This is a genomic window from Nocardia sp. NPDC050710, assembly GCF_040654375.1.
GTDB lineage: Bacteria > Actinomycetota > Actinomycetes > Mycobacteriales > Mycobacteriaceae > Nocardia.
Window position 1 is genome coordinate 1 of sequence record NZ_JBFAHV010000013.1, and the last position, 115,343, is coordinate 115,343.

A 115,343-nucleotide genomic window follows, 5' to 3' on the forward strand; every position below is an offset into this window, starting at 1 on the left:
CGTCACCGGCCGCCACCTCCACGTAATGCGGTTCGAACGGGAAGCCGGGTAGCCCTGCGAACCGCTCGTCGGGCGTCCTCAATATCCGCATGGCCGATCCTTTCGCCGAGAAGTGCGTGGCTATGCCTTGTCGTCCCACCAGCGAGGCGGGTCCGGGTCGGGTTTGTCCGGGCTTGCGAAATGGAACGGTACGCCGAGCCGATCAGCGAGGGCGCAACCGATGGATGTGGCTTCTTGCGCTTCGGTCCATGGTGGGACATCGCTGTTGAACAGTCGAAGGTCGGTGCCGTGCCTGATGAGGGCGAGGTCATGTTCGGTTTTCGGTTGCAGGGTCACGGCGATCAGCAGTACGAACCAGCCGTTGGTGTCGCCATCCCACAGAGCTTCGATGACATCCGGGATGTGGGGCAATGCCGCGACCTGGTTGATCAAATCATCGAGGTGCAGCGGCGGGCTCGGCCTGACCCACGGCTCGTCGAGTTCGACGCACCGTTCGACGAGAAGATCCATGCATTCGTATAGTCCGGGGCACGGATCATCCACCGTGTCGCGGATCGCCTTGACGGCCTGCAGTTTCAGATCTTGGGTGATCAGCTCATCGACGCGGGACCGGAGATCGGTAGGGATCCGCTCCCACAGCGGGTGTTTCATCAACCTGCCTCTCGCCGCACAGCAGCCTACGCGAGGCGGACTGCTCGAGCCAGCACCGACGATGTGCCGTACATCCTGAGCACGGTGGTGGGTCGCCCGCGACCGTGCCGGTCGCTCCCGGTTGCCGAGTGGCTAGCCGACAGGTGCTGTCGCCGACACCGATACGGTGCGGCGGATACCCGCAGCGCAAGCGAGGGCGAACATCAGACCGAATGACATCCAGCGCACCGGAACGACACCCATCGCGGTCAGGAGATAACCCGCGCCCAGGGCGCCGAGAGCAACTGCGGCATCGGCGACCAGGGCGACCGCCGCCGCGGCGCGACCGAGAATGTGTTCCGGAATGACCTCGACCCGGTAGATGGTCATCGCCACGTTGCCGGCGACTCCGACAGCGCCCACACCTCCCCAGCACACAGCCAGCACGATCGGGTTGTCGCTCAACGCGATCGGCAACAACACGGCGGTCCATATCCAGAGTCCAGCTCGGTAGATCGAAAAGGCCTGGAATCGTGCTGTCAGCCGCGCCGCCACCGCCGCGCCCAGAATGCCGCCCACGCCCGCGGCGGCGAGCACCACCCCGGCGGTCCAGGTCGGGTGCGTGCCACTACCGAGCTCGAACAAGATCAGCAGGAGCACCAGCTGGATGATCATATTCGACGCGCCGGCCGCGGCGGTTGTCGTACGCAGCACCGGCTCGTTCCACACCATCCGCAGTCCTACCGCGAGATCTCTTCTGCTGGTATGCGATTCGGCTTCGGCCGAGCGCGTCGCCACGGCCGGATCCCGGCGAATCAACGACAAGGCGACCAGACAGTACAGATAGGACGCGGCGTCGATGACGAACGGCAACCAGCGCGCCAAGCCGTAGATGGCGCCACCGACAGCACGGCCGAGCAGCGACGCGACCGGCTGCTCGGCCTCGAGGAAGGAGAAGGCAGCGGGGCGTTGGTCTTCGGGCACGATATCGCAGATCGCACCCAGTTCGGCCAAGTCCACGAAGACGTAGACGGCGCCTTCCACGAAGGCGGCCAGCACGATCAACGGCACCAGCGCGGGCGCGTCCAACAGCACCGCCGCCGCGACAGCGCAGGCCGTGAGGAGTCCGACGGTCTGGCAGATACGAAGGATGCGGAGCCGGTCATACCGGTCTACGATCTCGCCCGCGACGAGCCGGAACAGCAGGCTCGGGGCGCTGACCGCGAAACCGACCCAACCGGCGGCCGCAGGCGAACCGGTCAATGACAGCACCAGCAGCGGCGCGGCGATCCTGGTGCCGTGAAATCCGATCAGGGACACGGCATTGCCGGACCACAACAGCGCGAAGTCGATCCGGACGCGCGCCCCCGAGCCGATCATGACGGTGCCGACAGCCAGCGTAGCAACTGCAGAATATCGGTGTCGGCGCCCAGTGCGGCGTACAGTCCTGCTGCTATCTCCGCTCGTTCGGCGAGGACACCGAAGTCGTTCTCGCCGAACATCTTCGGCGCTGTCAGCGCCAGCCCAGCCCAGAGTTGCGGCCGTAACGGATCCGCGCGGAGTTCCTCACTGTAGAGCACGTGTGCTCCGGCGATATCCCCGGTCAGATATGCGTGATCCCCCGCTGGCTGCTCCGGACTCGACAGCGCGGCCGCCGCGGCGGTGTCGAATGTGGTCAGCTGAGCGGCCAGGTGCAGCCCCTTGTACCGCGCCGGGATGCCCGCCTGGTCGATCAGACTCGCCGAGGGCAGGATTGGGACGGGCCTCTTGCCCGAATCCCACCGCGCAGCGAGTTCGGCGATGACCTCCGGGTCGGGTACCGAATTCCGCACCGCCCAGTAGGTCCGATGTGCGGCAGAGGATTCCGCTGCCGCATACCGCGCTTCCGCGGGCACCTGCTCGTCGTTCCACGGGCGCATGGCCGTTTCGAGCCCTCGGAGCAGACGATGGCCCGCGTCGGTGAGCAGCCCTGAGTCCGCCGCCTGCACCGTGGCCACCGAGAGCTGTGTGCGCCACAGTTCGAAGTCGGCATGCGCCTGCAGTGATCCGTGACAGTTCGAGGTGCGGTGCACCCGCCAGAAATCGACAACTCCGAAGAATGCGTAAATCCCGTGTAGCAGACCGAAGATCGGTCGCGGGTCGTCGCGCCAGGGCGCGTAGAACCGACAGGCGGTATCGGGGATGAACAGCTCGACCTGATCGGAGAGAAGATTGAACTTCGTGTGCTGGATCTCGTGCAGCAGAGTGAGCGCGAACTCACAGGTGTCGATCGTGGCGGTGGTGTAGACGCAACCGGGCCCGTTGTAAGAGGTGTAGCACGCCGTCTCCACTCGCGCCTGCACGCTCAACGGCGTAATGCTGCGCAGGCATTCCCGCATCGGCGCGACATACCGGTCCAGGTCACGATGTAGGAGCTGCCACGCGGCGGTGAAGTCCTGCTGCCAGCGCCTGGCTTGCTCGGCGTCGAGTCGTGGCATGGGCAGCCCGGCCTGGCGCTGCCGGAATGGATCCAGATCGTCCAACCGGACCAGCGGTTCGCCGTCGCCGCCGCCCAGGAAGTGCAGCGGGAGCCAGGCCGACTGTGTTTCCTCCGCTACGGAGTCGACCTGGACGGATCCGGTCGCTGCGGTGAAATGCAATGTGCCGGAGGTCGTCCAGCTCAGGTCGCAGTGTCCACACACGTCGTCTTCACCGAGCCGCGCCAGCCCGAGGCCGGGCAGCATGACCGCACCGTTGCGCAGCACCAGCTGTGCCGAGCCCGCGGTCCCGGACATGATGCTCGCCGAGGCGGCCAGCCACCCCAGATAGCCGCAGTCCGCCCAGAGCGGAACCCGCGAATCATCGGATTCCGCAGTGGCACGGAGCAATACGTGGTTGAGCCAGGTGCCCGTGTTCGGATAGCACAGCAGGGTGGCCACCACCTCCGGATGGTGGGCCTGTACATCGGCCAGCGCCCGGTAGGCGTCGACGACGCCGGCCTGGGCAGTCACCTCGGGATGGTCCGCCACTTCATCGACCAGCGCGTGCAGGAGCATCATGCGCAGCGTGAGCAATCCCTGCATCAGTGCCGAGGCGCCGGCTCCGGATCCGTGTCCCGAACTCAAATCCGTTGTGATGTCGATGCTCTCGTCCAACAAGACTGTCATCGGTCATCTCCTAGTCTGTTTTGTGCCGTCAAGCTCTGGCAGCGATGAGATCCGTTCGCACCCGGGCTTCGATGTGGCCGATGAGCTTCTTCAGGTCGGCGCAATACACCGACGGGTTGCGGAATCCGGCGCCCTCCTGGTACCGGTGCACGTAATGTCCACCGCCGCACACGGTGTGGATCGGACAGGCACGGCAGGTGTCGGCCAGCGCCGCGGCACCGATCTGACGCGCCGCGATCGAGGGCTCCCACAGCGCGGCGTCCAATTGGTTGCCGTCGCCCCGGACCGGGATCCGAGCCGCGCCGTCGAAGGCCGATTTCAGCTCGTCGACCTGCTCCAATGAGCCGTCTGTTTCGATGACCGCCAGCCGAACCGGCGCCATGCCGACCAGCTCTGAGGCTGCTGAACGGCCCAATAGCAGATCGATGATGTCATCGAAGACTCGAACCCGCGTCTCCAATTCCGGTGCGCCGTACCAGCGGTCGAAGATGGCGATGAGCCAGTCGGCGTATGGGGCTGTGGCCGGATCGGGGATACGGCCGGGTGGCGGCGTGGTCCAACTGCCGTTCGGCAGTAGAAAGTCCACGGCTGGCGGGCGGAAAGGTAAGAGCGACTCGTAGGTGCGTACCGGATCATTCGCCAGATCGATGGTGCACAGCAAACCTGCGAACAGTCGGCGCCGTTCGCCGGTCAGCAGACGTTCGAGTCCAGCGGTCACCCGGGCGTGGCTGCCGCGGCCCCGCCGGTCGAGCCGGTGCCGGTCATGCTCGGTCGCGCCACCGTCGAGGCTGACCCCGACGCGGACGTCCCATCGCTCGCAGACGCGCAGCACGTCCTCGTCGATCAGCACACCATTGGTCTGAATACCCAAGCGCACCTTGATATCCGGCTCCAACAGTTGACGCGCGGTGCGTGCGAAGTAGTCCAGTTCATTTGTTCCCACCAGCAGCGGTTCGCCGCCGTGGAAGACCAGATCGATCGTGGGCACCGCGAAGCGAGCGGCATGATCGGCGATCATCCGGCAGGCCCGGTCGAATACCTCACGACTCATGGTCTTCGGCTTGTCGCGCCAACTCTGGTCGGCCATCTCGTAGACATAGCAGTAGTCGCAGGCCAAGTTGCAGAGGCCGTGAATTTTGACAACGAATTCGCGGAAGGCCAGCGGCTGCCAGCCACTATGACGCAACTCCGCGAAATCCAATCCCCAACCGGACCAGGGCAATTCCTCTGTCGAGTTTCCCATCGTTGCGGCCCTCTTCCCTCGGTAACGGTACGGACGCCCGGCGGTGGGGCCGCAGGCTATTCGGCGTACCGACTCGCCCACGGCCCCTTCGATTCGCGCGGACTACTGGTCCGTACCGATAAAGGACTTGAACGAGCCCTCATCGGACTGCGAGATATGCCGGGCCAGTGCCGCGCGGAGCGCGGGCGGCGCGGCTTTCATCACTTGCTCACGGTCACGGCCCGCGAGTTCCGACAGATTTCCCATGGCGAACTTCCTTTCGATTGCCCGCGACGGCTCCGTAATTCACGCATCGCTGATCTGCCGATCGCGAAATGCGCAGCCGTCGACACGGGGCGGGATAAAGGATCCCGGGGCAGGAATTGCGGCCCGGGTAGCTGAACTGTACTGAACGGGAACAGGTTTCGACCTCCAGCCGTTCCCAATAATGAGAACATATCGTTGCACTACAACCACTTTCGGTCATTGTCACTGAACGCCGACTCGGCGACCCACTCGGCAGTTCTCTCGAACTACACCCTCTCAACCCCCTCGCCGCCGATTTCATCAGCTTGGGTCACCAGCCTCTGGCCAGAACCTCACAGTGGTGCCGGGAAGGTGCACAAGGTCGACAGGTACGTATGTGCTGCAACCGACTACCGGGCCGGGGAGGGCTCCGAACATCGCCGAGAGCGCGCCGGTGAGGACAGCACCTGCCCGCACCGGCGAGGACACAGCCCCACCGCACCGCAGAGACCACCGGCCAGTGTGCCGATTGCAGCGCCCAAGGTGATCGTGCACGTCATTCGGGTCCCGCGGCCTGCTCACGCTCGTACTCGGTCTTCCACGGAGCCTGACTTTCGAAAGGCAATGCCGTCGGCTTGTACACCGCGTGCTCGACATCCAGCTGCGGGGTCAGAGTGGCCGTGCGGTCCTTGATTTCTACCGCAATCGGGAACTCGAAATCGTCGAGCCGGCAGGTCAGCGGCGCCCCTGCAACCGTGGTGCCGTCGGCAGCCTTGATCCTGAAGGCCCCGCCCTCGACGACGAGCGAACCGGAATCGGTGGCGATCACCATGCGCTTCTCGTTCAGATCCCCGAGCCGGAGGTGACCGCATGATAGGGACTGCCTGAACACCAAGCTCGGTGGCCACGATTTGTCGCCCGCGCTGGCATGGAATCCGGCTCCCGTCGGCACTGCCGAACTGCTCCTGGTGATACAAGATGCCGACGTACCGTTGCCCTTCCCCTCCAGCCATGGTGCCGCATTGCTCGATCCCACGGTCACGATGCCGCCGATCGCAGGCCTGAACCCCGGTACCGTCTCCGCAGGTGTGCACATGCTCAGAGTGGGTACTACGTCCGGCTACAACGGCCCTCGACCGCTCCCCGGCCATGGCCCGCATCGTTACGCCATCCAGCTGTTCGCGCTCGCCGAAGCCATCCCCTCCGGCGAGCGGCGTCGCCTCGGAAGCGCTGTCGGAGCCGTCGGCCATGTCTTGGCCCGCGGCCGGATAGACGGCTTCGCCAAGCGCACCTGAAAGCCTGGGATCATCCGTGGGAACCGGCCAGGCGATCGCTCTGCCCCGTCGGGGATTCGAACACGGCGAGCCGCAGGTGTCACGCAACAACGACTGGTCGTACCGAGACGAAATCGGCACCATCGCCCAGGCTGTGAAGCAAGCCCGGTCCGCGTCGCGTCCGGTCATCGTGCTGGGACACAGCTTGGGCGCCCAGCTCGCAGCAGGTTATGAGCTCGATCATCACGGCGCAGACGGACTGATCACCGTTGGCGGATGCTTGTCGCACTTCCGCCACTACCCGAAATTCGGGCTACCCGTAGCCACGATGGCCTCGCTGGTGCCGGTCGTGACAGGCGGCTTCGGCTACCTGCCCAAACCAGCCTTCGGCGCGCCCGGGGCGCGCACGCTCATGCGGGAATGGGCCAGGATGGTGTTGACGGGACACCCGCCGTATCCCACCCGGGGCACGATCGACACGCCGTCTTTGGTGATCGCACTCGAGGGCGACACCCTCGCGCCGAGAGGCGGTGTCGAGGCATTCGCGGACCAACTGTTCGATGCCCGCCATCTCACCCGATGGGACTACAGCACAACGATCGTTCCCGCCGGTGCCAGCGACGATCACATCAAGTGGGCTCGCAACCCCGGCCCGGTGGTCGACCGCATAGTCGTATGGTGGCATCAGGTGCACCGGAATGCTACTTCGCAGAACGCGATCGGCCATCGACACCGATCGAGCACAGCGCTCGATGCAGCGCGAACCCCCTGCCGATCCACTAGCACTCCGGCAGCAACACCGGCCACCACGTGACCGGCCATGCTCATCCGCTGGCCCGGAAACGACGACATCCCCTCGCGCCGATCGAGGTTCACCCCCGCACCGTGACGCTGCTCGCCCGCACCGTCCGCGCATCTCGCCGCCGTATCTCTGGCCGTATGCAACCGCGGTCGGGCTGATTCTGGGCGCATGCGGTCGGCGGATGGTGGAGCGGCCATGTCGTCGTTGTCGTGGCCAGAACCCGGGCCGCTGCGGTAGACGGCCCGCGGCTCGAGCTCCGATAGGAATGCCTCATCGAATTCCGGGAAAAGCGTCCGATCGTTGTCGGGCTCGCGGCTTTGCGTCCCTCGGTGTCGCGTACAAGTAGTGCCCGAATGTCCGCTGGCTTCCGTCAGTGTGAATTCTGTTCTTGCACAAGCCATCGTCCGCTGTGTATCGATGTCGAGCTAGGGTATTCTGCTACCTCATTCGCCAGCGCCTTCCCACGTCTGGTCTGCCCGGCAGGGGTGCGGCCAAGTGACCAGGTCACGGTGCGGTCGGCTCATGCGCGCGGCGGTCCCGCGGGTTGACGGTCACGGCCGCAGTTCGTGGCGCGAAGGGATCACCGGCGGATCGATCGCGCTGTCAACGCGGCGAGCACCTGCTGGGTCTTGGTATCGCCGGTCGCGATGCGCAGACCACATCGACGGACCGCGGCCTCGAGTTTGCGTTGTCGATGGAGGGCGCGGTTTCGCACCTCGCCGCGTGACTCACCGTGTTCGGGAGTAATTCTCAGGGACAGCTCGAGCAGGTCGAGGTCGGCGACGGTCCAGCGCTCGGCATCGACCTGCAGATCCCCCACGCGCACCTTCGTCCACTTCGTCGACGCGATGGGGCCCATGGCCAGGAGGCGGTCGACGGCAACCCCCGGTGGCGTGCAGCTCACCAGGAGTTGGCGCTGGGCGGTGGCCAGAACGGTGGTGACGTCGGCGCCGAGCACGGTCGCGTCACGTAGGGATCCGGCCGGTCGGTCACTGACCGCCGAGGCCGACAGGACGCGGCGTTCCGCGTTCCAGTCCTCTTCGATGCGGTACCGCAGTCCGTCGTCGGTGAAGGGGGTGGTCCATCTGCCGACCAATTGCGATGGCAGGCAGGGGCGCAGTTTGACGGTCAGGTCATCGTTCTCGCCGCTGCGTAATCGAATGACGATTCGGCTCGACAGCAGCGTCGGCGCTGCGCCGGGCCCGGTGGGACGGGGCTCGGCGAACCAGATGCGACGGTCGATCGCCGGCCGGCCCGCGCACTCCAGCCGGGTCAGCGCCTCCGCGATGCCCCCTTCGAGGTTGACCTTGATTTCGATCGGAGTGATCACCGAAGCGCCCCTTTCTCGCAGCTGCCGCGGATGCGTCCCGCCGTCCGGCAGCATCATCGAAGACAGCGTTGTCCAACCGCGGCCGTCCGGCGCGCGTACCGCGCTACCCGATTGCGCGGTTTGGCACCCGCTGCCAGGTGACATCGGCGGTGTACGGGAAAAGTAAGAGCTCGGACCCGGACGGCTCACCAGGGCGGTAGTCGTCGCGACAGAACAGGTGTCGCGGTTGTGAAGGATCGGCACTTCTGTTCCAGCGATCGGGTTGGCGTAGTCGACTACTCGTGACGGGTGTCCGGGCGCCCCGGAGACTGGCATCCGAATTCGATCTTGGCGCGTCGCAGCTCGCGCCAGCCACTGGAGGTTCCTCATGGTCAGTGAAAAGTCGACAATTCCCCCCACTTCACAGCCGCCTCCGTCGTCGCGTCGCCTGCCGCCCGTCACCCGACTGTTGGTCGCGGTCGCCGAGGCGCTCGATCGCGGTGTCGGCTGGTTCCGGTTGCCCTCCCCGGTGGGGTTGGCCGTCCTCGTCGGCTTGCGCAGCCGCCTGCGCGCCGAGAATCTCTTCGACACCGGTCCTCATCCGGACGGACCGTTGCCCACCGACGGGTCCACTGTCGGCGAACACCTGCGCGCACGAACCATCGACGGGACCTACAACACTCTCGCCGAACCCCGCGCGGGTTCGGTCGGCTGCCGGTTCGGTCGCAACATCCCACTGGAACACACCTATCCGGAGGATTCCGACCGGATTCTGGAACCAAACCCGCGGCTGATCAGTCGAGATCTGTTGACCCGCAAACAATTTCAGCCCGCGACCACATTGAATCTGCTGGCGGCGGCTTGGATTCAGTTCGAGGTCCACGATTGGCTCAGCCACGGTGATGCCGATGCGGAGCCCTGGACGATTCCGCTGTCCGATCTGGATCCGTGGCCGGCGCCGCCTATGACGATCCCGCGCACCCCCACGATCCCCAGCCCCGACCCCGACGGTCCCCCGAATTACACTACCCAGGAATCCCATTGGTGGGATGCCTCCCAAATCTATGGCAGCACACCGAAATTCGCCGCAGCGCTACGGACCGGGGAGAAAGGGCGCCTCGAGGTCGACGAATTGGGACTGCCGCCACTGGACGTGGAAGGGCTGCTGGATCTGTCCGGCACGGCGGCCAACGCCTGGGTCGGACTCGCTCTGTTGCATTCGCTGTTCATGCGCGAACACAATGCGATCTGCGAGCGCTTGGCCCGCCGCTACCCCGACATGAGCGACGATCAGCTCTACAACACCGCTCGTCTGGTCAACTCGGCATTGCTCGCCAAGATCCACACCATCGACTGGACACCGGCCATTATCGCCCACCCAACCACCGTCGCCGCCATGCGCGCCAACTGGTTCGGCGTCCTCGGGGAACGGATCGCTCGCCGGTTCGGTCGCCTCAGTGGTAACGAAGTGTTGTGCGGCATACCCGGATCCGCCACCGATGACCACGGTGTCCCGTTTTCGCTGACCGAGGAATTCGTCGCCATGTATCGGATGCATCCGCTCATCCCCGACGACTTCGTGATCCGCAGCCTGGCCGACGACAGTGTCGTCGCCGAGTATCAGCTACCCGATCTGGGGGTCGCCCACATCCGCGAGCGTCTGGCCGAGACATCGATGGACGCGATGTTCTACTCTTTCGGCCGCGCCAACCCCGGTGCGCTGACCCTGCACAACTATCCGGTCCACCTGCAGAAACTCGACCGCCCCGGCCACCCGCTGATGGATCTCGCGACCGTGGACATCCTGCGGGTCCGTGAACGAGGAGTACCGCGCTACAACGAGTTCCGCCGCCAACTGCGCCTGCGACCTGCCACCTCGTTCGACGAATTGACCGACAACCCGGTGTGGGCGCGGGAACTCGAGCGGGTCTACGGCGATGTGGAAGATGTCGATCTCATGATCGGGCTCTACGCCGAGCCCAAACCACCCGGATTCGGCTTCAGCGACACCGCATTCCGCGTATTCGTACTGATGGCCTCGCGGCGGTTGTCGGGTGACCGATTCTTCACTACCGACTTCCGTCCCGAGATCTACACCGAGGCCGGCATGGCGTGGGTACGCGACAACACCATGCGCAGCGTCCTGCTGCGTCACTTTCCCACTTTGGCGCCCGCGCTCGACGGTGTCGCCAACCCGTTCGCTCCGTGGCGCAGCGTCGGCCCGCTGCGTGAGCAGGAAAGGAAGCGACCGCGATGACCGACCTGACCGCACCGCGCACGACCACCCGGACCTACCTTCGCTACCGCGACGATCTCGAACGGCCGCGCCCCGACGAAGACCGCGATATCGACAAGATCATCGCGGTGCTGCGCAGCAACAACGAACGCGCCTATCGCAACTACAAGCACGGGCTGCGCGACGCGCACGCCAAGAGTCACGGCATCCTGCGCGGCGAACTCACCGTTCACCCCGGCCTGCCATCCGAACTGGCCCAGGGCCTATTCGCCACCCCGGCCACTTATCCGGTCGTCGCCCGGCTGTCGAGTACCTCCGGCGTAATCCGCAGCGACCAGCTGCGCGGCGTGCGCGGGCTGGGAATCAAGGTGCTCGGCGTGGACGGGCCACGCGCACTGCCCGGCGACACGGCCAGCACCCAGGACTTCATCATGGTCACCCACCGTGAATTCCTGTTCGCCGACGCCCACGCCTACTACACCCAGGGCATGCCCACCGCATGGGTGCTGGCCCGGTTGCCCGATTCCGTCCTGCATACGGGCAGCACCGTCCTCTCCGCGCTCGACGAGCACGTGTTGCGGCGTATCGGACGTCCATTGCCACCCAATCTGGGCGTGTTCGTCCGGCCCAACACCCATATCCTGGGCGAAACCTTCTATTCCTCGGCACCCCTGCGCTACGGCGACTACATCGCCAAGATCCTCTACACCCCGGTTTCACCGGAAGTCAGCGCCCTGACGGGTCAACCGGTGAGCCACGACGCGGGCATCAACGCCCACCAGGACATGGTCGTCGACTTCTTCGCCTGCCACAGCGCCGAATACGAGCTGCGCGTGCAGCTGTGCACCGACCTCGACACCATGCCGATCGAGGACGCCACCGTCGCCTGGCCCGAAGCCGAATCACCGCACCGGACGGTGGCGACCATCCGCTTCGACCGCCAAGACCCCTACACCCCGCAACGGCGCGCCTTCGGTGACGACGTGTTGTCGTTCAACTCCTGGCGCGGTCTGGCTGCCCACCGGCCACTGGGATCGATCAACCGGCTCAAGCAGCGCGTATACGAGGCATCCAGCGATTACCGCCACAACGTCAACAACGCCCCCCGGCTCGAACCGACCCCGGACCAACTTCCAGAATGACCACCGCGTCGCCCGCGCACCCGCCCCCACCCTCGGCGGCAGGTGCGCGAGCCGGAACCACCACCGTGCGCACGCCAGCGAAAACCCGTCGCGGCGGCGGCGGGCAAGATCTAGAATTATTGCTCATGGGGGAGCGCTGGCAACTGCTCGATCGCCCCGTCGAATACGAGGCCGTTCGCGCAGCGTTAACGAGCGGCGATGTCGGCGGTGTCGTACTCGTCGGTGCCGCCGGGGTCGGCAAGACCACCCTCGCCCGACTCGTGACCTCGGGACTGGATACCCCCGTCCGGTGGGCGGCATGTACCGAGTCGTCCCAAGCTATTCCCCTGGGTGTATTCGCGCCGTGGATCGCCCCGACCGCCTCTCGCGATCCCATCGCACTACTCTGCTCGGCCAGGGAAAACCTACTCGGCCAACAAAACACCGTGATCGGCGTCGACGACGCGTACCTGCTCGACAAACTCTCCGCGACCCTGCTGCACCAGATCGCCGTCGACCGCGCCGCTCGTATCGTGGCCACCGTCCGCACCGGCGAACCAGTCCCTGATGCGGTCACGTCCCTGTGGAAGGACGGCTACCTCGAACGCATCGAACTGGAACCACTGACCAAACAGCAGTGCGTCGCACTCGTCGAGACCGTCCTGAGCGGCACCCTGGAAGGCCTCAGCGCCGACGTCATGTGGGAGTCATCGGGCGGAAATCCGTTGTTCCTGCGCAATATGGTCGAAGGCGCCGTGGAGGCGGGCACCCTGACCGAAGTCAACGGGGTCTGGCAACTACGCGGGCCCGCCGCGGTGCCCTCCGGGCTGGTCGCACTCCTCGACGACCGGCTCGACCGAGTAAGCGAGCCGGTCCTGGACACGCTGAAGATGCTGGCCCTCTACGAGCCACTGGACATCGACGTCCTCTCCGACCTCGTCGGCGAGGACGCCGTGGACGCCGCCGAAATCTCCGGCCTGATCCGCACCAGCCGCGACGGCTGGTCTGTCAGCGCCTGCTTCAGCCACCCGCTACTCGGTGACGTGGTGCGTCGCCGGATCGGCACCGCCGCCGCGCGCAAGCGCCGCGGCCGCATAGTCGAGAGACTGCGCGACGAGGATCTGAGCACCGCTGCCCACCGCATCAGACTGGCACAACTGTGCGTCGACAGCGCCCAGCCCATCGATAACGACTTGTTGATCACCGCCGCCAAAGACGCTGTCGCCCTGTCCAATCTGTCGCTGGGTGAACGCCTCGCACGCGTCGCATGCGAGCGCGGCGGCGGGCTGCCCGCAGCCGAACTACTCTCCCGCGCCCTGCTGTGGCAGGGCCGACCGCAGGAAGCCGACGAGGTCCTCGCCGACTTCGACCCGGACCGCCTCGATCAACTTCAACTCGTCCAATGGGGTGTTCCGCGCGCCAGCCGGCTGTTCTGGTGCGTGGGCGATGTCGAACGCGGCCATGAAATAATGAACCTGCTGGGTGAGCGCGTCGAGCATCCCGCGCTGCGCCTCATCGTCGATGCCGTGGACGCGACCATGGCGATACACGAGAACAAGATCGCTGACGGTATCGAGGCCGCCGAATGTGTACTCGCCGACCCGAATTCCCCGAAACAAGCTGTCGACTGGGCGGCGTTCGCCCTCGGCTTGGCGATGCCGGTCGCCGGGCGCGGCGCCGACTTCGCACCGATCGCGGCCCGCAGCCGGGCCCAGCAGAAAACCACCGACGGCATGATCCGGGTCATGGTGCGCTACGGCGACGTGCTGGCACTGACCATCATCGGCGAACTCGACGTCGCCGAGCAGCGGGCCACCGAATATTGCGAGTTCTCCTCCGCCACACAGTTTCTCGGCTGGGCGATCGGTAAAATCGCGGGCAGCGTCGTAGCCACCTACCGTGGCCGCTTCCGCGAGGCGATCACCTCATTCGAACAAGCCCTGGCCGCACTCCACGCCGAATCCTCACTCCCCTGGAAACTGCCGGCGCAGCTGATTCTGGCCCGCGCCTACGCGGCCTTGGGCGACTCCCGACAAGCCGAACGGGTTCTCGGCGACGCCGAGGAATACACCGGTCCACATATGGCCCTGCACGAACCGCAACGCATGATCGCCCGCGCGTGGCTGGCGGCCGGCTCCGGCAGTCAGCATTCCGCGGTCGAACTCGCCCGCAAGGCCGCAGCCATCGCCCACACCGCGGGCCAGTACGCACTGGAAGCCGAAGCCCTGCACCACGCCACCCGATTCGGCGACCGAACCCTCGCCCCACGGCTGGCCTCACTCGCCGGCCGCGTGCAAGGGCCCGTAGTGGCGATCTACGCCCGCCACGCCGCCGCCGTCGAACACTCCGACACACACGCGCTGTCCGCGGTCAGTGTCGAGTTCGAGAATGCCGGACTACTACTGTCAGCCGCCGACGCCGCGGCGCAATCGGTTCCGATCCATGATCGTGCGGGCCAACGCCGACTCAGCGCCCAAGCCGCGGCCCGTGCCCTGGACCTCGCCGCCCGATGCGATGGAGCGACCACCCCCGCTATCGCATCCGCTGCCCACCCGTTGCCGATCACCGACCGGGAACGCGAGATCACCGCCCTCATCGCACGCGGGCTGTCCAACCGCCAGATCGCCGAGCGGCTGTGCGTCTCGGTACGCACCGTCGAAGGCCACATCTACCGGGCCTGCACCAAACTCGACGCCGCCGACCGCGACCAACTCGCCAAACTGATCTGGGGCGACGTCACACAATAGCCACCACCGATGGCTGCGGCGCGCAGAACTCTCACAACCCACGCATTCCCAACGATGGGGAGTAGTTGTTCGGCGGGGAGGAACAATCAATTCGTTACGCGCGGTGCATATTCGAGTGTGCCGGCAACGATGCGGAGGCGGTCGTGGCGGGCTCAGAGGTGACGGATCCAGCCGTTGGCGCCGAGGCCGCCGCGGATATCGCCGAGGGCCTTTCCTCGTCCAACCGCGCCGCGATCAACACCCTGATCTCGCTGGCACACCTGTACGGCGAGGGCGGCAAGAGCGTCGACGGGAGCGATCTGGCGGCGCAAGCAAGTAAGGTCGACGGTTCGGGAGCAGCCGTGGACGCGCTCGAGGGCCAGACCCAGTCCATGCAGAAGGCCGCGGGAAAATTCAACGGACTGGACAGGGACCTCGCCGGGTATATCGAGAAGCTGGCCAAGGACCACAAGGACGACCAGGCCGCGATCTATCGCATCCTGCGCAATGTCTACGCCCAGATCTCGGCCATCGGCGCGGACGCCGACAAACCCTGGGGCCAGCTGAAGATCAGCCGCATACTCACAACCGCACTGCAACAAGCCCTGGATATTGTCCGCGACGGGCGCACCAACGCCGACCGGAACGTGATACCGGTCAAGAAACTCATCCAGGGCTTCCCCGCCCCACCCGGGCCGAGACCGACGCCGGATGCCGGGTACGCCCCACCGGCTGTCGGCGGCATCGGCGGAACAACGGAACCCGCCGGTCCCCCCATCCCCGGAGACGGCCGAGCACGGCTCCCACTCGACTCCGGAACGTACACGGTGACTTCGAATTTCCGCGCTCGCGGTGGGGAACACACGGGGATAGACCTCGCGGCACCCGCCGGAACCCCCATTTACGCGGCCACCGGCGGCACGGTGATCGAAGCGGGCTGGAGTTACACCACCGGTTACGGCTACCACGTCAAAATTCGCGCACCCGACGGCACCGTATCCATCTACGCCCATCAACAGGACAGACCCCTCGTCAAGGTCGGCGACGAGATCCCCGCGGGGACCCAGATCGGCGCCGTGGGATCCACCGGCAAATCCACCGGGCCCCATCTGCACTATGAGGTCAGGCGCGATGGAAAGGCAATCGACCCGACCGACTATCTCGCGGCACTCAACAACATTCGCGTCTGAGCCGCAGCCCGAGAACCCGTGCCGATCAGGAGTTTCCCGGCGCTAATCGCGCCAGACGGGCCGGCGCTTCGCCAGGAAGGCCGCCATCCCTTCGCGAGCACCGGGAAGCTGGGCGGAGGCGGCCATGACTTCCAGGGCGAGGGCGTACGCATCTGCTTCGGGGCGGTCGAGTTGGCTGTAGAGAGTGCGTTTGCCGAGCGCCTTGCTGGCCCGGCTGCCTCGGGTAGCGCGCGCGAGCAACTCGTCCACGGCGGTGTCCAGCTCGGCGTCCGGCACCGCTCGATTGATCAGGCCCCACTGTTCGGCGGTGCGGGCATCGATCGGATCGCCGGTGAGGGCCATTTCCATCAGCCGTTTACGGCCGACAGCGCGGGCCACCGGTACCGCGGGGGTGTGACAGAACCAGCCACCCTTGCCGCCGGGGAGAGCGAAACCGGCGGATTCGCCGGCGACGGCCAGATCGCAGGAGGCGACCAGCTGGCAGCCGGCGGCCGTGGCCAGACCGTGCACGCGAGCGATCACCACCTGCGGCACCGATTCGATGGTCGACATGAGCTCGGTGCACAGGGTGAGCAGTTCCCGGACACCGAGCAGGTCGCGCCCGGCGACGTCGGCGAAATCATGTCCCGAGGAGAACACCGGACCGTGCGCCCCGAGCACGATCCCGGTGGCGTCGGTCTCGCCCGCCGCTCGAAACGAGGCGAGCAGTTCGGCCAGATGCTCGCCGGACAGCGCATTGCGCCGCTCCGGCCGGTTCATGGTGATGCGCACCGTGTCGCCGTCCCGCGCGACCAGCACATGCTGATATTCCAAGGCGGTCATATCTCCACCGTAGATCTCGACGGGCAACGACGACACCTCCGGAGTGGTCCCGGCGCTCGACCCGCGAGTGTCTTCGATGGGCATGCGGCTGGTCCGGATGTCCCGGCACGCGGGAACGTCGACTCGACCATCTACCTGCGGGATGTCAACTCGCTGGTCCTTCAGTGTTCAGGCTCGCGACAGTGAGGTTCTGGGCGGCGAAGCTGGCGATGGTGCATGCCTGGCGCGCATGGGCTTCCGGATGCGCGGTGCGCTGCTCGAGCGCGGCACGGATCCTCTCCAACGACAGGGTGGCTTCGCGGGTCGCTCGACGAAGCACGGTGTACCGGTGGTCGAGCTCGCGGTAAGCGAGGTCGAGGTCACGGTTGCGACGGTGCAGGTCGTCTATATGGTCGAGCAGCTCCTCTACCTCGCGTGTGGTCAGCGTGAGGTGTGGATGCTCCTCCCCCGAGAGGATCGCCTCACCCGCGATCTCAGCGCAACGAGCGTGCAGTACATCGAGAATATCGGGCACACAGACCACCTCCCACACTGCGGCGGAGCGTTTCAGAGCCGCTCGGGCGCACCCCCCGACATTCGTACGCGGCGGGCCGTCACATGGGCCATGAAAACAAGAGAAACGCTTCAGGTCAATGGATTCGACATGTGCCGGTCGCGAATCGACGCCCTGCTCGAACTCCGGCGAGCCCAGCGACCAAGGGCGAAACTATCGAAGACGTGGAACGCTACTGCGCCCAGATGCGATACATAGGGAAGTACACCGGCACACTCGAGCCGTTCCACCGCCGCCGACAAAGGAATTCCTCGACTGCTGCCATGGCCTCATATGAGGCGTTTCCCACGATACGCGTGAGTAACAGCCGCCCGCTGTGTACCTGCGCGCGATAGAGATGCAGACTACGCAGGACCGGTAGTCACAACCCCGCCCGAGTGGGCCAGTGCTGTGGAAGGAGCTGGCGAGTGTTCAGCCGCATCGCCATCGTAAACCGCGGAGAGGCCGCCATGCGCCTGATCCACGCCGCCCGAGATCTGGCCGCGGAAACGGGGCTACCGATCGAGACCGTCGCTTTGTACACCGATGTCGATCGGAACGCGACGTTCGTTCGGGAGGCCGACATCGCCTACGACCTCGGACCGGCGTCCGCGCGCCCGTACCTGGACCTGAAGGTCCTCGAGCGTGCTCTCCTGGAGACCGAGGCCGACTCCGCCTGGGTCGGTTGGGGTTTCGTCGCGGAGGACCCGGCGTTCGCGGAGCTGTGTGAGCAGATCGGAGTCACCTTCATCGGCCCCGGCCCGGAGGCCATGCGCCAACTCGGCGACAAGATCGGCGCGAAGCTGATCGCCGAAGAGGTCGGTGTGCCGGTCGCGCCATGGAGCCGCGGTGCGGTCGAGACCGTGGACGCCGCCCTGGCGGCCGCGGCCGAGATCGGCTACCCGCTGATGCTGAAGGCGACCGCGGGCGGCGGTGGGCGCGGTATCCGGGTGATCACGAACGACGCCGAGCTCGTCGATGCCTATGAACGCACCCGCCAGGAAGCCGCGCGAGCCTTCGGCAGTGGCGTGGTCTTCCTGGAACGACTGGTCACCGGCGCCCGGCACGTCGAGGTCCAGGTGATCGCGGACGGCCAGGGCACCGCATGGGCCATCGGTGTCCGTGACTGCTCGGTGCAGCGGCGCAACCAGAAGGTCATCGAGGAGTCGGCGTCGCCGGTGCTGCGGCCCGAGCAGACGACCGACCTCAAGGCGTCGGCCGAGCGGCTGGCGATCGCCGTCGGCTACCGTGGCGCGGCGACCGTGGAGTTCCTCTACCACCCCGGTGACAAGCAGTTCGCGTTCCTCGAGGTCAACACCCGCCTGCAGGTCGAACACCCGATCACCGAATCCACCACCGGTTTCGACCTCGTCCGGGCCCAGTTGCTGGTGGCATCCGGAGGCCGGCTCGAGGGCGATCCCCCGGCCGAGCGCGGGCACGCCATCGAGGCCCGGCTCAATGCCGAAGACCCCGATCGCGACTTCGCCCCCGCCCCGGGCCGCATCGCGCGACTGGACCTGCCTGCCGGGCCGGGCATTCGCGTCGATACCGGCGTCAGCGTGGGCGACACGATTCCCGCCGACTTCGACTCGATGATCGCGAAGATCATCGCCTACGGCCGTGATCGTGACGAAGCGCTGGGCAGGTTGCGCCGCGCGCTGACGCAGACCAAGGTCGTCATCGAGGGCGGCGCGACCAACAAGAGTTTCGTGCTCGACCTGCTGATCCAGCCCGAGGTGATCGATGCAAGCGCCGACACCGGCTGGATCGACCGCGTTCGCGGCGAGGGCCGCCTCGTATCGCACCGTCACTCGACCATCGCGCTGGCCGCCGCCGCCATCGACGCCTACGAGGAGGAAGAGCGGATAGAACGGCACCGGCTGCTGTCCACGGCCTCCGGCGGGCGTCCCCAGGTGCAGCACGAGAGCGGTCGTCCGCGCGACCTGAAGTTGCGCGGCGTCGGCTACCGCGTCCGCGTCGCCCGCATCGGTGCGCATCGGTTCCGTGTCGGTGTCGAGGCGGGTGGCGATATTCGCACCGCCGACGTCGATCTCGAGCGCTTCGATCGCCACGCCGGCCAGATCGTGGTCAACGGCACCCGGTACCGCTTGATCACCGGCACCCACGGCCCGATCCACATGGTCGATGTCGATGGTGTGACGCATCGGATCAGTCGTGACGAGGGCGGCGTGGTCCGCTCCCCCGCCCCCGCCCTGGTCGTCGCCACACCGCTCCAGATCGGTGACGAGGTCGAGGCGGGCGCGCCGGTGCTCGTGCTGGAGAGCATGAAGATGGAGACGGTGCTGCGCGCGCCGTTCCGGGCCCGGTTGAAGGAATGCGGCGTGTCGGTCGGCACCCAGGTCGAAACCGGTGCGCCACTGCTGCGACTGGAACCGCTCGCCGAAGACGACGATGACGCGGACGCCAACTCGACCGGGCCGGTCGAACTGGATCTGCCCCGCGAGACCGCAGCCCTCCAACCGCATGTGCGTTTGGCCCGCGGGCAGCAGGATCTGCGCAGCCTGCTGCTCGGTTTCGACGTCGACCCGCACGACGACACCCGAGTGGTCGACGACTACCTCGCCACCCGCCGCGACGCCATCGCGGACAACCGCAGGCCCCTCGCCGAGGAACTGGAACTCGTGCAGGTGTTCGCCGACCTCGCCGAACTGAGTCACAACCGGTCCTGGGACGACGACGGCGGCCACAGCCATGTCCACAGCGCCCGCGAGTACTTCCACACCTATCTGCAGAGCCTCGACGTCGAGCGGGCCGGTTTGCCCGCGTCCTACCAGGCCAAACTCGCCAAGGCGCTCGGGCACTACGGCGTCACCGATCTGGAACGCACCCCCGACCTCGAGGCCGCGGTGTTCCGGATCTTCCTCACCCAGCAGCGTCCATCCGACACCGTCACGATCATCACGACGTTGCTGCGCGAGTGGCTCCGGGAGCCGGTGCCGGACCGGGCGCTGGCCGAACCCGTCGGTCTGGCGCTGGAGCGGCTGGTGGCGGCGACACAGGTCCGCTTCCCCGCGGTCGCCGACCTCGCCCGCGGGGTGGTCTACGGCTGGTTCGGCCAGCCACTGCTGCGGCGCAACCGCGCCCGGGTGTACACCAACGTCCGCAAAGAGTTGCGCCACCTGGACGCGCACCCGGACGCTCCCGACCGCGCCGAGCGCATCTCCGACATGGTGCGCAGCACCGAGCCGCTGGTGCGGCTGCTCGGCCAGCGGCTGGTACGCGGCAGTGTGGACAACACCGCCATGCTGGAGGTGCTGACCCGCCGGTACTACGGAAACAAGGGGCTCACCGGCGTGCACACCCGGGAGGCCGGCGGGTGCACCTTCGTGATCGCCGAGCGCCGGGGCCTGAGCCTGGTATCGGCCACCGTGAGTTTCGACGCGCTCGGCACGGTGCTGCGCGGCCTCACCGAACTGGCGAACGGCGCGGCGTCCATCGAGGCCGATATCTACCTCGGCTGGGAGAAGCAGCCGGAGGACTTCGACGCGATGGCCGCGGCATTGCAGGGGGTACTCAGCGCACATCCGCTGCCGAATCAGGTGCACCGGATCACCGCCACCGTGGCGGGCAGCGGCGGCGCGGTGATGCACCATCACTTCACCTTCCGCCCGTCCGCCACCGGTATGGGCGAAGAGCGACTGATCCGCGGCCTGCACCCGTACATCGCGCAGCGGATGCAGATGAAGCGGCTGCACAAATTCGACCTCACCCGGCTGCCGTCCTCGGACGACGAAGAGATCTACCTGTTCCGGTGCGTCGCGAAGGAGAACCATTCCGACGATCGCCTCATCGCGTTCGCGCAGGTGCGTGACCTGGCCGCGCTGCGCGAGCACGACGGCAGGCTGCTCGCGCTGCCGACGGCCGAGGCCACCATCGCCACCTGCCTCGATTCGATTCGGCGGGCGCAGTCGATGCGGCCGTCGGCCAAACGCTTCCACACCAACCGCATCGTGATGTACGTCTGGCCGCCAGTCGACATCACCCGCGCCGAGTTGCAGACGATCGTCGATCGCGTGGCGCCGACGACCGCGGGGGCCGGGCTGGAGGAGATCCTGCTCATCGCGCGCCACCGCAACCCGAAGACCGGTGAGTTGGTCAAGGTCGCCGTGCGCGTCTCTTTCGACGGCACCGGCGGCACCGAGGTGATCATCGGCGACCGGACCGACGACGCGGTCGAGCCGCTCGACGAGTACCGGCAGAAGGTGCTGCGGGCCAGCAGCCGAAACACCGTCTACCCCTACGAGCTGACCGCACTGCTCGGTGAGTTCGCCGAGTACGACCTCGACGCCGACCACACGCTCGTGCCGGTCGACCGGCCGAAGGGACGCAATAAGGCCGCGATCGTCGCGGGCGTGGTCACCACGCCGACCGAACAGCATCCCGACGGCGTCACCAGGGTCGTACTGCTCGGTGATCCCACGAAATCGCTCGGCGCGCTGTCGGAACCGGAGTGCCGCCGGGTGATCGCCGCACTGGATCTCGCCGAACGGATGCAGGTACCGCTGGAGTGGTACGCACTGTCCTCCGGCGCCCGGATCTCGATGGAGTCGGGCACCGAGAATATGGACTGGGTGGCGGCGGCGCTCAAGCGGATCGTCGAGTTCACCCAGGACGGCGGAGAGATCAACATCGTTGTCGCGGGCATCAATGTCGGCGCGCAGCCGTACTGGAACGCCGAGGCGACGATGCTCATGCACACCAAGGGCATCCTGGTGATGACGCCGGACTCCGCGATGGTGCTCACCGGCAAGCAGTCGCTGGACTTCTCCGGTGGTGTGTCGGCCGAGGACAATTTCGGTATCGGCGGCTACGACCGGGTGATGGGCCCGAACGGTCAGGCCCAGTACTGGGCGCCGGACCTGTACGCCGCGCGGGACGTGCTGATGTCGCACTACGACCACACCTACGTGGCGCCCGGCGAGCAGTCACCGCGGCGATCGCAGACCGGCGACCCCGTCGATCGCGACGTCTCCGACTTCCCACATGCCATGGCGGACAGCGACTTCACGACCGTCGGCGAGATTTTCTCCGCCACCGCCAACCCGGACCGCAAGAAGCCCTTCGATATCCGAACCGTGATGCGGGCGCTGTCCGACCAGGACCACCCGGTGCTGGAACGCTGGGCGGGGATGGCCGACGCCGAAACCGCGGTGGTGCAGGACGCGCGACTCGGCGGCATCCCGGTGTGCATGCTCGGCATCGAATCCCGGGGCGTGGCGCGGCGCGGCTTCCCGTCCACCGACGGCCCGGACACCTACACGGCGGGCACATTGTTCCCGCGATCGTCGAAGAAGGCCGCGCGTGCCATCAACGCGGCCAGCGGCAATCGGCCACTGGTCGTGCTGGCCAACCTGTCGGGTTTCGACGGCTCGCCGGAATCCATGCGGAAGTTGCAGCTCGAATACGGCGCCGAGATCGGCCGCGCGATCGTGAACTTCCAGGGCCCCATCGTGTTCTGCGTGATCTCCCGCTACCACGGCGGCGCGTTCGTGGTGTTCTCGAAGGCGCTGAACCCGAATATGACCGTGCTCGCGCTGGAAGGTTCGTTCGCATCCGTGCTCGGCGGCGCACCGGCCGCGGCAGTGGTGTTCTCCAGTGAGGTCAACACTCGAACGGCGGCGGATCCACGAGTGCGGGGCCTGGAGGCGCGCGCGGCCAATGCAACCGGAGCCGACCGGGTGGCTCTGGCCGCAGAGCTCGACGAGATCCGCTCGTCGGTGCGCGCCGAGAAGCTCGGTGATGTCGCCGCGGAATTCGATCGCGTGCACAATATCCAGCGCGCGGTCGAGGTCGGCTCGGTCGACGCCATCATCAGCGCCTCCGAAATGCGCCCACGCATCATCGACGCCATCGAGGCAGGCCTGTCCAGGTGATACTGCTGACCTCTTGATGGATGGCGCTGCCGGTCAGTACGCCGGTCTTGGGGCTCGACAGGGCCCCAAGACCGGTCGACCGTTGTGCACCGCCGCGGCACTCCTACCGGTGTTCGAACCGGCTGGACCGGCATCGTGGGCAACTCGGCTCAGCGGTGGACCCGAACGGCCCATGCTGGTCGGTCGCTCGCCTATGCGACCGCTACACACCTGCGAAACGTCACCGACACGACGCCGACGAGCGCTCGCTACCAGCAGAAACAGCTGATTATCGATGGGTGACGCGCCGAATCGCCGATTGCCTTCGACCGCGATATCGATCATGGTGATACGGCAATCCGAATGGGTATCCAACCACCGTGCTCGGCTCGGCCTCGAATGACAGCGCCGAGATAGGAAGGCCCTCACGTTTCGGAGGTTGTCATGACCAGCGATTCACAGCAGGCCAAACACCCGGTGAGCGCATTACTCGCCGGGCCGTACGGGCATCCGTTCCACCCGATCCTGGTGACCGTGCCGATCGGGACATGGGTGGCAAGCGTGATCTTCGATATCGCCTCACGGTTCGCCGACGATCCGGAATTTCTGGCCAAGGGCTCGCTGTGGCTGATCGCGATAGGCGTGCTGGGCGCACTTGCCGCGGCGATGATCGGCCTTCTCGATCTGTTCGCCATCCCGACCGGCACCGCCGCGTATCGCACCGGACTGATCCACATGAGCCTCAACCTCGCCGTGACGGTCGCCTTCGCGGCCGGCTTCCTGTGGCGGCGAAGTGGCGGCGGACCGGCTGACGCCGTCTCCTACGGACCGTTGCTGCTGTCCGCGGTGAGCTTGGCGGTCCTGGCCGTGTCCGGATATCTCGGGGGGAAGCTGGCCTACCATTACGGCGTGCGAGTTGCCGACGAAGCCACCCAGGCCAGCGGGTTCCGACGCTGACCCAACCACGTCACCTCCAAACCTCAGGAGATTCGTCATGGGTATTGCCGCATTGATCACCTGGTTGTTGACCGCGATCGGCGGGTTCGTCCTGCTGGGCACCTGGATCGCCAAGGGTGGGACGCGGCAACCGCGTACCAGCCACCTGCCGCCCGCGGTCGTGTTCGGCCACTTCCTGCTCGCCGTGGCCGGACTCATCGTGTGGATCATTTACCTCGTCGTCGACGAGGTCGCCTTGGCTTGGGTCGCGTTCGGGCTGCTGATTCCGGTCGCATTGCTGGGATTCGCCATGTTGGCACGGTGGCTTCCGGTATACCGAGCTCAGGTCGCGGTCGGTCCACAGGAGGCGGCGGAAGGACATTTCCCCGTCATCGTTGTCGGTGGGCACGGCGTATTCGCGGTCACGACGGTGGTTTTGGTCCTGCTCACAGCGCTCGGCGTCGGCGCAAGCTGACCGAGTCGCAGCCGGCGCCGGCGCTCTCGTGGGTGCCGCTGTCGAACTGGCGGGCCGAGGTGGGCCTTCGGCGGTGACCGTGCGGCGGCTGCGCGGCGTCGGCGGTGTAGACGACGCTATTCTCGATCAGCAGTGGAAGGTTAGTGATCACTAACAGACTAGTCAACGCCTGGTCGTGAGATCGAGCCTGCTGTGGATGCCGAGCTTGTGATAGATGCGCTGGAGGTGGTTCTCAACCGTGCGCACGGAAATGAATAGGCGCACCGCGATCTCCCGATTGGACATACCGTCGGCCGCCAGCGCGGCGATCATGGATTCGCGGCGGGTCAGCCGCTGATCGGTATTCCGGAAGCGCGCGGGATCGTGCGCGTTCCTGATGGACGGGGATGTGGTCGGCGCGGACATCGCAGTACTCCTGTCAGTGCGTGGCAGGTCAGGCCGATCAGGCCGGCGCGGGCAGGTACCCACGCCGGACGAAGAAGGACGCGTAGGTATCGAACAGCCGTTCGTCGATACTCGGGCATTCGATCCCGGTGCCCTCGAGTAGCCGGCGGGTCAGGTGGTCGGTGAATACCAGCGGCTCCTGCTGTTCCATCAGCATGGTGGTGCGGATCAGTGGGAACATCGCATTGGTGACATCCGCCGAAATGGCCTTGAGCCACTTGATGATGCTGACCTCTTGGAGCTCGAACCCGGCCGAACGGATGAAGCCGAGGATGGCCTCGGAATCGATGGCAGCGGGTCCGATCTGGTGGTACACCCCGCCGAGCGCGGCCTCCTGGCTGGAGACGGCGGCAATGGCCGCGCACACATAGTCGACCGGGACCAGGTTCATCTTCAGCCGGAAGTTGCGCGGATACACCCCGGCCTGGATGGAACCGGTGATGAACCGCCAGACGAAGTCGTTCTTCTGGCAGGCACCGGATTTCGAGTCGCCCCACACCTGCGCGGGCCGGTGCATGGTGATCGGCACGCCACGCCGGTCGGCCTCCAAAACCAACTGTTCGGCAACCCACTTGCTCTTGGTATAACCGAGCGGCATATCCGCAGGAGATCCGGTGGGGTCCGATTCGCCGCGCGGAGCCGGGTCGGTTCCCCCGAAAACACCGACGGTGGAGACGTGGTGCAGTGGCGCGGTCGCCGCGCAGGCCAGCCGCAGCACCTCGTGCATACCTGAGATGGTCTGCTTGCGCAGCCACTTGTAGGGCGTGAGGAAGTTGACCTTCGCCGCCGTGTGGTAGATGGCCTCCACGCTCTCCGCGAGATCGGCGTAATCACCATCGGACAGACCGAATTTCGGCAGGGTCACATCGCCGGGCACCACCCGGATCCGGTCGATGGCGGTGGTCTCGGCCAGTTCATAGGTCTCGAGGTTGGCGGTCAACCGCGCCCAGGCGCTGTCGGTATCGGCCGCACGCACCAGGCAGTGCACGGTCAGTCCCCGGTCCAGCAGCTCCTTCAGCAGGAATACACCGAGGAATCCGGTGGCGCCGGTGAGGAATACGTCTCGAACCGATCCGGCACGCACCGCGGGAGTGAAGCCCTGGATATCGGCGGCCAATTCGGTGTCGGCGGCCAACTGCTCGGCCGCGCCCTCGATTTCGAGCGATGTCATTGCGATGCGTCCAATCCGGTTCGGGTCGGGTCGATAAGGGCGGCGGCCTGCTCGATCGCGCCGCGCAGCAGGAACAGTGCCTCCGCCACATCCTCGGAGGTGGCGATGATCGGCGGAATCAGCCGCAGAACTTCGGGCCGGCTCAGACAGGTGGAAATGACCAAGCCGCGCTGCGCCAGCCCGACCTGCACCTCGCCGGCGAACTCGGGCGAACAGAAGTCCACACCCCACAGCAGGCCCCGCCCGCGCACCGCATTGATGGCTGTGTCGTAGTCGGCCGCGAGCCGCGCCAGCCCGTCGGCCATCTCGCCCGCGATCCGAATCCCGTCGGCGACATGGGCCTCGATCGTGGTGAGCGCTGGGGCGACGGCCGCGGCGCCGAGCGGGTATCCGCTGAAGGTGGCGGTGTGCAGCACCGGATCATCGGCCAGCGGGGCGTACAGCGCCTCGGTGCAGACCAGCGCCGAGATCGGCACCACACCGCCGCCGATCGCCTTGGCCAACAGCACCGCGTCCACCGGCAGTCCATAGGCCAGCGCGACAGACCGGTCACCGCAGCGACGCAACCCGACCTGGATCTCGTCGGCGATGACGAACGCGCCATGCGCCTGCGCGTCGGCGCACCAGCGCGACAGCACCGCGGGATCGAGCAGCGTAACACCGTTCTCGCCCTGAACGGGCTCGAAAATCAGTGCGGCGACCTCATTTTCGGCGATCGCCCGGGATACCGCGTCCGGATCGGCGGGATCGAGGTGCACGGTGTTACTCAGCACCGGGCCCAGGTTTCCCTTGAATCGCTGGTGATGGGTGAGGGCCAGTGCACCCAATGTCTTGCCGTGATAGGCGCCCTCGACCGCGAGCACCGTGGCACGACCGGTGGCCAGCCGAGCCAGCTTGATCCCGGCCTCGACAGAGTCGGCGCCACCGCAACCGAAGTAGACCTTGGTCAACTCCGGAGCCTGCTCGCCACCGAACTCGGCGGCGGCCAGATAATCCACCACCGTCTCCGCGGCCTGCCCCGGCAGCGGATTGAGCACCGTCCTGGTGGATGTCGGCATCCGGTCCAGCTGCGCCTGGACCGCGTCGACCACCGCGGCATTGCGATGACCGAGCAGTGCGACCGCATAGGAGCCGAAGTCGAGCACCGTGCGTCCGTCGGACAGGGTGACCCGGCATCCGTCGGCCGAATCCTCGACCGCGCCCTGACCGGTGAACTTGCCCGCCAGTGCCATCGACGGCGAGAAGTGGCGCTTGATCTGTTTGAAGGTAATCTTCGCGGCGTCCTTGTTACCGCGAGACTTGATATCGCTCACAAGAATTCCCTCACTGTGCGGCCTGGGTGACGATCGAGTCCGCGTAGCCTTCCAGTGCCTTGGCGATGGCCGGATGGATCATCTCGGCCACCAGCGGTAGCCCGATGTCGAATTCGACGTTGAGCTCCAGTTCGCCGCCCTCGGCGTCCGCGTGGATCTGCCAGTAGCCCTGGTAGGTGTGGAGATCGCCGTCGACCTGCCGGAACTCGATGCGATGCCGCTCGGCATCGATCAGATCCTCCTGCTCCCACTCCATTTCGGAGCCCTTCAGTTCGACGACCCAGCTACTGGTGCGGCGAAGGCCGTCGACCGCGAGGATTTCCACCTCGTTGACCCCGCCCATGTAGTCGGGGAAGGACTCACAGTCCAGCAGCACCTCCCAGACGTCCGCGGGTACGGCCGTCTGGTGCCGCGAATTCATCGAGTACACAATGTGTCCTTCCAGGATGTTGTGTCCGAGGTAGTGCTCAGGCGGTGGTCTCGCCGCTGGCCTGCAATTGGAACTGCCAGTGCGAGAAGAGTTTCCGATCACGATGCAGGTCGAGCAGCACCGTCATGACGTGGTCGATCACGGTGGCGTCGGTGACCGGCGCCGCGGGATGGAAGCTGCGCCAGATGCGCTCCAGGCACAACAGCAACACCGCGCCGTCGGGAAACGGCGCGGCGAGCACCCCCGCCGAACGCACCACCAGGTGGACGATGGCGGCCGCCGCATACAGGGCGCAGTACTGCTCGGCGAGCCGGTACATCTCGGCGGAAGCGCCGTAGCCACGGCCGAGGGTCTCCTTGGCCCGCTGCTGTTCCGCCGTGATTCGATCGAGCTCACCGAGCAGGCCGGCCGTAAGGTCGGCCGAGCGCTCGAACCAGGCGCGCTGGACGCCGTCGCGGGTGTCGGCCAGCTGACGCAGCTGCGTGATCGCCTGCGGCAGTGCCAGGATGGTGGCGTCGCCGGCGCGGCTGAACAACTGCTGTTGCGCGGGCACCCATTCCTCTAGCTTGGCGTCGATATCGAACATCTTCGCGACCTTCTCCTCGGCCGCGACGCGCTGTTCCGCGGTGGCCGAACTCGCCTGGCGAAGGATCTGGTCGAGCTGCGAGCCGACGGCTTTCAGATTCACCACGGTGTTACCGTCGGCGAACACCGACACCACGATGTCGCGCAGCATCTTCTGGAAGATCGCGTAGTGCGGGTGCTCGCGCAGGTACAACCGGGCGCCCAGCACCTCGGACAGCTGGGAAAAGGTGCGCCCCAGCGAGGTCGGCACGAAGTATTTCACGATCGAGGAGAAGACCGCGCTCTGTTCGGGAGCGGCCTGCACCCCGCGCACGGCACCGGTGGCCACCGCCTCGGCCAGCAACAGGTCGGCGAAGCTCTCGGCGACCTGACGGCGGGTGTAGGGGAACTCGGCGACCTTCTGGCCGAAGATCTCCCGCGTCACGATGAAATCGAGGGTGACCCGCAGCGCGGTATCGGCGGCGCCGAGCGCGAGCCCGCTGATCGCGACGCGCGCCACCTGGGCACTCTTGAGCACCACTTCCAGGCCTTGTCCCTCGGCACCGATGCGGTGGCTGTCGGGAACGAAGAACTTGTCCAGTTCAATGCCGCTCAGATCGAGCGCACGCAATCCGTGCAACCGCTCGTTGGGCAGCTCCCGCACCGAACCCGCGGGGCCGAGCCGCTTTTCGATCAAGAAGATGGACCAGTCGCCCGGTCCGCCGCGTTCGCGGGTGCGGGCCTGCACCGTCACCATATCGGCAAGGGTGGCGTTGCCGATCATGTACTTCTCACCGGTCAGTAAATAGCCGCCCTCGACCTTCTCGGCGCGCATATCGTTGGACAGCACGTCGCTGCCATGGTCGCGCTCCGACAGGCCCCACGCCAGCTTGGCGCCGTTGTTGATCAGCGACACCAGCCGCGTTCGCTGCTCCTCGGTACCCGCGATCCAGGTCGGCATGAAGGCCAGATCGGTGAGCATCAGCCCGACGGCGCAGGTGGGGTCGCGGCGGGAAACCAGACGGAGCAGCAAGAATCCGGTCTCGACGTCGCCCGCGCGACCGCCCCACTCGGCCGGCAGACAGTATTCGTGCAACGCCCAGCGCTGCAGCAGGCCGAGCAGTTCGTGCGGGAACTCCTCGAGCTCGTCGTAGCGCAGAATGCGCTGGAACGACATCAGATTCGCGGGGTCGTGCGGATCGCCCAGGTAGCGCTCGAGCTCCTCGGCCAGCGCGGTCACATGCTGCACGGTCATAATGGTTCGGTTCCTTCCTCGGTGGCAAGCGGAAGCGGTCGCGCGGTGAAGAGCCGACGGTCACGGTTCAGCCGCGCGACTACTTCGAATGCGTTGTCCGCCAGTGCCATCGGCAACGGGGCGGTACGGCACTCACCGCGGTCGAGCAGTAGCGTGAGCGCCGGGAGCAGCCAATCGACGGAACCGGGGGCGGTGCCGTAGAGCGAGCGCGCCCGGTTGAACCACCACAGCTGTACACATACCGCCGCGGCGTGCAGGTAGGCGATGCGGAGTGCGAGATCCGATGCCGCGGTAGCGCGTTCGGCCGTGGACAACGCGGACAGACCGGCGATATCGGTCCGTGTCGCCGCGAGCGCGCGCTCCAGCCGGTCGATCAGGTCCAGTGCCCGGCCCGTGCACGGGCGGGCCGCGCCGAGCATGGCGCGCATGCCCGCCGCGGCGACCGGGAATCCACCGGTGACGACTTCGAGTCCGCGTGCCGACAGTGCCAGCTTCGTGAGGTCTAGCGGAGGCAGTTCGGCGTCGAGATCGAAGGTGTCCGACAGTAATTCGAGCGCGTCGTGCTGGCCGGCCGTGAAGCCGGTCTCGCTGAACCGGCCCAGTTGCATGGCGACCAACCGGAGATTGGCGGTCGGGCTGGTGTCGAAGTAACGGACCACCGCGTTATCGGCGCGCAGCACGTCGAAGGCGCCTTCGGGGCCCTCGCGCAGCACGCCGCGGGTGCCGAGCACATCGGCGCAGCGGGCGAACGCCTCGGTGGACAGCTCGGTGAGCACCGCCTTGAGGAGACTGGACCACAGGCTCTGCGCGGCGGGGAAGGTGTGCAGCGAGCGCGCGCAGGCCAGCGCGGCCGCATCGCAGGCCAGCAATGCCGCTGCGGCCGTGCCCAATTCGCGCCGGTTGATCGGGTGTTCATCGACCGGGCAGCCCGCGACGACGTGATGCCGGGCAAACCCGAGGGTGAGCCGCAGTGCCGAATCGACCGCCGCGAGGTTGGCGCCGGTGCTGGTGGCCCGGACCACCTGCATGGCCCGCATCGCAGTCTCCATGCCGCGACCGATCCGGCCGACCACCGCGTCCTCGGCCACGGGCAGCTCGGTGAAGTGGAAGTGCGCGAAATCCGTGCCGCGCATACCCGCCGGGCGCTGCAGCCGGTAACGGGCCGAGCTCTGTCGCAGCGGATCGTAGACCAGCGCCATCGAGTACGCGGCCGGCCCGCGGCCGCCCGTGTGGGCGATGACGAGCATGGCCCCGGCGTGTTTACCGAAACCGGTAAGCCACTTCTCGCCGTCGAGGATCCAGCCGCCAGTCACCGGGTCCGGGGTCAGCGCACACGTATTCGCGAGCAGGTCGCTGCCGTGCGCGGGTTCGGAGAACGCGAATCCGATGGAGCGGCCCGAACGCAGCAGCCGCACCGAACGGTCCTGTTGTTCGGGCGAACCCGCAAGCAGCACGCAGAGTGTCGCGGTGATGTCGATCATTGTCGCCGGCATGATGGTCAGATCGCGTCGCGCGGCCACCCGCACCAGCATCAGCGTCTGGTCGTAGGCGATCAGGTCGCCGCCGTGCTCGGCCGGGATGTAGGACAACCGCAGTGCGGGTCCGGCGATCTCGGCGAGTGCCTCGGGAAAATCATGCTGTTCGGCGCGCGCCAGCATGGCGGTGAATCCGAACGGATTGTCCTGCGCCCGAGGATCTCCCAGCGCGGCCTCGAGCGCCGCGGCGGCCGGATACGGTCCGAGGTCGGTTGGTGCGGCGGAATCCGCGCGAGTTTCGACCGAGGTCACAACGCACCGTTCCCGGAGTTGTCGGTCAGCGGAGCCGGACGGTAGTCGGCGCAGCCGCGGGGCACCCGGACGCCGTTGAGGGCCAGCTGCTGGACGCGGGTGGTGAAGGCCGCACCGTGCAGCAGATTCAGCGCTACATCGGCGACCCGGCGGTTCTCCGCGGCGGCCAGATAGGAACCGCGCACCCATTCGTTGAAGCTGCCCATCGCCGGGCCACACCAGATCTGGTAGTCCAGTGCGCGATCGGCCTCGCCGACCACGGCCCAGCGCGAGGCCATGCCGAGGTACCAGCGGAAGACCAGGGCCATCTTGCGCTTCGGGTCGTCGGCGGCCCGGGTCAGCTGATCCGGATCGCGGCGGGTGAAGTAGGCGACGACGTCCTGCCACACATCTTCCACGGAACGCCGCAGGATCTGCTGTTCCAGCCGGGCGCGCTCGGCGACAGGCAACACATCCAAGCCGTCATAGGTGCGGTAGAGCTCATAGAGCCGCTTGGCCCGCATCGCGAACATGCTGCCGTTCTTCAGCACCTGCAGCTCGACGCCCAGTTCGAACATATCCGCCGCGGGCGCCATATCCACATCCGCGACACCCGCCGCCGCCAGCAGGTGCCTGACCTCGACGGAAGTGCCCGCCTCCAGGCAGGATTGGTTGACCGAACCGGTGACCACGTAATCGGCGCCCATGGCGAAGGCGGCCGCGGCGGCCAGCGGGGTGCCGATACCGCCGGCCGCGCCGACCCGGACCGGCACCGGGTAGCCCAGGTCCTGCTGCACCTGGTCGCGGCGGCGCAGGATGGAGGGGAACAGCGTGGTCAGCGGGCGGCGGTCGGTGTGGCCGCCGGAATCGGCCTCGGCGGTGATGTCGTCGGCCAATGGGACGAATTTGGCCAGTTCGGCCTGCTCGGCGGTGATCAGCCCGCGATCGAGCAGATCGGAGACGATCGCGGCGGGCGCGGGGCGCATGAACTTCTCGGCGACCTCGGCCCGGGATACCTTGGCGATCACCCGGTTCGCGATGAGCACCCGGCGATCGGCGGTGCGAGACAGCCCGGCCACCCGGTAGCGAACGATATGCGCGGTGACGTCCATGAATGCCGAGGCCTCCACGCACCGCACGCCGTATTTCAAGAACAGCTCGACCGCGGCGCGCTCCAGCTCCTCCTCGCTCGGGCTGTGAATCAGGTTGGCGGCGTAGGGCAATCCGGGAATCTCGGCGGCGAATCGTTGCAGTGCTGCCTCCACCCGCTCGGGCAGCAATCCGGCCGCGCCGAACGAGCCGAGGCAACCTGCCCGGGCCAGCGCGATCACGTAATCCTCCGAGGCGATGCCACCCGCCATCGCGCCGCCCATGTAGGCGTACCGGACGCCGTGGCACGCACGGAAGGCGGCGGAGCCGAGCCGGTCGGCGGGCAGCGGTCCGATCGCGGCGACCACGGCGGCATCGTCGTCGGGGCGGGTGGTGGTCAGGCCGGTGCCGTGGGCGGTCCGCACCACGTACACGGACTCGTGCAGGGCGGTCAGCGTCTGGTAGAAGCCGTCCTGACTGTGGTGGATTACGGGCTCGACCGCGTAATCGGCGGGATCACGCTCGGTTCCAACTGCGATGCTCATCGTTCGTCCTCTCTGCGTTCGTGAACCTCGACGGCGACGTTGGCGAGTTCGTAGATGCGCATACCGGGCTTCCAGACATTGGCGTCGGCGATCACCAGCATGCGATCGTCCGCGCGCCGCACTTCCTTGATGTGCAGGTCGAAGGTCATCGGGCCCTCGGTGCGCAGGATCTGTCCCCGGTACTTCCAGACCATTTCGACATCCAGCGGCATCGCGAAGACCGGGTCGGTGAAACCGGCCTCCAGGCCGTTTTCGATCGCGTAGACCTGCAGCGCCTGGATCAACGCCTCGACACCGAGCGAACCGGGCATGACCGGGTCGCGGTAGAAGTGGCATTCGAAATACCAGTCGTCGTGGTCGATTCGGCGCAGACCGCGCAGGTAGCCCTGCCCGTGAGAGCCGCCGTCGTCGACGATGTCGACCTCATCGATCAGCCGCAGATGTCCACCGGCCAGGCGCAAGCCGGGGCGGGTGAACCAGCTGTCCTCGGTGCGCACCGCCAGGGAGCGCACCCGGCCGGGCGCGAGTTCGCCCTGCTGATCCAGCCAGGGCGCCACATATTTGGCATTGTCCAGGCCGACCTGGTTACTCAGGGCCTCGACGGTGTGGTAGCCGAACATGGACTCGCCGCGGTAGAACAGTTCGCCGTCGGCGAATAGCTCGTAGCGGAATTTCTGCAGCGAGGTACCGGGCATGATCTGGTTGAACAGCATCGTCGTGTGCTGGCGAATGGTCTTGCCGCGCAGGTCGATCTGCTTGACGACGGTGGCCTTTCCGTCCAGGTTGCGAATATTGAGTTCCTGATCGGGAGTGGCCAGGCTGGCGCCGAGGTAGTAGCCGAGCAGGATGGCGGCCTGCAGCGAGGATTCCATATAGACGCAGTTCGGCATGCCGGGAAAGGCGTTCTCGTGGAAGTACCAGGCCTCCGGCGGGCAGTCGTACTCGGTCTCCATGGTCGCGCCGGCCCTGAGTTCACCGCGCACGCCACCGAACTTCATGATGCGGTCGACGAATCGGAAGTCGCCGTTGGGAATATAGGGCGCCTTGCGGTCGGCATAGATCTCGAACTCCGGGCCCATGGCGGTGGCCAGATCACCCTTGGCGGCGTGCGCCAGATGCAGCTCGTTGATGAAGGCGGGCTCACCGGCCGCATTGCGACGGCCGAGAAATACTGGCACGCCGCCGGTTTCGGGCCGATACGGGGTACCGGGCTTCTCCCGGACCTGGACGCCGAAGTTCCGCATGCTGATCATCGCCTTATCGCCGTCGTAGACGATGATGTCGGCGATGATCGTCGGACGCGGCAGCATGGTGATCTCGGTGATCTCCACGTGGTAACGGATGCTGCGCTGCTTCGGAGTGATCTGGCCGCGGACCTTCACCTGGGTCCTCAGCCCCGGTACCGACTGGAATTCGGCATCGGGCAGGACCAGATGCAAGCCCAGGTAGAGCGCATAGGTCTGCAGCAACTGCACCCCGCCCTCGGCGACCAGGGATCCGGCGAGTACCGGGTCGCCGGTGAAGTGGCACTTGAAGTACCAGCCCTCGGGATCGAGATATTTGACGGCGGTCATCTCACCCAGGCCGCGCGGGCCGCCGAGCCGGTCGATCGCGGTGATCTCATCGATCATGCGCAACATCTGATCCGGCAGGCGCAGTGAGCGATTCGAGCCGTCGGCGGTCTGGTCCCAGGCCAGGCCGAAGACTTCTGCCGGACGCCCGTCGGCGAGCAGCGCGAGATCCGCCGCCGTCAGGGCAGTCCGGTCGGTGCGTGCGAGCGGCTTGAACCAGGTCTTGGTCATCGACTCGCGGCGCTTGCGATCGGCGGCGTTGAAGACAACGCCGAGAGAATCCTCGAGTTCGGCGGCGGAGAAGAAACCCGCGCAGGCGTCCAGCAGTTCCAGAATGAGCACACCGTCGGCGAAGCAACGGTAGTTGAAGAAGAACAGCAGACTGTCGCCGTTCCAGACGAAGCGGTCGATTTTGATCTCGTAGCGCAGGGTCTGACCCTCGCGGGGCAGGCCCCCGTGGAATACCAGTTCGCTGTCGAGCAGCCGGTAGACCCTTTCGCCCCTATTACGAAAGTCGATACCGAGGTAGCTGACCAGCAGCAGGTCACACTGCCCGGCCTCGATGGTGACCGCACACGGCACCAGACCGTCCACCGAGTACCAAGCGCCCTTCGGCACATCGTATTCGGTGGTGATCGCGGAAGGTACGTATTCGCCGGTGGTGGCTCGTAATTCGGTGACGCGAGTGACGAAGTGATAGGGCGGTTCGGGCAGTCGCACCCGCACCGGGTAGGTATCGATCTCGGCGAAGTCCGGGCCGAAGACGTTGGCCACCTTCCCGTTCGCGAATTCCAGCAGCGCCGCCTCATCCCAGATCACCGACTGCTCCGGTTTCGGCGCGGACGAAGGGAATTCGTTCGGTGGGGGCGGGAAGCCACGCCCCGCCTCGAGGTCGTCCAAGCTGCGCTGGAGCAGGGCGTCATGGGCGCGCAGGAAGGACCGATGCGCCTGGGAGACGGAATGATTCATCGGGCGCAGCACCAGGGTGCGAGCGGTATCGAGCGGACCCGCTGCGCGGGCGATCGGCGGGGCGGCCGGGGCGCCGACCGCAACTGATTGCGGTGCGGCCTGTTCGGCGGCAGCGCGACGGGGCAGGTACACGAACGGCTCTCCCTCGATGATGATCAGATCCGGATCCACGATGGGGACCGCGGGGATGACGGTGACCGGATCCACCGTCTTCCGCGCCGCCACCCTCTTGGCCTCCGCCAGGATCGGGGCGGTCCGCGCGGCGACGCGGTCGACCACCGATTCCCCTCCGCAGGTCACCGCGACGCGGTAGCGAGGCTGGGCCGCGACGGCTTCGGAGGCCGGGAACAACAGGTCGAGACGCACCGCAACGCCGTGGCTGACCAACCGAGCCAGCGCCTGCCCCAGGGCAACACCGCTCGGGATGCCGCGCCGGTCCGCGGCGACGGCGATATGGTCGCGCCCGGTGAGTGTTTCGCCGATCCAGCGGGTGCAGGTGGCGGCGGGGCCGACCTCGACGAACACCCGAAAGCCACGGTCGTAGGCATTATTCACCAGTCTGGTGAAGTCAACTGTGCTGCAGAGTGTTTCGGCGATCCGATCGGCGATGACCACGCGGTCGGACGGATCGACCCGGCCGTAGTCGTAGCTGGACAGCAGCTCGAGACCCGCGGCCGGATTACCGAGCGGGTGGCTGTTGAGTCCGGCGAAGGCGGCGCGTTCGGATTCGACTGCGGCGCAGTGCATAACGTGATTCGCGGGGGCCTTGGCGGATTTGCAGCCGATCCGGGCGATGAGTTCCTTCACCTCCGACGGGCTGCCCGCGACCACCACCTCACCCGGCGTATTCACGTGGGTCAGATACACCCGGTCCAGGTCGGTCATCGCCGCACGCACCGCGTCGGCCGGGGCCAGCAGTACCTGGGTGGTCCAGACTTCGCGGTCCGGCAGCGTATCCGCCAGTCCCCACTGCTTTCGGATCAGCCGCTTCGGGCCGCGCAGCTGGTCGACGAACAGCGGCGAGTTCCGCAGTGGGGTGTCATCGCGTACCGCCGCGTCCCATACGTCCATCGCGAAGAGCATGCTGCTCTCCCCCAGGCTGTAGCCGAAGCCGCCGTCGACCCGGATGCCGAGCGAATCCCGTAGCAGGCGTGTCGACAGCACCGCGGCATTGGTGCCGATCGCCAGCATGGTGGGAATCGATTCGATGAGCTCACCCTCGTGCCGCATCAGCGCGGTCCGATCGATCCCGCGCGGCGCACTCGGATACAACGCCGCATACTTGTACTCGGCCCACGGCAGCACCGCCTCCCGCTCGAAGGCCGCGAGCAGCGCCGGGAACAGCGAGAACAGTTCGCGGCCGGCCCCCGGATAGGCGGTGAACGCGCCCGGGTAGACGAAGGCGACTCGCGCGTCCGGTCCGACCGGCCGCGCGGTGCAGAAGCTGCCCGCCGGGGTGGCCCATTCCCTACCCGCCGCAATGGTTTCCGGCAGATACCGGGCCGCGGCCTCGAGTTCCGTGCGCAGTTTGACGCCATCTCCGGCAACCACGACCGCGGTGTAAGTCCCGGCCCGCGGCGCGGCCACATATTCCCGCGCCAACTCGACCGGATCCCGCCCCGAGTCCAGCGCGCCGAGGCACACTTCGGCCCGCGCGGCCAACTCCACGCCACTCTCGCCGTGCAGCGGGATCAGCAGCGGCCCACCGCCGCCCACCCAGTCCGCGACCGGCACCGGACCGGCAGCCGACGCGCGGTTGACCGCTGCCGACCTCGAGCCGTCCGAGTTCTGATCCTCGGAATGCGGCAGGGTGGCGGGAGCCGCGGACAACAGAAGGTGGGCGGTGCTCGCGCCGCTGGCCGCGTGCACCGCGGCGACCCGGCGGCGGTCGCGGTCCATGGCGAGCCAGGGGGTGGGAGCGTCGAGCAGGTGGAGGGCGGAGCCATCGAGTTCCACCACGTCGTCGGCGATCCGGCGCAGGGTCGGCGGGGCCGGGGGAAGTTCGCGGTGGCGCAGGGCCAGGGCTGCGCTGACGACACCCGCGAGAACTCCGGCCTGCTGGGCGTCGCCGGTCAGGGCGACGTGATTGCCGAGGACACAGCTCGCGATGCCGGGTTCACGCGCAGGGAAGACTTCGGACAACGCCGTCAGGTCGGAGCCGGATACCGAACCGGCGAGTTCCAGATAGCCGACCTCGGATGGCGTGACACCGGTCGCCGCGTAGCTCTTTTCGAGCTGTTCGGGCAACTGGTCCCGGGCGCCGCGGTGGATGGTGATGTGGTCGATGGTGAGGGGATCGCTGTCGTCGGCGCGGCGCACCACCAGGGCGGCGGCACCGTCGCCGAGGTCCGGGCGGTCATCGTCGGCGAGAGCCCTTCGAACCAGCGTATTCTCCACTCCGGCAGCGAGTTCCACGCCGCCGACGAGAACCGCTTCGACGCTCGGATCGAGCAGCAACAGTCCGGCCACCTCGAGGGCGCGGGCGCCGCCGATGGCATCGGCGGAGATGGTGAAGACGGGCCCGGTCAGGTTGTGCGCGGAGGCGATCCGGCTGGCCATGATATTGCCGATATAGCTGAGCACCTCATTGGCGCCGATCGGATCGTGCACACCGGACCGGACCGCGGCCTCCAGTCGGTCCAGCTCGTCCGGCCCGAGTTCGAGCCCTGCCCTCGCGCATTCGGCCCGTACCTGGGCCCCGATATCGAAACGAGCGCGGTGGGCGTGCGAGCGCGGCTCCATCTCCATGGCCACCACCACCGCCACCCGGCGCCCGTCCTGCTCCCGCCCGCTACCGGTCAACCCGGATTCGGCCAGCGCCTCCTCGGCAGCTTGGAAGAACAGCAGATGTTGCGGATTCATCTGCGCAAGTTCGGCGGGCGGCAACCGATAGGCGCGGATATCCACTTCGACGCTGTCGACATAGCCCGCGGCCCGCTCGTCGGCGAGTTCCGCGATACCCACCTGCTCCATTCCGTACCAACGACCCTCGGGCCGCTCCACCAGCGCGGGCCGTCCGGACCGTACTGTTCGGCGCAATGCGTCGACACCGGCGACGGCCCCGACTCGAACCCCCATGCCGGACACCGCCATCCGAACCTGTGCGGCCATCTGCCCGGGCACCGCTGCCGGACCCGAGGAGGCATGGGGGTCCGAATCCGCGGCGGCAACAGCCGAAGGCCGAATCGTTACCGGCGCCACCCGACTCGGCGCCGAGGCCGGGTCGGTCGGGAACTCCGGAGGAGTCGTGAGGACGAGGTGAGCATTGGTACCACCGAAGCCGAAGGCCGAGACACCGGCGCGCCGCTGCGACGAATCACGCTGCGGCCAGGGCTGATTGGTGGTGACAATGCGGTCGGCGACCGACTGCGCGCCGGTCGGGCGGATCGGGTCGCCCACGCCGGGAGTGGCGGGGATGATCCCGTGGCGCATCGCCAGCATCGCCTTTATCAAGCTGGTGAAGCCCGCGACGGTGAGGAGGTGGCCGACATTGCCCTTCACCGAGCCGAGCAGCGGTACGTTCGCTCCGAAGAATTCGCCGAGTCCGCGCAGTTCGATGGGATCACCGACGGGGGTTCCGGTGGCGTGACATTCGATGTAGTCGACGGCCGCCGGGTCGATACCGCCGTTGTAGGCCTGACGATAGGCGGAGAGCTGGCCGTTGATATTCGGAGCCAGGAGGTGGGCACCGGAGCCGTCGTTGCCGAGGCCGATGGACTCGACTACCGCGTAGATGGTGTCGCCGTCGCGCTGGGCGTCGGCCAGACGCTTGAGCACCACCACGCCGGCACCCTGGCCGGTGACGATGCCGCTGGAATCGGCGCGGAACGGCTGACTGACACCATTGCCGGGAAAGGCACGCAGATCCGAGAAGCACAGGTGGATGAGCAGCGGATCCGGCGCGCACACCGCACCGGCCAGCACCACATCGGCCGCGCCGGTGGCCAGATAGTCGCGGGCCAGCCCGATGCTGTACAGCGCCGACGAGCATGCCGCGTCCAGCGCCAGCCGTGGCCCACCCAGGCCGAAGGCGTCGCCGACCACGGTGGTGGGCAGACCCGACGGCCAGAGCGATTCGACGGGAACTTCCGGATCCCACTGACGAACTCCGTTGTCCGGCAGTGGAAGTCCGGCCACGCGCAGCCCCTCGGCGACCGCGCGCCGAGTCAGCGGCACGCACAGGTCCACGGAGCGTTCGGTCGGGAAGGAGTAGTTACCGAGTACCAGACCGGTGCGGGCGAGCACCGCGTCGTCCTCGGCGATGCCGGCATCGGCCAATGCCTGCCGGACCACGTACAACGGCCAGCGCACCACCCGCCCCAAGCCGTCGACCCGCTCGGCCGGAACCCGGAGATCGGTCGTGTCGATCTCCGGTTCCAACACGAAACCACCTCGGGTGGTGGTGATTTCATGCTCGGGATCACCCCAGCCACCGATGGTGGCCGGGTCGACCCCGAATACCTCCGCGCCGCCCTCGGTGCGCAGATCGGCGCCGTCGAGCAATCGGTCCCAGAATTGCCGTGGGGTATGCGCACCGGGCAGCAAGCAGCCGATTCCGACGATCGCTACCGGCACGCGCGCCGCGCCGTTGTCCGTGTCTGACATGTCCTCACGCTGTCCGATCCGTGTGGTCCGTCGTGAATTTCGCGCCGAGTGCCTCGCTGATCACGAGATCGACGGCATCGAAGCGCAGCAGCACCCGGCCGGTCGCGCTCACCGCGGTGACCGTGCCGGTGGCCGTGGCGCCACGGCTGATCAGCGGATCCACCACGATGCGGAACTCCGCATCGCTCGGCACCGCGTCATGCACCTCGATCGCGCCGACCGCGGTCGGCAGACTGTTGCGGCCCGTGGTGCGGTGCACCTGGACCAGCGCGGCCTGCAACAGCAGATCGGCGAGCACCGGGCTGTAGTCCTCCGCCGCGAACGCACCGCCGAGCAGCGGGCGGTCGGCCAGTCGGCAGGTCAGCACCAGACGCCCGTCCGAGTCCTGCACCGCGCGGGTGATCCCACGCAGCGCGGGGCCGTGGAAGAGCGTGCCGTCGGCGTAGACGGAAACCGGCTGTGCCGCCGCCATATCCGGCAGCCCGGCCAGTGTCTGCGGCGCCGGGTCACCATCGAGCACACTCGCCCGGAACCGTGGCCTGCCATCGGGGTCGGTCACCAGCACCGCGGTCGCCGCGCTGCCCGGGGTGTAGGTGAGCCGCAGTTCCGTCGGCGCGCCCTCGTCGAGGACGACGCCCTTCAGCACCGAGAATCCGCTCAGACGCCGCACGATCTGCCCGGTGATCCGCTGTGCGGTACCGAGGATTGTGCCGATCGCGGCGGTCGCGGGCAGCACCGGCACCCCGCCCACCGCATGGTCGGCCAGCACCGGATCCTGTGCCGCCCCGGTGAAGTCGCGCCGCACCACCGCGGGCTCGGCCGACCGCGTCCGCGGTGGCGCGGCCGACAGTGGCGCGTTCGGCCCGACCACACACACCACATCGACGGACCGTGCGGTGCTGAACTGTTCGGTGAAGAACTCGACGCCGGTGCGCAGCGGGATCAGCGTGACCCCGCGCTCGGTGAACATCCGCTCCAATTCCGGTGTCACCATGCCGCCCGCCCAAGCACCCCAGTTCACCGAGGTGACCCGGCTCCGGGGCAACCGCCGCCGCAAGGTGGCGGCCACCCGATTGAGCGCTTCGTTGGCGCTGGCGTAGCTGGACTGGCCGCGATTGCCGAAGAATCCGGCGATCGAGGAGAACAGCACCACATGCCGCAGCCGCTCGGTATCGAGGGCGGCCAGGGTGGACGCCAGACCGGTGAGCTTGGTGGCCAGCACCGGGGCGACATCCGCGCGGCGTTGATCGGTGATCGCCTTATCGGCGAGCACCCCCGCGCCGTGCACCAGACCGGTGATCCGGCCCCGGTACGGAGCGAGCACCGCGGCGGTCGCCGCCGCATCGGTGATGTCGACCGGGAGGTATTCCGCGGTGGCGTCGGTGGCGCGAATCGCGGCCAGGGTGGCACGGATCTCGCGGCCGGCGACCAGTCCACGGAATATCCGTTCGACCTCGCGCGGGGTCGGCTTACCACCGCCCCCGCGCAGGTCGGCAACGATGGCGCCCTTCAGTTCCGCCTCGGAAAGACCAGTGGCCCAGCCGGGTTCGGGTTCGAGCGGGCTGCGACCGAGCAACAACAGTCCGCAACCGTACTGTTCGGCCAGTCCGATCGCGCACGCCGCCGTGACGCCGCGGCCGCCGCCGGTCACCACCAGAAGATCAGTGGCGGTCGGTTCGGGCACCGTATCGCCCTGCGGCAGCAGCGGATCGGCGCCGTCCTCGGTGGACGCGCGCAGCGTGCGACGGGTGCCGTCGGCGGTGATGCCCACCTCGGCGGTGCCGGTATCGGCATCGGCGAGTTCATCGAGCACCCGGGCCACCACCTGCTCGACGGACAGGTCCGGACTCAGGTCCAGCGCCCGGCAGAACAGCGAAGGCGCCTCGATGGTAAGGGTTTTGATCAGACCGGGCAGTCCGCCCAGCAATCCCGCCGCGTCAGCCGTACCGGACAAGCCGAGCAGGCCGTCGATACGACTGACGGTGAGGAAGGCCGCGCGGCGCCGCACGGCCGCCTGTTCCAGCGCGTGCTGGGTCGTATGCGCCAGTTCCAGCGCATCTTCCAGCGCCACAATGGAACTCGACCACCGAGCGGGCGCGTCCGGGGCGAGGAATACGACCAGGTCCAGCCGGTCGTCCGGGCCGAGGTCGGCACCGGTGACGACCGACCAGCCCGCCGCCGCGAGTGCGGCGGCGAGCGGTTCGGCCAACGCGCTGCCGCCACCGGCGATCAGTGCGACGGGCTCGGATGCGTAGGCTCCGACGAGCGGAGCGACCGCAGGCAGCTCGGAAAGGCGCGCCTGCATCCGCGAGATGCGGGACGCGCCATCAGCTTTTGGGTGAATCACCTCCGCCGCGTTCACCGCGGCCGAGCCGCCGATCGCGACGCTGATGAAGGCGATGATCCCGCCCAGTGTGCGCAGTTCGCCCATCTGTTCCGGACCCGCCTGCGGGCTGTCGGGGAAGCGCTCCTGCAGTGCGCCCATGATCTCGACCCGCTTGATCGAGTCGATGCCCAGATCGGCCTCGACATCCATGGAGACGTCCAGCATGTCGGCCGGGTAGCCGGTCTTCTCGGACACGATCGACAGCAGGGCGTCCTGCACCACCTCGGTGGCGTCGCCGATGACCGGGGTCGTGGCCGGGGCGCTGACCACCGGTTCGGCGACCGGAGCCGACTGCGCGACAATCGGTTCCGCGACGGGCTGCGGCGCGTCGGCGATCGGCTGGGCAACCGGGGCGGGCGCCGGAGCCGGCGCGGGGGCGTAGGCCGGAGCCGGCGCGGGGGCGTAGGCCGGAGCCGACACCGGAGCGTAGGTGGGGGCCGCCATCAGTTCGGCCTGCGTCCCCGGCTCGGGCCGGGACAGTCGCTCGATCGGGCGACGGACGGCCGGAGCCTCGATGCTCTGGCCCGCCTCCAGGTACGCGAAGCCCAGCAGCACCTCACTGGCGTGACTGTGCGCCTGTCCGATGGCGACGCTGTGGTCGCTGACCGAGGCCAGTCCGGCGACGGTGCGGTCGTCCAGCGTGCCCTGCCTCGAGTCGTATTCCAGGATGCCGCTGAGCCTTTCGGCCACCCGCAGCTGGCTGCTCAGGTATTCCCGGTGCAGCGCCAGGTGATCACCGGCCAGGTCGCCCTGGCTGCCGGGGGTCGCGAGCGCGGGCGGTGCGGCGGCGGGCAGCGGCGCGACATTGCCGTTGCCGTTCCCGCTGGCGGGGGCGGCGGGGGCCGGGGTCGGCTGCGGTACGCGATATCCGTTCTCGAGGGCGTCGCGGTAGGAACTGCGCCGCTCCTCCGAGACATAGTTGATGCCGTTCAAGGGGATCCTCATTCCTTTGCTTTCGACTACTTCGGATTCCTCGGCGCTGTACCGGTTCAGGCCGGTCAACGGCAGTCCCAGCACCGCGAGCCGCGCCGCGAGCTGCTTGAGCGCGCGGTCGCCGTCGGCGCCCGCGTCTGCGGCGAGTACCACCGCGTCCGGCATCTCGGCCAGGATCTTGCGCACCAGGCCGGACAGCACCGACTTGGGACCGAATTCGATGAACACCCGGTAACCCGCGTCGTACATCTCCAGGATTCGCGGCGCGAATCCGACGGGCCGGGACAGCTGCTCCACCAGCACATTCCGGTTCGCCGCCAGATCCGCGCCGTATTCGGCGCCCGCGGCGTCCGCGAATACCTCGAGGGCGGGCTTACCGATCGACTCGTCGGCGACGGCCGCCCGGAACGCGTCCACCGCGTGCGCCACATACGAGGTGTGGAAGGCTGCGGCGACCGGCAGCAGCTGGGCGTGCAGGCCCCGCGCCCCCGCGGCGGCGGCGAATTCCCGCACCGCCTGGGTACCGCCGCCGACCACGGTCTGTTCCGGCGCATTGAGATTGCACACCACCACATCGGGGTGCGCCGCCAGCAATTCGGTCAGGGCCTCCGGGCCGCAGCGCAGCGCCGCCATGGTGCCGCGATCGGCCGCGCCCTCGGGCAGCGTGGCCATGGCGGTACCGCGAGCCCGGGCCAACCGGTGGAACGTGTCGTCATCGAAGGCGCCGGCCGCCCACAGTGCGGTGAGCTCACCGAAGCTGTGGCCGAGTGCGCCGTCGGGAACGAAGCCGAGTTCGTCCAGGAAGCGGTACTGTCCGGCGGCCAGCGCGCCGATGGCGGGCTGCGCGAAATCGGTGCGGCGCAACGCTTCTTCCTGGGCCGCGGCGTCCTCCGGGGTGAATGCGGGCGGTGGGAAGATGACCCGGCTCAGCGGATCGGCGGGATCGGAGTGCTTACTCGCGGCATCGAAGGCGGCGCGGACCGGCGGCACCGCCACTGCGGTCTGCGCGCCCATGCCGACGTACTGACTACCCTGCCCGGCGAACAGCGCGGCGATCTTGCCCGGCACCGCCGCCGCGCGCCGGTAGTACGCACCGCCAGGCACCTCGAACGAGTCCACCGACTGCTGGGCCCGCAGCTGTTCGACGGCCTTGTCTCGCAATGTCTTCAGCTCGTCATCGGACTGTGCGACCACCGCGAGACGCGCGTGCGCCTCAGGGATCGCCGTGTCCAGCTCGACACCTCGGGGCAGCTCTCCGACCGCGGCGAGCAATTCCGCCGGCGTCGCGGCGTGCCACGCGTGCACTCGGTAATCCCGGTGCAACGCCCGGGCATCCGCGCCGGACGGATCGTATTCCTCCAGCACGCAGTGGAAGTTCGTGCCGCCGAAGCCGAAGGATGAACTGGCCGCGCGCCGCTTCTCCCGACCCGGCTCCAGCACCCATGGCCGGGTAGCCGAGTTCACGTAGAACGGCGAGTTCGGGAAGTCCACCGACTCCTTGGGCTGGGCCACATTGATGGTCGGCGGCAGCACCTTCTGGTGCAGCGCCAACGACAGCTTGATCAGGCCCGCCGCGCCCGCCGCCGCCTTGGTATGTCCGATCTGCGATTTGACGCTGCCCACGGCGCAGAACTGCTTCTCGGCACTGACCTCGGCGAAAACCTCACGCAGCGCGGACAATTCCGTGTAGTCACCGACCGCGGTGCCGGTGCCGTGGCATTCCAGCAGCCCGATCTGCTCGGGCCCGAATCCGGCATCCGCATAGGCCCGGCGCAATGCCAGCTGCTGGCCCTCCTTGCGCGGGGCGTAGATGCTCTTGAACCGCCCGTCGCTGGAGGTGCCGATGCCGCGTAGCACCGCGTAGATCCGGTCACCATCGCGCTCGGCGTCGGCCAGGCGCTTGAGCGCCAGCATGCCCATACCCTCGCCGATCATGGTGCCGTCGGAATTCTCGTCGAACGGGCGGATGACCCCGCTCTTGGACAGTGCGGGCGTCTTGCTGAAACACAGGTACATCAGGATGGTGTTCTCGGCGTCGCAACCGCCGCTGATCATCAGATCGGCCCGGCCGGACACCAGTTCGGCGGCCGCCATATGCACCGCCGCCAGCGAACTGGCGCAGGCGGCATCGATAGTGCAGTTGGTGCCACCCAGATCGAACCGGTTGGCGATGCGCCCCGACACCACATTGCCGAGCATGCCCGGGAAGGAGTTCTCCTCCCAGGGCGCGAAGGCCTTGACGAATTTGGCCGCGATCTCCTCGGCATCCTGATCGCTCAGGCCGCAGCTGCGCACCACTTCCTTGAGCACCGGGGTTTGCAGGCGAGTAGCCAGCGGCTGAGTCAGTGAGTTGGCGCCGGTGATACCCAGAATGACACCGGTGCGACTCGGGTCGTACCAGGACGAATCCGGCGCGCCCGCATCCGCGAGAGTCTGCTTGGCCACCACCAGACTCAGCAGCTGCAAGACGTCGGTGACCTCGAGGATGTTCGGCGGTAGGCCGAACTCCATCGGATTGAAGTCGACGGTGGGCAGGAAGCCACCGCGCCTGGCGTAGGTCTTATCCGGCGCGCTGGGGTCGGGATCGTAGTAATCCTCGATCTTCCAATGGGTTTCGGGTACATCCTCGATGCAGTCCGCGGCCGCGACGATATTCGACCAGTATTCGGTCAGATCCGCCGAACGCGGAAACAGCGCGCCGAGACCGACGATCGCGATGGGCGTATCGCCGAGCCGGGCACCCGGCGTAGGCGAAAGCGTTGTCTGTGATTGCATGAGCACTGCTCCTCGACGGCGTAAAACGCTGCGGCGGTGAATGATTCGCGACGCTCAGGCCGCGAGACGGTCCTTCTCGGCGACGATGTACTCGGCCAGCTCGGCAATGGTCGGGTGGTACCAGAGCGCGGTGGTCTCCAGCTCGAAGCCCAGCCAGGTCTCCAGCTCGCCGGCCAGCACGAGCGCCTCGGTGGAATCGAGGCCGAAGCTGTCGAAGAAGTCGTCCACCGACACCTCGACCGGCTCGACGGACAGCTTGTAGGCGATCTTCTCCCGCAGCCAGTTCTCCACTTCCTCGACGGAAAGCGATACGGTGACGGCCTGCTCGGTCATGGGAAACACACTCCTGATGCGGTAACAGCGAATTGTTCTGATGAGGGAGAACTCAATGTGCCGGTGCGGCGGACAGACTGCGCACCACCGCGTCGGCCGCGGCGGCACCGGAATCGAATCCGGATTCGTGGTTCCCGACGATATCGATGCCCATTTTTCGCGAATGGAAATACGAGCCGGCGAACTTGACCCGGGATCCGCCCTCATTGATGGTGTGCAGCACCGGTCGCAGTTGGCGGGCCTCGTAGGTGAAAATCGGGTGGCGGTAAGCCAGTTCGCGGATCACTCGGTCCGGATCGATGTCGACGCCGCAGTCCAGTGTGAGGAAGTAATCGGTCTCGCTGGTGAAGCACTGCAGCTCGTTGAGGTAATAGACGACCCAGGACGTCATATCGGCCGGGCCGCCCGCGCGCACGTAGTTCCAACTGCGCCAGATCGAACGATCCCCGGACATGCAGACCGGGTCGGTATGCAGGGTGGCGCGAGTGTCGTTGTAGGACAGGGCTTCCAGCATGCGCTGCGATGACGTTGGCGCGGTCAGCATGGCCAGCGCGTCATCGGCATGCGCGGCGATGATCACCTGGTCGAAGCGTCGGGGGCCCTCGGCGGTGTAGACGGTGACCCCGGTGTCGTCCTCGTCGACCCGATCGACCGCGGCGCCGAGCCGGATCTGCTGCCCGGCCGCACGCAGGTGCTCCAGCGTCGCGCGCACATAGTTGATGCTGCCGCCGGTGACCGTATTCCACGGGGCGGTGCGCCCGCCGAGGCCCTCCCTGCCGTGCCCGAGAAAGAACGCGATAATGGTGGCTGCCGGCATTTCCCAGATGCGATCGGCCGGCACCGACCAGGCGGCGGTAGCGATCAGCACGATGAATCCGTAGCGGAAGTCCTGGCTGTAGCCGTTGGCATCCAGATATTCACCCATCGGCATCTCGGCCTGCTTACGGATGAAATGCTTGGGCGATTCCCGGTAGAACCGCTCCGCCTCGGCCCACATCGGCACGAACTCCGGTCCGTACTTCGCGCGGATCTCGTTCTCGGCCAGGACGAAGTCCTCCGAGACGAAGCCGAGCCCGGTGTCGGCGTGGTAGAAGCTGAAGGTGCCTGGATGCGATTGCGTCGCCACCCCCAGATCGGCGAAGAATTGCGTCAACCGCTGATAGTGCGACTCGTTGTAGACAATAAAAGCGGTGTCCAGTCCGAGGGTCCGCCCATTATCGTGCACTTCGATCGAGTTGGCGTGACCACCGGCGTTCGCTTCCTTTTCGAACAGGGTCACTTCGGCCCGTCCACGCAGGTGGTAGGCGGCGGATAGACCGGCGATTCCACCACCGATCACGGCCACTGCGGACATACTGCCCCCAATTTCTCGCCAAATTTCAGGAATTTGATCCCAGGGCAACTCCGACCGGGATCGAGACCGACGATATCTGTTCGTTACCAGCACCCCAAGAGACACTTTGGGAACATAGGGACATGTATCCAAAGAGGTATGCACGGCCGCTACCTGGAGTTATCCGGCTACTTTCAGTGACATCGGAACCCTCACCCAACTCCTCGTTAATTCGACCCGAACGATCGGCGACCGATTCGCCGTATTTATCGAAAGATAAGTATGGACCGCGCCCAGGCACTCGCGTTAGCGTTTGTCCATGGCCACCGCCGCAACGCCACAGGCATACCCGGCACGCGCAGCAACGGAAACGATGTCGGCCTACCGCAGGCTCCGAATGTGTTTCCTGGAAGCTCGCCCCACGGTTCAGCTGATGTTCGTGCTGCGTTTCCTGGCCGCATCCGCAATCGCCGCGGAATACGGTATCGGGCAGCGGGAATTCTCCATCCGAAGTTATGCCTGCGCGCTGCTGTCCTGGCTTTTCGCGACAGTCTGCATCTATCTCGCCAACGGCATTGCCGACGGCGCGAACGACCGCATCAACGGCGTGGGACGCCCGATCTCGCGCGGCGAACTCGCGCCCGCTCAGGCGCTGCCGATCGCGGTCGGCGCCGCGGTCGGTGCCGTGGTGCTGGGCGCGCTGGCGGGTCCGATCCCGGCGTTGCTGGTGTGCGCATTCCTCACTCTGGGCTACGCCTACTCGGCGCCACCGTTCCAACTCCGCCGCGGCTGGCTCGGTTCGACCTCGGTGGTTGTTGCCGGTGGCCTACTCACCTACGCGGCCGGCGTCGTGGCGGTCGGTGCGCGGCCGACGCCGACGCTGGTCGCCTTCGCGGTCGCGATGTCATTGTGGATGGGATGCGTCGGCGCGGTGACCAAGGATTTCTCCGATGTGGACGGTGACCGCATCGCGCGCCCCCGTACCCTCATCGCACTGCTGGCCGAGTGGCCGCTGCGCCGCTTGGTCGCCGCGCTCGCGACCCTCATCGCACTCGGCATATTGGTTGCCGCACAACAGATTCCCGGACTCGTCCCGATCTGCGCCTGCCTGCTTCCCGGCGCGGCGGCGGTTGGTTACCTCACCCTCACCACGCGCCACCATCATCCCCGCAGGCTCAGTCGTCGTCCCTACCACGCCTTCATGGCCACCCAGCTCGCCGCCAACGCCGCGATGGGGTTGAGCGGGGTCTGACCGGCGCTCAGTCGGGCCCGAACTGCGTGGGCCGGGCATTGATCAGATTGGCGGATAGCGCGCGATTGACCGCGTCCAGCCGCGACACCGCCCCCAGCTTCTCGAATATGTTGCGCAAGTGCCGTTTCACGGTGCCCTCGGTGATCCCGAGTGCGGCGGCGATCTGCCGATTACTGAGGGCCGCGGCCACCCCGTTGAGTACCTCCAGTTCGCGCATGGTCAGCCCGAATTCCGTCGGCCGCTCCTCGCCGAACCGCTCGCGGGCGGAACGCTCCTCCTGCCAGGATACGTAGATGACCACCCCGGGAGTTTCGTCCGTCCGCGCGCCGACTTTGCGAATCGTCGAGAGCAAAGTGTCGCGGCTGGCACTCTTGTGCAGATAGCCCGCGATGCCGAGGCCGACCAACTCCTTGATCAGCGCCATATCCTCGTACATACTCACGATCAGCACCCGCGACCCGGGGCTGACCTCGCGTAGCAGCCCCAGCGTCACCGCCACTTCATCGCCCGGAATCTCGACGTCGAGGATGACCACATCCGGGTTGAACCGGGCGGCGTAGCCGACGCCGACCGATCCGCCGGCTGCGTCGGCCACCACATCGATATCTGGCTCCATCCGCAGCATGGCGCAGAGCGCGCTGCGCAACATGGTGTGGTCGTCGACGACCAGCACCGAAATACTTCCCTCCGTCATACACAGGCCGCCAGCACCGGAATCCACACCCCGACCGTGGTGCCTCCGTGCTTGCGCGAGGCCACGGTCACCGCGCCGGAAAGTAGTTCGGCGCGTTCACGCATGGAATCCAAACCGTTCGTGCGACGGTCGGCCTTCGTGTCGAACCCGATACCGTCGTCCGCCACCGTCGCCCAGACCTCGTGCGGCGCGATGTCGACCGTGACCACCACCTGCCCGGCCGACGCGTGCGCGAAGGCATTGCGCATTCCTTCCCGCAGGATCAGGAAGATTTCATCGAGCACCGCCGAGTCGACCCAGGACTCCACCCCGTTGACATGAATCCCGACCGTTGGTCTGGTCAGTCGCATCGCACCGACGAATGCCGTCAGCGCACCGCGCAGACTGCCGGTCCCCTCGTCGGTGCGCAGGCCGGTGGTGATGGACGAAAGTTCCTGCAGCGTATCGGTCAACGCCGCGATGGCGTCCGGGATGGTCGGATCTCCCGGGGGCAGCGACGTGGCGCATAGTTCCAGCCGTCGCATCGCCAAGCTGATGCTGTTGCCGAGTCGGTCGTGGATATCGCGGGCCAGCGTCCGCCGCTCGGCGTCGTTGACCATACGCACCTGGTTGAGCAGGAACGAGTCGTAGCCCTTGGCCCCGGCCTCCAGCCGCGCGTAGATCGCACGGTTCAGCGTGATCGCGGCGATCCCCAGGCGCCGCGTCGAATCCTGTAGTGGGGAAACGATTTCGGCCATCTCGGTGAGCACAAGCTCGGAGAGCACCCGGGCCGCGCGCACCGAGGCATCCGGCCGTATGCCGCGGTCACCGCGCCGCTGGGCCATATCGGCAATGGCGTGCAGATGTCGGGCCACGATGCCGACACGACCGGAGGCGAGCGCGTCGGCACAGTCGGCGATGATGCGCTCGGCCTGGATCGAACATTCCTGCCAGGTGACGTCGTCGGCGACCAGCGCGCTGTCGATCGCCGCCAGTTCCGCGCGGTAGCGGTCGAGAATCAGCTGCTGTCGCGCGCGCAGGTCCGCGACCGCCGCGGGGGGCTGCCCCACCTCTATTGTCATCGTGTCGATCTCCAGTCGACGGGCGCACAAGCCCGTCCCCCTGACCGCGGCGCGCAGCGGCACCACACTGTGTGCCGCGCACCCGGTCGTCCTGCTGTCGGTCAACTGATAGGTTTCACCGAACCATCAGAAGTGAACGCAGTGTCACATCCGGGACCGACTCGACCACGGCGCAACACCATCTAAGTCGTGACCATTCTTATACGGTTCTGTTAACTCGGCCACTCGAAGAGTAGGCGCCCCAATATTGCCGGACTTCCATACCGCAAAATGCCTGCAACCGTTTCAAATGAGGGGAATATCCCAAATTTCAATTAGATCGACCGACCAGTTTATGGGCGGCTACCACGACCGCTACCTCCACTGAAACTGGTTACGCCCGAACTCATTCCGACTCCGGCGAGAAACGCGTGTCCCGCATCCAGTCGTCGATCGCGGTCGCGATCCGAAAGCGCAGCTCACTCGCGGCGACCACGGAATCCACCGACCCGACTCGCACCGCCCGCTCGATGCTGTGCACCGCGTCGAATTCGGCAGCCAGCGCGGCCAGATGCTCGGCGCGCACCGCCGTGCGCTGGTCCACCAACTCGGCGGCCAGCTTGGGCTGTTCGGACACATCGGCGCGAGCCAGTCGATGTTCCAGGTCGCGGACGCGGACGTCGGCAACGGTGCGCGCGTCCACCGTGCGCGCGAACACCACCGCCGCGGCCGGAGCCCCGCCGATCACCGAGGCGAAGGATCCCTCGACCGCGAGCACCGTCATATTCGGATTCAGTGCCTTGGAGAAGACCACGAAGGCGCCGCCGTGGTAGCGGGAAATCACGCAGAAGACGATCTTGCCGTCGAAGTTCACCACCGCCCGGCCGATCTCGGCGCCGTACTCCAACTGCAGCGTGCGCATGGACTCCGGCGATCCGTCGAATCCGGACAGATTGGCAAGCACCACCAAGGGCCGATTGCCGCTGGCCACGTTGATCGCCCGCGCCACCTTCTTCGACGAACGCGGGAACAGTGTGCCCGCGGTGTAGGTGTCCGGGCCGTCCGCGGGCGGAAAACCGTGTCGGACGACGGGCTTCGATTCGATCCCGATCAGACAGACCGGCCAGCCACCGATCCGGGCGTCGGCGACCACCGCGGTATCCGCGTCGGCCATATCGGCCCACCGCTCCAGCAGCTGATGGTCCTGATCGGTGACCGCGCGCAACACGGCGCGGATGTCGAAGGGCTTCTTACGGTCGGGATTGGCGGTGGCGGAGAAGATTTCACCGACGGTACGGAACTCCGAACCCGGATGCGGGAAAACGGTGATGTCGCGGCTCACCGGGTCGGTGCTGGCGGCCCGGCGCGGCGCCGACTCCCCCGGATCGAGGTAGCTGTGCGCGTAGTGTGCCAACAGCACGTCGCGGGCCTGCGCCAAGTTCGCGGCCCAGTACTGCGCCTGCCCGTTGGGGCCCATCACCCGCGCATAGCCGCCGATGCCCAAGTTGTCCTCGGCCGACACCCCGCCGGAGAAGTCCAGCGACTGCTTGCCGGTCAGCACCATCGCGCCGTCCGGGACCATCACCAGGATGCCCTTGGTGTGCATCAACATGGTGGCCTCGGCGTTCCAGTACGGCTGCGCGCCCACATTGATACCGGCGACCACCACATTGATCTCGCCGCCGTCCTGGGTGAACGTGACAATGCGGCGCAGCGCGCGGGCCACCCAATCCATATTCTCGGTGCCGGAGTCCAGCGAGATCCGCGCACCCGCCGAGAGCGCGAACCATTCCACCGGAACCCCCAGCCGCTGCGCGAGATCCAGCGCCGCGATGATCCGGGCGCATTCGGCCTCCGATACCGCGCCGAGTGCCTTGGTGGGGTCTCCGAAGAGGGTGACCCGGCATACGCCCTCCGGGTGCAGCGAGGTCGGCGTCGACGCCACGCCTACCACGATGCCCGCGGTATTGCGCCCGCGCGGCCGGTCCACCGGGACGAGCCGGGCCGAGGCCGAATCGGAGTCGAGATCGTATTCGGTGAAGGTGCCGACCGTGCCGGTGAGCAGCGGGATCAGCTCGTACGGGTATACGGTGCCGCGCCGCCGCGCCCGTACCACCTTCTGGTCGTAGTCGTCGAGCGGTTCGAGCGCGACCTGCGGAGGTCCGTCGATAGTCACCTGCGCGCTGGAACCGGGCTCGTAGCGCAACCGGGTGATCGCTTCCCGGAAAGTCCCCTCCCGGGTGGCAAGGCGCGCCTGGACCAGCACTTCCTGCACGCCGGCCTCGGTGAACTCCGGTGCGACGGAACGCTGCCAGGCCGCGAACTCCGCCAGGTCGACTTCGATACCCGGCCGAATATCCAGCCAGATATGGTTCATATCCAGCCAGGCCCCCGCCGGGTCCAGATCGTGGCGAGCCCGCCCGATTCCTTCGACGCATGCCGAGAGCACCGTGTCGACATCACCGACCGCCGCGATCACCCCCTGCTCGTCGCGGGTCAACTCGAAGCGGCGCACCTGGGCCAGCGCCACCAGCCGCTGGTCGTCCGGATTGTCCTTGGCCACGCAGTGATACAGCAGAATCGGTTCGGGAGTGTGGATCCGCGACAGGCGGAAGTTCCGCAGCCGCCACAGCGACAGCCGCCTCCCGACCAGCGGGTGGACCCCGCGTACCAGCCGATCCTCGACCAGCTCCGATTCGGCCCGCCGGAAGGTGTAGAACTCCACGACCGGTCCGGCCACGGCCACCACGATCCGTCGCGCCTGTTCGGACAGTCGGGCAGCGATCAAACCGCGGCACAGCGCCTCGGCGCGTTCATCGGGTGAGGCGGGTGCGTCCGGCCAGACCAGGTGCAGGTCGGCCACGGCCACCTGACCGACCGGGACCGCGAGCAGTTCGGCGCGCAATGCCGCCACCAGCGCGGTGTCCGGCTGATCGGCGTATTCCGGCAGTTCCGCGAAGGCGCCTACGGTCGCGACGGCGGTCGTCGGCACCGCATGGGCCGGATGCAGTTCCAGCCGATAGTCACAGACCACGAACGGACGGCCCGCGATATCGAAGGCGCGCAGTGTGTGCAGGTGCTGTTCGCCGTAATGCCAGCGGGCAAGCACCTCCAACATGGGCTCGCGCGGTTCGAATCGGCCGTCCGGGCCGGCGAGCAGACGCTCGGCGAGGAACTCGTACATCGGTTCCGGAATGTCGACCAGCGCGGCGATCCGACGTGCCCGCTCCGGCGAATCCGGCGCCGCCGCGAGGGCGGCCAATTCCTCCGACACCCCGGCCAGCATCGCGGTTCGGGCGGCATCGGTCGCCGGACGCATGAACCACGCGAAGGCGACGCTGCGGGCCAGGTCGGCGACCGCGGGGAACCGCGAGCGTGACATCCGGATCACCCGGTCCATGATCTCGCGGGTGTGCGGGTGGTGTGCCGCCTGCGGCGGGTTCGCACCGATCCACAGCTTCAGCAGTTCGGTCACTATCGTGACACCTGAGTGAATCCGACTGGTGCCCAGGAAGATTCGGAAGACGGCGGCTTCGAGTTCGGGGGTCCGGTCCAGGCCGGCGACCCCGTAGTGGGCCAGTGCGCGGCCGAGCCCGGTGCGGAACTCGACCGGTATCGCACCCCGCTCGGCATCGAGGCTCTGCAAATAGATATGAAGTTGTTCGCGCGGGCTGTCGGCGCCACGGCCCGATGCCTCGGGGGACGCCAATTCCACGATATCCGCGAAGATTTCGGCCAGCTCGACCTCACCGGCGAGCCACTCACCGTCCGCGGCCGCCAGCGCGTCGCGATCCAGCAGGTAGCGGGCCCAAGCGTCGGGGGCTGCCGCGTCGAAGCCGAGCAGTTCGGCTCGTAGATCCGCGAGCGCACGGCGCCCCCGATCCGCCGGGCTCGGCGGCTGCTCAGGCAGCGGGATCATCAGATCGACCGGCCTGGACGGCGCCGAACCGGCGGCGCCGCCCGCCGGTTCCACCCGCGCCAAGAGCTCACCCGCCGCGACTTGACTGCCGACGGCGACCAGCAGTTCCCGGAGCCGGCCATCGCAGGGCGCGGGCAGCACGGTTTCCAACTTCATGCTCTCCAGCACCAGAACCGGTGCACCGCTGTGCACTTCGCCGCCGACCTCGACCGGGGTCGCGACCACCAGCGCGGGCGCGGGCGCGCGCAGCACGCCACCTTCGTCCCGGCTCACCCGATACGCGACGCCGTCGATCTCGACCAAGTGGACCGTGCCGTGAGTCGCCGACACCGAGCGATAGCGCCGACCGGCCACGGTGAGCACGGCCAGGTGCGCGTCGATCCGCTCGACCGCCGCGTCGAATTCGACCCGATCCGCAATGCCGTCCTCGATCACGACCCAGAAGCGGCCGAATCCGTTCTTGGCCACCGTGACCCGGTATCCGCGCTCGCCGACTCGCAGTTCGGCTGCCCGGCCGACCTCGTGCTGTACATGCGGACGCCGCCCGCGTCCACTCTCCCAGAGCCGCTCGCGCGCGCCGTGCTCGGTGTCCTCGTAGCCATCGATCGCCGCCGCCGCCAGGGCCACGCCGAGGTGGCGCTGCGCGGTCAGCTCACCGGCGGCCGCCACGCGGTCCACCCATCGAGTGTCGGCGGTACCGTCGATCACTTCGGGCGTGCCGAGCAGCGCCAGCAGGAAACTCTTATTGGTGGCGCCGCCCTCGATCACCACCGTTGTATCGGCCAGTGCCCGGCGCAGGCGCCGCAGTGCCTCGGTCCGGTCGCGGCCGTAGGCAATGATTTTGGCGATCATGGAATCGAAGTCCGCGGGGATCTCGTCACCCTCGCCGACACCGGTGTCCACTCGGATGCCCGGCCCGGTCGGCAATCGCAGCAAGGAAATTCGGCCGGGTGACGGGGCGAAATCACGGTCCGGATCCTCGGCGTTCAGCCTGGCCTCCACCGCGTGCCCACGTTCGGCCGGCACCGGCCCGCTCAGCGGAATTCCGGCCGCCACCTGCAGCTGGGCTTCTACCAAATCGACGCCGGTGGTGGCCTCGGTGATGGGATGTTCGACCTGTAGCCGGGTATTCACCTCCAGGAACGCGAAGAACCGTTCCCCCGGGTGATACAGGAATTCGACGGTGCAGGCACCGCAATAGCCGACGGACAGTGCCAGCCGCCGCGCGGATTCCTTCAGCTCCAGCGTCTGCTCCGCGGTGAGCACCGGTGAGGCCGACTCCTCGATGATCTTCTGGTTGCGCCGCTGGACCGAGCAATCGCGCACACCCAGCGCCCAGGCGCCGCCCCGCCCATCGGCGATCACCTGCACCTCGACATGCCGCGCACCCGTCACCAGACGTTCCAGGAACACCACACCGCTGCCGAAGGCCCGCTCGGCCTCCTCGCTCGTGCGCTGGTAGGCCTCGCGCAGATCGGCCTCCGAGGTGACGATTCGGATCCCGCGTCCACCACCGCCCGCGGTCGCCTTCAACATCAGCGGGTAGCCGATACGCTGCGCGGATTCGATTGCCGCGTCGAGCGTTTCGACCGACCCGCCGCTCCACGGCGCAACCGGTACACCCGCCTGCTCGGCCAGCAGCTTCGCGCCGATCTTGTCGCCGAGTCTGCGCATCGCTTCGGCGCTCGGCCCGATGAAGGTGACACCGACGCGCGCACACAGCTCGGCGAATGCCGGATCCTCGGCCACGAATCCCCAGCCGACCCAGGCGGCGTCCGCACCGGTCTCATGTAAGGCGCGTTCCAGTAAGGGCAGATTCAGGTATGGGCGCGCACTCGCCGGTCCCAGGCAATACCGCAGGTCGGCTTCCCGGACGAAGGTGGCATGACGTTCGCCGTCGGTGTAGAGCGCGACGGTTTCGACACCCAACTCCCGGGCCGTGTGGATGAGTCTGCGGGCGGCCTCGCCGCGATTGACAATTGCGATCCGGGTGAACATCTGCAGCCCTCTCGTGCACGCCTGCCCGACCTATCGTCGGCCTCTATGCACTTATAACTGTGGCGGTAGATGCACCCGGCGTCGAATCGAGAGCCCGAAATAAGTAGCGGCAGCGCCGATTCCGGCTATTCCGCGCCGGTTTCGCGGGACCGGCGCTCCTCATCGAGGCGGCGCTGCGCTTCCGCCCACGTGATCGGGAGGCTGTCGGCGGGAACCTCCCAGAAGACGAATGTCGACTCCCGCATCACCGCGCGCTTGATTCCCACTGTCGTCCGATGCGGGTCGGAGGACGCGTACCCGGAGATGGCGTCCTTGTCGGTCCACGCCGACAACGTCCAGAACGTCCGTTTCAGCAGTTCCGCCTTCAGGGAAACCCCGAGCACGCCGGGTGACCGACGAGCCTGCCGCCACAATGTCAGCGACGCCATCAGGAACCCCGGCACATGGCGCAGCGACGTCACCTCCAACCGCGAGGCCATCACCTGCGCCTGGGAGTCCGTTCCGGAGTTCACCGTAATCCAGGGAAGAGTCGGCATGGGATTGAGCCCTTCAACATGTCGTTGCCGCCGCACCGGTCGGTGCCGCGCGGCAAACTTCCCACGCACCCACCAATCTTGTCAATGCCTAGATTAAGACCGTGCAGTGGACAGCGGATCCACGCCGCAGCAATCGATAACCACCTGTCGCCGATCACAGTGCCCACCACTACAGTTGCGCCCGGATCCGCAACCGAGGGGGTTTGGGCATGACTCGATCCAACGAGCTGACGACGTCATCGTGGCCACGGCTACGAGCAGGTGACCACGTCCGACTGGTATCACCAGCCAGCTACCCCGACCCCGCAGCGATCGATGACTACACAAAGATCTTGCAGGACTGGGGTTTTGAAGTCGAAGTGGGTGAGCACGTCCTGGATCGGCGTGGCTACACGGCCGGACGCGACGAAGACCGGCTCGCCGACCTCAACGCCGCCTACGCCGACCCCACGGTCAGGGCGGTGATCACCACCCGTGGTGGCGCCGGCGCTGCACCGCAACCCGCAATTGACCTCGACCGCGGTCGAGGTCGCGGGCCACGCCCGCGGATTCCTGATCGGCGGATCGCTCGGCGCGCTGGCCGGTATGGTCGGCGCCGGCCTGCCCAGCCTGGACGGGGCGATCCTGCTGATCGAGGCCGAACGTCAAATCGGTTTGGGGCAAATCGACCGGCAACTGACCCAGCTGATCCGGAGCGCTCCAGGGCCTACGCGGAATCGCATTGGGCCGATTCCCGGGCTTCGAGGACTACACCGACCGCGGCTGGCACCTCATCGATGTCCTCCAAGACCGGCTCGGCTCACTCGACCTTCCGATCCTCGGCGGACTCGAACTCGGCCATGGACCCGATCCACACGCGGCACCCCTGGGTACGACCGCCGAACTCGACACGCATACAGGCACTCTCACCCTGAGCCCACCCGCATCCTGACCACACCACCGCCATCCCCACCGACCCGGCCGTCCAGTTCACCCGACCCTGGCCCGGGTCCCGGGTGGTAACTGCGCCGCGATCATCAACGCCGAGACCGTGCCCATCCGCATTCCGGTCAGTTCGGCGTCCGGGTGAAGATCACCCAGACCCGGGCGGGCCGGCAACCAGCGTTGCGGCGGGATGGCCACGAAGCGCTGCAAGGGCTCTGAGTACATTTGTCGAAACGTGGCGGTTGGCGATCTGCTACCAGGCAAAGGTTGTACCGATGGACGATGGCGAGGTTTCGCTGAACAACCTGGCCGGCCGGGTTATGGCAGCGGTGCAGCAACGCGGTGTGGATCGCCGCTACGTTGTCGGGATCACCGGCCCTCCCGCCGCTGGCAAATCGACACTGTCGGTAGCGCTCAGCAACGCCATCAACGCGGTCGCTCCGAGCACCGCCGAGATAGCGCCGATGGACGGGTTCCACCTGACCAACGAAGTGCTACGCGCCGAGGGCGCAACCGATCGCAAGGGCGAGCCGGACACCTTCGACATCGAGGGCTTTCTGACTGCGCTGAAGCAACTGCGGAGCACACCGGTGGGCGAACCGGTCTCCTGGCCTGCCTACGAACGCACGCTGCACGATCCGGTACCCGGCGCCATCACGTTTACCAGCCACACCGTGGCGATAGTCGAGGGAAACTACTTGCTCCTGAACGAACCGGGTTGGGGCGAAGTCGCGACTCACCTCGACGACGTGTGGTACCTGGACGCGGGCACCGCGGTGATCGAGCCGCGGCTGCTCGATCGCCACCTGGCCAAAGGTAAATCCCTCGAGCAGGCTCGCCGTAAGGTCACTGACAGCGACTTGCAGAACGCCCGGCTGATCGCCCGAACGCGCGACCGCGCCGATCTGCTGCTTCGCGCCGACAACAGCCATTACGTCATTTCACCAAGTCGCTGATGGCATCGCGCCACCGACGGGTGCCGAAGGAGCGGCACGAGAGGGTCGCGACCGCCGATGCTCGCTCGAGGGAACCGATAAAGCCGTGGCCGATCGCGTGGTAGTGGCAGAAGGCCCCATGCAGAATGTCACCGGCTCCCAGTGTGTCGATCGCGTCGACGGCGGCAACGGCGATGCTGCCGGAACGACTGCCGGTGGAGTAGAGGACCGGATCGGGGCCCCGGGTGATTGCGGCGTGCTCGGGACCTCGGGCGCGGATGTAGTCGAGCAGTTGGACGTCATCGCCGGCGAATCCCGGCGGCCTGAATGCCTCGGAGCAGATCACGATATCCACGAGCGGGAGTAACTGGTCATGCACCGGCTTCCACCTGCCCGCATCGAGCACCACCGGGACTCCGGCGCGGCGCGCACTGTCGACGATCCCGAGTGCGAGGTCGGGGTAGTGGCCGTCGATCAGCAGGTTCGCTCTGCCGTGCACATGGACATCCAGTGCGGCGTCGAAGACGGCAGTGATGCGCGAACCATCGAGGGAGACGATGGTCCGCGATTGCGACTGCCGGGCGACGACAATGGAGGAGACCGGCGGTTCATCGGCGCGGTCGGGGGTTGTGTCGACCACGCGGACGTTGTGGTCGTCGAGGTCGCGGCGCACGATATCGGCGAGGCGGTGGCGCCCCAGCGCGGTGATGAACAGAGGTGATTCGCCGGACAAGATCGCACAAGCGACCGCGGCATTGGCAGCCGGCCCGCCGGCGCCGAGAAATTGGTCTCGCGCTTGGGTTTTGGTGTCCTCGTGGGGGTAGGTGTCGACGGAGTACGCGATATCCAACGTGGACAGTCCCACGAACAATGGCGTGGCCATTTCATATCCTCCCGGGCACAGCGACCATCAGATGTTCCAGCTCGGCCGCCTGGTCGGAGTAGTGGCGAATGTTCACTGAAGCATGGAAGCGATCAACGGCTACGGACGCAAGCTCGGCACGCGCACCGCAGCACCTCACGTGCTCGAGTGGCACCTCGAGGCGGTCGTCACCGAAGGTGGATAATCCGTGGCAGGCAATGGCACACCGAGCCGAAGTGACGAAATCGCCTGGAACGCGGGCATGTTCGCGTGTTGGTGACAGCGACGGACCCAGATGATCCGCTCACCTGCTCGGCGAGGGTAATTCAGACGGACACGATTTCGAAAACCGGATGAGTGTGAGCGTTGTCGATGAATTCCTGCGGCGAGGAGTCCGGGTTCACATCCAGGTACGGCAGTACGAAGAACCGTCGATACAGCGCCACGAAGGGTCGGGGAACGCGCGGTGGCCCCGACACCAGCGACGCGCGGAACACCTCGGCCGCTCGAGCGGCAGGTAACTCCACGGCCGTCACGGTCTCGGTGCGTTTGCCATGGCGCAGGGTTGCCCTCCCCTGTGCCGCACGCAGATTGCGCACCCAGTTGACCGTTCCGTAAGCAGCCACCAGATATCGCCGGTCGCCTTGTTCGAACACTGCCAGCGGCGTCTCGATCACGCGGCCGGTGCGCCGTCCGGGCACGGCGAGGACACGGAAGGTCCACGTTGGCAATCCGGCGCGTATCACCGTCCGCATCCACGCGTTGGACGCCCTGACACCCCACCGTGCTCGATACGGCTTGACCATGGACTCGAGCGTCCACCTGTCCGCGACCGAGGGCAAGGGGTCTTACGCCCCCGATCCCGCTCGAGTCCGTGGATGGCCGGTCGCGGGCCGGGTCAGCTGGTGCGGTTGGGCTGGGCCGATCATCCGGTCACGGGCGATGCCCGATGCGATGATCGGCCGGTGGGTCAGGACATCACACCGCATGTCATCCAGATCATTCAAAGTTCACCTGCTTGGTGGCAAGCATGGCTACCCCTTCTGGGCTCGTGCATCGTCGCAGCGGCAGCCTTCACCGGCGTGCTGGTCAGCAACCGCACGAATCGGAAGGCGATCAGTACCGCGCAATCGAACGTGGAGTTGGCAAACGCCGCGGCCGAACATCGGGAACACGAAAAGTGGCGCCGCGAAACCCTGCTCGTGACCGCGACGAAGGTCCTGAACAGGTCGGCCGAGATCCGCTATCGGATTCAGGTTCCCGGCAACTGGTCCCGTGACCGCAGCAACAGCATTCTGAACAGCCTCAGAGCTGATGTCGAAGCCGTCGGCGCAACCGACGGCGTGTTCGACATCGTATCGAAGAGTCCGATAGGGGTTCAGAGCAAGAATCTCAGGAAGGCGCTCTACGACGCGGTCGCCGCGGCGGGGTCCTTGGAGATGGCACTGCACGGCGACAAGACGTCCCAAGAAGACCGGCGCGCAGCACGCGATGCATTCCGGCGGGCTGTGAACGAGGTCCAGGCCGCAGAGCACTCTTTCATCGCGGCAGTGCGTATCGAGTTGGGTTTCGAACCGATACCCGACTCGCCCGAGTCCTAGACCGGGATCGTCGTCGAGGGCCCGTAAGCGTCGCCCACAAACCTGATGACCTGTCGGAGCACGGCGCTAGTCTGCGAGCATGGTCAGCCCTGATTCGGCACTACGTCGCCTGCTGCGTGAGACAGCAAAGTTGCTACAGCCGTATGGGTTTCACGGATCCGAGCCCACCTGGTCACGGATCGAGCCGGGTGGGGTCGCATCCGTCGGGCGCACCCGGGTTTCCCGCACGTGGATCAGTGGACAGCAGGTGCTCGGATTCGGCTTGCACCTGAGCGCCACACCGACGTCCTGGTGGGAATACGCCAACTGGCGCAATGCGCAGCTGGGCCTATCGCCCACACCGTTGGAAAAGGCCACCGGCCCCGGCCTGATCGACACCCAGACCCTGCCCGACGAGCTGACCGCACCGTGGTCACTGCGGCTCGACCCCGAACAACCGGGCCAGCATGTGCTGCAAACCGACATCGACGCCATCCGCACCGAACTGCCGCGACGCATACACGCTTACGCGCGCAGAGCCTTACGGCTGATAGAGCCGGATCGCTATCTCGACGAGCTGCTGACCCAACCCGACCCGCGGATCGGAACCTGGGAAGCGATCGTCGTCCTGCTCGCCGACCGTGGGCCGGGACCCCGACTCGACGACGCGATCCACCACCTCGGGAAATGCTCCGCCGAACAAGAGATGTCGGCCTACGCGGAAGAGGTCATCGCCTACGCGCGAACCCGAGCTGCACTGGTTTGAACAGCGATGTCGTCCTCTGCCGCGCTGCCGACCGAGCGGCCATACGATCTGCGGCCATGGGCGGATGAACCTCCGCATCGCAGGCCACACCACGCCAGCCGAGCACCGATAGCCCTGTCGCACAATGGTTTCAACGACCGCTCGACCTTCCTCCGGCCGAGGTCACGGTGTCGTGTTCCATTACTTCCCGCGCAGCCCGCTCACCTGAGCGAACGGCTCCATCGACCCAACCGCACATGACCGCAGAGGTCTCGGTTCCGGCCCAGTGGACTCGGCCGCAAGGTTCGCGCAGGGCATGACCGAACTCGGTCAGCACACCGGTTGGCGCGTGACTGAGCATCCCGCCACCGGAGTAGCGTTCGACACTCCAGTTCTGCTCGATGTAGTCGACGGGGGAACCGGCCTTGTCACCGAACCGCTCGACGAGTGCAGCGAGGATCGCCTTCCTCCGCTCGGCCTCGTCGAGTTGTCCGATCTGCCGCGCGATAGGTCCTTCGGTGATGACACACAGAACCCCGGGTCGCCCGGTGTCCGTGCAGGCATCGATGGTGATGGTCGCCGGCGACCCCGGCGCGGCCGACTGTCCGGACAGCCCGTCAGTACGCCAGAACGGTTCGTCGTACACGGCGGCAATTTTGACGATCGAGCCGCTCGGCATCCGCTGATGCAGGAACGATCGATCTACCGGCAGCATCGGCTCGTACAGAATCTGGCTTGCGATCGCCAGGGGAACCGCCACGATCACCCGGCGTGCGCGCACTGTCGAATCGTCGGATCGAACCGTCACCCCCTCGGCGTCCTGATGAATGTGCCGGACGGGCTGCGAAAGATGGATCGAATCGCCGAGCTCGGCCGCTATCGGACCGGAGATGGCGCCCATACCTCCGACTGGTCGAGCATCTTGGGCGCCGTCCTTGACTCCCAGGACGAAGCCGGGCCCACCCCCCGACGCCATCTGGTACAGCACGAAGAGCAGCGACACTTCCGAGGCCGCGGAGGTGTAACACCCGGCGATCGCGGTCTCGAGGAGCTCATGAGCGGGCTTGGACAGAACGCTGTTATCCAGCCAATGCGCCAGGCTGAGCCGATCCCACTTATCGGCATTCTTCGCTGTCCACGGAGCCTCGAGGGGTATCGACTTGCACATATGTCCCAGCTCGAGCAGCACGGCGCCGAGATTCATCGCCGCCCAAGGGCTCATCGTCCACGGGATCATGCCCGAGTAGCGGTGCTGCTTGCCGTCGACCACCATCATGGCTTCGCCGTCGGTGTACTGCTTGTAACTCGGCACCCCGAACTCATTCATCAATGCGTAGATCCGGTCCTGCCCCGGTCCGATCCAGGCGCCACCACGATCGATCCAGCACCCGTCCGCGCGCACCTCGGTGAATGTGCGCCCGCCGAGCCGGTCACGGGCTTCGAGCACCGCCACCGATCGACCCGCCTGTTTCAGCCTCAAGGCGGCCGTCAAACCGGCAAATCCCCCACCAACTACGCAATAGTCGACGTCTGTCATGGAGCGCCGCCCTCGGGTCGAAGTTCTGCGCGGGGCCGCCGTGCGGCCGGACGCACTTCTGCCGCACCCTCGACACACCGGGTGCGGAATCGCCTTCAATCAGGCTCGAGCGTCGAATTATTCAGCAATTCTATAGCAATCCCGGAGCCGAGTCCTCGGCGTCATCGACGGCGGTCATCGAGCCGGATGCGTTCGCCGAGGTCGGCATGGCCGAGCCGGGCGACTCGACCGAGCCGGTGCACCGCCTCGTCCGAGTCGTCCGATCGTCATTTCAGTGGAGGAACGACCGGCGTGAGGAGCATACGACCGGCGCTGGCGACGGATTGCTCGAGTGTCCGCATCGTCATTCCGAGGAGCAGCTTGTTGTCGCGGTTTATCCAGAGCATTTCCGTGGTGGCCAGCTGGAAACCGCCCGCGACCCGCCGCTGGTTAGGGTCTGAGTGTATGAGCTGCCGCCTGTCCGAACTCGTCGTCGACTGCGCCGACCCCGTTGCCCTGTCCCGTTTCTGGTGTGCCGTGCTGGACTATGTCGAGCTGGGCAGGGAGGCAGCGGACGACGGCATCGAGATCGGTCCGCCGTCCGGATTCGGCGGGGCGGCTCCGACGCTGGTGTTCAGCCGGGTCGACGAGCGGAAGACCGCGAAGCTCCGGCTGCACATCGACGTGAACCCGGTCGACCGCGACCAGGACGCCGAACTGGAGCGGCTCCTCTCGCTCGGTGCGCGGCCGGCCGACGTCGAGCAGACCGGCGACGAGTCCTGGCACGTGCTCCAGGATCCCGAGGGCAACGAGTTCTGCCTGCTGCGTCAGCGGTTGCCGGAGCTGTAACCGCCACGACCACGATCCGCTCGATACTTGCGCTTGCTGCCGTGACGGATTCCGTCATATCCGCCCGCCGACGTGTCGAATCCCGGCGGATGCCCGGCAGAGAGGGGCGCAGAGGTGCGGCATCTACCCATACTCGGTTCCACCCGTTCCGAAAAGGAGTGAAAGATGCTGACTGTTCTGCCCATCAGGTACGTCGCGAATGTGGAAGCGTGCCGCAAGTTCTACGCCGGTCTGGGGCTCGTGGTCGATTCGGATGCGAGTCTCGATGTGTGGGTGCAACTTTCGGCTGGCGCCGGGGCGGTCGGGCTGCACGACTTCACGGTGTCGAAGGGACGCCCGGCCGGATCGACCGAACTCGGCTTCGCGACCGACGAGAAGTTGGAAGTGGTCGGGAGCCGGTTGCGCGAGCAGGGCTACGACTACGAGATCGTCGACGAGGACTTCGGGCGCAGCCTGCGGGTCGTCGATCCGGATGGCGTGACAGTCCAGATCCAGGAGATCGACATGGACGTCGCCAAGGCCTCCGCATCGGCACTGTCGGGCAGCTCGAGGGACGAGTAAACACCCGGTCCGATTGGGTTCGGTCCACGATCAGCGCCCTCCGCGGCCGCCGAGGCCGAGCCAGCGCTGTTCGGGGAAAGGGAAGACCCCGAGCCCTTTTCGGCTTACCTGAGGCGCATCGGATGCGCCGAAGAGCTGGTGGCCCCGGGGTCTCCTGTTACCCGTCCAGGTAATCCTCTTCCAGACGCTCCAGCGCCCCTGGCAGTGATCACCCGTGGAGTACCGTGGCGACCTCGGCGCGCATTCGCGATTCGATGTGGCGAATCAATGTGGTCAGGTCGGCGCAATACACCGAGGGATTTCGGAAGCCGTCGCCCTCACGGTATCGCGTGACGTAGGGACCACCGCCGCACACGGTGTGTATCGAGCAGGCGCGGCAGGTGTCGCTGAGCGCGTCCACGCCGATCTGGCACTCCACGATCTCGGGTTCCAGCATTGCCCGGTCGAGCGGATTGTGCTGGTCGGCAGGCAGTTTGGTCGCACCCGAGAACGTCGCCTTCAAGTCGTCGATCTGCGCCACACTGCCGTCGGTTTCGATCACCGCTATTCGGGTGGGACCGAGGCCCCATACCTCCAATTCCACGGTCCCGCCCAGCAGCAGGTCCATGATGTTCTCGAACATTCGGATCCGCGTGTCCAGTTGCGGCGCGCTGCTGCGCACACTCATCGCCGAAACCACGTCGCGCCCCGAAATTGCCGACGCCGCAGGACTTTCCCTTGCCTACCAGACGCTGGCCGAACTGCAACGATCCCACCCGGCCGAGGTCGTGACGTTACTGTCGTACCCGCACGTCGGCACGTGGCTCGCCCAGGTCCCGCAGCGCCTTGACGCCGAGCCCGACGACGCGCCGACCCCACTGTGGGCCGACTGCGGCTACCTGGGCTGGCTCGCCGCGGCAGGCGGCATTGCCTGTCTACCCGAAGGTTCCATCAACGTCGTAGTGCGGAACGGCGTGGTGATGTTGCCCGGGATCGGCAGGGCCGAGCTCGGCCCTGCCGAGGACAACGGGCACTGCGAACTGCACCGGACACAAGACGGCGCACTCCGCTTCACCCGGGGCACCAGCACAGTTCTCGTCCCGTCCCGGGATGACGAGTCCGATCCCGCCTGGCTGCCGCTGCGGCGATTGCGGGGGGCGGATGCGGAACGGGAGGTGTTCCTGGACGACCTGGACCCGTTCCGGCACTTGCTGGACGGTCAGCGGCCACCCCGGCTCACGACCGCCCAAACCCGCACGTGGCAGCAGGATTTCGCGGCGGCCTGGGAACTACTGCGCCGCGACTTCGACCGGTACCCCGTGCCGATGCGCAGTTGCCTGCAGTCTTTGGCACCGCTGAGCGCACAACCGCTCGCGGCGAGCACGAGCCACACCGCATTCAACGGAGTCGGCTGCGTCTACACCACGGCCCCCGCGGACCCATTCCAGCCGGCGCTGACGCTGATCCACGAGGTCCAGCACACGAAGTTCACGCTGCTGACCGATCAGATCGTGCTGTTCGATCCCGATCCGGTGTGCCGCTTCTACGCGCCGTGGCGCGACGACCCGCGTCCGATCATGGGCCTGCTGCACGGGATCTACGCGTTCTTCGGAGTCACCGACTTCTGGCGAATACATCGTCGCGCCGACTGCCACCGATCGATGCAGGCGAACGTCGATTTCGAATTGTGGCGTCTGCAGGTGGAAGGTGCCGTGGCCCAGGCATCGGCCTCTAGCCTGCTCACCGAGGCGGGTTCGCATTTCCTGAACGCGCTCATTGAGGAAATGTGCCCCTGGGGTGAGGAGGACGTGCCCACGGCGGTCAGGGTCGCCGCGTCCGAGGTGGCGATAGCGCATCGGACGTTCTGGCAGGTGCGGAACCTGACACCGGACATCGGCCGCATCGCCGAGCTGGCCACGTGCTGGATCGCGCAGGCGCCAGGGCCCGACGTCCTGCCGCCCGCGGATCAGGTGGACCAGAGGGCCGTGCCGAACGACCGTCGCCGCCTGCACCTTCCAGCGCAGCTGAAGCTGCTGGACACGCCGCGGCCGAAGCTCTGTCGACCCCCGAGCAGCCGCGCGGCGACCGGTCCTATCTGGCGGGTGACCTGGCCGCGGCGGTCGCGCTGTACACCGAGGAGCTGCACGTCGACCCGCTCCGGCCACGGTTGTGGGCGGGCTTGGCACTGGCGTTGCCGAAGCTCCACCCGGACGATGACTTCAGCATTCTCGATGACAGGGCCGAGGTCGCCGCCCACCTGTGCCAGGTACTGCTGGCGGATGCCGAAGGTGTCGAGATCGTCGATGTGGTGCGGTGGTTGTCGAGGTATCCGCGCGCTCATGGGTAGATCGGGAATCCACACCAGCCGGAACGCTGCCCAGAACTCGATTAGCCCACAGATTGCCCGCCGCTCCCAGACGCGCGTCTACACAGCTCCCCCGCGGCCGATCCCCACTGTTGCCGCCCATGCGCTCGCATCAGAGCGATACCCTTGAGCTGGGAGGTTCAGCAGAAGGGAGACAGTGTGGGGCGATTACGACATAGGGCCGCATCGCAGGTAGCCGCCGCGTGACCGCCTCGGGCTGATATCGAGCTACCGATGTACGAGCCGATCGATTCAGCTGAACGAACCCGCACAGCGCTTGCCACCGTCGTGGCACAGTTTTCAGAGGCTTGGGCGTCCGGGTCCCCACCCGACCTGTCCGCGTACCTACCCCGGGACCCGGGTGAGCGTCGTTCGATCCTGATCGAACTGATCAAAGTCGACCTCGAGAATCGCTGGCTTCGCCATCACTTTCCCAAACGCCTCGTCGAATACCGTGCGGAATTCCCGGAGCTGCAAGACGGTCCGCTTCCCGCCGAGCTGGTCTATGAAGAATTCCACGCCTTGCGCCGCGGTGAGCACACCGAAGAGGCGGCGATCGCGGTCGCGGAGGTCACCGCCACGCAGGCCGGCCCCGGGCTCGCAGAGTTCACGAGCGACTATCACAGTACGATGATCGCTCGTCCGAGCGCCCAAATCGCTCTCGACTCCATCGACGTCGGCGATCGTGTCGACGATTTCGACCTCCTGATGAGGATCGGGGCCGGCGCGTTCGCCCAGGTGTTTCTCGCACGGCAACAATCAATGCAGCGCCTGGTCGCGGTCAAGATTTCCCATAATCACGGCAGCGAACCGGAGACCCTCGCCCAACTGGACCACGATTACATCGTGCGCATCTTCGACCAGCGACTCATCGCCGATGGCGAGCTGAAGCTGCTCTACATGCAATACCTACCGGGGGGAACACTGCTCGATGTGCTGCGCTTATCTCGTTCGACCCCTGCGGAACAGCGCAGTGGGCAGCTGTTACTCGACGCCATCGACGAGGTACTCGCCGATAAGGGTGAGGTTCGGCCCACAGAATCAGCTATTCGGGCCCGGACCGCCGCACTGACGTGGCCGGAGACCGTCGCCTGGCTGGGCCGCCGACTCGCGGACGCACTCGAGCACGCGTCCGAACGAGGGGTGTTGCATCGGGACATCAAACCCGCGAACGTACTGCTGAGCGCCGAGGGAATTCCGAAGTTGGCCGACTTCAACGTCAGCTTCAGCGCACGTATCAAGGGCACGAATCCCCTGGCGTACTTCGGCGGGTCACTGGCGTACATGTCGCCCGAACAGCTAGAAGCCTGCCATCCAGATCTGGCGACGACCGCCGCCGACCTCGACACTCGAAGCGATATCTACGCACTGGCCGTCATGCTGTGGGAGCTGCTCACCGGACGGCGCCCGTTCGCGGACGAAACATCCGCGGGCGAGTCGGAGACGTCGCTGGCCCGCATGCTCGAACTGCGACGCAGACCCGTCGAGTCGACGTTCCTGTCGGAGCTGCCGCCGGATTGCCCCATGGCGCTGCGCCGAGTCTTACTGAAATGTCTGTCGCCCGACCGCGAAGACCGCTACTCGTGCGGTTCGGAGTTGGCCCAGCAGCTCGACCTGTGTCTCGAGGCGAGGGCCCGTGATCTCGTCTATCCGCCGCCGGACAGTTGGCGGGCACGACTTTCGCGATGGCCCACCCCCATCCTGTGGTTGTCTTCGGTGGTCGGCGTCAGCCTAGCTACGGTCTATATGGCTGTACACCTTCAGGAACTGATGCGCGAACGCCTGCCCGATGCCACCAATACGCAGCTCGACCGGGGCATCATCATTTTCAACCTCTGTGCCTGGCCGCTGGCCGTCGTGATCTACGCATATATGTCGCGTGATTTGCTCGCGGTTTCCCGCGGCTTGCGTCATGGCAATCGCTATGACGAAGCAACGCTGGCGCGGGTGCGGTCGCGAACACTACTGTGGGGCGACCGGGTTGCGATGCTGACACTTACCTTCGCACTGTGCGCAACCGTCACGGGGGTAATGCTGCTTCACTGGTTTACCGACTTTCCGGCGCGGCTGCTGGTCCATGCGGCGACAACCGTTCTGGTGGCGGGCACCATCTCCGTTGCGTACACATTCTTCCTTTCGACGTTCTACATCGCCCGCTGTGTCTATCCCATCTATTTGCGCCACAGCCGCACAACGGCGCACGACTTCGCCGATCTTCGCGCAATGCGTCGAAGAACCACGGTCTATCTCGCGGTAACGGCGTCGGTGCCGCTGCTTGCGGTGCTGGCCGGATTCACCGCACTCGAACCCGCGGAGCTTCCGCTCGTGCGCGATTCGGTGCTGGGATTGTGCGTGGCGGCCGGTCTCGCATTCGCCGGCGTCTATTGGTTGTTCAGGACGCTGGATGCAGACCTGCGCGCGCTCCAGCGCGTGGTCTGATACGTCCGCCTGGGCGGCGACATGCTCGATCGGACGAGACACGCGGCGCTGCCGTAATTCAACAGTGGATGTCGGAATTCGTGGCCGAATCGGCCGGAGCGGAACGGAAATCCGGCGAAGTGCCTACTGACCTTGTCGACCGGTGGCGAGTTCGCTGTTCGAGCGGCGTGCGGCGGCCAGCGCGACCGCCCCGATGGCCAGCATCAGCCACCCGCCGGTGACCGGAAAATAGATGACGGTCAAGGGAATTCCGATCGCGATCAGGTACCACCCGACGTGCGCCGGTACCCGGCCGGTGGTGGCGAGGGCGTTGCGTGTGAGCGTGCCGATGGCCAGCATCGCGATTCCGCCGATCATGAACCACACGGTGGCGTCGCGTGCGAAGTAGTCGGGGTCGTCGACGTCGGCGGCGGTCGCCAGGAAACCTTCGCCCGCGATGCCTGCCCAATCGTTGGGCTGGATGAACGCGTATACGAAGTGGATGGCCGCCGTCGCGAAGATCAGACGTGGTACCCAGGGGGCGAGCGCGGGCATCAGTTCTCCTTCTCGGTCACCAATCGCAGAATCAGTGGGTAGATATCGGCGATGTCTTGCGCGGGTAGGGGTGGAATCACCTGCTGCACGCCGACCGGGCTCCTACCCGAGGAGAGTGGCGTCCAGCAGCGCGCCCAGCTTGTCCACCGCGTGGTCCATCCGGATCCGCTCCGGCGCCATCGCCGCTTGCAGGTGTATCCCGATGGCAGCGCCGACAAGGATGACGGCCAAGTCGTCGGCGGTCACCGCATCCGGTAGCCGGACGAAGGCATTGATCCACCGTTTGGCCGCATCGCGAAGCCGGTCGTGCAGTGCCACGTACCTGTCATGAATCGGCGACTGCGGGTCCACCGCTTCGACATAGAGCGCGACGAAGAGCAGCGACGTGCGCACCATCGATGACCGCTTCGTCTGAACGACGAAGTCGTCGGGCCTTGGAGCGCGAGTCGAATCGGCGTCGTCGGATCCTTCGAGCAGCGCCTCCGAGGCGTGGTCGAGCACGGCGACCAGCAACCCGTCCTTGTTGCCGAAGTGCCAGGGAATGGACCCCCGGCTGATGCCGGATCGTTCGGCGACATCAGCGAAAGTCGTTTGCTGATAGCCCTTTTCGACAAACAAGGCAGTGGCGGCCACGATCAGCATATTCCTGCTCTCACGCGTGGTTTCGGCGCGTCGATCGGCCACTTCGGTCCTTTCCTCAGCCGGTCATCGTGCCTCCGATCCTAGATGTTCGACCGCTGACTAGCCATAGAACACATTCTATGTTATCCAACATAGAACGCCGGAGGTAGCCATGAAGTGGGTGACCTACAACACGCAGGAGGGCGATCGCGTCGGCGTCGTCAGATGCCGCATTGTGCGAACGTGACATCGCCGAACGGATCAAGGCCGCGGCCGACTGATTAGACCGATCGGCGGCATGTGCGGATATTCGGGAGTTGCCGCAGTTATTGGCCGTAAGAGAGCCGTAGATCAGCGAAGAGCAGTTGGTTGAGCCGCCACCGAAGGTGTCCGGTCTTGCTTTGGTCCGGGGCTTCGTCCGGAGTCAGCAAGGTGAACCTAAGCAAGGTCTCTCCACCCCGAACAGTCGTGAGCTCGAAGTGCACCTGGTCATCGGGTCTGCTCCGCCATAGTGATGACCACACGACTCTGGTGGGTTCTTCTGCCTCCAGGATTCTGGGTTCGACTTCATCGGGTAGCAAGTTGAGCCAGGGCCGAGCTTGTGGCCGATGAGGCTCTGTGAGCGACTGCCAGACGACGAATGGAGGTGCCGGCAACTTGCGCGCCCTCGAACCGATCTCGATCACGCCAGAAGCGTAAGGGAGCTGGCGGCCGCGTCCAGAATGGTCGGCGCGGTAACCGACCGAAGGCCCCCTTCATCCCGCCAGACCGACTGGAGGTGACCTTCATTCACCCGACCTGGGTGCCCGGTGAACCGACCGAGGGTGACCTACAGTGCGGTGGGCCGACTGACGGTGACCTTCGGTCGGATTGCGTGTCCAACCTTTGTGGACGCGGCACCAGGTCGGCGATTCTCCACCTACTTCGGCCAAGACCCGCTTTCGACGTCGATTTCGTCTATCCGGCAGTTCGAGATGTCTCATCAGCGGTCATCGGCGCGTTGCGCCCCCGCTGCGGCATTCGCCATTTTCGGCGGCAATTCAGCGATAGTTCTTCCCATATATTTGGCTTCCGTACGGCCGTCGCACGAAAGTGCGGAATAGCTCACGAAACCGCTTGGTGCACAGCGGCAATTGCGAATCGTCACCAACCCCAGATGACTAGCCCTACGCTGAACGCGAGCAGTCCACTCGGGCCGCGAGTGGGCGCCGGAGGAGGAGGGGTATTCGTGACGGTCCGAATCCAGTGGCTCCATAAACTTCTCGACGAATCAAACGGGGAATCGGTCGAAATTCCGATCGATTCGTTCGGTTTCGGCGACGGCTTGCGCGCGCTGTTTCCCGACGGCGCTCTGCAATTCTCGGCGGGAATCGAGACCGGTGACGGGAGCGCGCGGGTGTCCTACGCCGACCAACCCGCTTCTGTGCGGCTCAGCCGCGCGCGCGACGGCGCGGACATCGCGCTCGATGTCCAGCTCCCCGGGGCGGGAGCGTCGGCGCAACTGCTGGCCCGGTGCGCCGGGTTCGAGTTGCCCAACCTGCCGTGCGGCCCGTCCGACACGCTCACGCTGCGCCTCGATGAGCATGCGGGCACGACGGTGCGGGCGACCGGCGCAGGCGTGGCAGTAGTGCTGCGGGAGAACGGTGAGCGCATGTTCACCGCGGGCGCCGACGGCTGGCAGGTGATCTGCACCGACAGGCCGCTGCCTGCCGCCCGGCTGGCCGAGCTGGCAGTTGTGGAGAGCGAAGGTCTTTCGCGCGCCCTGCTACCCGACCCGTTCGCCGACGAGCTGCCGCCCGGGGCCTGGTTGCTGCTGCCGAAGCCCGGCCCCCAGCCACGCCGCTTTCTGGTGCGGCTGGAAACCCCGCGTCCCGAGACTTCGACGGATCCCTCCCGGCTGGACGGGCTCGGGCGACCGATGCCCCCGGCCTCGACTCACGTTCGGCGCACCGGTTCGCCGTACCGCCCGGTGCGCGCGGTGGCGACCAGCGACGGCTTCGCTCTGCTGGCAGGTACCAGGTCGTCGTCCGAGCGGGGCAACGGCCGGTTCGGGTTGACGCTCAGTGAGGACGGCGCCGTCGCGAGTCTCGCCCTGGACTACAACCCCCTGCACATCGTCGGCGAACTCGGTGTGACGCAGGCGGAATCCCCATACAAGACGGTCGTCGGCGGCGTGCTGATGTTCTCGTTCAAGGGCGGGAAGTCGGGCATATACGGCACCGGCATGGGCGCGTACGTGGTCCCGGAGTCCGGTACCGCCGAGCCCTCCTTCTTCGGCTACGCCGGCATCGGCGGCAATCCCGGCATCGGCATCCCGGCGCTGCGACTGACCGGCGTGTCGGTGGGGTTCGGATGGAACAGCCGCATCCGAGTACCCGAGGTCGCGCAGGTCGCGAACTTCCCGTTCGTCAAAGCGCTGGCCGATCCGGGTTCGATCGGCGCGGGGTCCGGTAAGCCCGTCTCGGTGCTGCGCACCCTCATAGGCGGAGACAACCCGTGGATCTCGCCAAGGGAGGACGAGCTCTGGGTGGCGGCCGGGCTCGGCTTCACCCTCGCCGAATTCGTCTCGGGCCGCGCGATGGCGATCGTGCAGGTCGGTGACGAGTTCACCGTCGCTCTGCTCGGCACCGCGGCCGCGGAATTCCCCAAGGGGGGCGGCCGGAAACTGGCCCGCGTAGCGGCGAATCTGCAGGCGGTGCTCAAACCCGGCGAGGGCGAGATGGGCTTCGCCATGGCGCTCGCCCCGAACTCGTTCGTCCTCGACCCGAACTGCCGGTTGCAGGGCGGCGTGGCGTTCCGCACTTGGTTCGGGCCGAGCCCGCACGCGGGCGACTTCGTCTACACCGTGGGTGGATACCACAAGAACTACCGTGCCCCGCAGCGGTATCCGTCGGTGCCGCGGGTCGGTTTCGACTGGGATCTGACCGGCGCGGTCACTATCTCCGGCAAGGCGTACCTGGCGTTCACCCCGGGTGCCGCGATGGCAGGCGGGCAGCTGGCCGTGCGTTTCCACGCGGGCCCGGTCCGCGCCTGGTGTGATGCGAAGATGGACGCCCTCGTCCAGTGGAACCCCTTCTACTTCGACGTCGGCATCCGGGTGTCGATGGGTGTATCCGCCTCGGTGAAGATCATCTTCGTCCGAATCACCATCACCGTGGAAGTCGGTGTCGGACTGACGGTTTGGGGACCGCCCACCGGCGGCCGGGCCAAGGTGAAGCTGTGGTTCATCTCGTTCACCATCAATTTCGGCAACGGACGCGCCGGGGCGAGCAACGATCTGGACTGGGCCGGGTTCTCCGCCATGCTGCCGCCCGCAGGCAACAACGTACGTGTCCTGCCGCAGGCCGGGCTGCTCATGGACAAGAACCGCGAGACCGGCGGAGACGGCTCGTGGGAGGTGTCGGCCAACGGATTCACCTTCGACACCGACACCACCGTGCCGCTCACCAAGGTGTACCTCGGCACGTCGAGCACCACCGTCGAGAACGGCAGTCCCGTCGACCTGCGGCCGACCGCATGGCGCGGTGTGACCAGCACCCAGCGGGTGAAGTTGAAGCGGGGCGATACGGACCTCGACCTCGGGCAGTGGACCCGCAGCCGCCGGATGGCGACGGTGTCGGCCGAGCTGTGGGGTTCCGGCAGCACTGGCGACCTGCCCGCCGGAGACGACCACCTGGTGAAGAACCAGCTGCTCGGCGTCCAATTCACCTCGCCCGCACCGCGATACGGCACGTCCACCGGATTCATCGACGAGGAGGCGCTCGATTTCGACACCGTCGCGCCCGACGGCAGTCAGCCACTCGACCCCGCGGCGGGCCCGGTCGGGGCCGTGCCGCAGCGGCCGGGGAGCGTCATCTCCACCATCGCGAGCACGGTCGCCGCCTCGGCGCAGGCCGATGCTCGCCGCCGCTTGGCCGGGCAGCTGGCCGCACTCGGCTTCGACTTGGGTGAGGTTGACAGCGACCTGTCGGCCTACGCCCGCGCCTGCCAGACGGCCTTCACGGCCGAACCGATGCTCGTCGGCTGAGAGAAGAGGGGATCGACATGCCAACCACCACACACCGCACACGATTCCTCGACCACCGCATCCCGTCGCTGTACACGGGCCGCTACGCCCTGGCCGTAGAGCAGAAGATTGAGACCGTCGCCCCGCTGCCGACCCGCGACCAGCGATTCGACGTGCGCACCCAGCGTTTCGCGCTCGGCGACTCCGAGGTGCAGGCCTGCTACCCGGTGCCGGGCGGTGTCGGGAAATACAGCCAGCTGCTGCCGCACATCACGCTCGATACCCCCGGCCTGCCGTGGGCGATGCTGCCCGCAGGGGAGGACGACGGCAGCCCGTGGATATTCCTGCTGGTGTTCCGTGCGGGCGAAGTTGCGGACGACCCCCAGGCGATCGGTGAGGTCACCGTCTCCACTGTCGCTCAACTGCTCGACGGGCAGGCCGGACCGGGTAAACCGCCCGCCATCGATACCGGCAGCCTGCTCGACGGCGAAGCCGAAATGGCCTGCCGCAGTATCCACATCCCGGCGGATCTGTTCACGAAGCTCCGCCCGACCTTCGCGGAGGCGGCGCTGCTCGCCCACCTGAGGGAAGGAGGGCGACCGGACGCCGACCACGTGCGCGGCGCCGACCCGGAGCCGAATCTCGACGAGTGCAACGCGGTCGTCGTCGCCAATCGTTTTCCCGCCGCGACCGCCGCACGGCACGTGGCGCATCTGGTCACGGTGGAAGGATTCGAGCCATACCTGCGGGACACGGCGGCGCCGTCGGAGGGGCTTCGGATGGTGTCGCTGTACACCTGGACGTTCGAAACCCTCGATGACAACGGCATCGGGTTCGGCGATCTGGTGGCGAACCTCGCCTCGGAACCCGATCTCCAGCTGTGCCTGCCGGTGCCGCCCGGTGAGCTGGATGCCGATGCGCGGCAACGGCTTCAGAGTGGCGCGACGGTGCTGCCACAGCGCCTGGAATCGGGAGAACGCAGCATCGCCTTCTATCGCGGACCGTTCACCGCCACGCCCGCGCAGCCGCTTCCTGCCCCGCGCGAACCCAGGCTCGATTCCGGCGGTGAGGCGCTGATCTACCTGAAGCAGTCCGGTGTCTTCGACACCGGCTACGCCAGCGCCTTCGGCCTCGGCCGCACGGTGGCCTTGGCCGACGCGCCGTTCCGGAATCGGCTGCTGGAATTCCGCAAAGCGGCCAGGCGGGCCGCGCGCCGGGCGGCCGCGCATCCGGAGCTGATCGCGGGACGCGCGGTGAGCGAGGCGGGAGCGGCGTTGCACGAGAGCCGGGTGCGCACCGCCTTCGATCATCTACTCGAGTCGAGGCTGCCGCTGGCACTGGCGCGCAGCGGGGCCGAGCTGGCCACCGCGCCGCGCCGCCCCGCCGCCGCGGCGGTACGGGGCAACGGCGCGCTGTCGGCTCTGTCGGCGGACGCGCTACGCGTCACGGTGTCCGACACCCACACCAGGGCGGTGCTGCGGTCGGCTGTCCGCGACCAGCTGGATCCGGTGCAGGAGTGGCTGAACCGGCTCGCGACACTCCAGATGGTGCCCTTCGATCACCTCGTCCCCGACCCGAGAATGCTTCCGCCGGAGAGCATCCGGTTCTTCTATGTCGATCCGGATTGGGTGCGGGCCGCGGTCGACGGCGCGCTGAGTGTCGGGGTCGGCCACACGCTGGACGAGGACCTCAACGAGCTGGCCGCCGCGGTACCGAATCCGCCCGCCTGCGGGGTGCTGATCCGTTCGATACTGGTGCCGAACTGGCCGCGTACCCGCTACACCGCGTTCCACGGTGAGACGGAACTGGAGCCACTGCATCGCGTGATGTTCGGCAGCAACGTGCTCATGCTGCTGTACCCGGACACCCTCGACACCTTCACCATCGCCGAAGCGCCGCAGGGCATCCACTTCGGTATCGGCGATCTCGGCACCATCGACCTGCGCAAACTCAGCGGCGTCGTCGGCGAGTACATCGAGGAGTTTCCCGACCCTCCGGGGTTCGATAAGTTCCTGCGGCCCTCCCACGACGTGCTCGACATCGAGGGCGCGCTGGCGCCCGCGCTGGCCGCTGCCCACGAGTTGCCGACCCTGTCGCCCGCGCAGTTCGCGCTGCAGATGTTCAAGGCGCCGCAATTGCAGACCTTCGCCCGCCCCTGATCGACGCTATCCGGAGGGATTCTCATGCCCAACGACACTCTGATCGTGCCGGTCGAGGTGGCGGCGTTCGCGGTGAACGCCCGGACCCGCGACGCCGACGGCAGCTATGTCATCCAGCGCTGGACCTCGAATTTCGTCCCGTTCGTCAACGACAACGCCGCACCGGAACCCGCGCCGTTCGCCGGGCCCGAGCAGTGGACGGGCGACCCGTCCCGTCTCGGCGTGTACCTGCACTGGCAGTTGCCGGAGGCACTCAGCGAGGGTCTGCAAGACGAGGAGACCGGCGAGGTCGGCGACTTCCCGCTGGTGCCCAATCGCTGGCTGGTGGCGCGCCGCTCCAACGGCGGCGTGCGCGCGTGGATCGTGCACAGCGACTACCTCGACTCCCGCGAGGGGGCGGTGTCGTATCTCGACCCCACCACCGACACCGCGACCGCCACCAAGATCGGCCGACTGGTCGAGCTCGCCACCGGCAGCCCGTGGCAGGAGCCGGGCGGCGAGCAGTTCCTCACCGCGATCGGGCCAGGTCTCCTGACGTTCTCGGTGTTCCAGCCGTACAACAAGAACGTCTTCTCCCTCCACGACACCCTCGACGACCTCCATCCCGACAACGACGACCGGCTCAGTTACTTTGTCGCAGGCTGGTATTCGGACCCCGACAGCGACATCCTCGTGGTCGGCGACCATGCCGACGAGCGGTTCGCCGACCTGATGTCGCGGCTGGAGTGGCAGCTGGCCGCGACCTTCGGCGAGCCGCGGCGCTCGGTCTACACCGGCAGCGCCCTCGGCATCGACTGGCGACCCAACGGCGGCGTGTATCCGTCCGCGATCCCACACACCAATGAGATCGCGGTGGCGATCGGCAACAGCGCGGGCGAGGCGGCGGGCGAACTCCAGGAGCAGTCGGGCGGTTCGAATGCGTTGAGCGAGAAGGATGCTCAGCTCTATCGCGCGTTCACCCTCGGTGTGCTCGACGAATACGATCGTGCCGACGGCGAGCTGTTCCCCGAACGCGCCGCCCACGATTCCGGATTCGGGCCGGTACCGGGCGGGTTCGTGTGGCGCACCGTCGACCGCGGCGGCGAGGACGCGCGGGCCGCGCTGTCGGTCGCCGAACTCGCCGCCGAACAGCGACTCGCCGCCGAGGTCACCGCCGATTTGAACGGCCGCCAACGCGATCTCGACACCGTCGAACGCGAACTCGCAGGCGCGCAGCAGCGGCTCTACGTCCTGTGGGCGCTGTCGTGCGACCCGCAACCACCGGCGGATTACGCGCCGGGCATCCTCCGGCAACTCGATCCGACGCGGGAGAACTCGGCGGCCTGGCGGGTGGCGCAGCTGTCGAACCAGGTCGCGGCGCTGCGGGACGAGATACCGTGGGACACCAAGGCCGACGCGCTGGCCGCCAAGGCCCGCGCCTATGCCGCCGAACACGGTCTGCGCACCGGTCTCGAGCTGCAACGTGTGCCCCTGGCCCCGTTCGAACAGCACGCCGACCCGGTGCTGATGCTGCAGGGCGCGAACCTGAGCGCCCCGCTGACGCGCGGCTCCGACCTGCCGTGCCGGGTCGAGGAGCGACTCGTCACCAAGATCGGCGCCATCACCGCCGACACGGTGGCCGCCGAGGTCGCGAAGGTGAACGTCACCGGCCTGCCTGCGCCGATGTCGAAGCTGGTCACCGAATTCTTTCTCATCGACCAAGCCCGCAAAACCGGTGCGAGCCTGAATAATCCGACCGGGACATTGCCTGAGTACGGCACCGATCCGTGGGAGCAGCCGTGGCAGCCGCTGTACCTGCAGTGGGAGGTCGAGTACACGGCCATCCCGTTCGTCGAAGCAGGCCAGGAACGCTTTTCCTTCGACGGCAACTACTACCGCTGGGAGGGCGAGGGCCACCTGAAGCCCGCCGTCACCGTAAGCGGCCGCCAGGTCCTCATGCCCACCAGCGGCTACGACCAGGACGGACAGCTCGACAGCTACGCCAACGGCCGCACCGACCTGCGCGCCGACGTGCTCGCCGCCATGCACGAACAACTGACCGACCTGGACCAGCTGTCGCAGCGACTGGACGGGCTGAGCACCGCCGTCGGGCAACGTCTTTCGATGGTCAACCGGGCCCCCACCGGCGACATCGCCGGAATGATCGGGACCGGTGCCGGAGCATCGCCGGATGGCGGCGCGCGGCCGGTCTTCGAATGGGACGACTGGCCGGACTCCGACTTCCAGGAATTGCGGTCCGGGCAGCTGCTGTTCATCCGGCTGTCGGTGGTGGACCGATTCGGCCGTGCGGTCAACCTCATCGACAATCCGTTGCATTTCGATCAGCTGCGCAAGCCCGATTCCATGACGCCGAAGTACGCCGTCGGTGATATCCAAGTCGACCGTTACGTGGAACTCGGCCCCCGGCTACTGCAACCCGCCCGGCTGCGCTTCGACTTCCTGTCCGCACGGTCCGACGACGACGCCGAACTCACTCCCGGCGCGAATCCGGTGTGCGCGTGGCTGATACACAACCGGCTGGATCGGTCCCTCGCCATCTATGATCCCGAGGGCCATGCGCTCGGCGACCTGCGGCGGGTGCTGTCGGCGTCCGGCCAGCAGATCGTCGCCTGGACCGCGCTCCCCGGCTCACCGGTGGCCGAATTCGACGATCTGGCAACGGAATACCCGCACGTCCACCGGTACCTGTCGGTGATCGTGCAGAAGGGCCCCGACGTCCTCGACGCCGTCCGCGACATCGTCGACCGAACCCTCGCCTCCATCGACCCCGACGGGCCGGAGGACTACAGCCTCGGCTTCCTGCTCGGCCGTCCGCTGGCCCTGGTGCGCGCCCGGCTCGACCTGGAGCTGTGCGGACCGGTCCGCACCGACGTCACCTGGCCGCGTGTGGTGAATCCGCCCGCGCCGCAAATGCCCTCCTACCGGTGGAACGTCCGCCTCGGCGAGGCGGTCCAAACCGACGACGGACTCATCGGTTGCGTGATCGACGAGGACTACGAGCATTTCGAAACGGTGCTGGACAATCCGGACAACTCGGGCGGATATCTGCGACCCATCGATGTCGGCGAGCGCCTGAAGCTGGCGTTCGAAGGCGACAGCAGCGCCACCGTCACCCTACTGCTCGACCCCCGCGCCGCCGTCCACGCCACCACCGACATCCTCCCGGTGTCCTCGGTCGTTGTGCCGCAACGCTTCACCGACGCCGCGCTGGCCGCCATGGCGGTGAACTTCCGCGCGGGCCCGCTGCTCATCGCCCGCACCGAAACCGGTGCGGTCACGCTCCCCCAGCCCACCACCGCCACCGGCACGTGGTCGTGGACCGAAGCCGTGGGCGCGGAGTGGTCGGAGTTCCCGATCGTCGTCCCCGACCCGGCCTCGCTGCCCGTCGGCATCGATCCCGAAATTCGTTCCGGTTTCCTGGTTCTCGAAGACGCCGCCCAATACAGCCGTACCAGCAACCAGCGAGGAGCGCGATAATGACAATTGTCCGGGAGTACCTCGTTACCGAGACCGAACAGGTCACCAGCAGCGCGCCACTGTATTTCGAGTTGACCACCGATCCGGACCCGGTGCGCGTCTCGCCGTCCAGCGGTGACCCACAGCGCGCCGATGTCATTCTGGTCGGCAGTCGACGCAGCGGACTCGGCATCGAATGTCGCAAGATCACCATCACGGTGCCGACCGGAAACAACTCACCCGATCTCACGTCCGACATCAACAGCATCGCCCCGCAGATCAGTCTGAAGGATTGGACGCCACGCACCGACGCCGCCGCCAAGACGATCACCTTCACACCGTCGTCGGGCGCCGACATCATCGGCCGCGATGAGGGTGTCACGATCCAGCTGATGGACGCCCGGATCAACACCCAGGTCGGCAGCGCCCCGTTGCGCATCGAAATGGAGTGGCGGGAAGCCGGTTTCGATGATCCGTGGGAGACCGGGATCGCCACGATGAGCATCGGCAAGTTCCCGGCGGACTTCGTCCTCGACAACTTTACCGCCGAGCAGCCGATCATCGACAACGGCGATTCGGTGCGGTTGTCTTGGGTGGCGCAGGGCGCCTCGTCGGTGAAGTTGCTGTACGACGTCGCCGAGGTCGATGTCACGAACAAGACCACGTGGACGGTGCCGAACGTCACCGGTACGACGGTGTTCTATCTGCGCGGCACCGTGCAGGTCGGCAACAACACCGTCGAACGTACGCTCATGACCACCGTCACCGTCCGCATTCCGGACCTGGTGATCGGCAATCTCGAGATCCAGGGCACGATGCGGATGGGCAGGCCGCAGTCGGTGAGCCTGAGACAGAATCTCGAAGCCGAGCCGGGACACCCGGTGGAGGACATTCTCGATGGATCGCTCGATACCTACTTCCTGACCAAGAACAGAATCTTCGGTGGCCCGCTGATAATCGTCGACCGGGGATCGCGATCGCTGATCACGTCGGTGGACCTCTGGTTCGGTGATCACGCCGGAAACTTTCGGCCGCGGCAGGGAAGGGTGGCGGTGTCCGCCGACGGTAAGCAATGGACTGCGCTCGGTGGTGGGTGGGCCGACAACGCGACCGAGTTCCGTTGGCAGGCTGGCGCAGGGGAGTCCGTGAACGCCAGGTACATCAGTGTCGAATCGACGAGTACCCACGCGTGGAACGGCATGGCCATTCGGTCACTCGAGGTCGTTCCACCGGCTGCGCCGCTGATTCTCGACTACGACGCAGCGGATTTCAGTGTGCCGGTGATCGCCCGATCCGGAATCACCGAGCCCTGAACCGATTCGGATTCACCGCTTGACGCCCGATGCCGTCCGACCGATCCCAGCGACGAACGAGGAGAACGAATGTCGATCATCGGCCAGTACTCCGCGACCGACGGTGTGCACGTGAGCTCCAGCGCACCACTGTATTTCGAGCTGAACACGGATCCGGATCCAGTGCGTATCTCGCCGTCCAGCGGCGATCCGCAACACGCCGATTTCGTGTTGGTCGGCAGTCGCCGCAGCGGGAAGGCTATCGAATGCCGCAAGATCACCATCACGGTGCCGACCGGGACCAACTCCGCCGATCTGACACCGGATATCACCAGCATCGCCCCGCAGATCAGTTTGAAGGAGTGGACGCCGCGCACGGACCCGGCGGCGAAGACGATCACCTTCACGCCGACAACGGGATTCACCGTCATCGACCGCGACGAGGGCGTCACGATCCAGTTGATGGACGCGCGCATCAACTCGGTGGTCGGGAGCACGATGCTGGCCATCGCGATGGAGTGGCGGGAGGTAGACGGCGACGGTGCCTGGGAGACTGGAAGCGTCGCGATCAACGTCGGCAAGTTCCCGCCCGACTTTCGTCTCGAGAACTTCACCGTCGAACCGATGATCATCGACAACAGCGGTTCGGTGAAGCTGAAATGGGAGGCCAGCGGTGTTTCGTCGCTGAAACTGCTGTACGACGTCGCCGATGTCGATGTCACGAACAAAACCACCTATACGGTCTCCAACATCACCCGGACGACGGTGTTCTATCTCCGTGGCACCGTCCAAGTCGGCAACAACACCGTAGAGCGGATCCTGTCTGCCTTCCTCACCGTCCGGGTGCCGGATCTGGAGGTCAGGCACTTGACTGTGCGCGGCGATCTGCACATCGGGAATGAGACCGCGTTGTCGGTCTCCGACGGATTCGAGGCGGCACCGGACCATCCGCTCGAGCACATGTTCGACGGCTCGCTCGGCACCTATTACCTCAGCGAATCGCCTATTTCGACCTTTGCCGGATGGATCGTGGTGGACAGAGGAGAGAACACGCCGCCGGCGACCTCCATCCGAGTCCGCTTTGGTGATCCATCGGGGAACCATCTACCGCACGCTTGTACGCTGCAGTGGTCTCTGAACGGAATCGACTATCAAAATCTGGAACAGGCCGCCAATGATCCGAAAGAGATCAACTACACGGAGCACTCGGGCCTGGTAGCGCGCTACTTCCGGCTCGGAATCTTGACTGATACTTCGGCCAACCGTCACCTGGCCATCCGTTCATTCACGATCATCCCTTCGACCCCATTGCGAGTGACCAGTACGTCCACTGTGTTCGGAGTGCCGGTCTATGCGGCGGATGGAATCGCCGATTCCACCAGAGGCACCGATTCGCGCATGACGGATCACTTCGACACGCCTGTCGGACAGCCGGTTTCGGAGTAGCGCGGTGGATCCCCCGGCTCCGCAACATGCCGCTTCCCTCGGGCCGGGAGACACCGTGTCCAGTGATCTCAACTGCTGTGCCAAGTCCTTCGGCATACCGGAACGAGTGACGATGGAGTAGTCGCTGTCCAGTCGCATGCCGACATCTGCGCCACGACCATCGGTATTGCCGCCACCGTTCTCACCCACCTGCGCTGACCCACCACACAACCTGTTGCGAGGCCACACCAGGTGTCACTAACCGCGTGCTACGGCGACCGTGCCCGCTGCCGCCTGCTCGGCCGTCTCGATGGTGCACCGGCCGAGGCCGCACGCCGTTGCGACGCCGTAAGCAGTTCGGCCGGAAGCTCTTTCGAATAGGGCAAGCGCCTGTGCACTACCTTCGACCGAGTCCGGTGACACGACACCGGCGATTACCCGCCAGTCCGGATCCAGCCTGCTCAGCGCGGCGTAGAAATCGGGGTCCAACGGAGCCGGGTCGGCACCGTATGCGCAGGGAATATGCACCGCAGGCAAGGGGATGCCTCGCTTATTCAGCAGTCGCGCAGTGTGATTGAGCAGTATTACCGCGGGGTCGAGACTGCGCGGGGTCAAGAGACTCTTGTGTTGATAGTCGCCGAAGCACAGGTGCACCACCGTCTCGGCTCCGATCTCGTGCATCCGCCCGAGAATGCCCGCCAGCTGCCGCGCGACCAGCCTGCCGACCGCCCACTGCGAGTGCAGCTGCTGGGCTTTGACCATGCCCAGCAGTGCGATGGGCGACTCCAGTTGCCAGACAACACGATCACCGTGCCTGGCGATGACCTCTGTCATCTCCTGGAGCACGGCCTCGGTGAACACCGGCAGATGCCGAAGCGCAGCCACCACGAGATCGGAGCGCCGCAAAGCCGGCCCGACCGGAAGCCCATCGGATACCGCCGCACCCGCGAAGACGAACATTGCGAGATCCAGCGGATTAGGCTGGCTTATCTGGATTTTCGTCTCGGTCGATAACGGGCGGTCGCGCCGCAGCGATTCGAATGCGGAGACGACTTCACCGATCCGCTCATCCCGGTTCATCGCTACATGCCGCGGCTCCAATACCCGGCCGGACCGCAGACCATAACTGGGGAAGTCGCTGTAGTCGGCGAACTCCCCCGCCCGCACGACCTCGAATACGTCGGCATGATCCTTGCGCGCGTGCAGGTACTGGAGGATCCAGTCGGGGTCCAGGTCGCAGGGCACCGCGGTGACAGGCCAGCCCTCACTACGATCGACAAACCATTCCATGACGGCGCGATCACCCGTCATCAGCTCCTCGGGCAGCGAACCGACGTAGTGCACGTATCTGGTCATGCATGGCCCCTTCCGAATCCGCATGGATCCACGAGCAAAACCCCAGCACACGACTCACTGCCAGCCCTTGAGCATACGCGAAATAGACTGCTCGACACCGGCTTTCGATGACAGATCGACCGATCGACGGGAAAGGTATAAGCCGCTGCCGATCAGGTGGGAACCGGACTACGCGACGACCGTGAGGTGAGGGCCTTCAATCCTGTCGGTGCCGCCTACCCGGTTCATCAGGCGAGCAATCGCCTCGGCAACCTGCCTCGGCTGCTCGAGAATCACCGAGTGACCGGCGCCCTCGACCATCACGAAATCCGAGTAATCGACGGCGGCGGCCATCGCGACGGAATGCGACGGCGGCGTCATCAGGTCGGCGGAGCCGCTGAGCACCAATGTCGGGATCCTCGACAGAAGCGGAAGCGCGTCGGTTTGGTCATAGGCCATGAACGCGCTCAAGAAACCCGCCATCGTCACGATCGGGGTCTGGTTGTGCATGGCGTTGGCAAGGGCCAGCACCCCAGGGCTGACCTTGCGATCGCCGAATTCGGCGGTACGGATGATCGGAGCGAAGACCTTGCAGCCCACACGCTTCGCGTGCTGCATCATGCCCGGAGCATGTCGGACAGCAGTCTGGAATACGGAAACGACCGGGTTGCGCAGCAGACGGCCGAAGCCGGCGTCGGCGAGCCCGCTCGCAGCCGTCGCGATGAGTGCGACGCCGACGATGCGAGTACCGATCTCCTGGGGGTTCTGGCTGACGTAGGTCAGTGCGGTCATGCCGCCCATCGAATGGCCGACGAGCACGACGGGCCCGGTGGGGGCGACAGCATCGAGAACGTCACGCAGATCGTGGCCGAGCTGCTCGAGGTTGTAGGTCCGCCGAGACGCCGCGGCGGAGTCGCCGTGGCCGCGGTGGTCGTAGCAGACGATCCGAGCGCCGGCGTACTGGCGCAGCAGTGTGCTGCGGACGTAGGACCAGGAGGCGGTGCGCAGGCAATGTCCGTGCAGGAGGACGACCGTGAGGTCCGCATTTCGTGGCCCGTATTCGCGAACCGCGAGTGCCACGCCGTCTCGCGTCGAGACCGTGGCACGCCGTTCCGCCGAGGCGGCGATTGTGCTGGTGATCGACATTGGAGGCTCCGGTCTGCTTGCGGTGACTTCTCCAACTGTCCGCCGCATCGACCACCGGTATCAGGCCCCCGAGTGCTGGGGTCGGTCCCCCAAGGGGTGAGCAGATCACCACCAAGGTTGGGGTAGCACCGAGGTGACGTCCTCCGCGCCGAGCGCGTCGAACTCCCCCGATGCAACGAAACCGGCACCGATAGTCCAGACGCATGCCAGTCGCCTGGACCATCTCGACGCCCACGAGGCCGCCCCGCTCGGCGTCAACCACGCGACGATCGTCGCCGACGGTCAGGCGCCGACGTAGGCCGAGAGGTGCTCGCCGGTGAGGGTGGAACGGTCCGCGACGAGGTCGGCGGGAGTGCCCTCGAAGACGATCTTGCCGCCGTCGTGACCAGCTCCGGGGCCGAGATCGATGATCCAGTCGCCGTGCGCCATAACCGCCTGGTGATGCTCGATGACAATGACCGATTTGCCGGAGTCGACAAGTCGGTCGAGCAGACCGAGCAACTGCTCGACATCGGCGAGGTGCAGTCCGGTGGTCGGCTCGTCGAGAACGTAGACGCCGCCCTTCTCGCCCAGGTGGGTGGCCAGCTTGAGTCGCTGCCGCTCGCCGCCGGACAGTGTGGTGAGAGGCTGGCCGATGGTGAGATAGCCGAGCCCCACGTCGGCGAGCCGCTCGAGAATGGCATGCGCGGCAGGTATGCGCGCCTCGCCGGAGCCGAAGAACTCCTCGGCCTCGGCCACCGACATCGCGAGCACCTCGCTGATATCGCGGCCACCGAAGTGGTATTCCAGCACCGCCGCCTGGAACCGTTTCCCCTCGCACTCCTCGCAGGTGGAGGCGACACCGGCCATGATCGCCAGGTCGGTGTAGACGACGCCGGCGCCATTGCAGGTGGGGCAGGCGCCCTCGGAGTTGGCGCTGAACAGTGCGGGCTTCACGCCGTTGGCTTTCGCGAACGCTTTGCGAATCGGGTCGAGCAGTCCGGTGTAGGTGGCCGGGTTGCTGCGCCGCGAGCCGCGGATGGGCGTCTGGTCGACCGACACCACCTCCGCCGAGTCGGGGACGGATCCGTGGATCAGTGAGCTCTTACCGGAGCCGGCGACGCCGGTGATGACGCACAGCACCCCGAGCGGGATGTCGACGTCGACGTCCTGGAGGTTGTGCGTCGTCGCGCCCCGGATCTCCAGTGTTCCGGTGGGCTTGCGCACCGTCTCCTTCAGTGCGGCCCGGTCGTCGAAATGGTTGCCGGTAATCGTGCCGCTGGCCCGCAGCCCCTCGACGGCGCCCTCGAAGCAGACCGTGCCGCCCGCCGATCCGGCGCCGGGACCGAGGTCGACGATATGGTCGGCGATCACGATCGTCTCCGGCTTGTGCTCCACGACCAGCACCGTGTTGCCCTTGTCCCGCAGTCGCAGCAGCAGATCGTTCATCCGCTGGATGTCGTGCGGGTGCAGGCCCGCGGTGGGCTCGTCGAAAACGTAGGTGACGTCGGTGAGCGAGGACCCGAGGTGGCGGATCATCTTGACGCGCTGCGCCTCACCGCCCGACAACGTTCCCGCGGGCCGGTCCAGCGAGAGGTAGCCCAGCCCGATCTCGACGAACGAATCGAGGGTGTACCGCAGTGAAGTCAGCAGCGGCGCCACCGACTTCTCCTCAAGGCCGCCTACCCATTTCGCCAGGTCGCTGATTTGCATCGCGCACGCGTCGGCGATGCTGATCTTCTTGATCTTCGACGACCGGGCTTCCTCGCTGAGCCGGGTACCGTCGCATTCGGGGCAGGTGGCGAAGGCGACCGCCCGCGCCACGAAGGCGCGGATATGTGGCTGCAGTGCGTCGACGTCCTTGGACAGCATCGACTTCCGGATCCTCGGGATCAGGCCTTCGTAGGTCAGGTTGATGCCGTCGACCTTGATCTTGGTCGGCTCCTTGTAGAGCAGATCGTTGAGCTCTCTCTTGGTGAACTTCTTGATCGGCTTGTCCGGATCGAAGAAGCCGCAGCCGCTGAAGATCCGGCCGAACCAGCCGTCCATGCTGTAGCCGGGGATGGTGAGCGCACCCTCGTTGAGGGATTTGGTGTCGTCGTACAGCTGGGTCAGATCGATATCGTTGACCGAGCCCCTGCCCTCGCACCGCGGGCACATGCCGCCGGTGATGCTGAAGCTGCGGCGCTCCCGCACGGTCTTCCCGCCGCGCTCCACCGTGACCGCGCCCGCTCCGCTGATCGAGGCCACATTGAAGGAGAACGCCTGGGGAGAGCCGATATGCGGCTTCCCGAGGCGACTGAAAAGGATGCGGAGCATCGCGTTGGCGTCGGTGGCGGTGCCGACCGTGGAGCGGGGATCGGCCCCCATCCGCTCCTGATCGACGATGATCGCGGTCGTCAGCCCTTCGAGCACGTCGACCTCGGGCCGCGCCAGCGTCGGCATGAAACCCTGCACGAAGGCGCTGTAGGTCTCGTTGATCAGCCGCTGCGACTCCGCGGCGATCGTGCTGAACACCAGCGAGCTCTTACCCGAGCCGGAGACGCCGGTGAATACCGTCAGGCGACGCTTCGGGATCTCGATGCTGATGTCCTTCAGATTGTTCACGCGTGCGCCGTGCACCCGGATCAGATCGTGGCTGTCGGCATCGTGCAGCTCGGGCGACTGCGCGGTCGTCCGCTTCGTGCCCGTCCTCGTACGCGTGCTCATCATGTCTCCTCTGTGTGGCGGGGCCGCCTTCGTAGTCACCGTCGACGGTGCCGGGTTCGATCCAACCAGCTTCGATATTCGTGTTCGCCGGTCTGGTCCCGGCAGCGGACCGCTGTCTGCCTGATCGCGGCCGGGTAGCACGCCCCGCCGAGACATCGGCCATTCCACGACCGCCGCGCATCAGCGCGCGGTTCGCCGACGCACCGGCCACCCACACCTCGCGTGTCATGGGTGAGCCGATGTTCGGTGTGACGACGGTGAGCGCTGCGGTCGTGCGACGGCTCAGCGCAGTTGCTTGATGCGGACCATATTGCCCGCGGGATCACGGAAGGCGCAGTCGCGAACCCCGTACGGCTGTTCGGTCGGCTCCTGGACGACCTCGGCGATATCGCTGGCCTGCAGCTTCTCGAAGACGCCATCGAGGTCTTCGGTAGCCAGGTTGATGGCGGCGTAGGTGCCCTTGGCCATCATCTCGGCAATGGTGCGCCGCTCCTCGTCGGTGACGCCGGGGTCGGCGCCCGGCGGGTGCAGGACGATGGAGATGCCGGGCTGATTGGTGGGACCGACCGTGATCCAGCGCATTCCGTTGTATCCGACGTCGTTGCGGACCTCGAAGCCGAGAGTGTCGCGATAGAAGGCCAGGGCGGCGTCCGGATCGTCCTGCGGGAGGTAGGTCTGGTGAATGGTGATGTCCATGCAGATCACGATAAATGTGGCTAGGTGACCCGTGCTTCTCGATTCCTGATCGGTCTGGTGACCTGCTTCGCCACGCAGGATGGCATCCCCGCCGTCGCTTGCTCCGCCTCCCGCTTGTAGGTGCTGGGCGGAACACCCACCAGTTCGGTGAAGCGAGTGCTGAAGGTGCCCAGTGACGAGCAGCCGACCTCGAAACAGACCTCGGTGACGCTGAGGTCACCACGACGCAGCAGCGCCATCGCGCGTTCGATGCGCCGCGTCATCAAATAGGCGTACGGCGATTCGCCATAGGCGAGCTTGAACTGGCGACTGAGGTGCCCGGCCGAGATGTGCGCGTCGCGAGCGAGCGCCTCGACGTCCAGCGGCTGCGCGTACTCGCGGTCGATGCGGTCGCGGACGCGGCGCAGCCGTGCGAGGTCACTCAGGTGCTGTGCGGCATCGGGTCTGCTTGTCACCCATAAGATCGTGCCATAACGCCGATCTGCCCGATCGCGGCTGGCGAGATGTGCCAGTTCTGCTGCGGCTCACCATTGATGTCGGGATGATATGTGACGTGGGTATCACGCCCACGCGCCCGGCCGGAGTTCGTTGTGTTGACCATCAAACAGACGACGGCGCGAAAGTCTCGTATTTCAGGAGCGAGGACTGTGTAGCGCCCCGACAGGTGAGGAGTTCCCATGTCTCTCGGCGACACGATCAGTGGATACACCTTCGGCATCGAGCTGGGAAAGTTTCAAGTAGAAACTATTCCGCAGGTGAACGGTCTGTCGATCGGCCTGGATGCGGTGGCGGTCGAGCAGATGACTCCGGACGGTCAATTGCCCATCAACTATGCACAGGGTGGCGAAATCACGATCACTCGCGGGCCCGACCGGAGCAAGGCGTTCACCGACTGGATCGAGACGACGTTGGTCAAGCGCGATATGGATACCGCTCGCCGGGATATCGCGATCACCGTCCTGGATTGGGATATGCCGGTCAGGCGGATCCACCTGCTGGGCGCATGGGTGTCGGATCGGCGGGAATTGCCGCCGGCCGGAGCGGAGGGGTCTGCGACCGAAGAGGTGACGATCACCTACGAGGAGAGCAAGATCGAGGACATCTGAGCCTCGTCCGGCATCGAGCCGAAGGACCGGCTGTGGTGGTCCAACCACCACAGCCGGTGGTAAGAGAGGGTTTGCCGCTCTCCGGGGCCGGGCGCGCAAGCCTCACCGAGCGATCCCGGACGGGCCGCCGTGAGGTCGGGCGCGATGTCGGCGATCATGTCTTCCTACTCGCTGACGAGCCCAACGCGCCCGACCTCGGCGAACCGCGTTCGTACGCCGATTCATAAGTGGCCGAGGACTTTTCGGCATGACGCAGGAAGCCTGCACACACCCCCATGGCCCCGGCAAAGTCGTTGGGTAGGTCTGCGATCCGGGAGGATTCGGGCGGAGATACGCGGGGTCGGGGCTCGCATGAGTCCGGCTATTGTCGGTCGCGTGACGGATCGACAGGAACGACACAGCGGGGATCTCGCTCTGCCCATGGCCTTGGCCGCGGTGCTGGCAGTCGGCTTCGAGTACGAATACAACGACGAGACGGACGAAGTGCGCGACTGCGATTTCGAAATATATGAACAGTTCGAGGCGCCGGACCGGACAGCATGGTGGTATCGGCTGTGGACCGGGAATGAGCACGCGGACGGTTCCGAGTTCCGGTTCTTCGGAACAAGCGGTGCGGGCGACTACACCGGTTTTTGGCTGGTGCGCCCAGCAGTGGCGATCGAACAACAGCCAATCATCTATCTCGGCTCTGGAGCCCGCAACCCACCGAACAGTTCCGCGCGATCGCTATGCGCCACGCCCCTGGACGCGAAGTTCCGCCGCCGCAGATCGTGGAAGCTGCGGCCACCGAGTTCCCGCACTTCTCCGAGTACATCGACGCACAGTGCCGGTGAGAGTGCTCATTGCCCAAGGGCCTCGACAAAGCCGAGTTTCAGCATGTCAGCAGTAGTTCGGCGGGCCGGTTGAAGTCGCGGGCGTGTGCCGACGCGCGGCGGCGATGTCGGCGTGTCCGGTCCCAGATTCGGCACCGGCATATCCCCGCCGAACCACCGCGTCAGCGATCCCGACGAGTGTCTTCCTCGGCCGCGAACCACAGGTTGTTGCGCGGCACGAAGATCAAGGCCGTGATCCCGAGCGCGCCAACCTCGCCGTAGCGGGTGCTGCCGCTTCCACACCGTGTGCGACGGCCCGAACACCTCGGGCAGATCCCACCACGGCATCCAGTGCGCCGCCGGTACGGGATGCCCGCGACGACAAGGTAATTGGTCCGGCGTTCATCGATCGTACTCACGGGAACCGCTTCGCGATCGCCGCCGCGATCTCGTCCGGTGCGTGTTCCTGAATGAAGTGCCGCGCGTGCGGCAGCTCGACTACGTCGAGATCGGTGAAGGCGGCACGCATTCGCGGAATACAGGCGTTCGGACGGAACACCATGTCCCGCATTCCCCACACCAACAGGGCCGGCTTGTCGCCGAGCAGGGCGGGCACATCTCGGGCGAGTTGGTCCAGCAGCGGGCGTGCGGCACGAATTTCCTTGGGCGTCACGGCGAGCGCACACCGGGCTTCCGCGGTGGGCTGCACCATGCGATAGTGGTCGGCCTCGGCCGCGGTGAGCTCGTGCCCCAGCTCTGCGAGCAGGACGCGCTCGACGAGGAAATTCTTTTCGAGTATCCGCCGCTGCATCGGACGGCTGCTCATGATCATGCTGAACGCCCGATTAGCCATTGCTTCGATCGGCCAGAACACGGTGTTGCCCAGCACGATCCCCCGCACCCGATCCGCGCGCGCAGCGACCGCGCCCAGACCAATGGGTCCGCCCCAATCCTGTCCCATCAGAACGAAGCCATCGAGCTGCAGGTGATCGATCAGCTCGCCGAGGACCGCGGTGTGCTCGGCCACCGTATAGCCGAAACCCGCGGGACGTTCGGACAATCCGAAACCCGGATAGTCGACGGCGATACACCGGTACCGGTCGCGCAGCTCCTTCACGATGTGACGGTAGAGAAAACTCCACGTCGGAGCGCCATGACAGAACAGCAGCGTCGGCCCGGCACCCTCATCGATGTAGTGAACCCAGCCGACGGACGAGTCGAACCAGCGCGACTCGAAAGGGTACAAACTCCCGTCGGGAACGAAATCAATCAGCATTGCCCCTCCTCCGATGCCAGGCTACATGCCGTGCCCCCAAGCACGCGGTAGCCCTCCACCGAAATGGCCGTCTCGGTGCCGGACCCGCCGCCGTGCTGCTGCATGATCGAAGTACTCAGTAGGAGACTCCCTAGCGCAGTCCGATCAGCCTCTGCCGCGTCGGCAGCTGCGCGAAGCGAACCGGGGTCGCATGCCGCGAATGCTGATGTGGGACAACGCCTCCACAGTCGGGCAAGGGCGGGGCGGCAAGCCGCATGCGACCGATGCGATCCGGGGAGCATTGGGTATCGCGACGGGATCGGGTGCCGCACCCGTCCGCCGCACGTACCGGATCTACGCGCGGGAGGCATCGGGAGGTCCGGCAGTCGTCGGGCCCGTGCTCGTCACCGAGATTCGGACACCCGCGTGCGACAGTGGTGAAGCTGGGATCAACTCTTCCACTCCCCCGCGGCCCCACGTGCCGAGCAGGGTTCCGCAGTCCGTTCGGGTGTACGTGACGGTGTAATCTCTTCCCTCGAATGACACGGATCTGTCGCTGTGGCGCCACGTCCCCGGCGGATAGTCGAATACCTGGTGTCCGATTACCGTCTGCATAGTCGGAACGTCTTCGGCGGCGTCGATGGACGCGGTTCCATAGTATTTGGACCCATCGGGATTCCTGCCGCGAACGAGGTACCCGCCTTTGATCGAATAGCGTGACTGCCAGTCGCAGGCACGCTTTGCGGTGGGGAAATTCGCCGGAGATCCCGGTGGCATACCGTATCTGTATGCCCGGAACCCGGCGCTGTCGACATGCCCGAAACTTGCCGCATGGAAAATCAACGCTACCTGGAGCCTCAGATACGTTGCGCCGATGGAGAAGTCGTCATCCGATATAGATAGGACCACCGGATGTATCCGGGCGAGTCGTGCAGGGACTTCGCAGTCTTCGAGCTTGATCGGAATAATCAGGCCGCCGCCGTAGGTTTGCCCTCCCCTCGTCATGATCCGTGAAATATGTTGGTTGACATAGTCGTTCTCGAGACCGTTCGAACTCAGAAAGACAACCATGGCATCGGAATATCGAATGGCCTCCCGCACGCCATGATCCGAGTTCTGGCCGACGAGTAGCGAATCCTCATCCAGCCATGGTTCGAACCCGTCCAGCGCCAACAGCTGGAACAGTTCGCGGACGATCGGCCTGTCCGCACTGGAATGCGCGAGGAACAATCGATGTCCGCTTCGCTCGGTCTCGGCCTCGTACCTACGCGGCCGTGTCCCGGTGCCACGAACTTTTCGCGCTGTTTCGATGTCCACGGAATCCGGTGAGTCGCCCGGGTCATACCACCCATCCTCGCCGACCGGTGAAGTCATTCGCCGAGGGGATTCGGGACCGAGTCGCGGGGCCTTCCACGCTTCCCGTCGCAGGGCTTCCCATGCATCGGGGCTGAGAGTCCGGAAGCCGCGCTTCCTGGTTCTCGCCTTGTCCGAAAGATATCTGACGATTGCCGCAAGGTCTTGGCCGTCCCGAGGGACCCTTGCCGATTCGGCCGGATCTGCGAGCCAGCCCTCGATCGTCGAATCCGGGACGACGCGACCCTCGGCAATTCTCACCGCGGCCTCGATCGCGGCGGGCTTCGGCGATCCCGCCGCACGGTACAACGTCCTGAGTACCTCGCTGAACCTCGCGCGTGGCGACCGTGCGGTGCTCGCCATCCTACCGAGGCCCCCGCATCGCCCGACTCAGCCCGACTCGGCCCGACTCGGAATTCTGTGCGAGCCATGATGACCTGCGCATACACGAACTCTAGACGACTCGGTCACACCGCGTCTCCCCGTCGGTCGGGCTCAATTCGGAGTGTCAGCCTCACTGCCAGAACGGACTCACCCATGATCTCCGGTCTTCCCACAAGACTTATCCGCCACCGCTATTCGCAACGGGATGAGCGATGATCACGGCCCTGCTCACCAACGCCGTCGCCGTGGCCGGATTGCTCGCCGTCGCCACGGTGTGCGCTTCCTACCTCGGTGCGGTCGCCGTGGCACTGTTCCATCCGTCGAAGGCGCGGCGCGACAGCGCGATTGCCGTCCTCGAGCGAATCCCAGCCCCCACTGCTCTGCATCCCCGGCGTGCGTCCGATGTGGGGCCGTCGAAGCGGGTCCGGCCGTGACCCGGGGCGCACCGTCAGTCGAAGGGCGACTTGTCGATGGCGCAGCCGGTACCTTGCGGTGGTAGTCCGCCGGTGACCAGGTACTCCCGTTTGACCCGCTCGGCGCAGGCGCTCGGCACGTACATGCTGCTGTGGCCCGCACCTTCGATCACTACGACCTGGGCGCTCGCCAGTTGGGCCGCGCCGGCGGAGGCACCGGACAACGGGGTCGCGGGGTCGAACCTGCTGTTGAGCACCAGGATCGGTGCGGCGGTGCGGCGGTTCCACGGTCCGGTATACCGGTCGGCGTCGCGGGCTTGCCAGAACGCGCAGGTGGTGCTGCTGAATACGGCGACGCGCCCGAAGTACGGCACCCGTAGATCTTCCGATACCGCCGCGCGACTGTAGACGCCGGTATCGGTCGGGACGACGCTGTCGGTGCACTGAATGGCGTGATACGCCTCGGTGCGGTTGCCCAGGTAGGACGCGCCGTGTGCGACCGGCAGCAGACCTGGGATGGTGGTGCCCGCGTCGAACAACTTCTGCAGCAGCACCGCGAGGTCCGGGTAGGTGGAGGACTGTGAAAGACTCGCCGCGGCATTGAGAATCGCCGTGTACGTCCACGCTTGGCCATCCACCCTGATGGGTGCCAGTCGAGCCCGCTCCGCGAGCGCCGTCCATTTGAGCCTCGGATCACCGGAGGAGAACGCGCAACGCGGCCCGGCCGCCGAACACTGCTGTAGGAATGCGTCGAAAGTGGCGGCGATGGCGCCTGCCACGTCCTGACGGGTGTCCAGCGGAACCGTGGTGCCTTGTGCGCCATGGCCATTGGCGCTGCCCTCGAAGTCCATCGATCCGTCGAACACCAGCGCCCGCACCCGGCTGGGAAACATATTCGCGTAGATCGCGCCGAGCTGTGTGCCGTAGGAAATTCCGTGGTAGGTGAGCTTCGGATCGCCGACGGCGCGGCGCAACAGGTCCAGATCTCGGGCGGTGTTGGCGGTCGAGGCATGGTTCAGGATCGGACCGGCCTGCTGCACGCAGCGATCGGCAAACTCCCTGGACCAGTCGTAGAAAGGCGCTTCCTCGCTTGCGGCGGTGGGCATCTCGGGCATGGAACCGAGGAAAACCAGTTGTTCATCCACCGTCGGAAAACAGCGCACCGCCGCACTGCGGGCCACCGATCGGGAGTCCCAGGAGACCACATCGAATCGTGACCGCAGCTCATCGGAGAACAGCCACGGCCACCGCACCCGTTCCCGCAGGCGATCCACCCCGGACGGGCCGGGACCGCCGAAGTTGACGAATAGGGTGCCGATGCGGTGACTCGGATCGGTGGCGGGCAGTTTGATCACCGCCAACTCGATCTGCTCACGCTGCGGCTGGTTGTAGTCCAGCGGCACCTTCGCCGACGAGCACTGGAAGCCGTCCTGGCAGTCGGACCATTGCAGCGCCGGGGTGTCCGCCGCCTGGGCCAGGCGATCGACATAGGCATCGACGCCGTCCTCCGCTGACGCCGATACCGGTGTACCGAGCACACCGGCCCCGACTACGAGCGCCGTGACGGCACGCCGGATCCGGTGAGATCTGTTGGGTCCCAAGCGCAGATCCAATCGAGGGCCCTCCTGTGCACCGATCAACGAACCGGGTGATCCTGTCACACCCCCGGCGATGACTGCCACACGCAGAGACTGAGACACATCTCGCGGTGTCGACGCGCAGGACACAGACGGCGACCATTGGGCTACGTTACGGGCGGGTGGGAATGCCGCACATCCCATCTCACCGAAAAGGCCCGCGGAGGACGTATTCGTTACTCGCGCGGCGGTACCCGCGTCACTGCGGGGAGTCGATTCCGATCGCGGTGTGCAGTGTCGTCGTGAGTAGTTCGATGCGGCGCTGCTCCTGCGCGGCAGTCTGTGGCTGATGGTGGATTTCGATGCTCAATCGGTCGTCGTAGGTGCTGATGATGCAGGTGTTGGCCGCGGGCCGTCGCCCGGTTCGGTCCGGCTTCGCGATGAAGATCGAGCGGAAGTCGTCGATACGCACATCCCGCTGCGCCGGCAGTTGTGGCACTCTGCCCCAGTTCGTCGCTATCACTATCCCGGGAATCCTGGGTGGTCCCGCCGCCGCCACATCCGGAATCTGCAGGGGCGTCTGCTGCACGAATCCGGAGGCTACGGCGGCCTGCAAGGTATCGCAGACGCCGTGGGCCAGGCCGATCAGCGTTGCCCCCGCATCGGCGCCGGGCATGTAGTTCGCGAATCCCAGGACGTCGGTGCCGTCGGTCAGGCCGATCGGCGGGCTGACCCTGGTGCGGAGATCGACGGAGTACAGGTACATGAGCTCGGTCAGCGGCAGAGCCCGAATCTCGGCCTCCATCAACAGGATCGCCGCGGACACCAGCCCATGCATCGTCACCTGTTCGCGGTGCGCGAGATCGACCAGCCGCGCGGTCGCCTCCGCGCTCAGACGGCATCGCGTCGTCTGCGGCATCGGGTATCCCGGGGCGATGTCGTCCGGTGCGGACGGGGCGGAAGGCGTTGGGGTAACCGCGGGTTGCGACGCAGGCGCGGGCGCCGCCGGAATCGGGAACTTCTCGACGCCGCGGGCGGCCAGCAGCGCCTCTACGGGCTCCGGATAGGGATGGACCTCCACCTCGAGTGGGCGACCTTCTGCGGCAGCACGATAGAACGACCACAGATCGCCGAGGATGGCAAAGGAGTGGTACGCATCCGCCACACTGTGATGGATCACCAGCGTGACACTCGCGGTATCGTCGTCGCGGACCACGCACAGCGCACCGACCGCTACGCTCTGATCGAACTTCGCGCCGGCGAGCAGCTGCTCCGGATCACCGTCGACCACCGAGATTTCCGGTTCCGCCCCCGAGGCGGCCACCAGGACATGCCCGCCGGTCCCGGTGGCTTCGAGACGGGCGCCCAGAATGGGATAGGCGCGAACGACGGCGTCGAACGCCGTCGACAACGCGCTCAGGTCCAATCGGCCGGATACTCGAACCGAGTAGCCGACGAAAACCTCGCCGAAGGCGAACATCTGTTCGCTCGGCGCGAGTGGGCGGATGACGCTTGCAGTGGACATGCAGTTCCCTTCGCTACCCTGAATCACCGGGTGCTGCTGAGTCTTTCAGGTCTCGGCGCTCGGCGCTGCGGCAATTCCCACATCCGTTGTCACCCAACCTATCGGTTCTACGCCGACCGGCCCCGTCGCCTGGCCGCGGCGAAATAGGTTCACACGTAAGCCACCTCACCAACCGCGAATCTGACTACGATGAGTGAGCCGCGCCACACGTGGCGCGCCGACTCGTGAGAAGCTGGCAGTAGCACCGCTGCGTTCTGTCCGCAGCGGGTCTCGGACCGGACGCGTACGAACGCCGCGAGGTTCGGTTCACGGCAGAGAAATCGGGAACAGGGATATGACGACAACAGAAATCGGATATACGCACGAATCGGGCAAAACGGTCTATACCGTGCCCGAAGCGTTCCAGGAGACCGTGACGTTGCGGCCCGAGCAGGTCGCGATGCGGACGGTCGGCGGCACCCAGCAGATCACCTGGCGTGAGTACGGCGAGCGCGTGAAGTCGATCGCCGCGGGCCTGGCCCGGCTCGGCGTCGGACACGGCGACACCGTCGGCATCATGCTCACCAATCGCCCCGAGTTCAATCTGGTCGACACCGCCGCACTGCATCTCGGCGCGACCCCGTTCTCGGTCTACAACACCAGTTCGCCCGATCAGATCGCGCACGTGTTCACCAACGCGGCCAACAAAGTCGTTGTGACAGAACAGGTTTTCCTCGGCGCGGTGAACGGCGCGGGCGTGGACCTCGAGCACACCATCGTGGTCGACGGCCCGGCCACCGGCGCCATCACGCTCGAGGATGTCGAGGCGAACCCCCTCGACGACTTCGATTTCGACGCGGCCTGGCGCGCGGTCACCGCCGACGACCTGGCCACCCTGATCTACACCTCGGGTACCACCGGCCCCTCCAAGGGCGTGGAGATCACCCACCGCAATGTGCTCGCCCAGATCATCGCACTGGTCAAGGGACCGCTGCCGGTCGGATTCGCCGACCGCACGGTGTCCTACCTACCCGCCGCGCACGTTGCCGACCGCATCTCCGCACATGCCCTCAACCTGACCACCGGCATCCAGATCACCACCGTCACCGACCCGCGCGAGGTGGCGGCCGCGCTGCCCGACGCCCGCCCGACCACATTCTTCGGCGTGCCACGGGTGTGGCAGAAGATCAAGACGGGCATCGAGAACAAGCTCGCCACCGAACCCAGCGCGGCCAAGAAGGCACTCGCCAACTGGGCCATCGGCACCGGAATCGCCGCTGCCCGAGCCGATCTCGCGGGGAAGAGCCGCGGCCCGATACTGGCCGTCCAGCACAGGGTGGCCGAGGCCCTGGTGTTGTCGAAGCTGCGGCACGCCCTCGGCCTGGACGAACTGGACGTGGCGGCCTCCGGCGCCGCACCGGTGCCTCCGGAGACCCTCGAGTACTTCCTCGGCCTCGGCTTCAATATGACCGAAGTGTGGGGCATGTCCGAGACCACCGGCGTCGGCACCTACACCGAGCTGGCCAAGCCGCGCCCCGGCTCGGTCGGCCGCACCGTCGACGGCATGGAACTGCGCCTGGACAGCGACGGTGAAGTTCTGGTGCGCGGCCCCATCATCACCCGCGGCTACCGCAACATGCCGGAGAAGACGGCCGAAGCGATCGATGCGGACGGCTGGCTGCACAGTGGTGATATCGGAACCATCGACCCCGACGGCTACCTGCGCATCGTCGACCGCAAGAAGGAACTGATCATCAACGAGGGGGGCAAGAACATCGCCCCGAGCAATATCGAGAACGCGATGAAGGCCGCCTCCTCACTGATCGGTCAGGCCGTCGCGATCGGCGACGCCAAGCCCTACATCGCGGCGCTGATCGTGCTCGACCCCGATGTCGCCGCTCTGCGCGCCAAGGAACTCGGCGCTACCGACGCCGACCTGGCTACCCTCGCCACTCGCCCGGAGATCGTGGAAGAGGTACGCGCCGCGGTGGAGGCGGGCAACAGCAAGCTGTCGCGAGTGGAGCAGATCAAGCGCTTCACCATCCTCGGCGCGGTATGGGAGCCGGGCGGCGACGAACTGACCCCGAAGATGTCGCTCAAGCGCGCCCCGATCGCGACCAAGTACGCGGACGGCATCGCCTCCATGTACGCGAAAGAGCCCTCGGACAAGGTCATCAGCGTCAAGTAACGGTTAACGTCGATCGAAGGCGACCTCCTTACAAAAGAGGTCGCCTTCGATCGTTGGATGCCCCACGCCTGACTACTCGGGTGCGCGTTCCACCTGATCCGGGAACACCACCCGTACGAAGGCCCAGAACCGGAACACCATGCCGAGCGCGGTACCGATCAGCTGCGCGGCCACGAAATCGGCGACGTTCTGGGTGTACCGGGAGACCTCGGGCACCTCGAGGTGAAGCACGTAGCGCGACACCCACAGCGGTGCGGTATTGATCGCGATGCCGAGGAAGCTGACCAGATAGAACAGCGCTGCCTCGTGGTGGCCGCGCCGCCCGCCGCGTGCGGCGAACGACCATTGCTTGTTCAGGATGTAGGACAGTGTGATCGCCGCGAGCACCGCGAGCACCTTCGCGATGATCGGCTGTGACTCGAGCACGGTGCTCTTGAGCGTCAGGAAAACGGCGGTGTCCAGCGTGAAAGCGGCCGCCCCGACGGAAGCGAAGCGAATCAGTTCACGACGTCGTGCCTCGCCCCCCAGCGCAGAGGTCACGCGAGCGAAAACAGGGCGTTCGGAAAATAGCACAGGTAGAGTTTCGTCCATATCCCTTTACCCCACAACAAGATCGGCGGATTCACCGAAAGACATTGGTCCGTCGGGCACCTGGTCGGACGGAATCCGGGCAGGTGAGTAGGTAACGTGAAACGGAAGAAGTCGCAGCGGCGCTTCAACTTCGAGCAGGCGACGGGCGCACCGAGCCTCCAGCCGATCGCCGTGGTCGGCATGAGCTGCCGCTTCGCCGGTGGCGCGGATTCACCGGAAGCACTGTGGCGCTTGCTGATCGGCGAAGTCGATGCGGTCGCGGATGCGCCGCCCGCAGGCCGGTGGCCCGCCGGGAACTACCACGACACCGAGCGCGGGGCCCCCGGGAAAACGGTCTCGATAGCGGGCGCGTACCTGCCCGATGTCGAGTTGTTCGATGCCGAGTTCTTCGGCATCACCCCGCGCGAGGCCGCCGACATGGACCCGCAGCAGCGGCTCGCACTGGAATTGTCCTGGGAGGCGTTCGAGGACGCCGGAATTCGCCCCGACGCCGTCCCCGATACCGGCGTGTACTTCGCCAACAAGTTCAACGACTATCGGGCGGTAAAGTTGAGTCGCGGCCCCGCCGCCACAACACCCTTCACCAGCACCGGCGACGTGGAGGGCGTCATCGCGAACCGGGTGTCGTATTTCCTCGGTTTCGACGGGCCGAGTATGACGGTCAACGCCTCCTGTGCCGGTTCGCTGGTCGCGGTTCACCTGGCCTGTCAGGCGCTGCGCGCCGGCGAGAGCGCGGTCGCGATCGCGGGCGGTGTCCAGCTGAATCTCATCCCGGACACCGCGATCGGCCTGTCCAAACTCGGTGTGCTCTCCCCGGGCGGCCGCTCGCGCACCTTCGACGCCACCGCCGACGGTTATGTGCGCGGCGAAGGCGGCGCTGCCGTCGTGCTCAAACCGCTGTCGGCGGCATTGCGCGACGGTGACCGCATCTACTGCACCGTGCTCGGCAGCGCCACCAACAACAATGGCGACCACCACGGGGGGATGACAGTCGGCGGGGCGGGTAAAGACAGCATGCCCGCCAGCAGCGTTCCCGGGCAGGAACAACTGTTGCGTCGCACCTGTGCCCGCGCGGGCGTGGACCCGTCGACCATCGACTATGTCGAGGCCCACGGCACCGGCACCGCTGTTGGTGACCGCGCCGAGCTGACCGCGCTGGGTACCGTCTACGGTGCGGCCAGGCACGATGACACCGCACTGACCGTCGGTTCCATCAAGACGAATATCGGGCACACCGAGGCGGCCGCCGGGATGGCCGGACTGCTCAAGGTCGCACTGGCACTGCGGCATCGCCAGATCCCCCGCAGCCTACATTTCGACCATGCCGCAGCGGATCTCGATCTCGCGGCGGCGGGCGTACAGGTCGCGAGCGCCCTGTTGCCGTGGCCCGAACGGCAGGGACCGGCCCGCGCCGGAGTGAGCGCGTTCGGCTTCGGCGGCTCCAACGCACATGTGATCGTAGAAGAAGTCCCGGCCGAGATCGCGGATGGTCCGCAGCCGAATACGCGTGAGACCTCGAGCGATAAGGAGCGTGTGATCGCGTTGTCCGCGCGCACCGAACCCGCACTGCGCGAGCAGGTTCGCCGCCTCCGCGACCACCTCTCGAGCAACCCCGGCATCACGCTCGACGATCTCGCCCACACCCTCTGCCGCACGAGACGGCCTTTCGCACATCGCCTTTCGCTGGTGGCGACCACCATGGCAGAGGTGAACAGCTTCCTGAACGAGAGGCTTCGCGACAGCGCGCCGGTCGTCGCGCCGACCGAGACGGTGGATGCTTCCCAGGCCTCGGCCTTGGTGGTCTCCGCGGCCTTGCGACCAGGCACAGTGCCGCGCCGTAGCCTGCTGCAAGCGGTCGGCACGCTATTCGAGCACGGTGTCGACCCGGATTGGTCCGCGGTCAACCCACTCGGCCGGGTGGTGTCATTGCCGACGTATCCTTTTCAGCGGCAACGTCATTGGGCCATCTCCGCAGAGACCGAGCCGGTGCGGGACGAACACTCCGCAAGTACCGTGGTCGCGGGTGACTCGATGCGGAATCAGGTGCGGAGCCCTCTGGTCGGCATCACCGCACTGAGCGACACGGTGGCCGAGGAACTGGCCGAGGTCGTCGGCGTCACGCCCGACAGGATCGGCCGCACCCAGAACTTCGATCAGCTGGGTGTCGGTTCGGTGCACGCTGTCGAACTCAGCTCCCGCCTGGCCGCTCGCCTCGGCATCACCGTCCCCGCGGCGATCATCTGGGGCCACCCCACTGTCGAACTTCTCACCGCCGAACTGTCCGCCCGCCTCGAAGCGACGAACCACCCCGCGATGCCACCGGTAACGGGGGCGCGTGAGGTCCCGGACAGTACCGCTCCCGCGCTCCTCGGCCACCCGCCGCAGATATCGGCGGACGAGGAGGTTCTCTCGACGGCCGAACTACTGACGCTCGGCCGCGAGCTGCTCGGCTGACCGCGAGCGCGGTCAGGTCAGCGCCGGTTTGGTGGCCCTGCGCACGGGTCGGATCCGAATGCCGAACTCCGGGCGCAGGTTCACCGACGCCAGCGGCACCACCGGATGCGTGCTGTCCAGTTCGAGCTGGAATCGTTGCACGGTCATGGCCAGGATCAGCACCATCTCGGTCATCGACATATCCTTGCCGAGGCAGATCCGCGGGCCGCCGGAGAACGGAAAGAACGCGAACTTGTGGCGTTCCGCCACTTCCTTGTCGGCGAAGCGCTCGGGCCGGAACTCCGTCGGATCGTCCCACAGCCGCTTGTCACGGTGAATGTAGTACATGCACAGCGTGACCCGGGCTCCCGCCGGAACGTGATACCCGCCGATCTCATCGTCGGCGATCGGCGTGCGCTCGACGATCCACGCGGGTGGGTACAGCCGCATCGTCTCCTCGATAACCATCCGGCAGTAGCTGAGCTGCCCGAGGTCGGCGAAGGTGGGGGTGCGGTCGCCGAGCACGTCGCGGACCTCGCCCGCGAGGCGTTCCTGGATCTCCGGGTGCGTAGCCAGCAGATAGCACGCCCACGACAGCGCGTTGGCCGGTGATTCGTGACCCGCCACGAGCAGCGTCTTGATCTCGTTGAGCAGGTCTTCCTCCCGCATGCCCAGTCCGCCCTCGTCGCGGGCGCGGACCAGTGCGGTGAGCACATCCGAGGTGTCGCCGCCGCCCCGGCGTTCCTCGATGAGCTGCCGTACGACGTCGTCGAGTTCGCCCACCTTCTGGGCGACCCGCCGCGCTTCCGGTGTCGGGAACGACTGCGGCAGTTTCACCGGGGCGTTGACGCGCTTCATGATGAACGCGAAGGCGGCGCGCATCGCATCGGTGACTTGCGTTGTGTCCGTGGACAAGTCGATGCTGAACAGGATGCGTCCGGTGACCGCGAGCAGCAGCTTGACGTAGTCGTCGTAGATGTCGCGATACTCGCCCGCCGCGGCATCCCAGCTATCCAGCATGGCCGCCGCGCTGTCGGTGATGTCGTCGGCGAATCCCTTGACATGTGTATGGGAGAACGCCGGGCTGATCAACTTGCGCTGCTTGCGCCAGTAGTCCAGGTTGTTGGTGGTCAACTGGCCGTCGCCGAGCAGGATACTGAACTCGTCGTAGATCGGGCTCTTGCGATAGTTGGTGTAGTTGTCCTTGAGCACGTATTCGGTCATCGCCGGGTCCGCGACCAGGTAGACCAGCATCGGGCCGGCCTTCACCCGGACCACGTCGCCGTAGCCGTCGAGCAGGCTGCCCACCGTCGCCAGTGGGTTCTTCGCCAGTTTCGGCAGCATGCGGCCGGTTTCGACCAGTCCTGGACCGGGTGCTTTCATGGAAGGCCCTTTCACTTCAACAGCTTCGCGTGCTTGCGCAGCTGGTTCACGTAATCCTGTTTCTCCACCACGAGCGGGTACTGCTCGGCATGGTAAAGACGCAGTCCGGCATACAGATCTGGCTGCGCACCGTGGGTAGCGCGGACGAAGCGCTCGATCCGTTGCGGCCCGTCCGCTTTCGCCCGCACAAAGTCGGCGACGAGTTCGGCCTGGTGCGCGTAGACATCCCAGTGGGAGCCGATCGGCCGCACCATACCGACGACGAACAGTCCGGGCGCGCCGGGCGGAAAGATGTTGAGGTACAGCCCCGGTCGCAGCGCCCCCTCGGCCCAGTTGAGGTGCGCGGGGTCGACCGCCGGATAGTTCGGCACGAAACCCGTTGCCAGGATGACCATGTCGACCTTCTCCTCGCTGCCATCGGCGAAGGTCACTCGGTCGTCCTCGATCGAGGCGATATCGGGTTTCGGCGTAATGTCGCCGTGCGTGTAGTAGTGGTGCAGCTGATCGCCCAGCATCGGAATGACGATGCCGTCACCGAAGTCGGGCACCGGCAACCCGAATGACCGGGATCGGCGGCGCAGGTACGAGAACAGCGTTTGGAAGGCCCGCTTGCGCATGGGCCGCCACATGCGTCCCTGCAACATGCTGTCCGTTGGCCGCCCGAGCAGATACTTCGGCATGCAGTAGAAACCACGCCGACTGCTGTGCAGGGTCAGTGCCGCGTTCACCGCGCAGTCGGACAGGATGTCGGCCGCCGATTGCCCGGCGCCCACCACCAGGACCCGCTTGCCCATGACCTGCTCCGGATGCCGGTACTCGATCGAATGCAGCACGGGCACTGTGCTGTTGCCCGGGATGTCGATGCGGCGCGGAGTCCGGTCGTGCCCGGTGGCGATGACCACGCCCGCGTACGACTTCCGGGTGCCGTCACCGAGGGTCACCTCCCATCCGGCGTCCGGCCCGTCCGCGGCGGCCTCGATCCGCCGCACCTCGGTGTTCAACCGGATATGCGGTGCGAGTTCGTTGGCGTCGGCATAGTTCTGCAGATAGCGCAGGACCAGCTCATGATTGGGATAGTCCGGATACTCCTCCGGCATCGGGAAATCCGGAAACGCCTGCACCCCTTTGGAAGCGATCACATGGGTATTGCGGGTGACCGGCGAATCCGGGCGGCGCGCGTCCCAAATCCCGCCGACCCCGTCCATTGCCTCCAGCACCTCGAACGCGATCCCGCGCGCGGCGAATGCCCGGGCGGTCGCCAAGCCGGCCGCGCCGGCGCCGATCACACAGTAGGTATTCATGCCGCACCGACCGGTTCGGGTTTCGACGCTTCGACGCCGCGGGCTTCCTCGGCCTCGGTACCGCCACTCGCCCGCCAGGCCACCGCGAAGCAGGTGACGTAGATGATCGTCTGCGCGACCAGTGTGAAGTACACGTTCTCGTTGTAGACCGCGACAATGAGCCAGGCCACGGTGAGCAGTGCGATGTTGCGCTTGCTCCCACGCATCAACCCCGCGTATACGGCGAACATCCACACCGCGCCGACCGCGATGTACACCCACGGCCCGAACGGAGCCCGGAACGAGGCCAGTGTGAGTACCGCCAGCCAGATGGCGAGATTCTCGGCCCGGAACCGCGCGCCCTCCGCTCCGGCGCGCAGCCGCCGGTGGATCCGCACCGCGGTGACCGCGACCAGGACTATCAGCAGCAGCGTATAGATGTTGGTAATGAACCGGGCGGGTCCGGTGGGATCACCGACATCCCAACCCATGATGTTCGCCTTGTACGGCAGCCCATAGGGCGAGTAGTTGACCAGCTGATTGGCCCGTTCCACCAGGACGAACTGGTGGAACTCGCCACTGGCCAACTTCTGCCAGGTGCCGTCGGACAGGAACATCCGCCACGGCTCCCATCCGAAGATGAGCAGCGTTGCGAGCGAATAGATTCCGCCGAATACCGCGGTCCACGCCGCCGGTCGCCAGCGTCGTTGTACGAGCAGATACACCAGCAGGATCCCCGGTGACACCTTGGCGATGATCGCGAACGCCAGCGCCGCGCCACCGAATATATTGCGCCGCAGATGGAACAGCACCATGGCGCCGGCACCGCCGACGTACAGGATCAGCACGTGGATATTGCCGATCTGCAAGGTCGCCAGGGTCGGCAAGCTGAGCCATACGACCGGCGTCAACGCGGCGAGCACGCCGCCCTGCTTACCGCCGACCCAGCGGGCGATCCCCAGCATGCCGATCAGGACGAGGGCGACGTACAGCGAGTAATACAGTGCCCGCAGCGTGCCGAAATCGTGGCTGAACACCAGCAGCAGCCGTGGCAGCAGCAGGAACGGCGGCGGGTACAGATAGGCGTCCCGGTCCTGCGGGAGCACGCTCGGCAGCACCGAGTCCGCCTGTGGGGACTCGTACCGGTGCCGGTTGTACAGATTCGCCGGGTCGTCCTCGGCCATGGCGGCGCCGCTGACATAGCCGGTCAGATGGGACTTCTTCACCAGGAAGTCGTCCTCGGCGGACAGCGAGCTGTCGACGTTGTCCGCGTCGAGAATGAACTGCGTCAGCCGGGCGAGCACAAGCACCACGGCCAGGATGGCCACGCTCCACAGCACCCGCACGACGATCGGCTTACTACGCACCACGTCTCGCCATTCGACCGGCACCGACGGTACGAAAAGCACGAACAGCACTGCCGCACAGACGATTCCGAGTAATGCGGTGGCCGCGCCCGGTAATCCTGTGAGCGATAGCGCGATCATCACGACCGGGACGAGAATGCCGACGACGAACACCGCGTACATCGCGGCGTAATAGTCCAGTGCGCCACGGAACCTCGTCCATGTGCTGGATATCATGTACAACCTGCGCTTTCCAACTTCAGCGAGTTCCTGCCCGAGGACGTCGCGGTGCTCTTATCTGGTCCGCGCGCCGATGCAATCGGCGAGCTGCGGGACGACCTGCGCCACTACCTCGTCGGGTGTCGGCGCGTCACGGATATCGGCCCCGATCCGTTCGGCGGCGGCGCGGAACCCGGGTTCACGCAGCAGCGTTCCGATGGATTCGGCCAGGCCGTTCGTATCGGCTTGCGCGGCCGGGTCTTCGGCCGCCCGACCCGCCCCCGCGCGCACGATGCCGCGGGCGTAGTCGAACTGATCGAACATCTGTGGCAGCACCAGTTGCGGCAACCCATACCAACCGGCCGTGAGGCCGGTCGTCGAACCGCCGTGGTGCACCAGAAGATCGCACCCGGGCAGGAACAGTTGCAACGGCACCTCTTCGACAACGCGGACGTGATCGGGCAACTCTCCGACCAGCGCACGATCGGTGGCGGAGAGCGCGACCACGATCTCGGCGTCCGCGACCTCGGACAGCGACTCGACGATCGCCAGCAGTGGACGCGGCCCGGTCAGGCTCAGTGTGCTACCGCCGAGACAGACCGCGATCCGTCTGCGCCCCTGATCGTTTCGATGCCAGTCGGGCAGCAGGCCGGTGCCGTTGAATGGGATGAACTGGATCGGGGTACCGGGCGGCGCGTCCGGCGCCTGCATACTCGTCGGGCAGATGTCGAGCACGGCAACGGGTTCGGCCAGCTCACCACCCGACTCCGCGACCAATTCCGAGGTACGTTCGGTGAACGGCCCGCCGGTCGGATCGATACCCCAACGGTGCACCAGCACAGGCAGATCCAGTGCGGCGCCGAGGGACCGCCCGACGGTCGCCAGCGGGTCGGTGAGGATGACGTCGGCGCCCCAGTCCCTGGCGACGTCGGCGAACACCTCGAGGTACTGGGTCGCGTGGTTGTGCCAGTTCTGCGCGGCGATATGCCACAGACCCTTACCCGACGCCTGGTCCCGGTCGGCGAACGGCGGTAGCGGGAACATGCTCGGGTTCACCTTGGTACGCAGCTCGTCCATCGGCACATTCAGCGCGGGCAATTCGACGGCGTTCAGCCCGGAACGTCGTGCGGTGGCCGTGACGTCGCTGCGCGAGGCGACCAGCACGTCGTGACCGGCCAGCCGCAACGCCCAGCAGAACGGCACCATCGCCAGCAGGTGCCCGGACGACGGTACCGGGACGACGAGGAATTTCATGCCCATCACTCCTTAGGCTTCATCCACTCCATCGGATTGGTATGCCGCGGCACCCATGATGGAGCGGATTGCTCACTGTTGCGACGTTTTTCGACGACAACAATGTTGTGGTAGAAGTGCACCGCGCCGACCCACTCGTCGTGCGGCCGGTTCTGCCGCCCCGCGGCCTTCTCGAATTCCTGGTGGTGCAGCGCGTCGACAAGTGTCTTGAGGTAGCCGACCGAGGTCGCCGGGGTGTCGAGTTCGGTGCTGCTGCCGCCCCAGCCGGTCCAATACGAGGTCTGCGTATCCTCCACCACGTACAACCCGCCCGGGCGTACGTGGGCGAACAGCGCCTCGAACGAGGCGATCACATCGCCGCTGATATGGCTGCCGTCATCGATGATGATGTCGAACGGGCCCAGCGAGCCACCGAGTTCCGAGAGATATGCCGGATCACCCTGGTCGCCTTGCAGTGGCTGCAACCGCGGTTCGGCGATGCCGGACTTGTCGAAGTAGTCCAGCCCGTACACCATGCCGCGGCGGAAGTATTGCTTCCACATGCGCAATGAGGCGCCACCGACATTCGGCGCCTGGTAGCCGCCGATACCGAGCTCCAGCACCCGCACGCGACTATTGCGCAGCGGCGCGAAATGCCGCTCGTAGTGCGGGGTGTACCAGTGGCCGCCCCACTTGTCCGAACCGAATCGCAGCGACAGTGTGTTGAGGTCGTAATGGTATGTCGAACAAGCGGTTACGATGCCGTCCGCAGCGCGGGCCGCGGCATCACGGGCCATCCGCCACGGGTCGTCCGGCGCGAAACTGCCCGGCCCCGGCTCATCCTTCAACGCGATCGCGCGGGTGCCGATCTCGGCGTCGGGCGGCCCGTAGACCGCGCGCAGCAACTCCACCAGATCCTGCCGCACCACCAGCCACGGATCCTCCAGGGCGCCGGGGGCGATGGCGGGGTCCTCGGCGCCGAAGGTCACCAGATAGTCCAGTTGCTTACCCTCGTGGGTCAGCTCGAATACCGCCGTGACCGGCTGACTCGGCGCGTCGCCGTCGCGGGCCCGCCACGCGATCTCCTTCAGCACCGCATCGATCACCGTTTCGGTGCCGATCTCGCCGAGTCGCGCCGCGGTCTCCTCGTAAATCCCGTCCGCGATGGAGATCAGTTGCGCGGCAAGGAGATTCTCGTCGTTCAGGTTCACATCATCCATCCGTTCCGCCGGTGGCCACCGGCCTCGCTTCGTCAATCAAGCGCACCCCTTCGGCCGCGAGCATGGCTCGAACCATGCCGCGGAAATCCACCGAGGGCCGCCATCCCGTCCGCTCACGCAACCTTCCCGCGTCACCGACCAGCGGCTGCCGGTCACGGGTCAGCACGGAAGGGCGTTCGCGGACGTGTTCTCGCCAGTCCAGCCCGGCCATGCCGAACGCGACCGCGCAGAATTCCGCCACTGAGTGATATTCACCGGTCGCGACCACGAAGTCGTCCGGTTCGTCGAGCGCGAGGATCCGGGTCATCGCCTCGACGTAGTCCGGCGCGTATCCCCAGTCCGCACCCGCGTCGAGCCGGCCCAATACCAGCTCCTCCGCCGCACCCCGCTGGATCCGTGCGACCGCTCGCACGATCTTGCGGGTAACGAACTTTTCGGCCCGCAAGGGTGATTCGTGGTTGAACATGATCCCGGTCGACACGAATACACCGCGCGCCCGGTAGGCCCGGCAGGCCAATAGCCCCGCGGCCTTGCTCACCCCGTATATCGAGTGTGGCCGCAACCCGCTGTCCTCGTCCCGGACGGTGCCGTCGCCGGGTCCGAATACATGTGACGACGCCGCATAGAACAGCCGGGTACCGGTCCCGTAGCGGTCGATCGCCTCCGCGAAATGCTGCACCGACAGCGTGTTCACCCGGTGCGAGTCGCGCGCCAGCTCGCGTGCATCCACCGGCGGATCCTCCGACGAATGCTGGACAGCCGCAAGAAGGTACACCTGCCGCGGACGCTCCGACGCGACCAGCCGCGCGACCGAATCCGCGTCGGTGATGTCGACCGGGCCGGTGCGGCCGAGCGGGAGTACCCGGTCGCCACGCGCGCTCAGCAGGTTCGTCAGCAACGTGCCGTCCTGTCCCGACGCGCCCGTGACGACAACGGTCACCTCACACCACCTCCAGATCGGGCAGCGGGAACACGAGATGACCTCCGGCGGAGCGGAACTCGCGTTCCCGCTCGACCATCATCGAGCGGAAGTGCCAGGGCAGCACGAAGTACTGGTCCGGCGACTGCTCGCGCGCCTGCGCCTCGGATACGATCGGGATGCCGGTGCCCGGGGTGAACTTGCCGAACTTGTCGTCGTTGACCTCCGCGATGCACGGCAGGTCCGATGGTCCGATCCCGCAGTGTTGCAACAGCACATTGCCCTTGGTGGACGCACCGTAGCCGAGCGTGCGTAGCCCGGCCTGCTTGGACCGGTCGAAGAACTCCCTGACCTGCTCCCGATGCTGGTCGACCCGCTTCGCGAAGTCGGCGTAGATCTCCGGTGTGTGCAGACCGAGACCGGCTTCCTCGGTACGCATCCGCTCCAGCTCGCCCGCGTCGGCGGCGCTCGGAGCACCCCGCTTGCCCAGCGTCAGAGCGAAACTGCCGCCGTTGATGGTGTTGCGTTCCACCTCCAGCACCACGAAGCCGCACCGCCGCGCCATCCACTCGATCTGATCGAGGGTGTAGTACTCGAGGTGCTCGTGGCAGATGGTGTCGTAGGACGTGGTGGCCAGCATGGCGGGCAGATAGCTCTGCTCCAGCACCCAGATGCCGTCATCGGTCAGGGCGGCGTACACGTCGCGCATGAACTCCAGCGGGCTCGGCACGTCGTAGAACATGGCGATCGAGGTGATCACCTTGGCCCGCCTGCCGTTCAGCAGCGAAGCGACCAACTCGCGGGAGAAGTAGCCGGTCGCCAACCGCACATGCGGGGGGTAGAACTCCCGGAACTTCTCCCCCAGCGGATCGATGCCCACCACTGTCGCGGCACCGGCCGGGTACCACTTCAGCAATGTCGCATCGTTGCTGCCGATGTCGATCACCACATCGTCGGGCCCGAGGTCGACCCGCTCCCGGATCCGCGACACCCGATGACCGAGATGATCGATCATCGAGCGATTCAGGCCCGAGCGGTATCCATAACCGGCGGAATACATTTCGTCGAAGTTCGCGGTGTGCCGCAACTGCACCAGGCCGCACTCGTCGGCTCCGGTGCGGACACAGCGCACCAGCTCCAACGGATAGCGCGGCACCCCGAGCGGGTCCGCGGCCGGGAACACCCCGGTCAAGGCCATCGTGCCGAGATCGACGACCGTTTCCAGCCGAGTGTTCTCGCACACCCGGCAGCGTTCAATCTCTTCCGTCACGCGTTCTCCATATCGTGGGCGACCATCAACTGCACCAACTCCGTGAAACTCGTCTTCGGCTCCCACCCGAGCTTCTCCTTGGCCTTGCGCGGATCACCGGTCAGGTGGTGTACCTCGGCGGGCCGGAAGTAGGTGGGATCCACCTCGACCAGCACCCGTGAGGTGCGCCGGTCGATCCCCTTCTCCTCGAGTCCTGTGCCCTCCCACACCAATTCGACACCTGTTGCCGAGAACGCGACCTCGCACAACTCCCGGACGCTGTGCGTTTCCCCGGTCGCGATGACATAGTCGTCGGGCTCCGGCTGCTGGAGCATTAACCACATCGCCTCGACATACTCCTTGGCATAACCCCAGTCCCGTCGCGCGTCCAGGTTGCCGATGAAGAGCCGATCCTGTTTCCCCTGCGCGATCCGGACCGCACCGCGAGCGACCTTCCTTGTCACGAAAACCTCACCACGCCTGGGTGATTCGTGATTGAACAAGGTACCGTTGACCGTGTACATCCCGTAGGCCTCACGGTGGTTCACGGTGATCCAGTACGCGTAGAGCTTCGCCACCGCATAGGGCGAACGCGGATGGAACGGGGTGTCCTCGCTGAGTGCGACATCGTGCAAGCCGCCGTACAACTCCGACGACGACGCCTGGTAGAACCTGGTCGCGATGCCGGTCTTGCGGATCGCGTCCAGTATTCGCAGGGTGCCGATCGCATTGGTGTCCGCGGTGAATTCCGGTATCTGGAACGAGATGTGCACATGCGACTGCGCACCGAGGTTGTAGATCTCGCTCGGACGCACCTCTTCCAGAATCCGGTTCAGGCTGCTGGAATCCATGAGATCGCCGTAGTGGAGAAACAACCGACGTTGCGAATGCGTGTCGGAATAGAGGTGATCAATGCGATCGGTATTGAAATTCGAGGCACGCCTGACTATTCCATGAACCTCGTACCCTTGCTGTAACAGGAATTCGGTCAGATATGACCCGTCCTGGCCGGTGATACCGGTTATCAAAGCTTTCCTCATGAAACCTCCAACCAGAGACTAGCGGTTCTCGAAATAACCGGCAATACCTATATTTCGGTCGCCGAACGTACTAAAATTTGGTCGCATGAGTACGGCCTCCGAAAGAACTCTGGTAATTATTCCGACGTACAACGAGCGTCGCAACGTCGGGCCGTTGCTCGCTCAAATACTCGAGCAGGGCACTGATTTCGATGTGCTCTTCGTCGACGACAACTCCCCCGACGGCACCGGTGAGCTGCTGGAAGACCTGGCCAAGGAGCACGCTCCGCGCATTCACGTGCTGCACCGGCCGGGGCGCCAAGGCGTCGGATCCGCACACCAATCCGGTATCCGATGGGCCTATTCCGAGGGATACGACAACATCATTACGATGGATTCCGATTTCGCGCACCCGCCGTCGTATCTGCCCGCCCTGCGCGCCGCCGCGGCCGGCTTCGATATCGTGGTCGGATCGCGATACCTCAAAGAGGACAGCCTGGCCGACTGGACTCCCTTCCGTAAGATCCTCACCCGGGTCGGGCATTTCCTCACCGTGGCACTGTTGCGAATGCCCTACGACGCCACCGGCGCTTTCCGATACTACCGGCTCGGCACCGTTCCGGTCGGCGCTTTCGACCGGGTGCGGTCCACCGGATACTCCTTCTTCTTCGAAAGCCTCTACATCATGAACGCCAACGGTTTCCGCATCCAGCAGATTCCGATTCACGTGCTCAACCGCACGGCGGGCGCGTCGAAGATGCGCACCCGCGACGTGGCGACCAGCGTTCGATTTCTGCTCGTGCTGTGTGCGGAGAAGTACTTCCGGCCGAGCAAGCACCGCATCAGTTCGCCTGCCCACCGGTAATCCGCCTCCTCGATAGCCAGTCGATCACCGTCACCGCGTCCGGCCAATCGGACTCGGTGGCGGTGACCGGGAATTGGTCGTCGACGTAGTCCTTCGCGAACTCCGACCGCGACCCCACCGCATCCCGCACCTCGGCCAGCGTCACCGCGGTCCGCGCGCCCACCTCACGCAGACCGGAACCGCCCGCGTGACCGGCGATCCATTCGGCACACCACTCCACCGGGGCGAAGCTCTGCCGGGATCGCCCGCTGGCGAACACCGGACGGTCGGCCGCCAGGTCCGCCAGCACGCCCTTGCGGTAGTCGCCGCCGTACATCGGACCGAGCCGCACGATGAAAGTGTCTGCGCCGGTACATAACTCCTCGGCCGCAGCGCGATTGCGGCCGTACACGGTGTCGAGTTGGGTCCGAGCCGAGATGCTGCTGATCTGGATGAACCTGTCCCATGTCCACTCATCTCGCAGCCGCCCGGTCCCGGTCACCGTCGCATCCTGGTCGGCATCCGGATTATGTTCGGCCCAAAAGCGTTTCGACGGACACGCGGCATTGACCAGCACGTCGTAGCCGCCCGCGACGCGCAGCTGCTCATGGTTCGTGCGGACCACGGGAACCACCTCGTAGTCGCGGAGCCTGCCGAATGCCTCGACCAGCGCCGCGCCCACATAGCCAGCCGCGCCGACGACGGCCACCCGTAGCCGGGACATCACCCGTTGCCTTCCAAGGTATGCGGCAGCGGCGCCACCTGAACGATCGGCGGATCGCACTCGTCCCACGGCTTGGTCAGCATCGCGATGAAGGTCAGCGGCGTGATCGAGTACACCGTGTGCATCACGCCGATCGGCGTGCGCGTGCAGATCCCCTTCGACACGTGGATGAATTCCTCCGGACAGTTCGGATCCTCGTGGTCGTCCTTGGTGACCAGCACACCATTGCCCTCGACGAACAGCAGATACTCGACGAAGTGCGGGTGATAGTGCAGGCCGCGGACCTTGCCCGGATGCATCTGGATCATGTTGAACTCCAGCAGCGGTTCCGGTGGCACCCAGGTGAATATGCCGCCGCGGCCGTCGCGGACCGTATCGAGATTGCAGGACGGGGTGAGAACTTCGACCTTCATGGGGTGATCCCTTCATCAGGCGGGTACCGCGTTCGGACGGACAGCGAGCAGCTTGTCCGCGATGGAGTCGACCAGCGCGTCGCGCTGGTCCGAGAGGAAGAAGTGGCCGCCGGGCAGCAGCTCGGTGGAGCGAACCCCCGGCAGCACATCGCGCCACGCCTCGAGTTGGGTGGCAGCAACCTGGCGATCGTCGCGTCCGCCGTAGAGGTGGACCGGACAGGCCGGCGGCGGATGTGGGACGAACCGATAGTCGTCGAAGATCTCGAAGTCGCTGCGCAAGGCGGGCAGGAACAGTGCCATCACC

81 protein-coding genes and 4 pseudogenes (1 of these 85 running past the window's edge) are annotated in these 115,343 nt (G+C 66.3%); 31 read left to right on the forward strand and 54 right to left on the reverse strand.

The window, feature by feature from the left end; genetic code table 11:
- From AB0H61_RS21900 to AB0H61_RS21930, 7 genes and pseudogenes are all read right to left on the reverse strand, one after another.
- Positions 1-91, reverse strand: a pseudogene (locus AB0H61_RS21900) (haloalkane dehalogenase); the annotation flags it as partial.
- A 29-nt stretch (positions 92-120) separates the two neighbouring features.
- On the reverse strand, positions 121-651 hold the full coding sequence (locus AB0H61_RS21905; protein ID WP_357307307.1) for a hypothetical protein: 531 nt from the start codon (positions 649-651) through the stop codon (positions 121-123).
- A gap of 132 nt (positions 652-783) precedes the next feature.
- Entirely contained in the window at positions 784-2,010 is a 1,227-nt protein-coding gene (locus tag AB0H61_RS21910) for an MFS transporter (protein WP_357307309.1), read from the reverse strand.
- Entirely contained in the window at positions 2,007-3,776 is a 1,770-nt protein-coding gene (locus AB0H61_RS21915; RefSeq protein WP_357307311.1) for an HEXXH motif domain-containing protein, read from the reverse strand. The genes AB0H61_RS21910 and AB0H61_RS21915 overlap by 4 nt, the downstream gene beginning before the upstream one ends.
- 28 nt (positions 3,777-3,804) lie before the next feature.
- Complete coding sequence (locus AB0H61_RS21920; RefSeq protein ID WP_357307313.1) at positions 3,805-5,019, reverse strand: FxsB family cyclophane-forming radical SAM/SPASM peptide maturase; 1,215 nt, start codon at positions 5,017-5,019, stop codon at positions 3,805-3,807.
- A 102-nt stretch (positions 5,020-5,121) separates the two neighbouring features.
- Positions 5,122-5,265 carry a hypothetical protein gene (locus AB0H61_RS21925; RefSeq protein ID WP_357307315.1) on the reverse strand — a complete coding sequence of 48 codons (144 nt, stop codon included), beginning with the start codon at positions 5,263-5,265 and terminating at the stop codon, positions 5,122-5,124.
- Between the two features lie 454 nt (positions 5,266-5,719).
- Positions 5,720-6,073, reverse strand: a pseudogene (locus AB0H61_RS21930) (hypothetical protein); the annotation flags it as partial.
- A gap of 82 nt (positions 6,074-6,155) precedes the next feature.
- On the opposite strand from AB0H61_RS21930, the gene AB0H61_RS21935 reads away from it, so the two are divergent.
- Positions 6,156-6,539 carry a hypothetical protein gene (locus AB0H61_RS21935; protein WP_357307317.1) on the forward strand — a complete coding sequence of 128 codons (384 nt, stop codon included), beginning with the start codon at positions 6,156-6,158 and terminating at the stop codon, positions 6,537-6,539.
- Between the two features lie 16 nt (positions 6,540-6,555).
- Positions 6,556-7,332 (forward strand): hydrolase, encoded by a 777-nt coding sequence (locus AB0H61_RS21940; protein ID WP_357307319.1) that lies wholly within the window; start codon positions 6,556-6,558, stop codon positions 7,330-7,332.
- Between the two features lie 568 nt (positions 7,333-7,900).
- Here the strand turns inward: AB0H61_RS21940 and AB0H61_RS21945 are convergent.
- A complete protein-coding gene (locus tag AB0H61_RS21945) occupies positions 7,901-8,650 on the reverse strand; it encodes a hypothetical protein (RefSeq protein WP_357307321.1) in 750 nt (249 codons plus the stop codon).
- Between the two features lie 367 nt (positions 8,651-9,017).
- Here AB0H61_RS21945 and AB0H61_RS21950 point away from each other — a divergent pair, with 367 nt between their 5' ends.
- From AB0H61_RS21950 to AB0H61_RS21965, 4 genes are all read left to right on the forward strand, one after another.
- Positions 9,018-10,886 (forward strand): peroxidase family protein, encoded by a 1,869-nt coding sequence (locus tag AB0H61_RS21950; protein ID WP_357307323.1) that lies wholly within the window; start codon positions 9,018-9,020, stop codon positions 10,884-10,886.
- Positions 10,883-12,007 carry a catalase family protein gene (locus AB0H61_RS21955; RefSeq protein ID WP_357307325.1) on the forward strand — a complete coding sequence of 375 codons (1,125 nt, stop codon included), beginning with the start codon at positions 10,883-10,885 and terminating at the stop codon, positions 12,005-12,007. The genes AB0H61_RS21950 and AB0H61_RS21955 overlap by 4 nt, the downstream gene beginning before the upstream one ends.
- Positions 12,008-12,132: 125 nt before the next feature.
- Entirely contained in the window at positions 12,133-14,733 is a 2,601-nt protein-coding gene (locus tag AB0H61_RS21960) for a LuxR C-terminal-related transcriptional regulator (RefSeq protein WP_357307327.1), read from the forward strand.
- Positions 14,734-14,876: 143 nt separating this feature from the next.
- Positions 14,877-15,902 (forward strand): M23 family metallopeptidase, encoded by a 1,026-nt coding sequence (locus tag AB0H61_RS21965; protein WP_357307329.1) that lies wholly within the window; start codon positions 14,877-14,879, stop codon positions 15,900-15,902.
- 42 nt (positions 15,903-15,944) lie between these two features.
- Here the strand turns inward: AB0H61_RS21965 and AB0H61_RS21970 are convergent, their stop codons facing one another.
- Both AB0H61_RS21970 and AB0H61_RS21975 read right to left on the reverse strand, forming a co-directional pair.
- The gene (locus AB0H61_RS21970) at positions 15,945-16,724 is read right to left on the reverse strand and encodes an enoyl-CoA hydratase-related protein (protein WP_357307331.1); all 780 of its coding nucleotides are present in this window, start codon (positions 16,722-16,724) and stop codon (positions 15,945-15,947) included.
- Positions 16,725-16,869: 145 nt separating this feature from the next.
- Positions 16,870-17,238, reverse strand: a complete 369-nt coding sequence (locus AB0H61_RS21975) for a hypothetical protein (protein ID WP_357307333.1) — start codon at positions 17,236-17,238, stop codon at positions 16,870-16,872.
- Between the two features lie 446 nt (positions 17,239-17,684).
- Here AB0H61_RS21975 and AB0H61_RS21980 point away from each other — a divergent pair, with 446 nt between their 5' ends.
- From AB0H61_RS21980 to AB0H61_RS21990, 3 genes are all read left to right on the forward strand, one after another.
- Positions 17,685-23,150, forward strand: coding sequence for a carboxyl transferase domain-containing protein (locus tag AB0H61_RS21980; protein WP_357307335.1), 5,466 nt, complete (start codon positions 17,685-17,687; stop codon positions 23,148-23,150).
- Between the two features lie 423 nt (positions 23,151-23,573).
- On the forward strand, positions 23,574-24,086 hold the full coding sequence (locus AB0H61_RS21985; protein ID WP_357307337.1) for a DUF2231 domain-containing protein: 513 nt from the start codon (positions 23,574-23,576) through the stop codon (positions 24,084-24,086).
- A 37-nt stretch (positions 24,087-24,123) separates the two neighbouring features.
- Positions 24,124-24,540, forward strand: a complete 417-nt coding sequence (locus AB0H61_RS21990) for a hypothetical protein (RefSeq protein ID WP_357307339.1) — start codon at positions 24,124-24,126, stop codon at positions 24,538-24,540.
- Positions 24,541-24,702: 162 nt separating this feature from the next.
- Here AB0H61_RS21990 and AB0H61_RS21995 read toward each other — a convergent pair whose 3' ends face one another.
- Genes AB0H61_RS21995 through AB0H61_RS22045 form a run of 11 tightly spaced genes read right to left on the reverse strand, consistent with a single transcriptional unit; the run spans position 24,703 to position 48,043 of the window.
- Positions 24,703-24,945 (reverse strand): helix-turn-helix transcriptional regulator, encoded by a 243-nt coding sequence (locus tag AB0H61_RS21995; RefSeq protein WP_357307340.1) that lies wholly within the window; start codon positions 24,943-24,945, stop codon positions 24,703-24,705.
- A gap of 37 nt (positions 24,946-24,982) precedes the next feature.
- A complete protein-coding gene (locus AB0H61_RS22000) occupies positions 24,983-26,155 on the reverse strand; it encodes a thioester reductase domain-containing protein (RefSeq protein ID WP_357307342.1) in 1,173 nt (390 codons plus the stop codon).
- A complete protein-coding gene (locus AB0H61_RS22005) occupies positions 26,152-27,468 on the reverse strand; it encodes an aspartate aminotransferase family protein (protein WP_357307344.1) in 1,317 nt (438 codons plus the stop codon). The genes AB0H61_RS22000 and AB0H61_RS22005 overlap by 4 nt, the downstream gene beginning before the upstream one ends.
- Before the next feature lie 10 nt (positions 27,469-27,478).
- Positions 27,479-27,889, reverse strand: coding sequence for an SRPBCC family protein (locus AB0H61_RS22010; protein WP_357307346.1), 411 nt, complete (start codon positions 27,887-27,889; stop codon positions 27,479-27,481).
- Between the two features lie 46 nt (positions 27,890-27,935).
- Positions 27,936-29,717 carry an acyl-CoA dehydrogenase family protein gene (locus AB0H61_RS22015; protein ID WP_357307348.1) on the reverse strand — a complete coding sequence of 594 codons (1,782 nt, stop codon included), beginning with the start codon at positions 29,715-29,717 and terminating at the stop codon, positions 27,936-27,938.
- The gene (locus AB0H61_RS22020; RefSeq protein ID WP_357307350.1) at positions 29,714-31,504 is read right to left on the reverse strand and encodes an acyl-CoA dehydrogenase family protein; all 1,791 of its coding nucleotides are present in this window, start codon (positions 31,502-31,504) and stop codon (positions 29,714-29,716) included. Before AB0H61_RS22020 ends, AB0H61_RS22015 begins: the two co-directional genes overlap by 4 nt.
- Positions 31,501-33,117: a PfaD family polyunsaturated fatty acid/polyketide biosynthesis protein gene (locus AB0H61_RS22025; protein ID WP_357307352.1), complete on the reverse strand. Its 1,617-nt coding sequence runs from the start codon at positions 33,115-33,117 to the stop codon at positions 31,501-31,503. Before AB0H61_RS22025 ends, AB0H61_RS22020 begins: the two co-directional genes overlap by 4 nt.
- The gene (locus tag AB0H61_RS22030) at positions 33,114-40,262 is read right to left on the reverse strand and encodes a beta-ketoacyl synthase N-terminal-like domain-containing protein (RefSeq protein WP_357307354.1); all 7,149 of its coding nucleotides are present in this window, start codon (positions 40,260-40,262) and stop codon (positions 33,114-33,116) included. The genes AB0H61_RS22025 and AB0H61_RS22030 overlap by 4 nt, the downstream gene beginning before the upstream one ends.
- Before the next feature lie 4 nt (positions 40,263-40,266).
- Positions 40,267-46,356 (reverse strand): SDR family NAD(P)-dependent oxidoreductase, encoded by a 6,090-nt coding sequence (locus AB0H61_RS22035; protein ID WP_357307356.1) that lies wholly within the window; start codon positions 46,354-46,356, stop codon positions 40,267-40,269.
- Positions 46,357-46,410: 54 nt separating this feature from the next.
- On the reverse strand, positions 46,411-46,689 hold the full coding sequence (locus tag AB0H61_RS22040) for an acyl carrier protein (protein ID WP_357307358.1): 279 nt from the start codon (positions 46,687-46,689) through the stop codon (positions 46,411-46,413).
- Positions 46,690-46,741: 52 nt separating this feature from the next.
- Positions 46,742-48,043: an FAD-dependent oxidoreductase gene (locus AB0H61_RS22045; RefSeq protein WP_357307360.1), complete on the reverse strand. Its 1,302-nt coding sequence runs from the start codon at positions 48,041-48,043 to the stop codon at positions 46,742-46,744.
- Positions 48,044-48,341: 298 nt separating this feature from the next.
- Here AB0H61_RS22045 and AB0H61_RS22050 point away from each other — a divergent pair, with 298 nt between their 5' ends.
- Positions 48,342-49,274, forward strand: a complete 933-nt coding sequence (locus AB0H61_RS22050; RefSeq protein WP_357307362.1) for a UbiA family prenyltransferase — start codon at positions 48,342-48,344, stop codon at positions 49,272-49,274.
- Positions 49,275-49,281: 7 nt separating this feature from the next.
- Here the strand turns inward: AB0H61_RS22050 and AB0H61_RS22055 are convergent, their stop codons facing one another.
- The 4 genes from AB0H61_RS22055 to AB0H61_RS22070 form a co-directional block, all read right to left on the reverse strand.
- Positions 49,282-49,968 carry a response regulator transcription factor gene (locus AB0H61_RS22055; RefSeq protein ID WP_357307364.1) on the reverse strand — a complete coding sequence of 229 codons (687 nt, stop codon included), beginning with the start codon at positions 49,966-49,968 and terminating at the stop codon, positions 49,282-49,284.
- On the reverse strand, positions 49,965-51,029 hold the full coding sequence (locus AB0H61_RS22060) for an ATP-binding protein (protein WP_357307366.1): 1,065 nt from the start codon (positions 51,027-51,029) through the stop codon (positions 49,965-49,967). Before AB0H61_RS22060 ends, AB0H61_RS22055 begins: the two co-directional genes overlap by 4 nt.
- Positions 51,030-51,414: 385 nt before the next feature.
- Positions 51,415-56,925: a carboxyl transferase domain-containing protein gene (locus AB0H61_RS22065; RefSeq protein WP_357307368.1), complete on the reverse strand. Its 5,511-nt coding sequence runs from the start codon at positions 56,923-56,925 to the stop codon at positions 51,415-51,417.
- A 125-nt stretch (positions 56,926-57,050) separates the two neighbouring features.
- Positions 57,051-57,461, reverse strand: coding sequence for a DUF3291 domain-containing protein (locus AB0H61_RS22070; RefSeq protein WP_357307370.1), 411 nt, complete (start codon positions 57,459-57,461; stop codon positions 57,051-57,053).
- Between the two features lie 209 nt (positions 57,462-57,670).
- On the opposite strand from AB0H61_RS22070, the pseudogene AB0H61_RS22075 reads away from it, so the two are divergent.
- A pseudogene (locus tag AB0H61_RS22075) lies at positions 57,671-57,895 on the forward strand (LD-carboxypeptidase); the annotation flags it as partial.
- 31 nt (positions 57,896-57,926) lie between these two features.
- Here the strand turns inward: AB0H61_RS22075 and AB0H61_RS22080 are convergent.
- On the reverse strand, positions 57,927-58,136 hold the full coding sequence (locus AB0H61_RS22080; protein WP_357307562.1) for a hypothetical protein: 210 nt from the start codon (positions 58,134-58,136) through the stop codon (positions 57,927-57,929).
- On the opposite strand from AB0H61_RS22080, the pseudogene AB0H61_RS22085 reads away from it, so the two are divergent.
- Positions 58,047-58,392, forward strand: a pseudogene (locus AB0H61_RS22085) (hypothetical protein). The gene AB0H61_RS22080 and the pseudogene AB0H61_RS22085 overlap by 90 nt on opposite strands.
- A 38-nt stretch (positions 58,393-58,430) precedes the next feature.
- On the opposite strand, the gene AB0H61_RS22090 reads toward AB0H61_RS22085, so the two are convergent.
- A complete protein-coding gene (locus AB0H61_RS22090) occupies positions 58,431-58,610 on the reverse strand; it encodes a hypothetical protein (protein WP_357307372.1) in 180 nt (59 codons plus the stop codon).
- A gap of 50 nt (positions 58,611-58,660) precedes the next feature.
- On the opposite strand from AB0H61_RS22090, the gene AB0H61_RS22095 reads away from it, so the two are divergent.
- Positions 58,661-59,341, forward strand: a complete 681-nt coding sequence (locus tag AB0H61_RS22095) for a nucleoside/nucleotide kinase family protein (RefSeq protein WP_357307374.1) — start codon at positions 58,661-58,663, stop codon at positions 59,339-59,341.
- On the opposite strand, the gene AB0H61_RS22100 is transcribed toward AB0H61_RS22095, so the two are convergent.
- Both AB0H61_RS22100 and AB0H61_RS22105 read right to left on the reverse strand, forming a co-directional pair.
- Positions 59,322-60,203, reverse strand: coding sequence for a PfkB family carbohydrate kinase (locus tag AB0H61_RS22100; protein WP_357307376.1), 882 nt, complete (start codon positions 60,201-60,203; stop codon positions 59,322-59,324). The genes AB0H61_RS22095 and AB0H61_RS22100 overlap by 20 nt on opposite strands.
- Positions 60,204-60,508: 305 nt before the next feature.
- Positions 60,509-60,988: a nitroreductase/quinone reductase family protein gene (locus AB0H61_RS22105; RefSeq protein WP_357307378.1), complete on the reverse strand. Its 480-nt coding sequence runs from the start codon at positions 60,986-60,988 to the stop codon at positions 60,509-60,511.
- A 159-nt stretch (positions 60,989-61,147) separates the two neighbouring features.
- Here AB0H61_RS22105 and AB0H61_RS22110 point away from each other — a divergent pair, with 159 nt between their 5' ends.
- Positions 61,148-61,783, forward strand: coding sequence for a hypothetical protein (locus AB0H61_RS22110; protein WP_357307380.1), 636 nt, complete (start codon positions 61,148-61,150; stop codon positions 61,781-61,783).
- 79 nt (positions 61,784-61,862) lie between these two features.
- A complete protein-coding gene (locus AB0H61_RS22115) occupies positions 61,863-62,528 on the forward strand; it encodes a hypothetical protein (protein WP_357307382.1) in 666 nt (221 codons plus the stop codon).
- Between the two features lie 130 nt (positions 62,529-62,658).
- Here AB0H61_RS22115 and AB0H61_RS22120 read toward each other — a convergent pair whose 3' ends face one another.
- Positions 62,659-64,044 carry a flavin monoamine oxidase family protein gene (locus AB0H61_RS22120; RefSeq protein ID WP_357307384.1) on the reverse strand — a complete coding sequence of 462 codons (1,386 nt, stop codon included), beginning with the start codon at positions 64,042-64,044 and terminating at the stop codon, positions 62,659-62,661.
- Positions 64,045-64,488: 444 nt separating this feature from the next.
- Between AB0H61_RS22120 and AB0H61_RS22125 the strand changes: the two genes are divergently transcribed.
- Positions 64,489-64,872: a VOC family protein gene (locus AB0H61_RS22125; RefSeq protein ID WP_357307386.1), complete on the forward strand. Its 384-nt coding sequence runs from the start codon at positions 64,489-64,491 to the stop codon at positions 64,870-64,872.
- A 165-nt stretch (positions 64,873-65,037) separates the two neighbouring features.
- Positions 65,038-65,433 (forward strand): VOC family protein, encoded by a 396-nt coding sequence (locus AB0H61_RS22130; RefSeq protein ID WP_357307388.1) that lies wholly within the window; start codon positions 65,038-65,040, stop codon positions 65,431-65,433.
- Positions 65,434-65,641: 208 nt separating this feature from the next.
- Here the strand turns inward: AB0H61_RS22130 and AB0H61_RS22135 are convergent, their stop codons facing one another.
- Positions 65,642-66,100 carry a hypothetical protein gene (locus AB0H61_RS22135; RefSeq protein ID WP_357307390.1) on the reverse strand — a complete coding sequence of 153 codons (459 nt, stop codon included), beginning with the start codon at positions 66,098-66,100 and terminating at the stop codon, positions 65,642-65,644.
- Here AB0H61_RS22135 and AB0H61_RS22140 point away from each other — a divergent pair.
- Entirely contained in the window at positions 66,066-67,907 is a 1,842-nt protein-coding gene (locus AB0H61_RS22140) for an HEXXH motif domain-containing protein (RefSeq protein ID WP_357307392.1), read from the forward strand. The two genes, AB0H61_RS22135 and AB0H61_RS22140, sit on opposite strands and share 35 nt — an antisense overlap.
- Before the next feature lie 104 nt (positions 67,908-68,011).
- Positions 68,012-70,216: a serine/threonine-protein kinase gene (locus tag AB0H61_RS22145; RefSeq protein WP_357307394.1), complete on the forward strand. Its 2,205-nt coding sequence runs from the start codon at positions 68,012-68,014 to the stop codon at positions 70,214-70,216.
- A gap of 123 nt (positions 70,217-70,339) precedes the next feature.
- On the opposite strand, the gene AB0H61_RS22150 is transcribed toward AB0H61_RS22145, so the two are convergent.
- A complete protein-coding gene (locus tag AB0H61_RS22150) occupies positions 70,340-70,750 on the reverse strand; it encodes a DUF6463 family protein (RefSeq protein WP_357307396.1) in 411 nt (136 codons plus the stop codon).
- Between the two features lie 102 nt (positions 70,751-70,852).
- The gene (locus AB0H61_RS22155; protein WP_357307398.1) at positions 70,853-71,434 is read right to left on the reverse strand and encodes a TetR/AcrR family transcriptional regulator; all 582 of its coding nucleotides are present in this window, start codon (positions 71,432-71,434) and stop codon (positions 70,853-70,855) included.
- 1,165 nt (positions 71,435-72,599) lie between these two features.
- Here AB0H61_RS22155 and AB0H61_RS22160 point away from each other — a divergent pair.
- From AB0H61_RS22160 to AB0H61_RS22180, 5 genes are all read left to right on the forward strand, one after another.
- Positions 72,600-75,398 (forward strand): DUF6603 domain-containing protein, encoded by a 2,799-nt coding sequence (locus AB0H61_RS22160; protein WP_357307400.1) that lies wholly within the window; start codon positions 72,600-72,602, stop codon positions 75,396-75,398.
- A 17-nt stretch (positions 75,399-75,415) separates the two neighbouring features.
- Positions 75,416-77,536: a hypothetical protein gene (locus tag AB0H61_RS22165; protein ID WP_357307402.1), complete on the forward strand. Its 2,121-nt coding sequence runs from the start codon at positions 75,416-75,418 to the stop codon at positions 77,534-77,536.
- 24 nt (positions 77,537-77,560) lie between these two features.
- Positions 77,561-81,013 carry a hypothetical protein gene (locus AB0H61_RS22170; RefSeq protein WP_357307404.1) on the forward strand — a complete coding sequence of 1,151 codons (3,453 nt, stop codon included), beginning with the start codon at positions 77,561-77,563 and terminating at the stop codon, positions 81,011-81,013.
- The gene (locus tag AB0H61_RS22175; protein ID WP_357307406.1) at positions 81,013-82,305 is read left to right on the forward strand and encodes a discoidin domain-containing protein; all 1,293 of its coding nucleotides are present in this window, start codon (positions 81,013-81,015) and stop codon (positions 82,303-82,305) included. The genes AB0H61_RS22170 and AB0H61_RS22175 overlap by 1 nt, the downstream gene beginning before the upstream one ends.
- A 69-nt stretch (positions 82,306-82,374) precedes the next feature.
- Positions 82,375-83,730 carry a hypothetical protein gene (locus tag AB0H61_RS22180; RefSeq protein WP_357307408.1) on the forward strand — a complete coding sequence of 452 codons (1,356 nt, stop codon included), beginning with the start codon at positions 82,375-82,377 and terminating at the stop codon, positions 83,728-83,730.
- 237 nt (positions 83,731-83,967) lie between these two features.
- Here the strand turns inward: AB0H61_RS22180 and AB0H61_RS22185 are convergent, their stop codons facing one another.
- Together AB0H61_RS22185 and AB0H61_RS22190 are read right to left on the reverse strand one after the other, a co-directional pair.
- Positions 83,968-85,065 carry a hypothetical protein gene (locus AB0H61_RS22185; protein ID WP_357307410.1) on the reverse strand — a complete coding sequence of 366 codons (1,098 nt, stop codon included), beginning with the start codon at positions 85,063-85,065 and terminating at the stop codon, positions 83,968-83,970.
- A 168-nt stretch (positions 85,066-85,233) separates the two neighbouring features.
- Complete coding sequence (locus tag AB0H61_RS22190) at positions 85,234-86,190, reverse strand: alpha/beta hydrolase (protein WP_357307412.1); 957 nt, start codon at positions 86,188-86,190, stop codon at positions 85,234-85,236.
- 133 nt (positions 86,191-86,323) lie between these two features.
- Here AB0H61_RS22190 and AB0H61_RS22195 point away from each other — a divergent pair, with 133 nt between their 5' ends.
- Positions 86,324-86,488: a hypothetical protein gene (locus AB0H61_RS22195; RefSeq protein WP_357307414.1), complete on the forward strand. Its 165-nt coding sequence runs from the start codon at positions 86,324-86,326 to the stop codon at positions 86,486-86,488.
- Here the strand turns inward: AB0H61_RS22195 and AB0H61_RS22200 are convergent.
- The 3 genes from AB0H61_RS22200 to AB0H61_RS22210 all read right to left on the reverse strand — a co-directional run bounded on the left by AB0H61_RS22200 (position 86,473) and on the right by AB0H61_RS22210 (position 90,029).
- Positions 86,473-88,878, reverse strand: a complete 2,406-nt coding sequence (locus AB0H61_RS22200) for an excinuclease ABC subunit UvrA (RefSeq protein WP_357307416.1) — start codon at positions 88,876-88,878, stop codon at positions 86,473-86,475. The two genes, AB0H61_RS22195 and AB0H61_RS22200, sit on opposite strands and share 16 nt — an antisense overlap.
- 282 nt (positions 88,879-89,160) lie before the next feature.
- Positions 89,161-89,574 (reverse strand): VOC family protein, encoded by a 414-nt coding sequence (locus AB0H61_RS22205; protein ID WP_357307418.1) that lies wholly within the window; start codon positions 89,572-89,574, stop codon positions 89,161-89,163.
- A gap of 20 nt (positions 89,575-89,594) precedes the next feature.
- A complete protein-coding gene (locus AB0H61_RS22210; RefSeq protein ID WP_357307420.1) occupies positions 89,595-90,029 on the reverse strand; it encodes a helix-turn-helix transcriptional regulator in 435 nt (144 codons plus the stop codon).
- A 222-nt stretch (positions 90,030-90,251) separates the two neighbouring features.
- On the opposite strand from AB0H61_RS22210, the gene AB0H61_RS22215 reads away from it, so the two are divergent.
- Both AB0H61_RS22215 and AB0H61_RS22220 read left to right on the forward strand, forming a co-directional pair.
- Positions 90,252-90,680 carry a phage tail protein gene (locus AB0H61_RS22215; RefSeq protein WP_357307422.1) on the forward strand — a complete coding sequence of 143 codons (429 nt, stop codon included), beginning with the start codon at positions 90,252-90,254 and terminating at the stop codon, positions 90,678-90,680.
- A gap of 420 nt (positions 90,681-91,100) precedes the next feature.
- Entirely contained in the window at positions 91,101-91,586 is a 486-nt protein-coding gene (locus AB0H61_RS22220) for a hypothetical protein (protein ID WP_357307424.1), read from the forward strand.
- 321 nt (positions 91,587-91,907) lie between these two features.
- Here AB0H61_RS22220 and AB0H61_RS22225 read toward each other — a convergent pair whose 3' ends face one another.
- Together AB0H61_RS22225 and AB0H61_RS22230 are read right to left on the reverse strand one after the other, a co-directional pair.
- Positions 91,908-92,768, reverse strand: a complete 861-nt coding sequence (locus AB0H61_RS22225; RefSeq protein WP_357307426.1) for a haloalkane dehalogenase — start codon at positions 92,766-92,768, stop codon at positions 91,908-91,910.
- A gap of 333 nt (positions 92,769-93,101) precedes the next feature.
- Positions 93,102-94,121, reverse strand: a complete 1,020-nt coding sequence (locus AB0H61_RS22230) for a toll/interleukin-1 receptor domain-containing protein (RefSeq protein ID WP_357307427.1) — start codon at positions 94,119-94,121, stop codon at positions 93,102-93,104.
- A gap of 575 nt (positions 94,122-94,696) precedes the next feature.
- On the opposite strand from AB0H61_RS22230, the gene AB0H61_RS22235 reads away from it, so the two are divergent.
- On the forward strand, positions 94,697-94,918 hold the full coding sequence (locus AB0H61_RS22235) for a hypothetical protein (protein WP_357307429.1): 222 nt from the start codon (positions 94,697-94,699) through the stop codon (positions 94,916-94,918).
- 14 nt (positions 94,919-94,932) lie between these two features.
- Here the strand turns inward: AB0H61_RS22235 and AB0H61_RS22240 are convergent, their stop codons facing one another.
- Positions 94,933-96,498, reverse strand: a complete 1,566-nt coding sequence (locus tag AB0H61_RS22240; protein ID WP_357307431.1) for an alpha/beta hydrolase — start codon at positions 96,496-96,498, stop codon at positions 94,933-94,935.
- Positions 96,499-96,733: 235 nt separating this feature from the next.
- Positions 96,734-97,999: a hypothetical protein gene (locus tag AB0H61_RS22245; RefSeq protein ID WP_357307433.1), complete on the reverse strand. Its 1,266-nt coding sequence runs from the start codon at positions 97,997-97,999 to the stop codon at positions 96,734-96,736.
- A 334-nt stretch (positions 98,000-98,333) separates the two neighbouring features.
- Here AB0H61_RS22245 and AB0H61_RS22250 point away from each other — a divergent pair, with 334 nt between their 5' ends.
- Positions 98,334-100,166, forward strand: a complete 1,833-nt coding sequence (locus tag AB0H61_RS22250) for a long-chain fatty acid--CoA ligase (protein WP_357307435.1) — start codon at positions 98,334-98,336, stop codon at positions 100,164-100,166.
- A gap of 72 nt (positions 100,167-100,238) precedes the next feature.
- On the opposite strand, the gene AB0H61_RS22255 is transcribed toward AB0H61_RS22250, so the two are convergent.
- Positions 100,239-100,706, reverse strand: a complete 468-nt coding sequence (locus AB0H61_RS22255; protein ID WP_357307437.1) for a GtrA family protein — start codon at positions 100,704-100,706, stop codon at positions 100,239-100,241.
- Between the two features lie 147 nt (positions 100,707-100,853).
- On the opposite strand from AB0H61_RS22255, the gene AB0H61_RS22260 reads away from it, so the two are divergent.
- Positions 100,854-103,211, forward strand: coding sequence for a beta-ketoacyl synthase N-terminal-like domain-containing protein (locus AB0H61_RS22260; protein ID WP_357307439.1), 2,358 nt, complete (start codon positions 100,854-100,856; stop codon positions 103,209-103,211).
- Positions 103,212-103,223: 12 nt separating this feature from the next.
- On the opposite strand, the gene AB0H61_RS22265 is transcribed toward AB0H61_RS22260, so the two are convergent.
- From AB0H61_RS22265 to gmd, 8 genes are read right to left on the reverse strand one after another with little or no spacing between them, the layout of a single operon-like run.
- The gene (locus tag AB0H61_RS22265) at positions 103,224-104,573 is read right to left on the reverse strand and encodes a cytochrome P450 (RefSeq protein ID WP_357307441.1); all 1,350 of its coding nucleotides are present in this window, start codon (positions 104,571-104,573) and stop codon (positions 103,224-103,226) included.
- Between the two features lie 11 nt (positions 104,574-104,584).
- Positions 104,585-105,874 (reverse strand): NAD(P)-binding domain-containing protein, encoded by a 1,290-nt coding sequence (locus tag AB0H61_RS22270; RefSeq protein ID WP_357307443.1) that lies wholly within the window; start codon positions 105,872-105,874, stop codon positions 104,585-104,587.
- Positions 105,871-107,436, reverse strand: coding sequence for a glycosyltransferase family 87 protein (locus AB0H61_RS22275; RefSeq protein ID WP_357307445.1), 1,566 nt, complete (start codon positions 107,434-107,436; stop codon positions 105,871-105,873). Before AB0H61_RS22275 ends, AB0H61_RS22270 begins: the two co-directional genes overlap by 4 nt.
- Before the next feature lie 57 nt (positions 107,437-107,493).
- The gene (locus AB0H61_RS22280; RefSeq protein WP_357307447.1) at positions 107,494-108,672 is read right to left on the reverse strand and encodes a nucleotide disphospho-sugar-binding domain-containing protein; all 1,179 of its coding nucleotides are present in this window, start codon (positions 108,670-108,672) and stop codon (positions 107,494-107,496) included.
- A gap of 5 nt (positions 108,673-108,677) precedes the next feature.
- On the reverse strand, positions 108,678-109,862 hold the full coding sequence (locus AB0H61_RS22285; protein ID WP_357307449.1) for a class I SAM-dependent methyltransferase: 1,185 nt from the start codon (positions 109,860-109,862) through the stop codon (positions 108,678-108,680).
- A gap of 1 nt (position 109,863) precedes the next feature.
- Positions 109,864-110,811 (reverse strand): GDP-mannose 4,6-dehydratase, encoded by a 948-nt coding sequence (locus AB0H61_RS22290; RefSeq protein ID WP_357307451.1) that lies wholly within the window; start codon positions 110,809-110,811, stop codon positions 109,864-109,866.
- A 1-nt stretch (position 110,812) separates the two neighbouring features.
- Positions 110,813-112,060, reverse strand: a complete 1,248-nt coding sequence (locus AB0H61_RS22295; protein ID WP_357307453.1) for a class I SAM-dependent methyltransferase — start codon at positions 112,058-112,060, stop codon at positions 110,813-110,815.
- A complete protein-coding gene (gene gmd / locus AB0H61_RS22300) occupies positions 112,057-113,079 on the reverse strand; it encodes a GDP-mannose 4,6-dehydratase (RefSeq protein ID WP_357307455.1) in 1,023 nt (340 codons plus the stop codon). The genes AB0H61_RS22295 and gmd overlap by 4 nt, the downstream gene beginning before the upstream one ends.
- An 85-nt stretch (positions 113,080-113,164) precedes the next feature.
- Between gmd and AB0H61_RS22305 the strand changes: the two genes are divergently transcribed.
- Complete coding sequence (locus AB0H61_RS22305; protein ID WP_357307457.1) at positions 113,165-113,923, forward strand: polyprenol monophosphomannose synthase; 759 nt, start codon at positions 113,165-113,167, stop codon at positions 113,921-113,923.
- Here the strand turns inward: AB0H61_RS22305 and AB0H61_RS22310 are convergent.
- The 3 genes in view from AB0H61_RS22310 to AB0H61_RS22320 are tightly spaced (at most 15 nt apart) and all read right to left on the reverse strand, a layout consistent with a single transcriptional unit that may run on beyond the window.
- Positions 113,901-114,626 (reverse strand): hypothetical protein, encoded by a 726-nt coding sequence (locus tag AB0H61_RS22310; protein WP_357307459.1) that lies wholly within the window; start codon positions 114,624-114,626, stop codon positions 113,901-113,903. The two genes, AB0H61_RS22305 and AB0H61_RS22310, sit on opposite strands and share 23 nt — an antisense overlap.
- Entirely contained in the window at positions 114,626-115,039 is a 414-nt protein-coding gene (locus tag AB0H61_RS22315; RefSeq protein ID WP_357307461.1) for a hypothetical protein, read from the reverse strand. The genes AB0H61_RS22310 and AB0H61_RS22315 overlap by 1 nt, the downstream gene beginning before the upstream one ends.
- A gap of 15 nt (positions 115,040-115,054) precedes the next feature.
- A protein-coding gene (locus AB0H61_RS22320; protein WP_357307463.1) for a thioesterase domain-containing protein crosses the window boundary here: on the reverse strand, positions 115,055-115,343 show its 3' end. It continues 1,505 nt past the right edge of the window; 289 of the gene's 1,794 nt are visible here — the last part of the coding sequence; its start codon lies beyond the right edge, outside the window; it ends in the stop codon at positions 115,055-115,057.

Coding starts and splice junctions, on each gene's coding strand:
- AB0H61_RS21905 (WP_357307307.1), bottom strand. CDS start 651: ATGAAACACCCGCTGTGGGAGCGGATCCCTACCGATCTCCGGTCCCGC.
- AB0H61_RS21910 (WP_357307309.1), bottom strand. CDS start 2,010: ATGATCGGCTCGGGGGCGCGCGTCCGGATCGACTTCGCGCTGTTGTGG.
- AB0H61_RS21915 (WP_357307311.1), bottom strand. CDS start 3,776: ATGACAGTCTTGTTGGACGAGAGCATCGACATCACAACGGATTTGAGT.
- AB0H61_RS21920 (WP_357307313.1), bottom strand. CDS start 5,019: ATGGGAAACTCGACAGAGGAATTGCCCTGGTCCGGTTGGGGATTGGAT.
- AB0H61_RS21925 (WP_357307315.1), bottom strand. CDS start 5,265: ATGGGAAATCTGTCGGAACTCGCGGGCCGTGACCGTGAGCAAGTGATG.
- AB0H61_RS21950 (WP_357307323.1), top strand. CDS start 9,018: ATGGTCAGTGAAAAGTCGACAATTCCCCCCACTTCACAGCCGCCTCCG.
- AB0H61_RS21955 (WP_357307325.1), top strand. CDS start 10,883: ATGACCGACCTGACCGCACCGCGCACGACCACCCGGACCTACCTTCGC.
- AB0H61_RS21960 (WP_357307327.1), top strand. CDS start 12,133: ATGGGGGAGCGCTGGCAACTGCTCGATCGCCCCGTCGAATACGAGGCC.
- AB0H61_RS21970 (WP_357307331.1), bottom strand. CDS start 16,724: ATGACCGCCTTGGAATATCAGCATGTGCTGGTCGCGCGGGACGGCGAC.
- AB0H61_RS21985 (WP_357307337.1), top strand. CDS start 23,574: ATGACCAGCGATTCACAGCAGGCCAAACACCCGGTGAGCGCATTACTC.
- AB0H61_RS21990 (WP_357307339.1), top strand. CDS start 24,124: ATGGGTATTGCCGCATTGATCACCTGGTTGTTGACCGCGATCGGCGGG.
- AB0H61_RS21995 (WP_357307340.1), bottom strand. CDS start 24,945: ATGTCCGCGCCGACCACATCCCCGTCCATCAGGAACGCGCACGATCCC.
- AB0H61_RS22000 (WP_357307342.1), bottom strand. CDS start 26,155: ATGACATCGCTCGAAATCGAGGGCGCGGCCGAGCAGTTGGCCGCCGAC.
- AB0H61_RS22010 (WP_357307346.1), bottom strand. CDS start 27,889: ATGAATTCGCGGCACCAGACGGCCGTACCCGCGGACGTCTGGGAGGTG.
- AB0H61_RS22015 (WP_357307348.1), bottom strand. CDS start 29,717: ATGACCGTGCAGCATGTGACCGCGCTGGCCGAGGAGCTCGAGCGCTAC.
- AB0H61_RS22025 (WP_357307352.1), bottom strand. CDS start 33,117: ATGAGCATCGCAGTTGGAACCGAGCGTGATCCCGCCGATTACGCGGTC.
- AB0H61_RS22030 (WP_357307354.1), bottom strand. CDS start 40,262: ATGTCAGACACGGACAACGGCGCGGCGCGCGTGCCGGTAGCGATCGTC.
- AB0H61_RS22035 (WP_357307356.1), bottom strand. CDS start 46,356: ATGCAATCACAGACAACGCTTTCGCCTACGCCGGGTGCCCGGCTCGGC.
- AB0H61_RS22040 (WP_357307358.1), bottom strand. CDS start 46,689: ATGACCGAGCAGGCCGTCACCGTATCGCTTTCCGTCGAGGAAGTGGAG.
- AB0H61_RS22045 (WP_357307360.1), bottom strand. CDS start 48,043: ATGTCCGCAGTGGCCGTGATCGGTGGTGGAATCGCCGGTCTATCCGCC.
- AB0H61_RS22050 (WP_357307362.1), top strand. CDS start 48,342: ATGGCCACCGCCGCAACGCCACAGGCATACCCGGCACGCGCAGCAACG.
- AB0H61_RS22055 (WP_357307364.1), bottom strand. CDS start 49,968: ATGACGGAGGGAAGTATTTCGGTGCTGGTCGTCGACGACCACACCATG.
- AB0H61_RS22060 (WP_357307366.1), bottom strand. CDS start 51,029: ATGACAATAGAGGTGGGGCAGCCCCCCGCGGCGGTCGCGGACCTGCGC.
- AB0H61_RS22065 (WP_357307368.1), bottom strand. CDS start 56,925: ATGTTCACCCGGATCGCAATTGTCAATCGCGGCGAGGCCGCCCGCAGA.
- AB0H61_RS22070 (WP_357307370.1), bottom strand. CDS start 57,461: ATGCCGACTCTTCCCTGGATTACGGTGAACTCCGGAACGGACTCCCAG.
- AB0H61_RS22090 (WP_357307372.1), bottom strand. CDS start 58,610: ATGTACTCAGAGCCCTTGCAGCGCTTCGTGGCCATCCCGCCGCAACGC.
- AB0H61_RS22095 (WP_357307374.1), top strand. CDS start 58,661: ATGGACGATGGCGAGGTTTCGCTGAACAACCTGGCCGGCCGGGTTATG.
- AB0H61_RS22100 (WP_357307376.1), bottom strand. CDS start 60,203: ATGGCCACGCCATTGTTCGTGGGACTGTCCACGTTGGATATCGCGTAC.
- AB0H61_RS22105 (WP_357307378.1), bottom strand. CDS start 60,988: ATGGTCAAGCCGTATCGAGCACGGTGGGGTGTCAGGGCGTCCAACGCG.
- AB0H61_RS22115 (WP_357307382.1), top strand. CDS start 61,863: ATGGTCAGCCCTGATTCGGCACTACGTCGCCTGCTGCGTGAGACAGCA.
- AB0H61_RS22120 (WP_357307384.1), bottom strand. CDS start 64,044: ATGACAGACGTCGACTATTGCGTAGTTGGTGGGGGATTTGCCGGTTTG.
- AB0H61_RS22125 (WP_357307386.1), top strand. CDS start 64,489: ATGAGCTGCCGCCTGTCCGAACTCGTCGTCGACTGCGCCGACCCCGTT.
- AB0H61_RS22130 (WP_357307388.1), top strand. CDS start 65,038: ATGCTGACTGTTCTGCCCATCAGGTACGTCGCGAATGTGGAAGCGTGC.
- AB0H61_RS22135 (WP_357307390.1), bottom strand. CDS start 66,100: ATGAGTGTGCGCAGCAGCGCGCCGCAACTGGACACGCGGATCCGAATG.
- AB0H61_RS22145 (WP_357307394.1), top strand. CDS start 68,012: ATGTACGAGCCGATCGATTCAGCTGAACGAACCCGCACAGCGCTTGCC.
- AB0H61_RS22150 (WP_357307396.1), bottom strand. CDS start 70,750: ATGCCCGCGCTCGCCCCCTGGGTACCACGTCTGATCTTCGCGACGGCG.
- AB0H61_RS22165 (WP_357307402.1), top strand. CDS start 75,416: ATGCCAACCACCACACACCGCACACGATTCCTCGACCACCGCATCCCG.
- AB0H61_RS22170 (WP_357307404.1), top strand. CDS start 77,561: ATGCCCAACGACACTCTGATCGTGCCGGTCGAGGTGGCGGCGTTCGCG.
- AB0H61_RS22175 (WP_357307406.1), top strand. CDS start 81,013: ATGACAATTGTCCGGGAGTACCTCGTTACCGAGACCGAACAGGTCACC.
- AB0H61_RS22180 (WP_357307408.1), top strand. CDS start 82,375: ATGTCGATCATCGGCCAGTACTCCGCGACCGACGGTGTGCACGTGAGC.
- AB0H61_RS22185 (WP_357307410.1), bottom strand. CDS start 85,065: ATGACCAGATACGTGCACTACGTCGGTTCGCTGCCCGAGGAGCTGATG.
- AB0H61_RS22190 (WP_357307412.1), bottom strand. CDS start 86,190: ATGTCGATCACCAGCACAATCGCCGCCTCGGCGGAACGGCGTGCCACG.
- AB0H61_RS22200 (WP_357307416.1), bottom strand. CDS start 88,878: ATGAGCACGCGTACGAGGACGGGCACGAAGCGGACGACCGCGCAGTCG.
- AB0H61_RS22205 (WP_357307418.1), bottom strand. CDS start 89,574: ATGGACATCACCATTCACCAGACCTACCTCCCGCAGGACGATCCGGAC.
- AB0H61_RS22215 (WP_357307422.1), top strand. CDS start 90,252: ATGTCTCTCGGCGACACGATCAGTGGATACACCTTCGGCATCGAGCTG.
- AB0H61_RS22220 (WP_357307424.1), top strand. CDS start 91,101: ATGGCCTTGGCCGCGGTGCTGGCAGTCGGCTTCGAGTACGAATACAAC.
- AB0H61_RS22225 (WP_357307426.1), bottom strand. CDS start 92,768: ATGCTGATTGATTTCGTTCCCGACGGGAGTTTGTACCCTTTCGAGTCG.
- AB0H61_RS22230 (WP_357307427.1), bottom strand. CDS start 94,121: ATGACTTCACCGGTCGGCGAGGATGGGTGGTATGACCCGGGCGACTCA.
- AB0H61_RS22235 (WP_357307429.1), top strand. CDS start 94,697: ATGATCACGGCCCTGCTCACCAACGCCGTCGCCGTGGCCGGATTGCTC.
- AB0H61_RS22245 (WP_357307433.1), bottom strand. CDS start 97,999: ATGTCCACTGCAAGCGTCATCCGCCCACTCGCGCCGAGCGAACAGATG.
- AB0H61_RS22250 (WP_357307435.1), top strand. CDS start 98,334: ATGACGACAACAGAAATCGGATATACGCACGAATCGGGCAAAACGGTC.
- AB0H61_RS22265 (WP_357307441.1), bottom strand. CDS start 104,573: ATGAAAGCACCCGGTCCAGGACTGGTCGAAACCGGCCGCATGCTGCCG.
- AB0H61_RS22270 (WP_357307443.1), bottom strand. CDS start 105,874: ATGAATACCTACTGTGTGATCGGCGCCGGCGCGGCCGGCTTGGCGACC.
- AB0H61_RS22275 (WP_357307445.1), bottom strand. CDS start 107,436: ATGATATCCAGCACATGGACGAGGTTCCGTGGCGCACTGGACTATTAC.
- AB0H61_RS22280 (WP_357307447.1), bottom strand. CDS start 108,672: ATGAAATTCCTCGTCGTCCCGGTACCGTCGTCCGGGCACCTGCTGGCG.
- gmd (WP_357307455.1), bottom strand. CDS start 113,079: ATGAGGAAAGCTTTGATAACCGGTATCACCGGCCAGGACGGGTCATAT.
- AB0H61_RS22305 (WP_357307457.1), top strand. CDS start 113,165: ATGAGTACGGCCTCCGAAAGAACTCTGGTAATTATTCCGACGTACAAC.
- AB0H61_RS22310 (WP_357307459.1), bottom strand. CDS start 114,626: ATGTCCCGGCTACGGGTGGCCGTCGTCGGCGCGGCTGGCTATGTGGGC.
- AB0H61_RS22315 (WP_357307461.1), bottom strand. CDS start 115,039: ATGAAGGTCGAAGTTCTCACCCCGTCCTGCAATCTCGATACGGTCCGC.